We start from the raw sequence: 115,343 nt of genomic DNA, 5'->3' as shown, positions 1-115,343 counted from the left end.
AATGTGGATTGTAGTGAAACGGTCTTCCTGTGCTACACGCTCAGAAATAAGGATTGAATCCTCGAAGTTGTAACCATTCCACGGCATGAACGCAATACGCATGTTCTGACCAAGTGCAAGGTCACCTAGGTCTGTTGAAGGACCGTCAGCTAGCACGTCACCAGTAACAATCGGGTCACCAACGCTACAGGTAGGCTTCTGATTGATACAAGTGTTCTGGTTAGAACGCGTGTATTTAGTCAGGTTATAGATATCGATACCCGCTTCACCTGGAAGCATTTCATCTTCGTCTACTTTAATTACGATACGGCTGGCATCAACATAGTCAACCACACCACCGCGCTTAGCAACTACAGTAACACCTGAGTCAACCGCGATAGTTCTTTCCATACCGGTACCAACTAGCGGCTTATCAGCGCGCAATGTAGGTACTGCCTGACGTTGCATGTTCGCACCCATAAGTGCACGGTTTGCATCATCGTGCTCTAGGAATGGAATAATGCTCGCAGCAATTGAAACGATTTGCTGTGGTGAAACGTCCATGTATTTGATGTCTTCAGTTGGCATCAAAGTAGTTTCACCACGGTGACGACATGGAATTAGGTCGTCTACCAACTCGCCATTTTCAGTCAGCGCAATGTTAGCCTGAGCGATTGCGAATTGACCTTCTTCAATTGCAGATAAGTAATCGATTTCGTCTGTTACCACACCGTCAACAATGCGACGGAAAGGTGTTTCAAGGAAACCGAAGTCATTGGTGCGCGCAAAGCTCGCCAATGAGTTGATAAGACCGATGTTCGGGCCTTCCGGCGTTTCGATTGGACATAGACGACCATAGTGAGTCGGGTGTACGTCTCGAACCTCGAAGCCTGCACGTTCACGTGTAAGACCACCCGGGCCTAATGCAGAAATACGACGCTTGTGCGTTACTTCTGATAGCGGGTTGTTTTGGTCCATGAACTGAGAAAGCTGAGATGAACCGAAGAACTCTTTAACCGCAGCCGAGATAGGCTTAGCATTAATTAGGTCCTGTGGCATTACGTTGTCTAGGTCGCCTAAGCTTAGACGCTCTTTAACTGCACGTTCTACACGTACAAGACCAACGCGGAATTGGTTCTCTGCCATTTCACCAACAGAACGGATACGACGGTTACCTAGGTGATCGATATCATCTACTTCGTCTTTACCGTCACGAATCATTATTAGCTGCTTCATTACAGAAATAATGTCTTCTTTATCTAGCGTGCCTGAACCAATAAGTTCTTCACGACCTAGACGGCGGTTGAACTTCATGCGGCCAACAGAAGATAGATCGTAACGTTCGTCAGAGAAGAACAAGTTATCGAACAAGGTTTCTGCTGCGTCTTTTGTTGGTGGCTCACCAGGGCGCATCATACGGTAAATTTCAACTAGTGCTTCTAAGCGGTTAGTTGAAGAGTCGATACGTAGCGTATCTGAAATGTATGAACCGTGGTCAAGTTCGTTGATGTAAAGCGTTTCGAACTCTTTGATACCCGCTTGGCTTAGCGCCGCTAGGTTCTCAAGGGTAAGTTCTTCGTTCGCGCTTACAATAACTTCGCCAGTATCTTCGTTTACGTAAGTAGCAGCGTATACGCGGCCAATTAGGTAATCAGCTGGAACTTCTAGCTCAGTAAGACCTGCTTTCTCTAGTGCACGAGTATGACGTGCTGAGATACGACGACCAGTTTCAACAACAACGTTGCCTTCACCATCGATAATATCAAAAGCGGCAGTTTCACCACGAAGGCGATCTGGAACCACTTCCATCATCAACTTGTCTTTATTGATACGTATGCCAACTTTGTCGAAGAAAGTATCAAGGATTTCTTCAGACGTCATTTCAAGTGCGCGCAAAATAATGGTTGCAGGCAATTTACGACGACGGTCAATACGTACGAATAGGTTATCTTTCGGGTCAAACTCGAAGTCTAACCACGAGCCACGGTAAGGAATTACACGTGCGTTATAAAGCACTTTACCTGACGAGTGGGTTTTACCTTTGTCGTGATCAAAGAATACACCAGGTGAACGGTGTAGTTGTGACACGATAACACGCTCAGTACCATTGATAACGAACGTACCGTTCTCAGTCATCAACGGGATCTCGCCCATGTACACTTCTTGTTCTTTAATATCTTTTACTGTACCTGGGGCAGCGTCTTTATCGAACAACACTAACCGTAGTTTTACTCTTAACGGAGCAGAGAAAGTTACGCCACGAATTTGACATTCTTTAACGTCGAAAACTGGCTCTCCCAGGCGGTAGCTTACATATTGAAGCTCTGAACTACCTGAGTAGCTTTTAATTGGAAAAACGGAACGAAATGCTGCTTCCAAACCGTATTGAGCTTCCGGATCGGTCTCAATAAACTTTTTGAAAGAATCAAGCTGAATTGAAAGAAGGTATGGAATTTCCAGTACCTGTGGGCGTTTGCCAAAATCCTTACGGATACGTTTCTTTTCGCTATAAGAGTAAACCATGGGTTCCTCAGCCTGCTGATTTATGACCCAACCTGCTGCAAAATGCTTTAAAACGCGTGCTATGGGCTAAAAGCTGCGTTTCAAATGGCGCACTAAGCAACAAACTTCCACAACCCTTTTTCGGGCAGATACACCAGCATACAACAAAATTTAACCAATTATTAGTTAACTTGTTGGATTTTTATGCTTTTTATGGGTATTTCCGAATGGCGCTTTAAGTAGTGTAACCAAGGGTTAGTTTCTACACACTATACAGCGCAAAAAGGCTGGTGGTTCAAAAAACCACCAGCCTTGCCGTCTCAGGCAATAATCTGACTAGGTCAGATTACTTGATTTCTACTTCTGCACCAGCTTCTTCAAGCTCTTTCTTAAGTGCTTCAGCTTCATCTTTGCTTACGCCTTCTTTGATAGCTTTAGGAGCAGACTCAACTACTTCTTTAGCTTCTTTAAGACCTAGGCCAGTCGCGCCGCGAACTGCTTTGATAACTGCAACTTTGTTGCCACCGAATGAAGTCATTACAACGTCGAATTCAGTCTTTTCTTCTGCAGCAGCAGCGTCGCCGCCAGCAGCTGGACCAGCAACAGCAACAGCAGCTGCAGCAGATACGTTGAATTTCTCTTCAGCCGCTTCAATTAGTTCTACCAGTTCCATTACCGGCATTTCAGCGATTGCGTTTAAGATATCTTCTTTAGTTAGAGCCATGTTCTCTAAACTCCTGGGTATAAAATGTTAAAAAAATCAATATGCCAAAAACGCCAATTACTTGGTGTCTTTGACCGCCGCCAATACACGCACAAACTTGCCAGGAACTTCGTTGATTGTTTGAACGAATTTCCCAACTGGTGCTTTGAAGGTTGCAAGTAGTTTCGCAAGCGCTTCGTCGCGGGTAGGTAGTGCTGCAACTGCGTCCAATTTCTCTGGACCAAGAAGACCGCTACCAATAGATAGTGCTGTAACTTTAAGCTTATCGTTAGTCTTACCGAAGTCTTTGAAAAGACGTGCCGCACCGCCTGGTGCGTCGATAGAGAAACCATAGATAAGCGGGCCAGTTAAGGCGCTGTCTAAGTCTGCAAATTGACTGTCTGCTAGAGCACGCTTTGCAAGAGTGTTACGTACAACCTTTAGGTATACGCCTTGCTCACGAGCTTTAACACGTAGGTCAGTCAGTTCTGCAACTTCCATCCCACGGTATTCAGCAACGGCTACGGATAGAGCGCGAGACGCAACTTCAGAAACTTCTGCTACGATCTCTTTTTTTGCTGCTAAACCTAGTGCCACTGAGTTCACCTCTTTGTATCTGACTTTGTGTGTAGTTACCTACTCCCGCCGTCAGGGTTCACAGATTGATACCAACCCTCATGGTTGATACCGCTCTACGGTGTTTGTTACCCCAGAGAGTCTGAGTCAAACCACCGTCTGCGCAGGTTGTTGTATTAAGCAGTGTGTTGACTGTGAAAGTTCTCTTACCTCTTTCACCACACCGCACCTGCGGTCTTGGACGGGAGCTGCTTATTAGCACTGCTAATTGCCACAGCTCCAACCCATAACCTTTAAGAGATTTCGATGAGCGTTAGCTCAGCGAAATTAAAGACCTACAGAAGCCTTATCAAGAGCAACACCAGCACCCATTGTAGTGCTTAGGCTGATCTTCTTGATGTATGTACCTTTAGCAGAAGAAGGCTTAGCTTTCTTCAGTGCTTCAAGTAGTGCTTCAAGGTTTTCTTGAATTTGGTTCGCTTCGAACGCAATCTTACCGATGCTAGCGTGGATGATACCGTTCTTATCGTTACGGTAGCGTACCTGACCAGCTTTAGCGTTCTTAACTGCAGTTGCAACGTCAGGCGTTACAGTGCCAGTTTTAGGGTTAGGCATAAGGCCACGTGGACCTAAGATTTGACCTAGTTGACCAACAACACGCATCGCGTCTGGGCTAGCAACTACTACGTCAAAGTTCATTTCGCCTTTCTTAACTTGCTCAGCTAAGTCGTCCATACCAACGATGTCTGCACCAGCTTCTTTCGCTGCTTCAGCATTTGCACCTTGAGTGAATACTGCAACGCGAACGTCTTTACCAGTACCGTTAGGTAGTACAGTTGCACCACGAACGTTTTGGTCAGATTTCTTCGCATCGATACCAAGGTTTACAGATACGTCAACGCTTTCTGCGAACTTAGCAGTTGCTAGTTCTTTTAGAAGCGCTACTGCTTCGTTGATTTCGTACTCTTTAGTAGAGTCAACTTTGTCGCGTACTAGGCGAGCGCGTTTAGTTAATTTAGCCATTCGATTAGTCCTCTACGTTCAAGCCCATTGAGCGAGCAGAACCCGCGATAGTGCGTACCGCTGCATCTAAATCAGCTGCAGTAAGGTCTGGCTCTTTAGTTTTAGCAATCTCTTCCAACTGAGCGCGAGTAACTTTACCCACTTTTTCAGTGTTAGGACGGCCAGAACCACTCTTGATGCCCGCTGCTTTCTTAAGCAGGTAAGACGCAGGAGGAGTCTTAGTTTCGAATGTGAAAGAGCGATCTTCGTATACAGTGATTTCTACTGGAACTGGAGCGCCTTTCTCAAGACTTTCAGTTTTCGCGTTGAAAGCCTTACAGAATTCCATGATGTTTACACCGTGCTGACCTAGTGCAGGACCAACCGGTGGACTTGGGTTAGCAGCGCCAGCTGCAACCTGAAGCTTGATAATACCGCTTACTTTTTTAGCCATTTTACATGCTCTCTTGTTTGGGTCTAACGCCTCGCAAATACAGAGATTATTTGCTCAATCGGCTTCCCGTTTCCGTTTAAAAGGGCGCGCATTATATAAGGTGATTAATTACTATGCAAGGGCTAATTAGAATAAAAAACCATCGAAAGGTCAGTATTTTTACGCCCACGCCGTTTAACCTGTTATCACCTACAAAAAAGCCCCGTCAAACGGGGCTTTTTAAAAATACTATACAGTAGCTTGAATAGACTTAACCTTTTTCTACCTGACCAAATTCTAGGTCTACTGGTGTAGAACGACCGAAGATAAGTACCGATACTTTTACGCGGCTCTTTTCGTAGTCTACTTCTTCTACCACACCGTTGAAGTCTGCAAATGGGCCGTCGGTAACGCGAACCACTTCGCCTGGCTCGAACAATGTTTTTGGTCTTGGCTTATCAACGTTTTCTTCAAGGCGATTTAGGATAGCATCCGCTTCTTTTTGCGTAATTGGCATAGGACGGTCTGATGTACCGCCGATGAAGCCCAATACGCGAGGAACACTTTTCACTAAGTGCCATGACTCTTCTGTCATTGCCATTTCTACCAATACATAACCCGGGTAGAACTTACGCTCTGATTTGCGCTTTTGACCTGCACGCATTTCAACGACTTCTTCTGTTGGTACTAGTACCTGACCGAAGTAGTCTTCCATGTTGTGCATTTTAATATATTCAAGCAGCGTCTTCTTAACGCGAGCTTCGTATTGCGAATAGGCTTGAACTACGTACCATCTTTTCTTTACTGCTTCTTCTTCAGACATACGTTTATGCTCCTATTCCAGTAATAAAGCCAACTACACGAACGATGATGCCGTCTAGTCCCCATAAAATTAGTGCCATAACTAACGTCGCTGCAAGTACGATAAGCGTAGTTTGGTTCGCCTCTTGACGGGTTGGCCATACTACTTTGCGAACTTCTGTGCGAGACTCTTTAGCAAAGCTCAAGAAGGTACTACCTTTTTCGGTAGTTGCTGCGATGAAACCAGCTATACCAACTACTACTACAATCGCGATGGCACGGTATAGTACCGAGATCTCACCGTACATTGTGTTAGCGGTTACTAAACCGGCAAGCAGTGCAAAAACCACTACCCATTTAAACATGTCCAATGCATTGGACTGATTTTCCGTCTTTTCGCTCATGTTACGATCCTAGCACTACAGCGTCGTTGTTTTACGCACTTATTCAATGCGCAATTTAAAATTCTTCGTTTAAGTAAATTTGGCAGGGGTGGAGGGACTCGAACCCCCAACCATCGGTTTTGGAGACCGCTGTTCTACCAATTCGAACTACACCCCTGTGGTGTCTATGTCGCAAAATTTACTTACACTGCCCTTGGGAGTTGTGCGTCTTTTCTTAGGAAAGTGCGGTATCGCAAGGGAGGGACGCGTATTATACTTAACCACTTTCAAGATACAAGCGGTTTATCGCTCCCAGATGCTCTTCCGATTATTTCTTTCTAAGATTATTCTACCCCAATGAAACCACCGGTTTGATGCGCCCACAGCTTCGCATATATACCATTATGAGCAATGAGTTCGGCATGTGTGCCCTGCTCTACAATATTGCCTTTATCGAGCACCAACAACCGGTCCATTTGCGCTATCGTCGACAAGCGATGTGCAATAGCGAGCACGGTTTTGCCTTCCATCACTTTATCCAAGCAGGCTTGAATTGCCGCTTCAACTTCTGAATCTAGCGCTGAAGTGGCTTCATCCAGCACTAATACAGGTGCATCTTTCAGCAATACGCGAGCTATGGCAATGCGCTGGCGCTGACCACCTGAAAGCTTAACGCCTCGCTCACCTACATGTGCGTCGTATCCTGTTCTACCGTGACTATCGGTAAGTGTAAGGATAAAATCATGCGCTTCGGCTTGCTTAGCCGCCCTAACCATATCCTCTTCTGTCGCATCCGTACGCCCGTATAAAATGTTGTCGCGTACCGAGCGGTGCATCAGTGAAGTATCCTGCGTTACCATACTGATTTTGGCTCGTAGGGTTTCCTGCCCCACTTGGGTAATATCCTGCCCATCAATGATAATTCGGCCACTTTGGGTATCGTAAAAGCGCATTAATAAGTTAACTAATGTTGATTTACCTGCGCCAGAACGCCCCACTAAGCCCACTTTTTCTCCGGGCTTGATGTTCAATTCGAGGTTTTTAAAAACATCTATCGGTTTATCATCGGCACCGGCATAAGAAAAGTGCACGTTGTCGAAGTTAATTCCGCCACCATTTACTTTAAGGGCGTTAGCCTTAGGCTTGTCTTTAACCGCAATCGGCTGTGCTAAGGTATTCATACCATCCTGCACTGTGCCCAAGTTTTCGAACAAGCCTGATACTTCCCACATTACCCAATGAGACATACCGTTTAGTCGTAAACACAGACTAATAGCGATGGCGATATCGCCGGGGCTTGCGATGTTTTCCATCCACAAATAAATAGATAGCGCGCCAATAGTGAAAATAAGAATGGCGTTAGCCATTTCCACACAAAACTCCAATACGGTGACCAAACGCATTTGCGGGTAAACCGTTTTAAGAAAACCATCCATGCTTTCTTTTGCGTAATCAGCTTCACGGCGACTATGCGAAAACAGCTTCACTGTGGTGATATTGGTATAGCTGTCAACAATACGCCCCGTCATCAATGAACGCGCGTCCGCTTGTTTTTGTGATACTTCTTTTAGTTTAGGCACCAGCACTTTTAAGATGCCAATGTACACAAAGAACCACACGATAAGCGGCATGGCTAAGCGCCAGTCAGTACTGAAGATAAGCACAACCATGGAGATAAAGTAAACGCTGATGTACACCAGCAAATCGAGCACTTTAGTTACCGTTTCTCGCACCGATAATGCGGTTTGCATTACCTTGGTGGCAACACGCCCGGCAAATTCATCGTGGAAAAAGGTTAAACTTTGCCCAAGTAAGTAGCGGTGTGCCTGCCATCTAATGCGCATGGGGTAATTACCCATCAAGGACTGGCGAGAAAACAGCGAGCGCAACAAAATAAACAAAGGAATGAAAACAAGAACCGTTAAACCCATGCCAATAAGCGTGAATTTTTGGTCCTCTAAAAAGGTTTCTCGGCTTTGCTCTGAGAACCAGTCAACCAACTGGCCTAGAAATCCAAACAGCGCTACTTCTAACATGGCCACAATCGCACTAAGCACCGAAACTGTAAGGATGACGCCCCACATGCCTTTGGTGTAGTACTTACAAAATGCAATGATACCTGTTGGTGGTTGAGTAGGCGGTGTATCGGGGAAAGGCTGGGTCAGCTTTTCAAAAAATGAAAACATGTAGAACTCGTTAATTATTCGGTGACAGAGCACGTTTACGTATGCCCAAAATGCTTAGGTCACAATTCTACACGATAACTGAAAGTGTGTTGAACTTTGCGTCATGTTTTACCGCAAAGTTCACTTAAAGTTGATTAATACTTTGTAAAAATAGGGGCTGATTTCCTTCTCTCTTACCGTGTTAGAAAGCTCATGACCACGCCCTTTGATAGAACACTTGGTCATGGCTGCTAAACGATGAGAAGCTGTTAGATGGTGTGACTGAACAACCAGCCCCAATTGGATAATGTCGTGAACCGCTGGCAGTGACATAGACAAACACGGTTCGTTTAACTGGTAAGACTACTCGTTTGTATATCCGAGTTCTGTCAGAATACTCTCCACTTTTTTGGCGTGCTCGGCCTGCCATTGCGCTAACGTCATAGCCCCGTCTTTCTCGGCCCGCTTTTTAGCAGTATCAAAAGCCGTTAATGCATCCGCTTTTGGAATAACAGCAATGCCCTCCTCGTCCGCCACGATAATGTCACCTGCATGAACAGTTACGCCTGCACATTTTATAGGCTGATTTAACGGCGACACGCATTTCTTGGCACCCGGCTTAGGTACCACACCGCGAGCAAACACGGGAAACTTGTTTTCGCGTGTTTCTGCAATATCACGAATCACACCGTCAATAACAAAACCTTTGATCCCGCGAGCCTGAGCAATTGCACACACATTACCACCAGCGACAGCGAACTTGTCATCGGCCTCTACGACAATAATGTCACCAGGGCTTGCGCGATAAATTGCCGCATGGAGCATAAGATGGTCTCCTGGTGCACATTTTACGGTGAAAGCTGGGCCAGCTATACGCGGGATACCATCCCATAAAGGTTTTATGGCGTAATCCATAAACTGGTCTCTTGGAAGCGCATCTGCGTATTCGCAAGGCGAGACGCTGTCAAAAAGGATATTGTCTAATTCCATTGCCTTTCCTGTCTTTTTTCTGGTGAGAGAAATCACTATAACGAAATTGAGGCCCCAAGTTGTTACAAGCTGTGTATTTTCACTATAAACACTTTTTCTGTTAGCACTGCCATGCTAAAAACATGTGTGATTATAAAAGGCAAGTAGGTGATTCAGGTTCTTAACCTTTCAAATAAATGAAAGAGCTATTACCTCGAGCCAAAAACAAATTAACGGTAGATGTCACCACTACCGATAAAATAAAAAGGAAAAACTCGACATGTTACGTAGCGTTTTAAGCTTAAGCGTGGCGCTGGCCTTAACGGCTTGTAGCCCACAAAATTCGTCCACAGAACAACAGACACAAAGCGCGGCCACTGAAGAGACTCAACAGGAGCTTTCCTCAGGTGTCATAAAAGAAAATATGGACCTGTCTGTTGACCCAGGTGATGACTTTTTCCGCTATGTAAACGGCAAATGGTTTGATAATTTTGAAATACCAGCAGATAAATCGAGCTACGGTTCTTTCGTGATCCTTCGCGATGAAGCACAAGATCACGTAATGGACATTATAAAATCATCTGCCGAAGGTGACTTTAAAGCGGGAAGCGACGAACAAAAAGTGGGGGATTTCTACCGTGCCTATATGGACATGGAAACCCGCAACGAACTTGGCACGACGCCGCTAAAACCAGAGCTATCCAAGATTGATGCTATTGAAGACTATACCGATCTCGCCGAGTACTTCGCATACGCCGCTCGCTATGGCTACGGCACACCATTTAGCCTAACCCAATATCCAGATCTTAAATCGCCGAAAGAATATTTGATGTATACGTGGCAGTCGGGACTGGGGCTTCCTGAGCGCGAGTACTATTTCAAGGACGATGAGACGTCACAAACCATTCGTGATGCCTACGTTAAACATATCCAAACCATGTTTGAGCTAGCGGGCTTCGAGGCGCCTAAAGAAAGCGCAGATATGCTCTTCGCGCTTGAGACGAAGATTGCTCAACTGCACATGAAAAAAGAGCAAGCCCGTAACTTTGCTGCCAATTACAACAAGCTGAACATTGAAGAGCTCAAAGCCTTAATGCCTAAGTTCGACTGGGACGCTTACCTTTCTGAAGCTAACATTAGCGACATTCCTTCACTCGGCATTTTACAAAAAGACTACATGCAAAACATTGATGGCGTTATTGCTGAAACCTCACTTGAGGACTGGAAGACGTTTCTTAAATGGGGCTTGTTAAATGCGTCTGCCGGCCGTCTGAACGCCGAACTTGATGAAGCAAACTTTAACTTCTACAGCAAAGTGCTTCGCGGCGTAGAAGAGCAGCAGCCACAATGGCGTCGTGCAGTGAGTCTTTCAAATGCCCACGTTGGTGAACTTATCGGTAAGGTCTATGTAAAACAGCACTTCCCGCCTGAAGCGAAAGAGCGCATGATGGAAATGGTTAACAACCTGCTGTTGGCTTACAAAGAAAGTATTGAAAATCTTGATTGGATGACAGATGAAACTCGTGCGCAAGCGCTGGACAAATTGTCTAAGTTTACCGTGAAAATTGGTTACCCTGACCAGTGGAGAGATTACTCAGCTCTGACGGTTAATGCCAGTGACCTATTTGGAAATTTAAAGCGTTCTTCAGATGTGCTATACGAGGAAATGTTGAAGAAACAAGGCGGCCCAGTGTGGACCCATGAATGGGGCATGACACCACAAACCGTTAATGCCTACTACAACCCACCGCTAAACGAAATTGTATTCCCTGCGGCTATCCTGCAACCTCCGTTCTTTGATATGAACGCCGAAGACGCGGTTAACTACGGTGGTATTGGCGCGGTAATTGGTCACGAAATTGGCCATGGTTTTGATGATTCAGGGTCAACTTTCGACGGTGACGGCGTTCTGAGAAACTGGTGGACTGATGAAGATCGCGGCGAGTTTGAAGCACGCACTGCAAATTTAATTGAACAGTATAATCAGTTTGAGGTGCTGCCTGACTTGCACGTGAACGGTGAATATACCTTAGGTGAAAACATCGGCGACCTTGGCGGCATCAGCATCGCACTTAAAGCTTATCATCTGTCTCTTGATGGTGAGGAAGCGCCTGAACTAGATGGTTTCACTGGCGATCAGCGTGTATTCATTGGTTACGGCCAAGTGTGGGCCAGCAAATACCGTGAAGAAGCCTTGCGCAGCCAAGTACAAACCGATACTCATTCACCTACCAAGTTCCGCACTAACGGTGCTGTTCGCAACGTACCAGAATTCTACGAAGCGTTTAACGTGACTGAAGAAGATGCGTTGTATTTACCACCAGAAGAACGCGTGAAAATTTGGTAATTCGCATACACATGCAAGCGTAGACAATACGACAGTTAAAGCCCCATGTTTTGTTCGTCAAACTGGGGCTTTTTTGTGGTGTAACAAAAAATAGAATTAAGCTGTTTTAGATAACTAAATATGAATGTAAGAGCAACTATCGTTTTTATAATCTTTGCGCTGCTTTACTTAGCGACGCTGCCGTTTTCACCTTATGTCGCACAATTCCTACCTAAAGCGCTTCCTATCTGTGTACTGATGGTATTTGCGTTTATAAAGCTTAATAGTACGCCGCGATATGTCGTGTTGGCTGCACTACTTTTTAGCATGGCTGGAGATATTAGTCTGGCTATACCGTTTGAGGAAAGTTTTATAACTGGATTATCGTGCTTTTTCCTCGCGCATTTATCCTACGCCGTATGCTTTGCTTCACTGCATTGCCGTCAACAATGGATACACAACGACAATGTTATTTCGCACAAAACTAAGTGGCTAGTGAGTATTATTATCGTTAGTTTCGCCACGCTGATGGCCGCTTATATCCTGCCAGCATCGAAAAGCTTATTTTACCCTGTCGTCGCCTATATTAGCGTTATCACGCTAATGGGATTAGCCGCGGTATGCCTCGGACGAACCAAGCTAATTATAACTGGTGCTATGCTTTTTGTGGGCTCAGATGCCATTCTCGCCCAGTCGGTTTTTAAAACGCCGCTTCCACTATCAGCCTTTTGGGTTATGACGACGTATTATGCCGCGCAATATTGTTTAACGGTTGGCCTTGTTAACGCGTTCTTAAGAAAACAGACAAGGTAGGATTAGTTAGACAACGACGTTAAAACGTCTAGCGCCACATCGACTTTTTCGGCTGGCACAAAAATATGGTCATGGTAATAAGCGGCGACCACGTTGGCGCTTATTCCTGCTTTACCTAACGCAGTAGACATAGCGGCTGTCATGCCTACCGCTTCCAAACTGGAATGCACTTCACAGGTTATACAGCGGTAATACCCCTCAAATTGCAAGTTAGCTTTCTCGGCGGCGGCAACCGGAAGAATGAGCGTGGTGCCCTCGCGTTCCTGAAACATGCCCTTAGCCGCTTTAATCAACGTACTGGTTAATCTCTCAGCAGCCAAAGTAGTAAAAACGTAATTTTCGCTATTTGCCACAGGATTCAGATTTTTCAGTAAAACATTTAAGTCAGTTTCAGCAACCACACTCATCGTCCTTCGTATAACATCAAACTTATTTGTTAAAGCAAGCTTGAAGCGCGCCTATTAAAGTTTTCTGGCTCTAATACGTTTGCCTTTAATCTTACCTTCTCTAAATTGCGCCATGGCTTTTTTTACGCTTCGGGTTTTCACTGCAACAAAACTCATACTGTTTTGCACTTTTATTTTGCCCAAGTCATCGCCAGGAATGCCTGCATCTTTGGTAAGGGCACCCACCAGGTCACCAGGGCGAAGCTTTTCCTTTTTACCCGCACTTAACGAAATACAGGTGAATTCTGGCTGAGTAATTTTGTTTTTATGAAAACGTAGGCTTTGCGCGCCCTTAAGCGGAATATCACTTTCTTGTAACACTTCTATTTTTCGCAAAAAGTGTTCTTCGTCATCGCTCACTAGCGTCACTGCCATGCCCTTTGCGCCCGCGCGTGCCGTACGGCCAATGCGGTGAATATGGGTTTCCGGCTCTTCACTTACTGTGTAATTAATCACGCAGGCTACATCGTCAATGTCCAGCCCTCGCGCAGCTACATCGGTGGCTACAAGTACTTGTAGCGCATCGCTGGCAAACTGCATAAGCACCGATGTACGTTGATGCTGTTCCATGTCACCTTGAAGACCCTTTGCACTGAAACCATCTTCTATTAACTCTTCTACGACTTCATTTACCTGCGTTTTACGGTTGCAGAATACAATCGCATTTTTGGGCTGATATTCTGTTAGCACCGCTTTGAGCGCCTGCGTGCGTGTATGCGGAAGCACGTTATAACCCAACTGCGTGATGGCTGGTTTACTGTCTTGAGACTCAACTTTACAGGTTACCGGGTTGTGCAGGTACTGCTTGGCTACACGCTCAATTTGTTCTGTAAAGGTTGCAGAAAACAATAGGGTTTGCACTTGTTTCGGCGTTTGACCGAAAATAATGCGTAAATCATCTTCAAACCCCATGTCTAACATGCGGTCGGCTTCATCAAGCACGCGTAGTTTTACACTGCTTAAATCAATACGACGCTTTTCCACGTGATCCATTACGCGACCTGGCGTGCCCACGATAATGTGAGGGCTGTGCTTTAACGACTGTATTTGCGGCCCCATAGGCTGCCCACCGCATAAGGTGGTTACTTTGATATTACCGATATTTTTAGCCGCGGTACGACACTGCTGCGCGACTTGGTCGGCAAGCTCACGGGTTGGGCAAAGCATAATGGCTTGTGTAGTAAACTCGTTTACTTCAATGTGCTGTAGGGCGGGGATCACGAAGCACAGCGTTTTACCACTGCCGGTCTGGGCCTGACCAATAATATCTTTACCTTGCAGGGCTTCGGGTAGCGACTGCGCCTGTATTGGAGAAAGTTGGAAAATGCCTTGTGAGTCTAGCGCCTTGGTGATGGCAGGGTTTATATCTAAATGCTTAACGGTTTCAACTGTCATTAATTGGGTTTCCAAAGGTGCACTACACCATGTTTGGTATGATGAGCTATGCCGTATTCTTCAGACACCATGTCACTCCATGAAGAAAGCTGCTCATTAAACTTGTCACTCATTTTCACACCGGCCGCCGCTAACTTGAGCTTCTCTAAAGCCAAAACACAGGTGTCTTTTTTTGACAGTGCTAGGTAGGCCGTTGAAATGTCGTATTTACTTGAGAGGGTTATTGTCTCACATTTAAATTGTTTTGGGTTACATCCAAAGTCAATTGCTCCCTGAGAACCGAAAATAGTATCAATTTCGTTGTTAATCAGTGCGTCCACCAATGCCTGCCATGAGTCATAGGCTTTTACTTTGAAGCCATGCTCTATTGCGATTTGATAGCGATAGTCCTCCAACAAGGTACCTACCCTGTAGGTTTTCGGAACATCGGCAAAGAAAGGAAAATAGGGTTTATCGATACCGTACAGACCGTGAAGATTTCTTGAAACCGGCGTTACCCAGTGGAACACGTTTTCTCTTTCATCAGTTCGAATTACCGAAAATACCAACACGTTAGACTTGGTCATGGCTTCCTTTGCTATTCTAGTCCAAGGCGCAGATAAAATAGTCTGGTCAAGTGCCATCTCATCCAAAATATCGCTGACCAAATCAGCAGCGATACCTTCGATTTTTCCTCGCTTTCCGACTTCAGAAAACAAAGGCACTACGTCAGCAATAACCCAAAGGTTGTCGGTATTTGAATGCAGTTCGCCCACTAGGCTTAAAGTTCCGAAGGCAAGTATCGTATCTGGAAAAGATAGCTTCAATTCACTTAGCACCGTTTTAGCATGCAAGGTAAATGCTTCTGAGTGCTTGTATTGGCTCACTATTTCATTCAGGCGCTCTGCGGTTTCAGCAGTGCTTTTAGTTTTTGTAAGTGCAATGTAGCTCACTGCTATCATTGTTTCCTGACTGCCTGCATTCGGCGTACAACGAACATCACCGCCACATTTAAAGGCAAATAACGGTGTTATCCAGTAGTAATAATGTTCGTTATCTTCATTTCTTATCACGTTAAAAACAATTTGGGATTCGCTAGATGTTGCTTTATCAGCAGGCCTTAAATCAATACCACTCTTTGACAAAGCATTTTCAAACACTGTGAATGAATAAGATTGAATACTCTGTTGGTCAGAGGGAGTGATGGCGCTGGGTAAATCTTGGGCGTGGGAGAAAGAGAGGGTTTGTGCCCTTATAGAAAGGCTCCATAGGGCACATAAACAGACACTAATATATAATACTAAGCTTGAAATGCCTTTTCTAATTTCCACTGCAACGTTTGCCCCGCAAAAAATGGAACCATATCGGTGCCATCAGCTAGGGTTACTTGTTCTGGCACCGTCCACGACTCTTTCACTAGTGTCATTGTAGTCGTATTTCGCGGTAAGTCATAAAAATCCGCACCGTAATGGCTAGCAAAGCCTTCAAGCTTATCTATTGCGCCTAACTGTTCAAACACTTCTGCATAAAGCTCTATTGCAGACCATGCGCTGTAACAACCTGCACAGCCGCACGCATTCTCTTTTTTATGCTTAGCATGAGGTGCAGAATCAGTACCTAAAAAGAATTTCTTGTTGCCACTTGCCACCATGTCGCGCAACGCTTTTTGGTGTGTGTTGCGTTTTAGCACTGGCAAACAATAGTTGTGAGGGCGTACCCCACCAACCAGTAAATCATTTCGGTTAAGCAATAAATGCTGGGGCGTAATAGTGGCGCCTACAAACTCGCTAGCGCCCGCTACGAAGCTTGCTGCATCTGCTGTAGTAATGTGCTCGAACACCACTTTCAGCCTAGGAAATGCTTCAACAATGGGACCTAAATGTGTGTCTATGAACACTTTTTCACGGTCAAAAATATCAATGTGATGCTCGGTAACTTCACCATGAATTAGCAAAAGCAAACCTTGCTCTTGCATTGCTTGGAATACTGGGTATAAAGCCTGAATGCCTTTCACTGCGGCGTCTGAATTAGTCGTCGCACCTGCTGGGTAAAGCTTACATGCGGTTACCCCAGCTTGTTTTGCATCGACAATATCTTGGGGAGTTGTTTGGTTGGTAAGGAATAAAGTCATTAACGGCTCAAAGTTACTGCCTTCAGGTCGCGCAGCTTCAATTCGCCCTTTGTACGCCATCGCCATTTCAGCATTAACTACTGGTGGTACTAGGTTTGGCATGACAATAGCGCGTTGGAAACAACGCGCAGTTGCAGGCACGGTTTCAGCCAGCATTTCGTTGTCGCGAAAATGAAGATGCCAATCGTCTGGCGTAGTAATATTGAGCGTTTGCATGCCTTGTCTCTCTTAATACTTATTCAAACAGAGGGGAATTGCGCGCAATAATAGCACAATTCCCAATTTGCGCGCAGAACAACTCGCTTGATAGCAGCTATGATTTCACTTGGCCGTGCTCTACCCAAATAAGCTTGCTAACGTCGTACCCAGTCGCGGTCGCTTTTCCTAATAAACGCGTGCGAACTTCATCTGAAATTGAAGGTGTCCGCGCTAATATCCAAAGGTATTCTTTATCCGGGCCTGTTATCAGTGCATATTGATAACCTTCTTTGTCTAGTTCCATAATGACATAGCTCGCGTAGAATGGACCGAAAAAGGATACCTTTAGATGCCCTGTGGTTGCAGACTCTACAAAATATGCTTTCCCTTCGGCTTCATCCCACTTACCTTCTTCTTTTGAATAACCGCGATTGATAACTTTCACGCCACCATCATCGCGCATACTGTAAGTTGCCGTAACTTCGGTTAACCCTTCTTCGAAGCTATGGTCAAAGCGCGCGATTTCGTACCACTCCCCTAAATACCTAGGAAGCTCGAACCCTTTGACGGGCTCTACCTTTTCCGGCACTCCAGTACAGCCTGGTAACCCAATAAGTAGTGAACTTGCCATTGCCGCTAAAAACCATTTTTTCAACATAAACCCTCTTCTCTTGTGATGAGTTTGTAGTGATGAATATTCACTACGATATTAAACGCCTACACCAGCAGTTGTGATCTTTATTGCTAATTCACACCATAAATATCCCAAGCGTTAACTGTCGCTAGTTAAAAGACACTCGACTAATCAAGCTTTTATTATCAAACACGTCATACTAGAGTACTGTCCAGTTGATAATAAGAATAAGCGCCAGAGCTTCTATGAGTGCAAAGGTAATTTTGTTCACTCACACCTTTAAAGGGAGATAACTACATGAATGCACACTTTCCAAACGCAAGCCGCCTAATTTATGGATGCATGGGCCTAGGTGGAGGTTGGAATAACGACCCCGTATCTAAAGCCGATGTGACCCAAGCAAGAACAATCATTGACGCTGTACTAGACTTAGATATTAACGTTTTTGACCATGCTGATATTTACACATTCGGTAAAGCAGAAACCGCCTTTGGTGAAGCCCTTAAGCAAGCGCCAGAACTTAAAGACAAAATGATTATTCAATCTAAATGTGCAATACGTTTTGAAGATGATTTAGGACCAAAGCGCTATGATTTCTCGGCAAATCATATCCACACGTCTGTTGAAGGTATTCTCTCGCGTTTAGGTATTGAGCAACTTGACATATTACTGCTCCATCGCCCTGACCCGCTTATGGAGCTAGAAGAAGTGGCAGGCACCTTGTTACTTCTGCAGCAACAGGGGAAGATTAAACACGTAGGTGTGTCTAACATGCATGGCCACCAAATAAACTACCTTCAATCTGCGCTCTCTACTCCTATTGTAGCTAACCAACTTGAAATGAGTCTTGGTTTTAGGGACTGGCTGGAAGACGGCATCACCAGCAATAGTGCGGCTAATCGCAATATGGGTTATGCCCCTGGCACACTTGAATACTGCATGATGAATAATGTTCAACTTCAGGCGTGGGGAAGCTTAGCTCAAGGGAAGTATACGGGCGCTAAGACCGAGAACAGTGTTGACCTTGCTACGGCAGAATTGGTAGCAAAGCTTGCAAGCGAGTATCAAACAACACCTGAAGCGATTGTTTTAGCATGGCTGATGCGACATCCAGCTAATATCGCGCCTGTTCTAGGCAGCACTAATGTAGAGCGTATCAAATCTAGCCAAAAAGCGATGGACGTTCATCTTTCTCGCGAACACTGGTACAAGTTGTTTGAAGTCGCTCGCGGCCAAGAGATGCCATAGGCACTAGTAAGGAAATAGCATGCTAAAAGGCTTTCACCATGTTGCTATTATTTGTAGCGACTACCCACGTTCAAAAGCGTTTTACACGGACGTACTTGGGTTTTCCATCATTGACGAAAACTATCGAGAAGCCAGGAACTCATATAAATGCGATCTTGGCCTGCCTGACGGAAGTCAAATTGAGTTATTTTCGTTTCCAGGAGCGCCTCAAAGGCCTTCACGTCCAGAGGCCCAAGGACTTAGACACTTAGCGTTCAAAGTCGACAATTTAGATGAAGTGATTAATCACCTGACCAATAAAATGGTGGAATGCGAGCCAGTAAGAATTGACGAATACACCGGCAAGCGCTTTACGTTTTTTCAAGACCCTGACGGGTTACCGCTTGAACTTTACGAGCTATAAAAAAATGCCGAATAGCTGAGTGGCTGTTCGGCATTTATCTAACAATAGGTCTGCTAAAATAACCTTATCCTAGTCCAGCATTCTGACTTCTCGTTGCGGGAATGGAATATCAATGTTGTGCTGTTGAAGCGCGTTAAAAACTGCTTGATTAAGCGCATAGCGCACTTCGAAATGCCTTGTCGCAGGAGCCCAAACCCGAACCCCAAAATTAATACTGCTGTCACCAAAATTATCGACACCAATAGCAGGTGTTTTTTCTGCACTAACACCGTCAACAGATGCAACCGCATGCCGAATTACTTCAATGACGTTATCTACATTACTGGAGTAAGCAACGCCTATCTCGAGTTCTATAAGCATGTTTTCAGCAGAGTTATGCAAGATCTCCCCAACAATTAGCTTATTGGGGATTTGTATGTGCACGTTATCTTCATCGATAAGAATGGTATAAGGCAGCATAACCTGATCAACAACGCCGGCAACGCCACGAACCCGAATAGTATCTCCTACTACAAACGGACGGGTAATGATTATCGTAAAACCTGCGGCGTAATTTGCCAGCATGCCTTGAATAGCAAGACCAGCTCCTAAGCCCACTGCACCAAGAGCCGCTATTAACGGGGTAACGCTTATCCCCACGTTACCAAGCGCAATGATGATAACTATTCCAAGCAACACCAATTTACATATACCACCGGTAAACCGGCTTAACGTAACGTCAATTTTTTTGTTTACCATGAGGTTTTCAACCACATGGCCTATTTTATTTGCCACCCACCAGCCAAGTAAGAAAATGATAATGGCACCTACAATTTGGAAACTGTAGGTCACAGCAAATTCAACCAGCGTGTCGTATAGGGCTTGGGCTTGTTTTAATTCATCCATGGGACGTTATTAAGATTGATAAATGAGGGAATATTGGGAAGCTTAAACAACAACGCTATGAAAAACCAGTGCCGAACATAAGTCCGGCACGTTTAGGTTAGCTAACACCGCGAGCGACTAGCCTCGCGGTTATTTTCACTTAGTTAGCGTACTCACTCGCTTCAATTTCTGCTAAACGCTCTTTGGTGGGGTTCTTAACGAAGTTATATACTAAGCCGATAAACAGCAACGCGGCAAAACCAGTGGCGACCATGAAGCCGTATTTTGCATCACCGCCGTTAGCGTCACTTACAAGCCCCATGATAAACGGTCCAGCCGCTGCGCCAGCAGCAGTAAAGAACAATATAACTCCTGCCACACTACCGTGTTGATGTTTAGGGAAGCAGCTTATTCCCTTTGAATTGAACGTAGGGTAAATGACCGACATGAAAATACCTGTGAGTGGGAACAAATAAAGCGCGAGCTGCTTGCCGCCCCATAACCCCAAGCCGAAGCACAGTACTATAGCGCCTGTAAACAACATCAACACCAACGCCCAGTTAAAGCGAGACATCATCCAAATTCCCACGAAACGGCCTGCGGCACGCAAAATAAAAAATGCGGTTACCGAATAAATAGCCAGTGTTTGAGAGAAACCCTGACTGTAACAGTCGTAGGTCGCTTTAAGCGTAGTTGCGTCGCATACTAAGTAACTCGGCATCCACACGTAGATAGCACTCTCTGCCGCAACATATAAAAATGCGCCAATAGAAAAGCCTAACGCGTAAGGGTTTTTGACCAATTTTAAGCTTTGCGCAATGGACACTTTGTTTTCGCCAGAAGACGTGTCACGAGAATAGGCCGGGTACTTAACCAGTAGAGCCCCGACAATAAGAACGGTGCAAACCCCACCGGCAATAACATAAAGCCACTGCCATGCTACCCCTTGATGGATAAGGTAGGCTACAATCAAAGGGCCTATAATTGCGCCAACACCAAAGAAGGCTTCTGCACCGTTCATCGTTGCGGTATGTTGTTTTGTTGAAGTTGAAATGTCACCAATAAGGGCCAGTGCACCTGTCTTGAAAATACCAACGGCCACCCCTGACAAGCTCATCAAACTAACAATCAGCATAAAGTCATTTGCAATAAGGAAGCTGTAACAAGCTAACCCAAACAATGCTAACCCTATAATAATGGTTGGCTTACGACCTAACTTATCGGCTAGAAACCCCAAGAACAAACCAGATAGGGCGATACCCAGCATAGGGAGTGAGTGCATTAAGCTAGCTTGTGCATTAGTGACCGAAAACGCCACTTTTACTTCTTTGATTATCTCGCCGACAGAATCTGATGTCATTGCAAACATCATAAACATTAGGTACGTCAACCACCTGATAATTCTGCTACTAGAGTCATGATTAGGCATATTTTGTCTCGCAAACACACTGGCGAAAGGATTAGCTTAACCTTTCTTAAATTCATAAAAATACGTTTATTGTTACACGTACTCATTTTGTAAAAAATAACGATTTTATAACCTTGAAAAATAAGCTTAATCGTTTAAGATAAAAGTTAACAGAATTTAAAAAGCCTGTAAACCCGATAATTTGGATAGGCTAACTTAGCATACAAGCGTGTAACAACTTGGAGTTTTCTATGAGCTATGCTGCTGACAGTGGTGTATGTTTAGACAGAATCTTGGCATCTACCGATTTATCTGGCCTTACAAAGAGGGATGCGACGACATTCACTCGTCGACTGAAAGAGCATTTTCCTCGCCTTTTTGAAAATTATACTTATGTTTATGGGCATCAGTATGACTGCTATTTTCATTTACAAAAACTCGTCGAAATATTAAGAGATGGGTTGAAAAGTCGAAAGCCGGCGCTCAAAAAACTCGATAATGAAAGACTGAAAACGCCTCTATGGTATCGCGATGAGCAACAGGTAGGTATGGCTTGCTATGTGGACTTAATGGGGCCTACGCTAAATGACTTACACGATAAAATCCCTTACTTCAAAGCACTCGGTGTAACTTATGTACACCTCATGCCTTTATACGACGCACCTAAAGGGGACAGTGATGGTGGTTATGCCGTATCGGACTATCGCAAGGTAAATCCCTCTTTAGGTACTATGAAAGATTTGGAAAAGCTTGCGTCGGCCCTCCAAAAGGAAGGGATTAACCTTGTGCTCGACTTTGTTTTTAATCACACATCTGACGAACATGCGTGGGCGAAAGCTGCACTTAAAGGCGACAAGCAATTTCAAAACTATTATTACTTGTTTGATGACAAGACAATCCCCGACCAATATGAGGAAACGCTAAGAGAAATTTTTCCTCAAGTAAGAAGGGGCAGCTTTACCTACAATGAGCAGATTAAAAAGTGGGTGTGGACGACCTTCAACAGCTTTCAATGGGATCTAAACTACAGCAACCCTGAAGTATTCAACGCGATTACCTCTGAAATGCTATTTTTGGCTAATGTTGGTAGCGCCGCTCTGCGTTTAGATGCATTGGCATTCATATGGAAAGAACTTGGTACAAATTGTGAGAATCAAGAGAAGGCACACGTACTTATTCAAGCATTTAATTGTTGTTTGCAAATTGTTGCGCCAGCGGTGGTGTTTAAATCAGAGGCTATCGTTCATCCGGATGAAGTACTTAAGTATATCGATAAAGACGAATGTCAGCTGTCCTATAACCCCTTGTTAATGGCGCTACTCTGGAACTCATTGGCAACACGCAAAACCCGTCTGCTCACACAATCGATGAAAAAGAGCTTTGCTATTTCAGACGAATGTACATGGGTGAACTACGTGCGCTGTCACGATGACATAGGTTGGACTTTTGACGATGCCGTCGCTAATGAATTAGGTATAAACCCGTTTGATCATCGCTATTTCTTGAATCAGTTCTACACCGGTCGTTTTGAAGGAAGTTTCGCAAACGGCGTGCCGTTTGCAGAAAACCCGAGTAACGGGGATTGTCGTGTATGTGGTTCATTAGCATCTTTGTGTGGGCTAGAGGGCGCATTACAGGCTAATGACACGAAAGGCATTGAAGAAGCAGTGAAGCGGATGCTGCTATTATATGGGATAACGTTCAGCATCGGTGGCATCCCATTGCTGTATTCAAGCGATGAAATTGGAAAGCTAAACGACTACAGCTACCGTCAAGACGAAAGTAAAAAACATGACGACAGATGGGTTAATCGCATCGCAGTCAATGAAGAAGATACCGCATTGGCTCTAGGCCAGACAGCACCTTCTGGTAAAGCGGAAGACGCTAGCCTTCGCGTATTTAAAGGCTTGCAAAAAATGATCGAAACGAGAAAACAGTATTCGGTTTTTGGCCAAGCTCAAACACATATTTTAGATTCTGACAATCAACATTGTTTTGTTTTTATGCGCGAGAATGATGAAGGTGAAAAACTCCTTGTTGTCTGTAATTTTAGTGAACATAAGCAACAGCTTCAGCGTTCCCTATTGGCGACAGTCAACTGCACATCGACCACAGACTTGCTGTCAGGTGAAACGGTGATCATGGAAGCTGCACCTTTATCCCTCGCCCCCTATCAGCAGCTATGGCTGTTAGCCAATTAATTACTTTCGTATATAACACTCTGCTTGTTGCGAAGCTCGCGACAAGCAGAGCGTTGTCAATAAAATGAATTAGCTTTGTCGCCAAAGACTTACTAAATAACCTCTATTTACACAGGCAGTAAAGGAATTACCGACTATACTTTAGTCGAGGGGTTGATAGTTCATTTACCTCTTACCACGTTAGAAAACTTCTTACAGCTGTTCAGCTTGTTTGACGGTAACCTAACGTGTAAGTAGTACTTTACCAATGTGTGTGGTTTGTTTTTTGCAGCTTCTATGTAGAGCGACTCTCGATAGAGCGTTGCCGGCAATTTGATTCTTACCAATAGGGGCCGTCAAATTTAATGCATAGAAGCAGTACAAATATCTTTTTTCACACAGCGGATTTCGACTTACGTCATATGGATATGTTAAACATGGTAATGGATAAAACGATGCAAAGTGATAATGCGTTGGAATACATGTGCCCCTATTGCGGCGCAATTAATGACTTTTATTTAAACTCTGTTCGCGACATGTATAACGAGCAACATGAATCGTGCGGGTGTTGTAATAAGGTGTTCAGCCTAACAGCAGCTGATGGTATAGGTGGTCGTGTTAATCTTATTGTCGATGCGCTAGATTCAGAGCTTATTATTAAATAGTTCGACATTAAAAGCCTAACGCTCCACTCTTATCAATACCCTCAATTGAAAAAGCCGCTTCAAGAGCGGCTTTTTGAGTTCTTCGTTAGAATATGGAAAGACGTTAACGAAAAAACTCTCGCTTTAATTCGCTATCAGTGAGGAAACGACCACCAAGTGCAGATGTTTTCGTATACGAGTTGGTATCGCGAATCCCCCTCGCTTTAACACAGTAGTGCGTAGCATTAATACTTACTGCTACATCTTCGGTGTTAGTAAGAGTTTGTAACGCTATTAACACCTGCTGTGTTAAGCGCTCCTGTACCTGAGGACGCTGAGCAAAGAAACCAACAAGACGATTTATCTTTGAAAGACCAATTACTGTGCCTTTGGGTATATAAGACACCGTTGCCGTACCATCAATAGTCACAAAGTGATGTTCACAAGTACTCGTTAGACTAATATCAGAGACTTGCACAGGCTGGTCGATCTGCATCTTGTTTTCGATGGCGGTAATTTTCGGAAACTTTCGGTAATCTAAGCCGCCAAAAATCTCATTTACATACATTTTGGCAATGCGTGTGGGCGTGTCACAAAGGCTATCATCTGTTAGATCAAGCCCTAGCGTGTCCATTACATCTCGCATAGCACTTTCGATTCGTTTGCGCTTTTGTTCGTCAGTAAGACCATTAGCCACCATAGGCGTTTCTAAACCTTTGGCTTCTAATGCATCTCGTACACGTTGCGCTGGCTCTGATATAGAGGGGTCTAGTGCATCACGCACAATTACCGCTTCTTTTGCTAACATCACTTTATCCGTTGTTACTTCTTTTTTGCTCTTTTACGACTTTCAACTCGTTAGAGATCGATTACTCGGCAACATGACTTTTATTTAATGTCATTGCTACCTACTGTGCACTTAGCACAAAATATAGAGACCGTTACCTTTCTATTAAAAGGACATTACCTTGAAATCACCTGTATTGATAACAGGCGCAAGCCAACGATTGGGCTTAGCAATGGCTGAAAGCTTACTCGAACAAGGCCGTCACATTGTTGTGACTTATCGAACCCATCGTTCGAGTATTGCACTACTTAAGGATAAAGGCGCCACAGTCATACAAGCCGATTTTAGCACTGAGGCGGCTATTGATCGAGCAATTGATGAGATTAAGGCAATCAGTAAAACCTATCGAGGAGTAATCCACAATGCGTCAGATTGGGCACAGGAGAAAGATAACGATAATAAACACGAACTAATGCAGCGCATGATGATGATTCATGCCGTCGCCCCCTACCGCATAAACTTGGCACTAGAAGAGGCATTATGTGGCTGTGAAGTGCCAGCTGACATTATTCACATGACCGATTACGTTCAAGAAACGGGAAGCGCGAAACATATGGCTTACGCCGCGAGCAAAGCTGCCTTACACAACCTCACCTTGTCCTTTGCAAAAAAGCTGGCGCCACGTGTCAAAGTGAATAGCATTGCACCCGCTCTACTTATGTTTAATGAAGGTGACGACGACGCTTATCGACAAAAGGCAGTAAAGAAGTCGTTACTTGAAATTGTACCTGGCGCACAAGAAGCCGTGAAAGCCATGAATTACTTATTCGATAGCGAATACGTGACTGGGCAAACGCTTCATTTAAATGGCGGGCGGCAATTAAAATAAAGAAACGAAACCGTTATATCCTTGTTGATTTTACCCACCGTAATTTGTAGGGTTGTTTAAAATGCTCACATAAAAAATTTGTGATAAACAATAAACTATCAAGGGAATGAAGTAATGAAAGCTGTACTCGCATTATTGCTTTTTGTATTTTCCACACCACTTATCGCTAATACAACCACAGTTGAACCACTAGGGCCTGATGAAGGCTACGCTATCATCGCACTATATTCTAAGGGCTACACGGAAAGTGTAGTACTTAAAGGTAATGGGTTAACGAACAAATATACATTTGGCCCTCTTAATCACTCACAACATTTTGATGTGATTAGATTACCTGCGGGAACCTACACGTGGGACAAAGTGTTCGAACGTACTGGCTCCCTATCGAAAGGAAACTTACTTGAAAGTTACATGGATCTAGAAAGCTTAGATCTTACTTTTACTGTTCAGCCAGGTAAGCTCAATTATACCGGACTATTCATGATAGAGAGGCTGGGAAGCCGAGCAAATATCAAAGTACTTAATCGCACGTCTATCATTCTCAAAATTCTTGAACAAGACTTTTCCCAATTTGCGGATAAATACGATATTGCTAACGGCTTATACCCTGACGATCACTATATCGACTTCTATTTAAAACATTCTGAAAAGACGGGGGAATAGCCTGATGTCTATCAATAAACTGCTGGTTACTCTTTCAATAGCCGTCTTAACTCTTGTTTCATTACAAACGCAAGCCGACACTGCTCAATCTACCGATTTTCAAACCGAGTCTTTTTTTAAAGATGCAAAGTACAAACTATTTTCGGTAAATCCTTCGGGTACAGCAATTGCCTACATTGAACCTAAGAGTGACTCATACAATTTGATAATTCACGATTTAGTTCGCGGTACAAAAGACGACCCAATTACATTTGAGCGTCAGCAAATGCACGTTCAACATTCAAACAGAATAATGTCATGGGAACGGCACTTTAATTATATTGCTGAATTAGTATGGCTCTCTGATAACTTCATCTCATTGAAGCAATACTCTAATGGTCGATTCCATCGCTATGTCATTGTGGAATTTGCCGATCGCACTAAGTCACCCAATCCTCCGTTTCGATTATCATACATTTCACAACCGGGTCATTGGTTAGACACACTTCCCAATAAACCAACCCATGCTATTTTTGCTCGTTACGAAGATGATGACGAATACAATTACTATGTTGACTTATTCAACTTAGATTTATCTCAGAAAATCACAGAAAGTGACTTCCGCCGCAAATTAAAACTAAATAAGTCTGGCCCTGATTTACAAGACTGGATTTTTGATGCAAGAGGCTGGCGTTTAGGTGGAAGCAGAACTGTTGATGGCATAACCGAAGTTTTTGCAAGAACGGGGTCAAAGCCTCGTAAATATCGCTACAAAGAAATGTGGAAGAGCGATAAAAACGACGCTGTTAAAGTGGTAGGTGGCAGCGAATCAGGCGATAAACTCTTTGTTCTAACTAACCACCGTAGCGATAAAATAAATTTGCGTAGCTTTAATACACAAAGCAAACAGTTTGAAGACATAATATTTGAGCACCCAAATTACGATTTAACAGGCGTTCTCAAACACCCTGAGACAAAAGACATCATAGGTGTCTCCTTTCTTGAAAAAGGAATGAGCAAACAACTCTATTTCTCCAATAACTACAACGAATTAGTCTCTCGCTTAAAGACCCAGTCCAAAATTGATGGCGTTTACGCGATTGACATGGACGCCTCTGGTAGCAATATTTTGTTTGTCGCAGATGATAGTGCAAATCCAGAGCAAGTCTTTTATTACAATCGCCAACGCGACACCTTTAGTCACCTTGTGGATTTATACCCTTGGCTTTCAGACAAAAAACTTAGCAAGACCGCCCTACTCAAACTCAAGTCTGACGATGGGGTAGATTTAGAAGCGTTTCTGACATTGCCTGAAGCAAAAAAACCTCCGTTAGTTGTTATCCCACATGGCGGCCCCATTGGCGTAAACGACTCTCGACACTACTCAGGCAACATTCAAGTACTTGTTGATGCCGGTTTCGCCACACTGCAGGTTAACTACAGAGGTTCGTCAGGGTACGGAAAATCATTCAAGCAGCAAGGTATGCAGCAGTGGGGACGTCTTATTGAAGATGATATTGAACAAGCATTGTCATATGCGAAAGCACATCACAATATAGATGCTAAAAATGTATGCATAATTGGGGGGAGCTATGGAGGCTACTCTGCGTTGTATAGCATTATTCGTTCTCCTGAACTTTATCAGTGCGCCGCCTCGTTTGCTGGCGTTACCGATCTCGCATTACAATTTCAGCGAAGTGACGTCCAAAACGACGATATCATGACTCTACTAACTGAGATCATTGGAAACCCTAGTACGCAAAAAGAAGAACTGTTCAAATACTCACCGCTGTATCAATTTAAAGGTATTACCAAGCCTGTGTTTATTGCACATGGTACTGACGATACCGTGGTAGATATAGAGCATGCTTATCGCCTTCACTTTGCGTTAAAAGATAATAATATTAAACATGAGTGGATGGTATTAGACGACGTAGGGCATGGATTCGATTATGTAGAGGACGAAGCAAGATACTATAACGCGCTAATAAAGTTTCTGAATAAACACCTCAAAAAAGACAGCATGACAGCGACACAAAGCTAAGCCTTTCCCGGTTAATAGTGATAGCGCTTTACTTCACAAGCGCTATCACTAATCGTCACCGCCAATTAATTTCATCGCCATTTGCCTTGGTCTCCTGCTTAGGCATAGCTATAATCCGAACCCTATTTTAAAAGCGACTTGGAATTCTACTATGCACGGCAACCGTATTATGGCGCCTGAATGGCATAACATTGATGCTGTTATATTGGCATGGCCGCACGCAAACACCGACTGGGCACCATGGTTGGAAGAGGCGAGAGCGACCTATCTAAATGTGATTGCAGCAGTAAACCGCAATAGTGCTGGTGTTATTTTGTTGTGCGCGCCAAATGACGTTGACGGTCTTAAATCTCGTTTACCCGAGAGCGCCCGAGTGCTTATTGTTCCAGCATCTTTTAACGACACCTGGATGCGCGACTATGGTTTTATTACCTGTAAAGACAACGAAGGCAATGGCTCACCTGTAGAATTTCGTTTTAACGGTTGGGGAAACAAATTTAACGCCGCTGAAGATAACCTGGCTAATCAGCGTTACCTCGCCGCCATGTGTAAATCTGTGCTTCGCAGCAGCCCAATTGTGGCTGAAGGTGGCGCGCTGGAAATTGATGAAGACGGTCACTTACTAAGCACCGCACAGTGTTTACTTAACCCTGAACGCAACGGTGACATGTCGCTAAGTGCTTACGAAGACGCATTTAAAGATATGCTAGGCTGCAGCAAAGTTACTATTTTGCAGCATGGTCATTTAGAAGGCGATGATACTGACGGCCACATAGACACCTTAGTGCGCTTCACGCCGAACAAAGGCTTAGTGATTCAGGCGTGTAAAAACCGTCCTAATGACAGTCACTTTGAAGGGTTGAAAGCGTTGTGCGACGAGTGCGCCCTTGAACTGCCTGATCATGAACAGTTTCATTTATCGCTTCCTAATATTGTAAATGACGAAGGGGATCGCCTGCCGGCATCGTACGCAAATTACTTAATTTGTAACAACGCAATATTATTGCCTGTTTACGGTGAAGAGGAAGACGCAGAAGCCATTGAGACTGTACAAAGAGCACATCCTAATCATATTGTTGAACCAATCGATTGCAGTGTACTCGTAAGACAATATGGCAGCTTGCATTGCATTTCCATGCAGGTTCCCACAAATACGTTAAAAGATTCAATTATCACCACCTTAAAAAAAGGAGTGTCTATACATGCGCCCAGCTAAGCTAAAAGTGGGTCTGGTACAACAGGCCGTTGCTGATAACGACAAAGCAACGAACTGGAATAAAAGTGCCGAACAAATTGCTAAATTAGCGGCTGAAGGCTGCGAGTGTATTCTTCTTCAAGAACTGCATAGCACCCTGTATTTTTGCCAGCAAGAAGATACTAACGCCTTTGACTTGGCTGAGCCAATTCCAGGCCCAGCGACAGACTTTTTCGGTGAACTCGCTGAAAAGCACAATATCGTATTAGTGACGTCGCTATTTGAAAAGCGCGGCTCAGGGTTGTATCACAACACCGCAGTCGTGTTCGACCGCAGTAAAGAAATTGCGGGCAAATACCGTAAAATGCATATTCCTGATGACCCAGGCTTTTACGAGAAGTTTTACTTCACACCGGGCGATATGGGCTTCACACCTATTGAAACCAGCGTAGGTAAACTTGGCGTATTGGTGTGTTGGGACCAGTGGTATCCCGAAGCGGCGCGTCTAATGGCGATGGCAGGTGCGGACTTGTTGTTCTACCCCACCGCAATCGGCTGGGATTTAACTGACACAGAAGAAGAACGTACCCGTCAGCATGGTGCATGGGAAACCATTCAGCGTTCTCACGCTGTGGCAAACTCAGTACCGGTTATCGTGGCAAACCGCACTGGTTTTGAAGCTTCACCAGTTGAAGGTGATCCAGGCATTCAGTTCTGGGGACAAAGCTTTGTAGCAGGCCCGCAAGGTGAGATTTTGGCCAAAGCCGAAGCCGACGGTGAAACCACGCTAACCGTAGAGCTTGATATGGAACGTACCGAACAGGTTAAGCGCATTTGGCCTTACTTCCGCGACCGCCGCATAGATGCCTACGACGAACTAACCAAGCGCTGGCGCGACTAGCCTAAATAATGGGGTCAGAGTACATTTTCCAAGACAAGTCTATGTCACAAAATGTACTCTGACCCCTTTTTAAATTCTACCGCGGTGGAAATGTACTCTGACCCCATTTTGGTGGTTCATACTTTAAATATAATGTTGTCGTAGAGCATGAATACCTGTCGTGAACGTTTTGGCAGAAGCGTTAGCATTACCTCTTCATCTATATCCAGCCCACCAGTGAACTGACCAAAGGCTGGCATCACAAGTAAGTTTTCGTTGTTGGTAAAGCATTTACCTGAGTAACGACGGCGAGATATAGTGGTGCGCTTTTTAGGGTGATAGTGACCGATAACTTGCGCTCGCTTTTCGTTTAATTCCGGCTCATGCCTAAATACAATATTATCTAACACTATTTCAAAACACGACGTACCCGGTATGCAGTCGGGTAAATCTGGGTCATGATTACCTTCTACCCACATCCACTCATTCACTTTATCAACAAGCCTACACAAGTGCTGACGGTCATCAAAGGTCATACGAGACATACTGTGCTTGTCGTGAAAGCTATCCCCTAAACTTATTACTCGCTTGGGCTGGTAATCATCAATAATGCTTTCCAGGCGTTTGAGTGTGGCGGCTGAATCTAAACTGGGCAACGGATTGGCATAGCTACGTAAATAACTACCTTTTTCTAAGTGAAGATCAGACACTATCAGCCAGTCGCATGCGGGTAAATACGCCACGCCACGTGCATCTAATAACCACAGGTAGTCTGCATATTTCGTAATGGTGATGTGGCGCTGACTGGCTTTTTCAGTCAGCCACGCGTCGGTTATTGCCAACTTACCCTCTTGTTCTTTTCATTTGTGAGTTCATATTTCCTAGTCAACGCTAGTCCCTGAGAGTAACGCGCGAACTTCATCTAACATGGTTTCAGCTTCGGCATATAAATTAGCTTGCTCGATGATAGCCTGCGCACCAGCGCCTTTCACTTGCTCACTGCGCACATCCAGCACTATAGGAATGGCCATGGGCGACGGCTTTTCAAGATTCACTAATGTCGCTGAATCTACATAGCGAATAAGTAAATTAGCGAGTCGCCGTAAATCAAGTAGCTCACGCTCTGCATCGGCCCGAGCTACTTTAAGTAAGATATGGTCGCGGTCGTGTTCACGCAACGTATCGTAAATAAGGTCAGTGGAGAACGTGACCTGCTTCATGGTTTTTTGGCTGGCGTGATAGCGCTGTTCAGTGAGCCCACTCACCACCGCCACTTGCCTGAACGAACGCTTAAGCATAGGTGCCTGTAACATCCAGTCTTCAAGCTCATCCCCTAAAATATCAGGCTGGAATAGCTGATGCAGCTGCCCTTGGGTGATGGCGTTTACTGATGCTACCGATAATCCGTAATCGGTCACGCTAAAGCTTAACGGCTTAATGCCCATTTTTTCCATTCGACGAGTTAACAACATGCCCAGGGTTTGGTTTGCTTTGCGTCCGTCGAAGGTGTAGTACAAGGTATAATGCGCCTGCCTAAATGGAAACTGCTCCACCAGCACCTTTTCAGGGCTAGGTAGCTGAGAGAACGCCTGTTGAAGCTTAAGCCACTCTTGTACCTGTGAAGGCAGTGCTTTCCACGACTTTTGACTGGCCAAAATAGCCCGTACGCCTTCCGCTAAATAGGTAGACAGCGGCATTTGGCCACCCGCGTAGCTTGGTATTTTTGGCTCTTTTGCTTTTGCAGGCTTAGCATGTAGCTGCATGTCGCGAATAGCCTCAAACCGCAATATTTCGCCTGCAAAATAAAAAGTATCTCCGGGTGTTAACTGCTGGGCAAAGTACTCTTCTACCTCGCCAATGATTTTGCCTTGGTTTCCCCTACGAATACGCTTTACCTTTAAGCGTCCTGCCTCAACGATTGTGCCTATATTTTGCCTGTGTCTCTGTATAACTCGCCGATTTGCGGGCGCAAAAGTGCCATCGTTGTTTTGCATTAAACGCTGATATCGTTCATAAGCATTCAGGGCACTGCCACCGTCTTGGGTGAAGCGCCACAGCTTATCGAAATCATCACTATCCAGCCCCTGATAAGGCGTCGCAGTAAGTATCTCCTGATACAAGTTATCAGGGCTATCAGCTTTGCTACATAAACAGTTCAAGATAAACTGCGGAATGATGTCTAGGGCCCCTGGCTGAGGGCTTTCGCCATCAAGTTCACCTTTTTCAATAGCGGTGATCGCCGCCTGGCATTCCAGCGCTTCAAAACGGTTTGCTGGCACGAGCAGCGCTTCGCTAGGCTCATCTAACCTGTGGTTTGCTCGTCCTATCCTTTGCAGCAGCCTGCTTACGCCTTTAGGAGCACCAACTTGTATAACCTTGTCTACATCTCCCCAGTCGATACCTAACTCTAACGCAGAGGTACACACAATTGCCCTTAGCATACCGCTCGCCATCATAGCTTCGGTTTTGCGCCTTTGTTCTTTGCTCAAACTGCCGTGGTAAAGCGCAATGGGTAATGCAGCCTTGTTTGCCTCCCACAGCATTTGAAACAACAGCTCTGACTGAGCGCGGGTATTAACAAATACTAGCGTGGTCTGTGCATTTTCTATGGCAGCATAGATATCATCAATGGCGTAACGGGCCATAAAGCCACCAAAAGGCATGCGCGCTTTAGAGTGCAGCATCTCAACTTTTGGCTTCTCCCCCGCTTTTACTTTAATGATATTGGCAACGCTGTCACTGCCTGCCAGCCACGCGCCCAAAGTTTCAGGAAATGCTACGGTCGCTGACAAACCTATGCGTTTGCAGCTTGGAGAAAGCACGCTTAATCGCGCTAAGGCAAGAGATAAAAAGTCGCCGCGTTTATTCGCCATTAAGCTGTGGGTTTCATCGATTATCACGCGTTTTAGCTTACCGAAAAGCTTATCGGCATCGGCGTAGCTCAACATCAGCATAAGGGATTCGGGGGTAGTAAGTAAAATATTAGGCGGCTTTTTACGCTGTCGCTGACGCTTATGAGAAGGCGTATCGCCAGTACGCGTTTCAGCAGTAATAGGCAGCGACATTTCTTCAATAGGCTGTAACAGATTGCGATGAATATCTTGGGTCAACGCTTTAAGTGGTGAAATGTACAGGGTATGCAAACCATTAAACCCACCTTGCTTACCCTTGTTTTTAGCTGAGTTTTCAGCTGATTCATTTACTTCATTTAACTCACTCAGCTCTACCAAACTCGGCAGAAAACCTGACAAGGTTTTACCCGCCCCTGTTGGTGCTATCAGTAACGTACAGTCATGTTTATCTTTTTCCACCAACATGGTCTGTTGATAAGCACGTAGTTGCCAGCCTTTTTGCTTAAACCACTTAGCGAAAGCGCAGGGAAGTAATGTCATTTACAGTATCTGTTTTGCCTTTTCCGCTTTATACGCCAATTCGTTAGTTAAGTTTATATACGCCAACGCCTTACTTTTTGCCTTTGCCATAAACATCAAGGCTAAGCGCAATATAACTTTCTTGAAAAAATAAGTATCTCCTGTACTTTTTATTTATTAGTGGATTAGAGCTATTAGCAATAGTTAATATTCGGATACACTTTAATTGTCGACACTACGTAAACGAGTACACCACGCTCGCTAAACTACAAAATAGGATTACAGGGAACGTAAATGCGAATTCAATCGATAGATGCCATTAGAGGTTTAGCAATCCTTGGCATATTGTTTTTAAACATTGCATACCATCAAAATTTTCACACCGGCTACGCGTTCTTTGAAGAGCCACTTTTATCTGATGAGATTATCTCAACATTTAGCGCGCTTTTCTTAGATGGAAGATTTCGCACCTTATTTTGCCTGTTGTTTGGAGCAGGTTTAGCGATTCAATTTGATGCTTGCCAAAAGCGTGGGCACAACTTTCTAGACTTTTCTAAATCTCGGCTTAAATGGCTATTTTTATTTGGGTTAATACATGGTGTTTTAGTATTTGGCGGAGACATACTGCTTTATTACAGCCTTTGCGCCTACTTTGTACTAAAACACCTAACGTTAGACCAAGAAGCGCTTCGTGCAAAAAGCGTTAAATATCTTATTGTGGGCAGCATTATTATGCTTGTTTTTGGCATAGTACTTACGCTTGGATACGACTACGGTGGCGCACCGCCCCTTAGGTCTAGTGATGCCTACGCCGAAGAGGTTACAAAATGGCAAAGTAGTTATTTGTTCCAAATTGGGGTTCAGGCTTCTTTTGTTCTTGCTACCGTGATTGCAGCACCTTTTTCCATGCTGTGGCAGTCGATGGGGCTTATGATGTTTGGTGCCTACCTTTATAGAAGTGATTTCTTTAACCTTGGCTTTTCTTCCTCTGTATTTATGAAAGTGGCTATAGTTGCCGTAGCCGCTTCTGTTATTACTGTTATTCCTCAGTTAATGTTTGAGCAGGTAACGTCGGATGTTATTCCTATGTTTACCAGTATCCCCGCTATTTTCTGTGCTTTCGCCTACGCTCATCTGTTAATCAAAGTGAAAAATACTACCACTTGGTGGTATCAGTCACTTATTAACTGCGGCAAGGTGGCGTTTACCCTCTATCTAACACAATCCATTGTTCTGGCTGTGCTGTTTCGTGTGATTATGCCCGCTTACTACCCCGACTTTGCCTATACCGTGACGCTGCTCGATTTGATGTTAATTACCCTTGTGCTTACGGCAATTCAAATTTTGCTGGCGAATTTTATTACTAAGCATTTTGATCAGGGACCATTTGAAGCACTATGGCGAAGACTGTACCTACGCAGCTTTTATAAGAAGCAACAAAGTAAGCTAGATACCGGTTTGATTGCAGAGCAAGAGTTGGCGACAGAGGCAGACAAAACCTCATAGCTAACATCTGTACTAAAAGACGTTATATATATCCGATTCAACCCAAAAGGACCAGGGTAAAACCTGGTCCTTTGGCATATTGGCGTAACTATCTAGAATCTGAAAGTGCCTAGCAAAGTAGCCGAGCCTAATTGGTTTTCGTCAGTATCATAGCCTAACCCAAATTCGATAGATGAATGCGGGTTAAACCAGTAGTGAGTACCTAATTCAATAACATTGTCAGAGCCTATTACTTCATTGCTTTCGTGAATGTAGGTTACGCCCACGCTCCAATCAGGGCGGAAGTAATAATCTGCATCTAGCTCGACGGAGAACTCGCCATCAAACTGCGTAGCTTTTAACTTGGTATCCCAGCCTGGAAGAAACTTGCCAGCGCGTTGTCCAAAGCTCGTATATCTTGCAAATGCACTGTAGCTAAATTCAGAATCTGAACGCTCTTCACTGCTGCCAGAGTCATCTAAACTGAAAAGCTCTTCATTTAGATGAAAGTACTCTATGCCAATGCCATATTCCCAATTTTGGTTCGCAAAAGTAGACACCTCTACCGCATAGCGATTTAATGTTTCGTCAAAAAATCTATTGTCGTTGGTTACACGTCCGTAACGACCTCGAATTACCAGTGCATTCGAGTAAAACCATTCTCCTCGAACATTTACGCTGTCGATGTTATCTATGCCAAAATAATCCACAGAAACATTGTTCGTTCTTTGAAGATAGGGGCTAATCGACCAAGGTTGCTGGTCTATATTGACTGATTCAAAATAGTAGCGGTAACTTGCACCAATAAAGTTGTCATCGGCATCACGGACATCAGAGAAACCTAATGCGATTTCATGCTGAATATCAGTTGATTGGGCAAAGACGGGAAGAGTTAAAGAAGCAAGCATGACTGTGCTTAAACGTAACACGTGACAATATCCTTATTCAAAATGAGCATCCCTGCGACGCTCTCACTAACTAGACGCCAAATCTAGAGAAAAAGTTCATTTCTTTCAATACCTCAATACATAATGACATATCTTGTGACAGTTTACCGAAGCTAGCTTGTCCACACTGAGTTGAGTTATTTACCTTGTACATATCAAGTGGTCGATTACCGGGGTTGATTACGTAGTAACAAGCATTCTCTGATTTATCAGGACTATAAGTAGTGCACCCATCAACCTGGTTAAAAACTGACGATACTGGCCTTTATTGCGAGCCGGGTGAGTTTTACATCGACCCAATGAACGAAGTCGCCACCGCGCTTGTCACACACGGTCACGCTGACCATGCACGGGCAGGTCATTACAGCGTGTTCGCAAGCCCAGAAACACTGGCTATTATGCAAACCCGCTACGGTGAAGATATGGCTACTCATCAACACGCTGTAGCTATGGGTGAAAGTATTAATTTTAACGATGTAAAAGCCACTTTTTATCCTGCAGGGCACATTTTAGGATCTAGCCAAGTTCTCATTGAATATGCAGGCTACCGCGTTGTGGTTTCCGGCGATTATAAACGCCGTCACGATCCTACCTGCCCGCCTTTTAAAGTTGTACCTTGCGATGTATTGATTACCGAAGCTACCTTTGGGCTTCCTGTCTTTAAGCACCCACCCATTGAGCATGAAATTGAAAAACTCCTTCATTCGTTGCGGGTGTTCCCCGAAAGATGTCATTTAGTAGGCGCATATGCATTAGGTAAGTGCCAGCGGGTTATTTTAGCGCTGCGCGAGGCGGGCTACACCAAGCCAATTTACTTACACGGTGCGCAGCTAAAGCTGTGTGACCTCTATAAGCACTTAGGAATAGACTTAGGCGAGTTAATTCCGGTGTCTGAGGTCGCGGATAAAAAAACGTTAGCCGGTGAGATAGTCATTGCGCCGCCTTCTGCACTTGCCGATAGGTGGTCACGAAGCTTGCCTAACGTGCGCCCTGTGGTGGCCTCTGGGTGGATGCAAATCCGCGCTCGCGCTAAGCAAAAAAATGCCGAGCTACCGCTTATTATCTCTGATCATTGCGACTGGCCAGAATTACTTCAAACCATTGAAGAAGTTAACCCGAAAGAAGTGTGGGTAACCCATGGCAGAGAAGATGCGCTGATGTATCAGGCAGAAAAAATGGGGTTTAAAGCCAGAGCGCTATCACTAGTCGGTTATGATGAAGCAGAACAAGGAGGCGATTAGTGGAAGCATTCAGTCACTTACTTGAACAGCTGTATTTCACGACTGGAAACAAAGCCAAAGCGCAGCTTATCGCCGACTACATTGCTAGTACACCAGACCCTGACCGAGGCTGGGCAATTGCTGCTATGGCAGGGACATTGCGGTTCGACTTTTTTAAACGAAACACGGTAAAAAAGCTTATTACCGAACATACCGACCCCGAGCTTTTTGCCATGAGCTATGACTATGTCGGTGAGGTTAGTGAAACCGTAGCCCACTTATGGCCTTACAGCGAGCCATCAGAGTCACTACCCACGCTTACCGAAGTGGTAGAAACGTTCGCTTCAGTCAGTAAGCAGAAAGTTTCTGAGACGCTAGCCCATTACCTAACAATAATGACACCTGCCCAACGCTGGGCATTACTAAAATTAGGCACGCGGGGATTACGTATAGGTGTGTCGGCTCGCTCTATAAAACAGATATTGGCCGACTACGGCAATAAGGACATCAAAGAAATTGAGACGCTGTGGCATGCGGTTACCCCACCTTATGTAGAGATGCTGAGTTGGCTAGAAGGAAAAGCCGACAAGCCAGACGTTGAAAACGCCGTCACTTTTCACCCGGTCATGCTTTCTCACCCCATTGAAGATAGCGACATCGACGCTTTCACCAAAGACACTTGGCAAATTGAAAACAAATACGACGGAATTCGAGTGCAGCTTGTTGTTAAGTCGAATAAAACTGTTGATGATAAGACTCAGAAAGATAGTCAGGCCGATGATGATAAGCCTGAAAAAGCCCTTTTTTCCCGTACTGGCGATGATATTAGCCACTCATTCCCTGATCTGCTTGAGTCTGTAAGCGGCAATATGGTGCTAGATGGAGAACTGCTGGTTATCCATAACGCAGAACATGGCTTTCATCCATTTGAAGAATCGACTGCCCAAAGTGTGGCTAATCAAAGCACAAATAGTGATAAAAGCGGAAAACAAGCATCATCCGCCACACAGCCAGATGTAGATACCTTTAATGCGCTTCAGCAGCGCCTTAATAAAAAGAAACCGAGTAAAGCGTTACAGTCTTCCGCCCCCGCTGGACTTATCGTCTACGATGCACTGGTGCTTAATGGAGAAGACCTAACAGACAAAACACTAAAAACGCGACGCCAAGCCCTTGAAGAATGGTTTCACAAGACGAATAACAGCCGTTTATTTCTTTCTGAAACGCTTAATGCCACTTCCCCTGAAACCTTGCGCCAGCTTCACGCTCATGTATGCCAAAATCGTGCGGTAGAAGGGCTGATGATAAAACGCTTAGATAGTAAATACGTCCCTGGCAGACCCAAAGGCCAATGGTTTAAGTGGAAGCGCGATCCGCTAGTTGTGGATGCGGTAATGATGTATGCACAGCGAGGGCACGGCAAGCGCTCCAGCTTTTATTCTGACTACACGTTCGGCGCTTGGGAGGACAGTCAGCTTCTGCCTATCGGAAAAGCCTATTCGGGATTCACCGATGAAGAACTCAAAAAATTGGATAACTGGGTAAGACGCAACGCCGTGGGACGGTTTGGTCCGGTAAGAGAAGTGAAAAAAAAGCTGGTACTAGAAGTGGCTTTCGACGCTGTACACCCTTCATCTAGGCACAAATCGGGGGTCGCGCTACGCTTTCCCCGTATTCATAGAATTCGTTGGGACAAGCCCGCGAGTGAAGCTGATACCTTAGCGAATGTAAAAGCGTTAATAGAAGGGTAACCCCATCAAAAATACTTTCTTAGTATTGTAAAATCGCAGAGAATAAGGCGAGATAGAAACAAGGCTTGCACCTTAAGAAAATAAAACAATAGGAAATCGCCATGCCTAAGGCTAGTGAAATTAAAAAGAATAACACTGTGGTATTTGACGGAAAAACTTGCATAGTGCGAGACATTGAACGCTCTGTCCCTCAAGGTCGTGCAGGCGGTAGCATCTATCGTATGCGCATGTACGATGTGGTAACAGGTGCCAAATATGATGAAACGTTTAAAGACTCAGATACCCTAGATATGGCTGACTTAATTCGTCGTCCTGCTATGTTTTCGTATATTGACGGCGAAGAATATGTATTCATGGATAAGGAAGACTACACCCCCTATCACTTGAACAAAGAAAGCATTGAAAATGAAGCGCTATTCATTAATGAAGACACCGACGGTATTCAGGTGGTTATCGTAAGTGAAGTGCCAGTAGCGTTAGATTTGCCAATGAGCGTAGAGCTTGAAGTTGTTGAGACCGATCCGTCAATTAAAGGGGCATCAGCAACGTCTCGTACTAAACCCGCTACGCTTTCAACCGGCTTAGTCGTACAAGTGCCAGAATATATTAGCACCGGTGAATGGATTAAGGTTAATACCGAAGAACGTAAGTTCCAAAGCAGAGCCGATAAGCACTAAACTGATTTAACGTATTAAGTTAAGCTAGCATCGACGCTTGTTAAGCTTTAAAATGACAAAAAAGGGTTCATATGAACCCTTTTTTATTGCCTTGAAATCAGTTTTAAAACGTTATTCAACGCCTCTTACTTAGCGATATTAGCCTGTGTAGGCAGTGCGCTGAATGCGCCGTACTGGGTTACCGTGTAAGCACCACAGCGAATAGCAAATTCAGTCGCTTCGCTAACATTTTCAAAGTTTTCAGCCCACGCACCAAACTCATCGGCGTTCTTCACTTTGGTCGAAAGGAAATACAGGAATCCACCGATAAACGAATCACCGGCTGCAGTGGTATCCTTTACGTCCATTTTTGGCGAAGCCAATGTGCCGCTGAACGACTTAGTAATATAGTGAATAGGTTCGCCACCGTCTGTTACCAATACAACCTTCACACCGCTATCTAGCCACTGCTGTACTTTTGCATCGGCATTTTCTTCGCCATAAAGCTCTGATAACTCTTCACGGCTTGCCTTAAGTATAGAAACTTTCTTTGCCGCTTCATCAATACGTGTCGGCGCATTTGCAGTGTCATCCCAAAATGCTGGGCGATAATTAATGTCTAAACACACCATCATGCCGTTTTCCTTCGCCTTGTTTAAAATAAACTCGGTGCCAGGAATAAGTTCAGGGCCTGAAATTGAACCTGAACAGAAGTGCAGTACTGTATTCTTGTCGCAATCAATCGTAGACAAGTCTTGTTCTGAAATGTGCTTATGCGCGGCATTATCTACGTAGAAGTCGAACGAACGTTCGCCGTCTTCATCTAAATTTACAAACGCCAGCGCCGTATTACCTTCTTGAGTCTTCCACACAAAGTCAGTGTTCACTTTATAATGTTCAAGCATTTCTTTAAGAAAGGCGCCAAAAGTATCGTCACCCACTTTAGATACCATTGCGCTCTCCCCACCTAGTTGGGCAACTGCAACCGCCACGTTAGCAGGCGCGCCACCAGCATAAGGCTGAAAAGGCTTCATGGCTGGTATGTTGCCATCTTTGGGCGCTGCACCTTGGCTTAACATATCAATAAGCACTTCACCTAAACACAAAATCTTCATACCAGCCTCACTTAACAGAATTTCAAAATTGCAGTTTACCTATGCACAGTTCGCGCAAGGTTAACGAATCGTTAATTAATTGGGGCATAGTATTGTCGAAAGAACCAATTAAATCAACCCAATTGATTTAACCTTTTGCGCAAAAATCAATGGGTGTGATAGGGTTAACGTAGTACTGTCGAATAAAGTTATGTCTGAACAAGTACCTACACCATTTCTTAAATTTGATACACGGCTAGGTTGTTATTACACTCTAGCTTCTTAAAACGATAGATTGTAAATACATTGAATACTGAATCGGCCTTTCATCTACCATCACAAAACACACCTACATTGCTTGATAGCCGTTCAGCGAATGAGCGGGATATCCTTACCCTAATTCGCCAACGTTCTTCATTGCCTAAAGCTGAAATAGCCCAATTAACAGGGCTGTCTGCACAATCAGCGACAGTGATCATTAAAAAGCTAGAGGCTGATGGCCTTGTTAAGCGACTAAAACCAATTAAAGGCGGGGTAGGTCAACCCAAGGTGCCGTTTGGTTTAAATGAAAACGGAGCTTTTGGTATAGGGCTGAAAGTAGGTCGACGAAGTTTCGATATGACGTTACTCGACTTGAAAGGCAATGTACGAGCAACACTTCATGAGAAGTTTGCCTACCCTACCGTAAGCAACCTGCTGACCTTTGCAAAACGTGCTTTCAATGTATTAATTAAAAATCTAGATGTAGACAAACAGAGCCTAATCCGAGGTTTAGGTGTTGCTATGCCCTTCGAAATTTGGAGCTGGGCAGAAGAAGCCGGGGCTCCCAAAAATGAATTGGAAGAGTGGAGAGAGTTTAATCCGCAAGCCGCGTTGGAAGATTTATTATCGCTACCTGTGTTTATAAAAAATGATGCTGGGGCAGCGTGCAGCGCAGAGATGTCGTTCGGTAATCCCCAAAACTACAATAGTTTTCTTTACATCTTTGTTGGCACATTCTTAGGTGGTGGCCTGGTTCTCAATAACCAGTTAGTTAATGGAAAAACAGGCAACGCTGGGGCCATTGGCTCTTTGCCCTTTTACAATGGTAGTACACAAAGCCAGTTAATAACCCAGTCTTCACTTTATTTGCTGGAGAGAAAGCTAAACGAAGCTGGGCACAACGGTCAGCATATTTATGAATCGCCATCCCACTGGTCTTGTGACACGCACTCAATAGAAGACTGGTTGAGCGAAACCGCCAGAGGATTGGCCTTTGCGACTCAATGTGCAATGAGCTTGTTAGACCTAGACGGCGTAATCATAGATGGCGCAATTCCTGATGATGTCAAAAACGCATTGGTCGTGCATACGCAAAGCGCGATGGAGACGCTTGATATGCGTGGCCTTGCTCAGGTACACATAAGCGAAGGTCTTGTAGGCAGAAAAGCGCAATCCATTGGAAGTGCAAACCTAGCCCTTCAGGCAAATTATTACTAATCATCTAACATCTCAAAAGGTTTGGCTTTGGGCAGTATGAAAGAAGGAATGCATGACATTTTAATTTTAGATGGCGGCATGGGGCGAGAGCTGAAAAAGACAGGTGCGCCCTTTAAGCAGCCAGAGTGGTCAGCACTGGCACTAATGCAAACACCTGAATTAGTAAGTGATGTGCATAAACGTTTTCTTGAAGCCGGTGCCCGTGTAATTACCACTAACGCCTATGCGCTTGTACCTTTTCATATTGGGGAAAATACATTTAAGGAGCAGGCTTTTACCCTGGCCCAAAGTGCGGCCGAACTCGCTCGAGGTGCAGTAGATACATTAAAGAGCGATGGTGACAATAAGCGATTTGTCGCGGGTAGCGTTCCTCCGGCTTTTGGTTCTTATCGCCCGGATTTATTTGATGCAAGTCGTGTAGCCGACATTCTCACACCGCTTATTAAAGCGCAGGAGCCCTATGTTGATGTTTGGTTGATTGAAACTGCAAGCTCGGTAGAAGAAGCTGAAGCCGTGGTATCATTTATAAAACAGCACTCTTCACTGCCTATATGGCTGTCATTCTCCGTTAGTAATCGAGAAAAATCTAACGAGCCTGTGACATTGCGTTCTGGTGAGCCGCTAAGTGAGATAGCGCCAATATTGAGCGAAGTACAGAACGTGCTTTTCAATTGTTCGCAGCCGGAAGAGATGGAAGACGCTATTTCAATAACGCGAAGTTTAAATACTTCGATTAATATTGGCGCATATGCAAATAGCTTTTCTGAGAGAAAACGTACGCACGCGGCCAACGCGCTACTTTCAGAGATACGTGACGATATAACCCCCGCCCGCTATGTTGAATACGTTAAGACTTGGGTGGCTGCTGGCGCAACTATCATCGGGGGCTGCTGTGGTATCGGCCCTGAACATATTAAAGCCATCAGCGACGTTTTTGGTCAAGAAAAATACTAAATAGACGTGGCTAGCTTTACAGCGCAAAGTCCTGTGTTTCGAAATACAATAATGAGTATAAGTCGCATACTGCAAACGCCGCATTGAGCTGTTCCACGCTCGGCACATGTGTTTCCGTTGGCTTTATCACTGGTTCGCTACATCCTTTTACGAGTACTAACGCATCATAAGAAGGGCGTGTACCAACACTATGAACGTACAGTTGACTATCGCCAAGCTCAATGATTGACCATGAATTAGCGCTCGGATCATTAGGGGCACCTACATCGACGTGTTGCCGTTTATACTGTTTTGATACTCGACGTTTAAACAGCAACTCAACGAATGTCAGTTTCGATTCACTTAGCCACTGATTACCGCCTCGTTCAAAGTGCCCCTTAAAGAATTCCGCAGGAATAGAAAATTGCTCGCCATTAATGAGCTTATTTAAATCAAAAATAGCCGGCAACAGTGTAACCATGCTGCTCTGAGAAAAAGAGCCAGCGTGATCCAGATCTAAAGACTCAAGAACGAGCGCTTTATATGAACTGTCTATCTTGTAGATAAGTTGATAATCGTGTGGCGAGTAGTATAGCGGCAGATGACTAGCGTAGAGATCGGTACCATCGGAAAACACTACCATACCGTGAGATCCAACTTTATCGTGATTAGCGTGTGTCGTGGCAACTGGCACTAACTCGCGGCCGACGACATTCGCACTGGAGGCGGGTGTATTAATGAAAGCCACGAATATATATAAAGCAGTGAGATAGAAATATTTCATAAGGCGGCAAGTATGTTTGAAAGGCTACTGTGGCAATACTGACATTCAATTTACTTACAGTTAAGCTACAATTAAGATTCAATTAATTCCCAATTGGAAGTAATTTAGCGATGCACTTATGGATATTGAAGACTTAAGAAAATTTATTGTTGTTGCGCAATATGAGAACTTGAACAAGGCGTCCCAGCATTTATCAGTGACCACAGGCGCGTTGTCTAAAGTAATAAAGCGCATAGAACATAAATTGGAGGTGCAAGTATTTGACCGAGTAGGTAAACATATTCGACTCAACCAAAGGGGTAACAAATTTCTGCTTTATGCCACTCATCTTGTGCACGAAGCCGATCAAGCGCTCAGTGAGTTTAGAGGAAGTACTGCTGTATACAACGTTACTGTTGCTGGCCCATCGCTATTGCTTCAATACTACTTACCTACGTTGCTTTCCAAGCCCTCTTTTGTACAAACTCACTTTCACGTAAATGTTAATGCTTGTTGGGAAGGTAAAGCGCTGGAAAGTGTGTCAAAAGGGGGAAGCGATCTCGCTATTGCCACCTCTTTTGCGATGGAAGAACGAGAGAAAGACCCTTCGCTTCATCATATATCGTTAGGTTCGTCTACATATGTGGTCGCAGCCGCGGAAAACCACGCTGCGGTAACCGAAGCAAAGAACGGCGCATTAACAAGTCAAAGTTTGTGCGGTTACGCATTCGCCTGTCCTGATGTTTCGCCCTTTTGTGGAATAAAACGCGGCATCGGTTCTGATGGATGGAGAGACGACAAAGTGCCCCGCTCAATTCGCTATCGATGTAATGATTTTGGCACGCTGATATCTATTGTTCGACAAGGACTGGCCTTGGCCTACGTGCCTGACTTCATAGCAAAAAGCCATAACCTTACTAGCGTCGATGTATTAGGTTATGACTTTTATCATACGGAGCACTTCGAACTTGTTTACAAACCTAGCATGGCATCGGGATGGCTCAACCGGTTTGTCGACTCAGTTAAAAGCGCTATTTCGTAACAACATTTTTAGCCCCTTTGATCAGTGATTCTCTGTCAATTTTATTAGGGACTTCCACTCCACGCCGTGCGGCTGGCCTCGCTTCAATACTGTTTTTCCAACGGGTTAAGTTGTCTAACCCTTCTATGCTTACACCAGACCATTCATAGGTACGTACCCAACACCAGTTCGCCATGTCAGCAATACTGTAGTCGTCGACCAAATACTCTCGATTTTCTAGCCTCCCATCTAGCACGGTGAATAGGCGGCGTACTTCGTTTTGATAACGTGCTATCGCCACCGGAATTTTTTCTTCTAAGTAACGGTGGAACACATTAGCTTGGCCCATCATTGGGCCTATGCCTCCCATCTGAAACATGACCCACTGTAAAACCTGGCTTTTTCGCTTTGCATCGGTGGGTAAAAACATACCGCTTTTTTCTGCGAGATAAATCATAATTGCGCCAGACTCGAACACTACGTGACCGTCGGCTTCTCTATCCACAATTACCGGAATACGGCCATTGGGATTCATCGCCAAAAATTCAGGAGTTTTCTGCTCTCCCTTCATCAGGTTTACGGTATGGGTGGTGTATTCAAGCCCCATTTCTTCAAGCGCTACCGACGCTTTCCAACCGTTCGGCGTGGCTGCGGTGTATAAATCTATCATTAGGCTTTTGCACTCTCTCGGTTGCTTACGGCCTCATACCAGCGCGCTAAATTGACATGCTCGTCAGTCATACGAATTTTTACCACACGGGCGAAATCCATAGCGCATAACGCGGTTATATCGGCAATAGAAAAGGTGTCTCCAGCAATAAACTCTTTAACACCAAGTCGACGCTCTAAAATGTTCAAATATTTCGACGCATTAATACCCGCTTCTTTGCCATATTCGGGCACCGGAGTCATACGATCTTTAAAGTACCCTGTAGTGTGCTGAAAGCACATACCAACTTGCATCATAAACGCTAATTCGACCTGCCGCTGCCACATAGATATAGTCGCTTTTTCAACGGGTGTTGTACCCATTAAGGGAGGCTCTGGATGCAGAGCTTCAAAATACGTACAAATGGCATCGGTTTCGGCAATACAGGTGCCGTCATCTAGCTCCAGAATAGGTATCTTTCCCAATGGATTTTTCGCGCGCATTTCTGCACTTAGATTTTCACCTTTTTGTATGTCGACCTGAATATAATCCACTTCAATGCCTTTTTCGGCTAAAAACATGCGTACGCGACGTGGATTAGGCGCCGTTCTTGTTTCGTAGATTTTCATAATGATTGTCACAAACCTTATTACGGATTGTTGAAAGTAGGGTATTACCAAGATTAGTAAGTGAACAAACTGCTTTCAAATCACTATGCCTATGCACAAGACTATTCAGTGCTTTTATGGTTATACCTCTTTGCTATTTCTCATTGTCGCAACAGCTAGCCCGAAACCTTGGACGCATTGCTTTAAGACTCAGTAATAACCTTGAGGCGCTTTAATTCATTAACAGTGAAGTTTTCAGACTGGTATTCGCGTAGCGTGCTTTCAAACTCGCCCGCTGTTAGCGACTGCTTTGCCAGGTTATCGCGAAACCTTTCATAGTCGGCAATTTTGTTTTTCCACTGTGCTTGTTTTTCCCAGGTCCTTGCGAAGCGGTCTGCGATCTCACTCCCGAATTCAGCCGCCACGGCGTTATATCGGTCGTTAAGATCACTGTGGCTGCGTTTTATTTCATTGATACGGTGCATATTAAGCGTTGGCTGAAAGACGTCGCGTTCCGTTTGACTACCCGTTTCTAGCGACTCAACAATAAGCGCTTTTCTTTCATTCCTAGACAGCGTTCTTTCCTGAGCAAGCTGTAAGCGCTCTAACGCCGCCTCGTCTACTTGGGCTTCTAGGCTAAATAGATAGTGGTATTCGGTATCATTGAAATAAGTGCGTCGAATTTTTTCGCGCTCATCGAGCTTATAAGACACATCTTGCAAACTGTGATTTGAAAGGTCGACCTCAACTTCAATTGAAGAGAGTGCCACTTTGTAATCTACGTAACGATTAAATAAGTCCGTCGCCACTATCCGCGTGTCAGGGGTAAATACGGTAATGACATGGGTTGAGTAGGAAAGCTTAACGGCATGTGGCGCCTCAGAGGTGCGCGTAAATATGAAACGATCGAAGCTGTCTTTTGTTGAGTAATCGAGCATAAAAACGTTAAGGCCAGTATTGGCGGTAACTGTTTCGTTTTGCAACCGATCACTGACTACCGAGTCAACTTGCGTATATCCGCTCTCATCAAGCGTTTTTTCACTGGCATTGTCACGAACCTCTTCCAATGAAGCTTGGTTGAGGGTATCTGCTTTGAAAGCAGGTTTCGCATAAAAAATACCGGCCAATACTAAGAGGGCCAGAAGCCCTCCCAATATCGGATAAACATCGCGTACTTTACGCGTCGTCACTACAGCCCCAATCTTTTAAGACGGTTGGCCTGACGAACAAATACGTCTACCGGATCAGTTTCAAACCAATGCGTAATGCCAAAGCTTTGGTTCACTTCATCCAAGTGGTTCATTTTGTAGTTATCTTTTAGCACCTTGCCCAAATGCGAACTACACGTTGAAACTAAACCGTCGTTAGGTTCTTTAAACGCAGTGCCCGTAATGGCAAGAAAAGGGTCTACAATGTCAAGGGCATTGGTGTAAGTCCTACCGCCGCTCCACGAGAAATAGTACACACCGTTCTCAGCTAACATTTTTCCATCATTGCGACAGTAGGCCGTTGGCATGCCTTCTGGATATTTTTTATTGAAAGCCACCGAGCCTTCTGTTGAAAGTGAGTTAAGCGCAGCGATTGAATCAGTAGGCTTGTCTCGGGGATCTGATCCAGAAGCAATCTCAATAATATTAGCGAAGGCATCAACCACTAAGCCTGCAGCACCTTCACCTACTGAGTCTTCAGCAAATGCATCCCGTAATTCATCAGCTACTTTGCTTCCCCAATTAACACCCGCGACTGAACTTACAGATGCAACTTTGTCAGGAGCGACACTTGCGGCGTAACGAGCGGTAGGGCCGCCATGGCTATGCCCGATGAGGTTCACTTTATCCGCGCCTGACAGGGCAAGTACTTCATCAATATACTCGAGCAGTTGCTCTCCTCGCACTTCTGTTGAGTTCGCAGGAGATACTTCAGCAATATATACAACCGCACCGTTGCGAGTAAGCTTGTGTGGAACTTTGTAAAAGTAATCGACAAAGAGTATGTCTTCAAACCCGAAAAGGCCGTGCACCAATACTATTGGATGATTGGTTTTTGCATATGTACCTGCGAAGGCGTGCCCTGCTCCTCCAACAAATGTACCAACGCCTGCAAACATCGCAAGCAACGTAACAATGAGAGCATTCCTTGCTCTTTTATTTTTGGATTTTCTCATCGTGTGTGCCCCATAATTATGACATTGTGGTCTGTGGTCAGACCTTTGTTATAATTATGTAAATCAGATGTAAAGATCAACCTCCATGTCAAAACTTTAATAGTACCGATGAGAAAATATGTGTAAAAATCTGCAGCGAAGAATCGCTGTTAGTCAAAGAATTCAGTGAGATAGCACTTTTCTACGGTTATTCCGCCTCGTACCATTTCCCCTCTGCATACAGAGAATAAACCATACTTATAAAATGCTCTTATCTTTTACAATACGCTTGAATAAAGTTTACAGCCAAGCTTGAAGTCGTCATCCACTTACCTTTAAACGGATTGAGTTTCATACCTATCTGGTGCATAAGTGTAAAGTCATCTTTAACCCACCGCTCCAATTCAGTAGGTTTTACAAATTTTTTCCAATCATGGGTTCCCACAGGTAAATAACGCATCACATATTCGGCGCCCACTATCGCAACAACGTAGCTTTTCAGCGTACGATTTAACGTTGCCAAGATAAGCAACCCGCCCGGTTTAACTAAGCTGGCACATTCATGTATAAGCTGTTGCTGATCAGGAACATGCTCCACCACTTCAGCATTTATCACTACGTCATACTGCAAATCTTCTTTTACCACTTCGCTAGAAAGCATATGTCGGTACGTTACTTCAACCCCATGTTTTTGCGCATGGCGTTTGGCTACTTCCACGCTAACCGCACTGGCATCTATACCCGTAACCTGCGCTCCCAGTTTGGCCAGCGGTTCACTTATAAGGCCGCCACCGCTTCCGATATCAATGATGGATAATGCTGAATAGTCTGGCGGTAGGTTACCTCTGCCAAAGTGATTCTCTATCTGTGCTCTTATTACATCTAGCCTTGCCCGATTAAATTCCAGTGCAGTTTTATATTTCCCTTGCGGGTCCCACCAAGACTCTGCCAGTGCGTCAAAGCGCGAAATTTCTTGTTCAGAAAAGTTACTGTCGCCTGTTTTTTTGCTTTTATCGAGCACGATTTTTTACCTTAAAACGTAGTTACCGTAGCGCTTTGTTGTTGACCCATGTCGAGCAGAGCCATAAGGTGGATAGATAAGCTTCTATTCACCCTAATTTCGCACTTGGCGATTTGAATAAGACATACCTATTAAACCATACGTTGTAAAAGAGGGTTCTGATTTTGGCGAACGCAAAAAATGTTTATGGACGCCCACTCCAGCTATGCTGTGGAAATACTGGATTTACGCGAGAAGGGTTTTGCTATGTCCCAGACGCTGATGTGGGTAATCACAGCGTATGCGCGGTTGTCACTGACGAATTTCTTCAGTATTCGCTAAGGCAAGGTAATGACCTTATCACGCCGTGGCCGAGCATGTCATTTCCTGGTTTGTTAGCGGGCGACAGATGGTGCCTATGTGCAGCTCGCTGGCTACAGGCTTATGAGGCAGGTGTAGCGCCAAAAGTGCGTTTGGAAGCTACTCATGAAAAAGCCTTAGACATCATTCCACTTTCACAGCTAGAAGAATACGCGGCAGATTAACTCTAATACCAATCCGCATAGATGATGCGCCCTCACGTACTTTTTTTATGAAACATTGAGGGCGCATTGAATGAAAACACAATAAAACCTAGTAATCTACTGAGGAGTACGAATAACCATAAGTCGAGTCTCAGACATATCTTCAATCGCATAGCGAATACCTTCGCGCCCCAGTCCAGAGTCTTTAACACCGCCATACGGCATGTTATCCACCCGCCAGCTTGGCACGTCGCCAATGACAACGCCGCCCACTTCTAGTTCATCCCAAGCTTTATGCGCTTTATAAATATCACGGGTAAATACACCAGCTTGAAGTCCGTAACGGCTGTTATTTACTTCTTTAAGCGCGTCGCCGTAGTTGTCGAAAGGCTCTAGGATAGATAGCGGGCCAAACGCCTCTTCGGCACTGGCATCACAATCTTTGGGCACGTTTTCCATAACCGTAGCTTCAAGCATGGCGCCGTCTCGTGTTCCGCCGCATAGAATAGTGGCACCTTTCTCTTTTGCTTCTTCAATCCAGCCGTGAAGGCGCTCTGCCTCGCCTTCTGAGATCATAGGGCCAATAAAGGTGTCTTCATTAGACGGGTCACCAGACACCAATGCTTTTACTTTTTCTACATAGCGTGATTTAAATTCATCATATATTTTACTATGCACTAAGAGGCGCTGAACACTGATACAGCTTTGACCAGACTGATAGTAAGCCCCAACAATCACGCGGTCGATAGCGTCTTCAATGTCTGCATCTTCATCAATTACGCAGGCTGCATTACCGCCTAGTTCCAGCACAACTGGCTTTTTACCAGCTTTTGCTTTCAGCGCCCAGCCCACATCAGGTGAGCCTGTGAAGCTAAGCAGCTTTAGTCTTTCATCAGTAGTGAATAAATCAGCGCCGTCGCGGCTACAAGGTAGAATAGAAAACGCGCCTTTGGGTAAGTCAGTTTCAGCTAATACCTCACCAATAATGAGCGCACCAATAGGGGTTCGCGAGGCAGGCTTAAGTACAAAGGTACAGCCTGCTGCGATTGCAGGCGCCACCTTGTGCGCAGCCAAATTCAAAGGAAAATTAAACGGCGATATAAATGAACATGGACCTATAGGGACCTTCTTGGTCATGCCCTGATAACCTTTGGCGCGCGCCGAGATTTCTAAATTCACCACCTCGCCGTTAATACGCACTGATTCTTCTGCCGCTATTTTGAAGGTATCGATAAGGCGGCTGACTTCGCCCTTAGCGTCTTTAATTGGCTTACCAGCTTCTATACAAAGCGCTTGCGCCAACTCATCGGCTCTTTCGGTAAAGCGCTTCACACAGTGCTCTAGCACCGCTTGTCTTTCGAAAGGAGCCATGGCAGCCATCGCAGGCTGCGCCTCTTCTGCTGCAGCAATGGCTTTATCGATGGTATCCGCATCGGCCATCGCCACCTTGGTTGCTACCTCTCCGGTGTATTTATTAGTCACGTCCAAGTCGGTATTGGCATAATGTGGCTCACTCGCTAAATAATAGGGATAGCTTTCCTTCAACATTTTTTACTCCTTACCTTTCTGTTACGTTTGGCTTAAAGCTTGGCGCTAAGCTCTTTAATCGTATGATTTAGTGTTTTGTCATTCATACTGTAATCAACTGGACAATCGATAATATGTACGCCTTTTGTGTTCAAACACTTATCAACTAAGTGAATAAGTACACCCGCGTCGTCAACTCTCCAGCCCTGTGCGCCGTAACTTTGTGCGTATTTAACAAAGTTGGGGTTGCCATAATCTAAACCAAACTCATCGAACTGCATGTTTGCTTGTTTCCACTTAATCATTCCGTACGCGTCATCACGCAAGATGATCACCACAAGGTCTAGATTAAGCCTGACGGCGGTCTCAATTTCTTGGCTATTCATCATAAAGCCGCCGTCACCACATACACTTAACACGGGCGCATCTGGGTTAACGAGTTTTGCAGCGATCGCTGAGGGCAAACCGGCTCCCATTGAAGCCAGTGCGTTATCTAAAAGCAGGGTATTCGGATGATATGCGGGGTAATTTCGGGCAAACCATATTTTATATACGCCGTTGTCTAACGTAACAATGCCGTTATCAGGCATAACTTTACGAATATCGCGTACAAGACGTTCTGGTAAGATAGGGAATCGATTGTCGTCTTCTGCTTCAGCACGGTGGTCTACATAGGCTTGATGCACATCTTTGTAGAAGTCGAGTTTCCAACTGTCTTGGGGAGTAATGCCTTCCTTTATTTGCCAGATGCTGTTAGCAATATCCCCAACGACTTCGAGTTGCGGGAAGTAAACAGGATCTACGGCAGCCGAATCAAAGTTGACATGAATCACTTTTTTATCGTTGTGGTGCATGAAGAACGGTGGCTTTTCTACAACATCGTGGCCTACGTTGATAATAAGATCGGCACGCTCTATTGCCCTGTGTACAAAGTCACCGTCAGACAGAGCAGTATTCCCTGCGAAACGCGGATCGCTTTCGTTTAGTACCCCTTTACCCATTTGGGTGGTAACGAATGGAATGCAGGTTTTATCAACAAACTCCCTGAGCATTTTCGCTGTTAGCTTTCTGTTTGCTCCGGCGCCAATCAATAACAAAGGTGACTGAGCTTCTTCAATCATGGTAATCGCAGCAGCAATTGCTTTGTATTCGGCGATAGGTCGACGGGCCATGCTAGGTGTTAGTATTTGGGCACTGGTTTGCTCTGCGGCAATGTCTTCTGGCAGTTCAATGTGTACAGCGCCCGGACGCTCTTCTGACGCCAGACGAAAGCCCTCTCGAACGGTAGAGGGTATTCGGTCTCCACTTACTATCTGATTGGTGAATTTAGTGATCGGCCGCATCATGTCCACTATGTCGATAACTTGAAAGCGACCTTGTTTGCTGGTTTTGATTGGCTTTTGCCCAGTAATCATTAACATTGGCATGGCGCCTAACTGAGCATAGGCAGCGGGCGTGACTAAATTAGTGGCCCCAGGCCCTAAGGTCGAAAGGCACACTCCCACTTTTCCGGTAAGCCTGCCGTATGTAGCAGCCATAAAACCAGCGCCTTGCTCGTGACGAGTCAGCACCAGTTTAATAGAGGACTCGCGCAACGACTCAAGTAAGTCGAGGTTTTCTTCACCTGGGATACCGAAGACGTATTCCACGCCTTCTGCTTCTAACGCTTTAACAAATAAATCGGACGCTTTCATGTGCTGCACGCTCCTTGTAATTTGAGCAGAAAATAAAGTTCTTATTAGATGTGCTACGAAACAATGCTGCGAATGGGTTTACTGTGCGTAATAAAATGCCCGTTGCTAACGGGCATTTTAAAAAATAGTGTATAGGAGAGAAAATGGAAGTCTAATTACTGATTATTATGCGCTTGTATGCGAGCAAAGAACCATCTTCGTTTTGTGACACACTAAATGTATATTCATTGTAGTCACTGCCAAACACTGTATCTTGCCCCAGCAACGTGTCTGGTTCACCCCGGTGACTATAGTCGGGATGATTGGTACAAATGTCTTGGCAAAAGCTATCGGAAAAGCCAAATTGAGAAACCAATTGATCAGTGTTGTTGCGACGTATACGAAAATGGATGTGGATAGCTCGGCTGCTATACCAGCCGGGAAAACAGCTTTTTAGGTTTATTCTTCCGCTAGCATCTGTCACCGCAATACCTCTGAACCACTTCGCACTTAATGCATCCACTTCATTTCCCGTGCAAAATGCCGAATTAAATCCGCTGGCATCAGCACTATCACTGGTATCTCCTGAATAAACTCCGTCTACATCGCAATGCCATACTTCAATTTCGTAACCAGATAGGGGATTACACGCTTCATCAATTAACTGAAGACACAACATCATCGGCAAACCTGTTTGCTCATATGATATGTCGTCAAGATAGTCACTTTGAAAATAGCACGGGCCTTCCGTTTGAGAACCTGTGAGAGCAACACTGCATACAGAAGCAGTGTCAAATAAACTATCGTCTGGAAAGTCTGACGTCATAGCTGACGTGCCACCGCTTGCCCAACCGTCAAAATCTTCTTCAGGTTCGGCATTTAAATCGGTGTCGTTATTGGAAGATGAGGAGTTAGATGCTGTGGAACTTGCAGAGGTGGAATTAGAGCCTCCACAACCCCACAACCCGATTGCAATAGGAGCCAATGTAAGTCCCACCGCTGTTTTCATAAAGCGGCGTCGTTTGAGCGGCTCTTCCGTTAATTTGTTTGATGTCATCGTACGTTGCCCTTGGTTGTCTTTGCCAAAAAGACATTTAGCTAAAGGACAAGGTTCTCTTATTTACTCAAGCTTTACGTAGCTTTACGTAGCCTTACACAGTAAATAAGCAAAGTGAAAAAAGCGCAGGTATTTGGGTAACTAAACCTAGGTTATTCAGCACTCCATTCGGATAGCGCCTTCTGTGTTACTTTATCTACCTCATGTTTATTTTCGCTTATCCACCAGCGCTCCATAATACGAACATTTTTCTGATTGGCTTTATAGAATATATCCACGATGTCGCCAACAAATGGAATAAAACCTAAGCCAAAGTCGATTGCTGAGTTTTTTACCATTTGAGCTATTAACGCTTTGGGCATACCCAATGATTTTCCCAGCCAAACAATACGAAGAGATACAAACAACATCAGTGCGTCACCAGCACCTGGAATCAAACCAACAATAGAATCCAAACCTATTCTTATCGGAATAAATGGTAGCTTTACGGCAGTGTCCAGCAAGTTCGCCAGTTTTTGCGCTTTAAGTAATTCCTTTGGTGCTTTGCCTTCCACGACCTTATCTCCCTTTTAATTTAATCAATCCGCCACCAAGGGTGATTTCCCTATTGGTTTTTCTCGCAACGTTTGCTGTCAGCTTTTCAAACGCTACTTTTCAGCGCCCAGCGCTCTCGCTAAGCCCGCACGTAAACCGTTGTCTGATTCTACCGCCCAGCCATGTAGATTTTCTTTCACTATGTCAAAAAGCACATCTATGTGCTCTTTATCACTGTTAAGTGCCGCGATATATTCATAGCGCTCACCGCCGGCTTCCATAAAGTACTCGCGATTTTCTTCACCAATTTCTTCAATAGTTTCTAAGCAATCGGCTGAAAAACCAGGGCACATAACCTGAATGGATTTCACCCCTTTTTCAGGTAAAGACTTTAACGTTTCATCTGTATACGGTGTTAACCACTCTTCTCGACCAAAACGAGATTGGAAGGTTGTCATATACTCGTCGTGGGAAAGCCCAAGCTTTTCGGCAAGCAAACGCGATGTCTTGTGGCACTCGCAGTGGTAAGGGTCACCGTTCATCAAGTAGCGCTTTGGAATACCATGATAAGATAAAATAAGTTTATCGGCTCTGCCGTGCTCTTCCCAATGCGCTTTTACTTTGTTTGAAAGTGCAGTAATAAAGTTGTCGCGGTCGTGGTAGTGGTTGACGAAGCGAAGCTCCGGTAGCCAACGGCGAGAGGTAAAATCTTTTGCAATGGCATCGAAGGTTGATCCGGTAGTCGAAGCGCTGTATTGAGGATAAAGTGGTAGCACTACAAGCTTACGCACACCTTTTGCCAACATGGCATCAATGGTGTCGCTAATGGCCGGCTTTCCGTAGCGCATGGCAAACTCAACTATGACATCATCACCATATTGCGCTTTACAGCGCTCAGCAATGGCAGACGCTTGCGCTTTAGTGATAGCCATAAGTGGAGAGCCTTCTTCCGTCCATACGGTGGAATACGCCTCTGCCGAACGCTTCGGCCGTATGTTCAAAATAATGCCATTTAATACAAACCACCAAATTGCTTTTGGTACTTCAACCACGCGAGGGTCTGAAAGAAACTCTTTTAAGTAGGGGCGTAGCGCCTGCTTTGTTGGCGCTTCTGGCGTACCTAAATTTGTTACTAGTACGCCTATTTTATCTGGTTGCCCGTGAGTAAAACCTTTGTTCGATTTGTATTTCATGTATTGATAGTCCGAGAAGTACTGCGCTATATCCGTATTATACTGAATTGCCTTAGATTATGATCTGCCGTAACGCCAAAAAACTGCGATTACCGCGATAGATTTTAAGTATTAAAAAAGCGGCATATGTTCGAAAATACTTTTCAAAAACATGTGCCGCTTTTTAGCTCGCCATTTATTAAACTAGGTGGCTTTTGACCAAGCTATCTATTTAAGGCTGATAGTAAGTCGCTGCGCCCGGGCCTACCGGCATACCGAGTAGGAACACCCAAATGTAGAACAAAATTGTCCAACCTACGATAAACACCATTGAGTAAGGCAGCATCATGGCAATGAGCGTGCCCATTCCCAAGTCTTTCTTGTACCTTGCAGCCATGGCCAAGATTAGTCCGAAATAGCTCATCATAGGTGCGATAACGTTTGTGACTGAATCACCAATACGGTATGCAGCTTGAATCACTTCAGGCGCGTAGCCTATGAGCATGAGCATTGGAACAAAAATAGGTGCTGTTACCGCCCATTGCGCTGATGCACTCCCTAGCGACAGGTTCACTACACCACACATCAAAATGAACAGAATAAACACCGCTGGGCCATCTAACCCTGCCGCTTGTAACAACGCAGCACCTTTAACGGCTAATACTGTGCCTAGGTTTGTCCATTTGAAAAACGCAACAAACTGCGCAGCAAAGAATACTAGCGTAATGTAAAGACCCATTGCCCCCATGCTTTTAGACATGGCATCAATAACATCTTTGTCGTTCTTCATCGACTTGGTAACTTTACCGTAAACAAAGCCAGGAATAGCAAAGGTGATAAATATGAATGCAACAATGCCTTTAAGGAACGGAGAGCCCGCTACTTCACCTGTTTCTGGATGACGCAATATACCGTTTTCTGGCACTACCGTTAGCGCGAGTATCGCGCAAACCACAACAAAAGATATCCCAGCCCAACGCAGGCCTTTCTTTTCTAAATCCGTAGGCGCGTCCATTGATTGCTTGCCCAAATCTATTGAAGCATCAGCAGGGTCAAATTTACCGAGTCTAGGCTCAACAACTTTTTCAGTCACCAACGCGCCCATTGTTGCTACTACGAAGGTACTGATAAACATAAAGTACCAGTTTACCTCTGGACCTACCATATAGTCGGGGTCAATCATGTGGGCAGCTGCTTCAGTGATGCCCGACAACAGGGGGTCAACAGTTCCAAGCAATAGGTTAGCGCTATACCCAGCCGATACACCAGCAAATGCCGCAGCAAGACCTGCTAACGGGTGACGACCTAATGAATGGAAAATCATGGCTGCCAGCGGAATAAGTACCACATAGCCTAGTTCTGACGCTGTATTTGAAATGATTCCTGCAAAAACAATAGCAAAGGTTACTGCGCGTTTAGAGGCATTCATCACCAATGCGCGCATTGCTGCCGACAAAAGGCCAGAGTGTTCTGCTACCGATACACCAAGAAGCGCAACAAGTACGGTCCCCAGTGGCGCAAAGCCGGTAAAGTTGGTGACCAACCCCGTCACTATTCGCTGCAAACCTTCTGCGCTCATAAGGGATATGACTTCAATCATACCGTCCTCTTCTCGGCCTTTTGCGCCGACTGGGCGAGGGTCGGCAACAGCTAGGTCGAAGTAACCTAATATGCCACTTAAAGCCACTATGAAAAGTGAAAGCAGCGCAAATAAGGTTACTGGGTGTGGAAGTAGATTTCCTAACCATTCCACCGTAGCGAGAAATCGCGAGAATAATCCACCTTGTCCGCCGTTATTATCGGCAGACGTTGTATTTTTGTTTTCCGTTGTCAAAATCTTCCCTCTGTCGTTTATTTACGCCTACTGCATCAAAGTTAACGCTGGGACGGCGCTAACTTTGTACTTAGTGAGTGACGAGTTTTAATAATATTCAGGCGGTATTTTACCCGATTTAGTGAAAATTTGGCAGTGGATAGGAAAAATGGGAGGTTAAGCTACTGTACACTTTGCCAAATTGGCCTCATGTAATAACCAATAACCGCTGTGAATCAGTAAGTTATTTTTAGAGTGGATAAAAAAAGCCAGTCTAAAAGACTGGCCTTTATATTCATAAAAACATTTGGTTTTTAGTTGCCGCTAGACTGATTCATATACTTAAAGAAGTCACTATCAGGGGCAATAACCATAACATCTTGTTTACTGTTAAAGCTTTGCTTGTACGCGTCCATACTGCGTAAGAAGCTATAAAAATCAGCGTTCTTTGAATAAGCATCAGCGTAAATTTGCGCTGCAATCGCATCACCTTCACCACGCAATTGACGAGCATTTCGCTCAGCATCTGCAAGCATTACCGTTACTTTCGCATCGATGTTTGCTTTAATTACTTCAGCTTGTTCCTGACCTTCTGAACGGTGCTCACGAGCAACTGCGGCACGCTCTGCACGCATACGTTGGAAGATAGAGTTACTAACTTCAGTTGGTAAATTGATTTGCTTAACGCGCACGTCAACAATTTCAATACCTAGCTCGTCTGATGACGTAGACGCCTGTTCCATTGCCTGATTCATTAATGCTGAACGCTCGCCAGAAACGATTTGCGCAATAGTACGTGTACCAAACTCTGAACGTAGACCGTTGTTCACCTTTTGCTTTAGCAGTGCTTCGGCTTGAAGTTTGTTACCGCCTGTTGACAGGTAATAACGCGCAAAATCGTCAATACGCCATTTGACATAAGAATCAACGATAAGGTCTTTCTTCTCGCTTGTTACAAAGCGGTCTGGTGAACCATCTAACGTTTGAATACGCGCATCAAGAACACGTACTGAATCGATAAAAGGAAGTTTAAAGTGAAGACCCGGCTCAAATACTTTGGTGTCGCCAGTCGCGTCGTCTCTTTGTACTTTACCAAACTGAATAACAATGGCACGTTCGCCTTCTTTAACTGCAAACAGTGAGCCTGATGCAAGCAATACAAGAAGAACAAATACTGCAATTAACAAATTCTTCATTGTGCTTATCTCCCCTCTCTGTAGCTATCGCCGCGCAAGCCTGTACTAGGCGAACTGTTGCGACTGCGGCCGTTAGCATCGGTTACCGGTGCCTGTAAGCCTTCAAGTGTGTTGCGCGTATTTTTGTTACTTGAAGATTGCTGGCGTTCCATGATTTTATCTAGCGGTAGATACATCATGTTGTTACCACCTTTACTGTCAACCATGATTTTGCTGGTACTACTAAGTACTTCTTCCATAGTTTCAAGGTAAATACGCTCGCGAGTAACTTGAGGAGCACGTTCGTATTGAGGAAGTAGTTCTTCAAAGCGAGCCACTTCACCTTGTGCCTCTAACGTAACACGCTCTTTGTAGGCTTGCGCTTCTTCGTTCATACGGTTTACTTGACCACGTGCACGGGGCTCGATTTCTCTCGCATAAGCTTCTGCTTCGCGAATAAAACGCTGTTCGTCTTCCTGTGCAGCGATAGCGTCATCGAATGCATCTTTAACCTGCTCTGGTGGACGTGCATCACGGAAGTTCATATCAATGATAGACACCCCCATGTTGTAGGGTTCGATGATAGCTTGCAGTTCTTCCCATACGCGCTGACGGGTAACTTCACGTCCGTCAGTCAATACGTCATCCATTGTTGAATGACCAACCACATAACGGATAGCGCTATCAAGAGATTGACTTAGGCTTTGCTCAGGGCTTTCAACGGCAAACGTCCAACGATACGGATCAACAACGCGAAATTGCATTTCCATTTGAACGCTCACTACGTTTTCATCTTCAGTAAGCATAGAGCCTGAAGACGACTGGTCGCGTATTGATTGAACATCAACAGGAATAACAGAATCAATGAACGTTGGCGCCCAGCGAAGACCCGGCTCAACTTGTAGATGGTACTCACCAAAGCGAAGTACTACGCCGCGCTCAGCTTCACGAATAGTGTAAAAACCACTAATGAACCAGATCACTACAAGTAAACCTACAAGAATACCAGCACCGATGCCGCCTAGGCTTTTGCCCGAGCCACCACCGTTGCCACCTGACTTTCCAAACTTACCAAATAAGTTTTTAAACACATCGTCCAAATCTGGGGGACCTTGCTCTTTCCCACCGCGATTCTTCCACGGGTCGTTATTATTGCCACCCGGCTCATTCCAAGCCATGCTGATACTCCATAGATTACTGTTATATTTTTGAATTTCGCATGCTCAATGCAGTGACTAGCACTGCCTAATGTCGCACAACATACTCTGATATTCCGTTTTCCAGACGTTTTTCAAGCCTGTTCCAGTCAGTAGCGGGCATTCTTACATCAACCACCCAGTCTCCCTGGCTGTCGTATTCTTCACTTGAAATACAGTTTAGCTCGTACAACACACCGCGCAATCGACTTTGAGCAGGCGGAATCTTCAATGTGTAGTTCACCATACTTTTACCTAAACATTCGGTTAAAGCTTGGCTCAACAATTCCGTCCCTTCACCCGTTTGTGCAGACAACCACACTCTCACAGGTACGCCTTCGTCGTTTCTTTCTATACGCGGTTGAACGTCGTCTAGTTTATCAATCTTATTACAGATTAGTAATTGTTGAATGTCACCTGCTTCAATTTCTTCGAGCACATTGTTTACTTCGTCCATGGTTTCACGATATTTCGCATCGGCAATATCGACCACGTGAAGCAATAAATCAGCTTCTTGAGTCTCTTGAAGCGTTGCTTTAAACGCGGCGACTAAGTCGTGGGGAAGATGACGAATAAAACCAACCGTATCGGCCAAAATAGCGGGACCAACATCTTTTAACTCGATTTTACGTAGCGTCGGGTCCAGTGTTGCGAACAACTGATCGGCAGCGTAAACGTGTGAGTCGGTAATGGTGTTAAACAGCGTCGATTTACCCGCATTCGTATAGCCAACTAAGGATACCGTTGGAATTTCAGCGCGCTTACGTGAGCGGCGACCCTGCTCACGTTGCTTCTGCACTTTCTCCAATCGACGTAGAATGGCTTTAATACGACCACGAAGCAATCGACGGTCGGTTTCTAGCTGCGTCTCACCCGGACCGCGAAGACCAATACCACCTTTTTGACGCTCAAGGTGGGTCCATCCTCTGATAAGACGGGTTGAGATATGTCTCAACTGGGCTAGTTCCACCTGAAGCTTACCCTCATGCGTTCTTGCGCGCTGCGCAAAAATATCGAGAATGAGCCCGGTTCTATCTAACACCCGGCATTTACACACCGCTTCTAAATTTCGCTCCTGAGAAGGAGAAAGCGCGTGGTTGAAAATAACAACGTTAGCATCGTGAGCTTTAACCGCTGCAGCTATTTCCTCTGCCTTACCTGATCCGACGAAAAACTTAGCATGTGGCGCACTGCGTGACGTCGTAATGACCTCTACCGCATTCACCCCTGCTGAAGACACAAGCAATTCAAGCTCGCTTAAGTCTTCCTTACTGTTCTCGTCGGAAAAATTAACATGAACAAGTACAGCCTGTTCACCGGCTTCATAACGGTCAAACAAGCGCGTTACCTTTTAGTTTATTCACCTTTAGTATTTTCAGAATCTCCTGCGCTAGGCATAGTGATAGCGCGTGCTGGAACAACAGTAGAAATTGCGTGCTTATACACCATTTGGCTTACTGTGTTCTTCAGTAAAATAACGAACTGGTCGAATGACTCAACCTGTCCCTGAAGTTTAATACCATTTACCAGATAAATTGATACTGGAATACGTTCCTTACGCAAAGCGTTCAAGAATGGGTCTTGTAATGATTGCCCTTTAGCCATTTGATATCCTTAGTTTTTATTATTCGTGATAGAAGTTTCACTATCACCGCACGTCTAATGTATACCACACTCAAACATTTAAAGTGTGACTTTTGCTGTAATTTTAGTCAAATTATCGTTAGCAAATGTGTCTAGCCATGTAACCTGCTCCCAGCCTCGTAACCACGTAAGCTGACGCTTGGCGAGTTGCCTTGTTGCGATAATGCCTCTTTCACGCATTTCTTCATAACTCAACTGGCCGTCTAGGTACTGCCACATTTGTCTGTACCCTACAGAACGTATAGAAGGTAAATCTTCATGAAGATCACTGCGCTCGTAAAGTTTTAATACTTCTTTTTCGAAACCTTGCTCCAACATCAAATCGAAGCGCGTCGCGATACGTTCGTGCAACATTGCCCTGTCTGCGGGCGCTATGGCAAATTGTGCAATATTATAAGGGCACTTTTCACCTTCTTGCTGTTGCCAATGTGTCAACGTCTTGCCGGTACTTCTATACACTTCCAGCGCACGGGTAATTCGCTGTGGGTCATTGGGGTGAATTCTCTCACCACTAATTGGGTCTACACCACGTAATTCATCGTGTAATTTAGACCAACCCAAGCGTTGTGCCTGCTGTGTTATTTCGTCCCGTATCTTTTCATCTGACTTAGGTAGTGGCGAAATTCCATTTATCAAGGCATTAAAGTACATCATTGTACCTCCAGCCAAAATTGGCACCTTGCCACGTGCTAAAATATCGCCTATGAGCGCATTGGTGTCGTTTACGAATTGCGACACCGAATAACTTTCAGCAGGGTCGATAATATCAATAAGATGATGCACTACACCTGCTTGCTCATCCTGCGTAGGCTTCGCAGTGCCGATGTCCATACCTTTATATACAAGGGCCGAATCAACACTAATTACTTCGCTTTCAACCTTAGCCGCTATATCTAGCGCCAGACCGGTTTTACCCGATGCTGTGGGTCCCATAATTGCAATTACAGGCATTGCAGAATTTATGCCATTGGACACTTTATTCTCCCCATACATCTAGCACTAAATTTAAGGGGCGCACTTTACCAAATTGCTCAATAATTTCCCATTGTTTCACTTCGCTCTGCTGATCCAACCAGTACCACAGCGCATTTGATGTCTCTTCATCTAAAACATGTTCAGGCAAAACCAATGATTTTACGGCATCATCAAGTGAATTTACTTCATCATTTAGTTCAACTAATAAGAAGTATTCAAACCACTTGAGCCACGGCAAGTGCCTGGTGCCGGCCGGCACCTGTTGCAGCCGATATTTGCCAGCCACTTTATTCACTTCAAAATGCGCGTCGTTTAGCAGTGTAATTAGTTGCTCATTGACATTATTGAGCGAAACAGCAACGGGCATTAACAACGGTTGTCCATGCTGCGCTTTTAAAAATAGTTCGCTTAACCAGATACTTGCAACTTTAGTTGCACAAAGAAGGTAAATTTTTTCTGATTTTGGGTAAATTCTACACTCGGAAGTTAGATTAACGTGCTCTGCAACGGGCATCGGGTCTGCATTGTTGTTAATAATGTCGCTATTTGGCGTCATTAACGCATTGTAATTTGACTGATATGCCGCGCTTGGCCCTCGACTTTGCTTATGTGCAGCGCCACCACTTCGTCCACCACTGGCACTCCCCGAGGATGTATTTCTTGGACTGTCTGTAAATTGCCCATAAGGCTGTGGCGCGCCTTGCGAGACTCCCCCCGTCGAGTAACGAGAAGACTCGTTAAACGCCTGTGCATTATCCGACGTTTGATTCTGTAAAGGCCTAATGTAATCGTGTTCTACCTGAGAAGACATGAAATCTGAGCCTGTAGGACGGTTTGCGTCCATTCCTGATAAAGGCTGTTCGTCAGTCATAGCGTGCAGCGCATCACTCACGGTTTTACAGATAAAGTCGTGTACCAATCTACCTTGTTGAAACCTAACCTCATGCTTGGCGGGATGAACATTTACATCCACATCTTTAGGATTAACCGTTAAGTACACCACAAAGCTTGGTTGCTCCACCACACCCCAAACGCTTTCGTACGCTTGGCGAATAGCGTGCATAATAAGCTTATCTCGCATGCCTCTGCCGTTAACAAAACTAAACTGGCAATCATTGCTGCTGCGCAGCATAGCTTCGTTGCCTAGCCATGCGTCTATTTGAAGACCTTCATACTCAGTACTAATATGTACGGCGTTTTGAACAAACTTTTGCCCTACTACGGCGCCTATACGTGTTGATAAGCTGCCTTCTTTGTCAGCAATAAAGCGCTTAATCACTTTGTCGTTGTGTTTTAGAACGAAAGAAACCTTAGGGTAACTTAACGCAATACGCTTAATAACGTCTTCGATATGCTGCAATTCGGTTTTTTCGGTGCGTAAAAACTTACGTCTTGCTGGCGTATTGTAAAACAGATCTGCCACATCAATTGTGGTTCCCACAGGGTGAGCCGCTGGCTTGATATTTACCGCCATTTCCCTGCCCTCACAGTAGGCCTGCCACGCCTCACCTTGAGACTCAGTGCGCGATGTCAGTGTTAACCGGCTTACAGAGCTAATACTTGCCAGCGCTTCGCCACGAAAGCCTAGGGATAGAATTTGTTCCAAGTCATCCAAAGTGGTGATTTTGCTGGTTGCATGGCGACTCAATGCCAGCTGCAGTTCACTTTTGACAATGCCTGATCCATTGTCTTTTATTCGAATGCGCTTGTGACCGCCTTTTTCAATATCGATCTCTATTTTGGTAGCTCCGGCATCGAGGCTGTTTTCCAGAAGCTCTTTCACGACAGATGCAGGTCGTTCAACCACTTCACCAGCGGCAATTTGGTTAGCGAGTTGGGGAGATAAAAGCTGTATAGGCAAAGGACTACCTTATGATATTAACTGTATAGATTCGTGGCGATACGACATGTAAGTGCAACGAGTACTGAAAAAGCCGATGAAACAAAACTTGGGTTTATGTTCTCGGAATATTTAGTACCTGCCCTACGCGTACAACATCACTTGAAAGATCATTCGCTGCTTTGATGCTGCTTACTTTTACATTGTAACGCTGTGCTAATAACGAGAGCGACTCGCCGCTTCTTACTTTGTGCGTTCGGTTGTTCGCTTTTTCTTGAGCCCACAGTGTACCATCAGGCGGTATTTGCTTGAAGTAGCGCTTGGTTGCCTTGAACATTGCATTTGCCAAGCGCTCGCGATACTTCGACCAATTTAGGTTTTTCTCTTCTTGCGGATTCGATATAAAACCAACTTCAACTAATATTGACGGGATGTCTGGCGCGGTTAACACAGCAAAGCTAGCAGCTTGTGGCTTTCTTTTATGGAGGCTGGTCACTTGCTTCAACTCTTCTACCAATTTATTGCCTAAATCATGGCTTGTCGCCATGCTGTGGTCCATGGATAACCCCAGTATGGTTTCAGTAAGGTATCGTTCGCTCGACTTATCATTAATCACTTCAGCCGCACCACCTAACAGCTCAGAATGGCGCTCTGATTTCTCTAACCAACGACCTAGTTCAGTGTCGGCTCTGCGTGTTGAAAGTACCCATACCGAGCCACCTCGCGGCTGTGGCTGACTAAACGCATCGGCGTGAATAGAGATAAGCAAATCGGCTTTTTTCTCTCTAGCAATCTCAGGACGACGATTGGGAGAAATATAATAGTCACCGCCGCGTGTCATTATTGCACGCATACCGGGCTCCCGATTGATTTTGCTTTCAAGCTTTTTGGCTATACTCAGCGTGATATGCTTTTCATAGGTACCAGCCGGACCAATTGAACCTGGGTCATGACCACCATGCCCAGCGTCGATGGCGACGATAATGTCTCGGTCTCGGGCACTGGTAGAATCATCAATAACGATAGAGCCAGTTGATGCCGACGCTGATAATGTTGGCGACGGCTTCTGCGCGCTATCTGGTAAATCGACAACCAGCCGGTGTCCGTAAGCACCATCGGGGGTTACTGCAAATAACGAGGGCTTTGTATTTCTATTGAGCTCAACAACCACTCTAGCAGATGACTTGTTTTTCGGCGTGGAGTAGCGCAGCTTTTTAATCAAATCACCGCTGTTTTCAATACCAGAAAGTTTAGCAGTGTCGCTGGTGTTACTAAGATCGATGACAAGCCGAAGCGGATTTTTAAGCGTAAAGTAGGTGAATTCTGGCGCTGATTTCATATCGAAAACAACGCGAGTATTGTCCGGCGACGGCCATATCCTTACCCCGTCGATGTTATTTTGCGCACCGTGTGCAAACTGCACCACGAAACACAATAATAATACCGAAACTATACTGCGCACCATAATTAGCCTTTCTGTTATTGTTATGCTGCTCTCGTCAACTCCGGAGCGGCTATTTATTCAGTTTTTCTTTCATTTCGCATTTGTACTAAACGCGCTTGCATTGCTGAAGCAATTTCGCACCGTGGGCACTTTTTGCTTCCAAATTAAACTGCCTACCCGATGGCGTAATATTTATACTAATCACTAAGTCTGGGGATGCCAAGTATTCGCCCCCTTTTTCCGACCATTCAATAAGCGCGATTGCGCCCGAACCAAAGTAATCGCGAATTCCCATGAACTCTAACTCTTCTGGGTCGGCTAAGCGATACAGGTCGAAGTGATAGATATTGACGCCATCCAACTCATAAGGTTCAACCAATGTATAGGTTGGACTTTTAACGCTACCTGAATGACCTAAAGATTGAATGAAGTATCGGCTAAATGTCGTTTTCCCTGCACCTAAGTCACCGTTTAAATAAATAACAGCATCGGTAGGGAGTTGACTCGAAACGGCCTGCGCTAAATCTCTGGCAAGCTGTGCTGTATCATCTACTTCATTAGCAAAAAAAGAGGTATGCGGGTAAGACATCAACAATATTCCACAGTAATACAAAGAAACACAGTAGATGCCTGCCCGTTTAAGACAAAACCAACCTATTTAGTGGTTGATAAGCGCACGTACTGCGTCAAACAAATCGCTCGCTATCATACCACGTTGACCATACAGTTGGGCAATATCATCGCCAGCCTTAGCATGAAGCACAACACCATATTTTGCTGCAATATCTGTTTCTACGCCTTGCGCGAGCAACGCGCCCAATATTCCGCTCAATACATCACCACTTCCTGCGGTAGCCATACCAGGATTACCGTGACGGCAAACCCAGGTTTTCTTTTCATTATCGATAAGCGTGCCCGCCCCTTTTAGCACACAAACCGCATGGTATCGCTGTGAGCACTGCCTTGCGTAGTTAAAACGGTCGCTTTCTACATCATCAATAGAAACACCGAGTAAACGCGCAGCTTCGCCGGCGTGAGGGGTTAAAATACTGTCAGACAAGGTGTACGCGGTTGACTGCTTACACAGCAAATTTAGCGCATCAGCGTCAATCACCACAGGCTTATTCTGGCTTTGGCAGTGCTTCATGGTGGTTTCAAATGCGCTTTCTGCCCATTCATCTTGCCCAAGACCCGGTCCAATAACCACACAGGTTGCCCAAGCTAATGCATCTTCCAAATTAAAGTCGGTAACCATGAGTTCAGGTCTGCCTGCACTGACCTGAACCACCGACGACTCATGGGTATACACGCGAACCATACCCGCACCACTTCGAAGGGCGGCTTCACTGGCTAGGCGAATGGCACCTGCTGTTCCGCGGTTACCACCAATGCACAACAGTCGCCCGTACGTCCCTTTATGACTGTTAATCTCCCGTGGCCCCATACCTTTAAAGTGGTCAATATTTAGCATGGTTGCGCTCGCTTTAGCTAACGCTTGGAACGCTTTGCCGATACCCAAGTCCGCATACACTAACTTACCGCACGATTGTTTACCCGCACCAGTAACAAGCCCCGGTTTAATGCCCACAAAAGTAACGGTGATATCAGCCTGAACACATCGCCCCAGGCTCTGTCCTGTATTTGCATCAAGCCCTGACGGCACATCAACGCTTACTACCGGTGTTGATGACGCATTCACCGCATCAATGATGTCTGCAAACTCATTGCGAATATAGCTATTAATACCTGTACCAAGAAGCGCATCAATCACTACGTCAGACTTCTCGAGGAGCGCGGCGTCAAACCCATTGATACTACCTCCTGAATCGAGCCAGCGCTGCTGTGCTTTGCCTGCATCACTTTCCAGCGTACGTTCAGGTTCAACCGCACATAAATGTACTTGTTTACCCGCAAGTTTTGCGTTTATTGCTGCAATGTAGCCGTCACCCGCATTGTTACCTTGGCCCACCAGCACTAAGTAAACGTCTGAGTTTGGCATAAGCTCAAGACACTGCTTAAATACCACATCGCCGGCTCGTTGCATCAAGGTGAACATATCGCAGCCCGAATCCGCGGCGGCTTGTCCCTCATTTTCCCTAACCTGATCGGCCCGAAATAATTTGTATGATAAACTTGACGTTAATTGAGTATCTAGCATAAGCACATGTCCGAATTTAGTTCTATCGACCTTGTTGAATTAACCAACAATATCAAGGCTTGGGGTACAGCGCTAGGCTTTCAGCAGGTTGGCATCAGCGATGTTGATCTACATCAGCACGAGGCACACCTTCAGGAATGGTTAGACAATGGGTATCACGGTGACATGGCCTTTATGGAAAGTCATGGGATGAAGCGTGCTCGGCCTGATGAGCTGGTCCCAGGAACATTGCGGGTTATCAGCGTTCGCATGAACTACTTACCGCCTGACGCCTCTTTTGCCAAGCATTTAAAAAAGCCAGAATTAGGATACATCAGCCGCTATGCATTGGGCCGTGACTACCACAAAGTGCTGCGCAAACGTCTGAAGCAATTGGGAGAGAAAATCACTGCATCCTTGGCGCATACCCAATATCGCCCGTTTGTAGACTCAGCCCCCGTGTTGGAACACGCTATTGCTGAAAAAGCGGGTATTGGCTGGACGGGGAAACACAGCCTGACACTCAACAAAGAAGCCGGCTCTTGGTTCTTCTTAGGCGAGCTATTCATCAATTTGCCATTACCCACTGACTCACCAATTGAAGAGGGGTGCGGCACCTGCACAGCGTGCCTAACCATATGCCCAACCAATGCGATTATTGCGCCTTATAAAGTAGATGCCCGTCGCTGTATTTCCTATCTCACCATTGAATCAGACAAAGATATTCCCGAAGATTTACGCCCCATGATGGGCAATCGCATTTATGGCTGTGACGATTGCCAACTTGTTTGCCCTTGGAATCGCTTTGCCGATGTCACCAGTGAAGAAGATTTCCACCCACGACACGTGCTTCACGGCCAAAGTCTCAATGCGCTTTTCGGCTGGTCTGAAGAAACCTTCTTACGCAATACGGAAGGCTCTCCCATCAGAAGGATTGGCTTTGAGAAGTGGCAGCGTAATATTGCCGTTGCGTTAGGAAACGCTCCGTATGATGAACAAAGCATACTACTTCTGAAAGAAAGACGAGGGAGCGTGAGTGACTTGGTGGACAGACATATTGATTGGGCTCTCAAACGGCAGCAAGAGAAACAACAAGCGTCTGATGCCAAAAACAGGCAGCAAGCGCGGCTTATTCGCGTAATTGAAAAAGGTTTACCAAGAGACGCCTAAACCCATTACACGCTTGAAATGGCATACCGCGAACTCAACTAGCGATATACAGATTTGGGGTTAACCCGCTGAGGCAAGCTGACTGTTTAAATCGGGTTGAGTGCTATTGCTATAACGCACACGAACATTTGGCGAATGAGATGCGGGAAAAGAAACATTAAGTTTAAGGCCTCGCTGCGCCACTTGCGTGGTTATGATAGGCGAGCCGAATTGCCACCATGGCTCCTGTTCCAATGCTTCAATAACTCGCGAAAGCTCAGTTTCAGAACCGTCATACTCACCCGTTATTTCGCAATGCCCGTTTTCACATTTTACCGAGTCTAGAACAAAGCGCTTATTGTTAGGCGGCAGAGCAAAAAACGTATTGAGTGAGCCTTCGGTTTTCGTGTAGAAAACCTCTGGCGCCATGATTTGGGCATTCTCAGCAACGGGGGCAGCATTCATCACGCTGTTTTTCGTACCGCTTGTATCCGAGTGCACGGCACCGGCTTCATTTGAAACCAACTTGGCGGCGGGCTTAATAATTTTCAGTTCACTCGTTTCCGTGGCACGAGAGCGCGCTAACACATTAGTTAGTCTCTCTTTTTCTGCATTGGATTCACTGAGTTGGTGTTGATAGCCAGAAAATTTATACCCAGCTACCAACGCAAACGCTATCAGCAACAACACAAGCCACGTTTTCATTATACTACCTTTATTGAAGTCGCTTACTTGTGATATTGCTTACTAAGTTCGTGTACTGCATTAACGAACACACCTGCATTTTCAGGTGGTACGTCTAGATGAATTCCGTGACCTAAATTAAATACGTGACCGCTACCTTCTCCGTAACCTTCTAGAATGGACGCCACTTCTTGCTCAATTCTTTGCGGTTGAGCATACAGCATTGATGGGTCCATATTGCCTTGAAGTGCGACTTTATCGCCAATGCGCGCACGCGCTTCTTTAATGTCGATAGTCCAGTCTAAACCCACTGCGTCGCAGCCTGTAGCTGCAATCGATTCTAGCCACATGCCACCGTTTTTCGTGAACAAGGTAACAGGTACTTTACGGCCTTCATTCTCACGGGTCAGCCCACTTACAATACGCTCCATGTACTGAAGCGAGAACTCTTTGTAGTCACGAGGAGACAGTACGCCGCCCCAGGTATCAAATACCATGACTGACTGAGCGCCGGCAGCGATTTGAGCATTTAAGTACTCAGTCACCGAATCAGCCAGTTTTGCTAATAACGCATGAAGCGTTGCTGGCTCAGCAAATGCCATCTTTTTGATCTTGGTAAAGGCTTTACTCGAACCACCTTCAATCATGTAGGTAGCGAGTGTCCAAGGGCTTCCAGAAAAACCAATTAGTGGCACTTCACCTTTAAGCTCTCGGCGAATAGTACGAACGGCATTCATTACGTACTGTAATTCACCTTCTGGATCAGGAAGGCCGATTTTATCCACATCCGCTTTACACGTGATTGGATTTTTAAAGCGAGGGCCTTCGCCTGTTTCAAAGTAAAGACCGAGGCCCATTGCATCTGGAATGGTCAAAATATCCGAAAAGAGAATTGCAGCGTCGAGAGGAAAACGGCGTAAAGGTTGCAGTGTCACCTCACATGCAAGTTCAGCATTCTTGCACAACGACATAAAATCGCCTGCTACTGCACGCGTCGCTTTATATTCTGGAAGGTAACGCCCTGCTTGTCGCATCATCCATACAGGTGTGACATCAACCGGCTGCTTAAGTAACGCACGTAAATAACGATCGTTCTTCAACGCGGGCTTATCAACACTGGGGAAATTTTGCGACATATAACTCACCTAAATAACTGTAGATATTTGAGCGGCGAAGTATACCAGTATTCTGAACAAGGTGTGCTAAAACCTGTGTTAAAAAATCGACGTTTTTACGATAAATCGACATAGTGTCGATAAATGACGACGAACATTGCTTGCACGGTGATTAAAAAGTAACTTGCACTCAGAGTAAGTGTTTGCTATTACTATAACCGTTAAAGAAAAGAAGCCCTCCACGGGACCGTGCTAAACTTATTGAAACCCTGCCTCGGCAGGGTTTTTTATTTGTTGCCAATCAGAGACACTGTTTCAGCAATTAATTGTCCCGCTATAGACACTTTTGGTGGGATGGTCGGCAACGCTTTTGCGTCAAACCACTGTGCGTCATCTATCTCGTTTTCTTGGCAGCGAATTTCTCCTCCGTCATATTCAGCAATAAAACCTACCATCAATGAATGTGGAAACGGCCAAGGTTGGCTATTGAAGTAACGCAAATTTTTGACTTTTACGCCCACCTCTTCAAATATCTCTCGGTGAACAGCTTGTTCTAGACTTTCTCCACTTTCTACGAAACCAGCAAGGGTCGAATACATATTAGATTCTCGGTGACGGACGCCTTTCGCAAGAAGAATCTTCTCGGTGTTATGAATAGAGACAATGATACAAGGCGAAACCCTTGGGTAAGTGCGATGATTACAGCGGTGACATTGCATTGCCATTTCCCAATCAACACGTTCGGTTTTCGCGCCACATTGTCCGCAAAATTGATGAGTGCGTAAAAAGTGAATGTATTGCCAGGCTCGACCGATAACTGAAAAGGCAATATCGTATTCAGCAAAAAGTAGCTGTCTAAGCGAAACCCGCTCCCAACCTGGCTCGTCTACATGCTCTGCACCTAAGTCAACAACAAACACGGGGAAGTCTCGGTGCGCCGTTTCGTTGAGCGGCGGAAGCTGATGAATTTCATCGACATATGACGCTAAGAAAGGAATATCACTCAATTGAGCAACGGGGATGGATTCAGACGACTCTTGTACCATTATTTTGCCGCGACTAAACACCACCCACATAGCTTGTTGCGAAGCTAATTTTGCCTCGTCTAACTTTATCATCATTGTGCCTTACTCCTGTGCTTTTGAACTTCATAGTACACTAGGGACTGATAATAATTACTGTATAATTAACCCAAAATTCCTAAAACCAAGGCCGACAATCTGCCTATACCCACCACGTTTATCTTAGCACTATGTTTTTACTGTAATCTTTTTCGCGCAAAATTTGTGTCGCTAGTGCACAGTGTTATACTGAAGCTTATTGTCGCCGAAGGGAAGCACATCACAATGTTGCAACAGTTGGAAAGCGTAAAATCAAAATGGGGTGGCAAAAGCCAGGTCATAGACCGCTGGCTGTTAGACAGACAGGCCTTACTGGTTTCCTATTGTGAATTAGCAGGCATTAACAAACACAATGAATGTTTGCCCGATGCCGATGAAATCGCAACCTTTTGTGGAGCTTTACTCGATTACCTCTCAGCAGGCCACTTCGAAGTTTTCGATATTTTAGTTGAGAATGACAGTGAAGGTTTAAAACTACGCGACAAACTTTACCCAAGATTAACAAAAACCACTGACGCCGCGCTAGAATTTAATGATACGTTTGCACAAGCAGTGACGCCAGAACAGGCAGCTGGCTTCGACTCAGCTCTAGCCCAGCTCGGAGAGACACTAGAAGAGCGTTTTGCCTTGGAAGATGAGTTAATTGCTCACGTACACATAAACAAACGTGATCCAGAAGTGACACTTTAATATAACAATGAAAGTCGAGTTTACGGTTATCATCAATGAACAAAACCACACTTATCCATAAGGCACGCGCATTTTGCGAGCAACGCGGCGCCAGGTTTACACCACTGAGAGAGAAGGTGTACGAGATTCTTGTATCAAAGCACGGCCCTATGGGTGCTTATGAATTACTCGACTCATTAAAAGAAACTGAATCTAGCGCCAAGCCAGCTACGGTGTACCGTGCACTTGATTTTCTCCTTGATTTTGGTCTTATTCACCGTCTCGAGTCTACTAATGCGTTCGTAGCCTGCTATCATTTCGGTTGTAACCACCCTGTCCAGTTTCTAATTTGTGACAGCTGTGGTGATGTCGCTGAAATCCAATCGGAAGGTCTTCAAGAAACCCTCGACAATCAAGCGAAGCAACACGGTTTTAAAGTTTCCAAACAAACGATTGAGGCCCATGGATTATGTGCCGACTGTCAACAAACGGAAGATCACACTGCCCAGGAGAGTGTAAATGAATGCTGATTTTGTGAACCCGTTTATTGCCGGCCTACTAAATGTGCTAGAGACAATGGCACAAACAAAATTGACGCCTGGCAAGCCCAAACGCAAACAAAGCGATATTGCAAAAGGTGACGTCTCTGGTTTGATAGGTATGGTTGGCCCTGATGTTCGAGGCTCTATGTCTATCACGTTCGATGAGTCACTTGCGCTTACTATCATGGAAAGAATGGTAGGAGAGCGTCCGGAGAAACTCGACGCTGAAGTAGGTGACATGGTTGGCGAGGTTACCAATATGATTTGCGGAAATGCTAAACGAGACCTTGCAGAACGTGGATATGAGTTTGGTATGGCAACGCCTATCGTTGTATCAGGAAAGCAACACACAATCAGCCATCAAGTGGATGGCGCTAAAATCATTCTCCCTTTCATGTGCGACGAAGGATTAGCGCATTTGGAAATCTGCTTTGACAAATAATTTCTGGCACTGTGAAAAAATTACACTAAACAGCTACCCGAGAGGATTTCACCTGATAACACAACAGGTGGAATCTGCTCTCCCCAGTATTCGTCATGTTGAAGTTGGCCTTTTACATTTATGGCTTCAGCATACTAGCGCAAGTTTGACAATAAACGAAAATGCCGACCCGACGGTGAGGCACGATATGGAGGCTTTCTTCAACCATAGTGTAAAAGAAGAGCTCTCTTTTTTCAGGCATACTTATGAAGGTAAAGATGATATGCCTGCTCACCTAAAATCGAGTATACTAGGCTGTCAACTTACAATTCCTGTCCAACAAGGCAAACTTGCACTTGGTACGTGGCAGGGTATCATGCTTGGTGAACACCGAGATCATGGTGGAAGACGAACAATTATTGCCACATTACAAGGGATCGCAGCCTAACCCATATTATAAATGGCACAATTTGTGCTAGCATTATTTGCTAAGCACAACACAAAATTATCAAAAATCGATAATCACTCAACGTTAAACAGGATGTGACTATGAAACAACACTTTAAAATGGCAGCGCTATCTCTTGCTGTACTTTCATCTACTAGTGCATTTGCTCAAGACTCTTCTGAGCCAGAATATAAAAACTGGTTCGGCCTTTCTGGCATGTACTACAACACTGATGACTCACGCCCGCTAGACCTTACTGAAGGCGAGTTATACGACGACGGCCGTGGTGTATCTTTTGAATACGGTTTCCGTTTCACTCAAAGCTGGGCTGCTCGTGTTGAATTTACAGCGCTAGACCTTGATTATGCTGGCGGCGGTGACGACAGCGGCGAGATGGTTGGTGTTGACGCACTTTATTTCATGCCTAACGATGCATGGTTCGTGTTTGGTGGTGTTAAGCGCCAAGCGGTGGGTGAGTCAACTACGCTAGGTAACATCGGTATCGGTAAACACTGGGACCTTCATGAAAGCGTTAAGCTTGTTACTGAAATCGCGGCATACCACGACTTTGGTGAAGACTACAACGATTACAGCATTAAGCTAGGTATCGCTGTACCATTTGGCAAATCTACACCTGCTGCTCCTAAAGACAGCGACAACGACGGTGTTGTAGATGGTAAAGACCAGTGCCCAATGACTCCAGCTGGCGTTCGCGTTGATGCGACTGGTTGCAGCGTTGATAACGACAACGACGGCGTTCTAAACAGTGTTGATCAATGTCCTAACACGCCAGCGGGTACTAAAGTAGACGCCACTGGCTGTGCAATTAAAGACGCTGACAACGATGGTGTTGTAGACAGCAAAGACATGTGCCCTGATACTCCGGCAGGCGTTAAAGTTGACGCTAAAGGCTGTACAGTGTTTGACGAAGAGACGGTAGAAATTACGCTACGCGTTCTATTCGACAACGAAAGTGCTGTTGTTAAAATGCCTAAAGATCCAGAAATCTCTGAATTTGCTGAGTTCATGAAGCAGTATCCTTCAACAACTGCGGTAGTAGAAGGCCACACTTCTGCACCAGGTTCTGAAGCGTACAACATGGACCTTTCTAAGCGTCGTGCTGCTAACTTCAAAGAAGTAATGGTAGACATGTACGGTATCGACAGCTCTCGTCTAGAGACTATCGGTTACGGCGAAACTCAGCTTCTAGATACTGATAGCGATGCTGAAGCACACCGTGTTAACCGTCGCATTTCAGTGACAGTTAAAGACACAGTGAAAGTAGCTGAAGAAAAGTAATTCATACTATATGAATTGAAGAAGGCGCCGAAAGGCGCCTTTTTTGTATCTGTAGGTCCTAGCTAAACAAACGCTTGCAGAAATGAATGCCTTACGCTATTCAATCATGGCTTGTTAGACCATTAACTCAACTAAAAAAATGCGTTAATACTCATCTGCGATGGCAGGGCCTGCATAGTTATCAAAACGAGAAAACTGGCCTTGGAAGGTAAGTCGACAGGTGCCAATTGGGCCGTTACGCTGTTTACCAATAATAATCTCTGCAATGCCTTTATATTCACTATTTTCGTGATAAACCTCATCACGATAGATAAACATAATAAGGTCGGCATCCTGCTCGATTGAACCAGACTCACGAAGGTCAGAGTTAACGGGGCGTTTATCGGCACGTTGTTCTAGCGTACGGTTAAGCTGCGACAGTGCAACTACCGGCACTTCCAGTTCTTTAGCAAGCGCTTTTAATGAGCGTGATATTTCGGCAATTTCCAACGTACGGTTATCGCTTAGCGACGGCACACGCATCAGCTGAAGGTAATCCACCATGATAAGGCTAATCCCGCCGCGCTCCCGCGCGAGTTTACGGGCTCGACTTCGCACGTCCATAGGTGTTAGACCCGAAGAGTCATCAACGAACAAGCTATCCTTATCTTTGAGCATAGCCATAGTGTTAGATATACGCGCCCAGTCCTCATCATCTAGCTGTGCAGTACGGATTTTAGTTTGGTCTACGCGACTTAACGATGCCAACATACGCATCATGATTTGTTCAGAAGGCATCTCTAGACTGAAGACTAGCACTGGCTTTTCTTCTGCCATCATGGCGTTTTCAATCAAGTTCATGGCAAAGGTAGTTTTACCCATTGATGGACGCGCCGCCACAATGATAAGATCAGAAGGCTGCATACCACTGGTCATTTTATCTAGATCGGTAAAGCCCGTTGTAACACCCGTTACTTCTTTATTGGTTTTTACCAGCTCTTCTAACCGGTCAATGGTCTTACCTAGAATAGATTCGACATCACGAGGCCCCTCGTTTTCACCAGTTCTTCGCTCTGCTATTTCGAATACTTTACTTTCCGCAAGATCAAGAATGTCTGCACTGTCGCGGCCTTCAGGGTTGTACCCTACTTCAGCGATTTCGTGTGCAACGCCGATCAGTTCCCGCGTTATAGCCCGCTCACTGATAATCTGCGCGTAAGACACCACATTCGCGGAGCTCGGGGTATTTTTAGCAAGTTCGCCTAGGTAAGCAAAACCACCTGCATCTTCCAGTTCGTCATGCTTTTCCAGCTCTTCTGATACTGTAATTAAGTCAATGGGCTGGCTACTATTTAGTAGGCGAGTAACCGCACGAAAGATAATTTGATGTGAACGATTGTAAAAGTCGTTATCGGTAACAAGTTCCGCGACCTTATCCCAGCTTTCAGGGTCGATAAGCATGCTGCCTAAAACAGACTGCTCAGCCTCAATGCTATGAGGTGGAACCTTCAATTTATCAACATTTTTATCGTTGTTAGACGCAGACGCCACAAGTAAAGCCTATTCCAATGCACAAAAAACCAGTTGGATATTATGCGCTTTTAACGCACATGTCTCAACAAAGGAAGCAGGTCTTTTATCACGAGAGCCTAAAAAGGCAGCTTGAGCTATAGCGTTTTTTCTAGCTTCAGAAAAGTGCCATCTACTAAGGTATAAGTGTTGATGTTCTCTTGAAAAATCAGTGTCGACCCCATGATTGCCTCGTTATCTAAACAAGCCAAACTTACTTGGGTGATTGTGTCATCACTGAAATCTAGTGACGACGGTGATGCGCCAAAAGTAGCGTGAAAGTCGCTTCCACTCATCTCTTCGGAGGTATAAACAGGTGACTCGCAAAAGGCTTGGTCAAGTTTCGCGGTCTCTTTTTCGTAGGTTACAGAGCGCCCGAGAAACTGCTCTGATTCAGCTGTTGAGTGAGCGGTAATGCCAACGTTATAAGCTTTAGTAACAACCCAAGTTCCTTCATAATAAGCGGGCTCTTGAACAGCACAACCTAAGGTTAGTGCACATATCCCAAACGCACCGATAATTAGGCTATGAAATCGCCAAAACCTTTTGACGTGTCCAATAATACTCAATTTACTCTCCATATATAAAATTCATTAAAATCAGATGGTTTAACGTACAAGCCAACTAAAAAGTTTACTTGTAATGGCATGATTATAGAGTTTTAAACTTTCCCTATAGTTCTAACTAAACACTCAAATATCAGCATTTAGCGACCAAACAAAAAAGCTGCGTACAAACGCAGCTTTTTTAACGTCACCACATACACTAATTAATAAATGTGGTCTAAATTGCTTTTTTCAAGCTAGAGTCTCAATCAAGCTTACTATAGCTTATTCACTTTTGGTCTATTTCAACTCGGCCGTGTACCGTAGAGATGTCTACATTTGCAGCACCACCGTTGTGAATAAAGCGTAGCCAGCTACCCGGACCATACTTCGGTTTTTGGGCTTTTTCATCGCTAATGTTATTTACAATGTTGCCGCCTGCGTGGGTCTCAATATCAAACTGCGCTGACACGCCTTCTTGGAAAAGAAACTCCATCGCGCCACCAACCGAATTAGCTTTAATACTGCCATTCGCATTCAGCCCCAATTTTGCAAAAGTACGACCGTTAACCGTGTTTATTTGTAGGCTATCAACATTTTGCAACGATAAATCAATACGTCCATTCACAGTTTCAACAGATAAATCAGGGCTGCTCGATACGATATCAAGCTTTCCATTTACCGCAGTAAAACTCACAGGCGTGCTGCCTTCGTGAGTAGCTTCAATATCCCCGTTAACTGTGCCAGCTTCTAACCGACCTCTGACGTTTTTTAATAATATATCGCCATTCACCGATTCAACTTCGACGCGCTCACCAATGTTTTCCAGCGTCACATTGCCGTTAACCACCTCTACATCTACCGCTTTTGTTATTCCTTCAGCTTTAACATCTGCGTTGACAGCGGTGTAATGAAGATCGCTTGCCGATGGCACGTATATAATTAGGTCGTCACCATCTCGACTTTTTTGATACCAACTCTTTGAGTGGTGCTCAACCTCTACGTGAATAACAACAACATCGCCGCGCTTTTCGAAAATAAATTCTTCGGTTTGATCACCAAGCTCTCCTGTTACCCGAACCTGAGCTTTATCCCATACTCGAATATCAGCCTTTCCATCAATATGTTCAATATCGATTTTAGGAGAGGATGAAGTATCAATGGTCTTATCAACTTTTTCACCCGCAAAGGCGGCCGTAGCGATACTTAATAATGCAGTAGTTAGCACAGCTTTAACCCCGGTAGATGTGCTGAACGTGTGCATTAACTTATCCGATATTGTGTTTTTCATATTTACATTCATGTTGAAGCCCTTATTAAATTTGCTGCCACTTTGGCGCGTGCACTCGCTCAATTAAGGCAATTTGTTGTTGATATACGTGATGCAGCATTTTGATTAATGCTGAGTTGTCTGGGTCGTTTTTTAACGCTGCTTTAATAACATCCGCGGCATCATCTAATTCTTTCAACTGTTCCTGCCAGTCTTGAGTTAACGCAGGTGTACTTTTATAACTTGCTAGCAAGCTGCTGACTTGCTGCTGCTGTTGGCTGCTCATTGCGTCAATCAGGGCGTAGCCATCGCTTCGACTTCCATCAGCTTTAAACGCAAAAGGAGCCGCGAACCACAATACAGTAACTAAACAAACGCTTGCGGCTATTGCCATCCACTGTTTTGATGTAACCGTAGATGATGAAGCGTCGTCTTTTGAAGCATCGCCTTGCTGCGACGTTATGCCGAGTTCAATACCTCGCCACAAATCTCGTTCTGGCTGCTTCTCTTTCGATATCCCAGAAATATGCTGAGCAAGCTTGTCGTCAAAATTACTCATCATCGACTCCCATAAAATCTTTCAATAATTGCTTAGCACGGAAAAATTGTGCTTTGCTAGAGCCCACTGCCATGTTCAACATGCTGGCAATGTCTTCGTGCCTGTAACCTTCAATTGCATGGAGGACAAAAACCATTCTGGCTCGCTCGGGTAAGCGAATAATTAATGCTTCTAAATCCACATCGGTGCTGTTTTCTTCAGCCGGCATCTCGTTAATACCGCTGTTTTCCAAGTTAAACATTCGCTGCACCCACCCTTTCTGCTTACGCATATAAGAGATGGTAATGTTTGCCGTAACGCTGTGTAACCACGTGGAAAATTGGCTTTGCCCATCGAAATTACCCAATTTTTTCCACAGCTGAATAAAAACTTCCTGAGACGCATCTTCTGCCATTCCTTTTTCACCAGTAAGCCGATAACACAGTGCGTAAACTCGGCCAATATGTTCGTCGTAAAGAGACCTAAACGCCTGTTTGTCGCCCTCTTTCGCTTTAGATATAAGCTCGTGTTCGCCTTTGTTACCAAACACCACATTGGCGTGTACAACACGTTGTTGTGTGTGTTCCATTCTTTTCTCTTTGTTATTTGTGATGCTGATTAGCATTATTAGTGTTATAAGGTTAGTCGTACCCTATAGTAGAAAGGTTTAAATACACAAAAAAAATTTTTGGAGTTGCCATGTCTGCCACCTTTACTGTTGACGCTTTGTTTGCTGGAAAACCTCAACCACTTGGCCCTCGTGGGGCACCAAGTAGCATTGTCAAAAGCCCTGTTGACGCATTAACGGTGCACATGGACAGAACCGATGAAGACGAGCAGGCCAACAAACGTCTTCACGGTGGGCCTGAAAAAGTGCTACATCAGTTCAACCCGATCAACTATCTGACGTTAAGAAAACACTTTCCTGAAGGTGACTTCTCGCTAGGCAGTATTGGCGAGAACATCAGTGTTGAAGGCATGGACGATGCCACCGTTTATATCGGAGACATTTGGAAGTTCGGAGAGGTAGAGTTGCAAGTAAGTGCACCCCGCGCGCCTTGCAATAAAATTTCCCAACGCTTTGGCATCCCCAACTTAGATAGATTTGTTGGAGAGCGAGGCATTACTGGCTGGTACTACCGAGTTATTAAAATCGGCACCATTAACGTTGGCGACGAAGTAACACTACTGCACCGTGAGGACGATACCGTTAATGTTCATACTCTTATGCAGTGCGCCCACACGAAAGCCGACAAAGCACTGGCTCAAAAGCTAGCTAAGCTTGAACCTCTTGATGATGAGTGGCGTGGGAAATGCCAAAAGATTGCGGATAGAGTTGCGGATAAATAGAAGAATTTGAGTAGATAGCCTTACCATCTCCGTCTTGAAAAAGAGGTACTTCATTGTAAAAAAACGGAGAAACTTCATTTTCTAAGCGGCGAAGTATGGGGGGCAATTTCGATGGCGTATTTACATAAACCGAAAGTGCACACCGTTTTGAATTACAGGAAATGTAATAACCCACCTCTTCTTTAGCGTACGGCTTAAAAATTTGATTGAGTGCATTATGCATTAGAGCGTATTGGTAATTCTCGGAATCAGAAAGCAGGTACTCCATATTAACCCTGCAGTTGTCTATGCAGCCTTTATACGGCGCTGAGAGTTGGGCAGGCTTCTCATTTATCAGATATGCCCAAATCCCAAGATAACTGCACAATACAATAGATAAAGCAATAAAAGCACTACTTCTTAATTTAGACACCTTCAATCCTTGAAAATAACACTAGTTCCTATTTGATTAAAGAATAACCATAATGGTGAGTTTGGGCAAGTTTATTAGTGATAAGACCTGAATGATAGACAACTGTTAAAATGACACTTTTTCACCTTCATTTAAAATTACCCAAGGCATAGCGGGTTCTAGTTGCTTTTTCATTTTCATCAGTCGAAATAGCGCAGAATGTGAGGTTTTGTCACCCATCATCCAGCTCGCATTTCCATAGCCCCAGGGCACTACGGCTTTACAGCCTAGGTCTTGGGCCGCAACGATGGCATCTTCTGGCGTTGTATGTACCTTGCGATACCATTTAGGTGAGGTTTCGCTGAAATAAGACGCGATAGGTAATAGGCAGACATCTATATCACCAAAGCGGGCTTTAATATCTTTGAAGTGGGGTGAATATCCCGTATCTCCCGCAAAGAACAAGGTGTTGCCTTCATGCTCAAAGACCCAACCACCCCACAATGTTGCATTGTCGTCCTCGTATAAATACGGCACCCAAATTCGGTTACTGAAATGATGGGCAGGCACGAAGTGAATAGCGGTGTTGCCTACGTTTTTGCTGGTATACCACGCCATCTCGCTAATGCTATAGCCTCTGTTAGGGAAGTGCTCTGCGAAACCTAACGGAACAAGATATTCGGGATTTGTGCCTAATTCGGTAATATCGGCTTTATTAAAATGATCATAGTGAATATGGGAATAAACCACAGCATCGGTTTGTGCTCGTTTTTCTTCGCTAATAGTGGCTGGCGCATTGCGGCTGAACCCTTCTGCCAGTCGAAACGCCCAATTAACGGGCCAATCAAACTGCCCAAACACGGGGTCGATAAGTATTTGCTCACCACCTGCGGTATTAAGTAAAAAGCTTGCGTGCCCTAACCAGGTAACGGTAAACCCGGTGTTCGATTTCACTGTCGGGTTGTTGCCAACAAACTGACAATTCTGCATCTCACTTTCACATTCAATATCGGCAGACGCTGGGTAGCAATCATTAGTGCACGTGACGGGGTATGCTTTAAAACCGTTGTAAATATTGCTAAATCTGTCCTCGAAGCCAGGTTCATTGGAGTACTTAATTACAGCCTTGCTCTCGTCTACTCTCGTTACTTGATTAGGTGCTGCACACCCAACTAGCATGCCGGTTGTTATAAAAAAGGTGGCGATATACTGCTTCACTTGCTTTAGTCCCTTAATGTCTCGCTCGCTAACGAATAACTAGATTGGCTAACAGTCTAATTAGTAGCATGCAATTCGCCACCTTTTATTTGTAACAAGTTAACCGTCTCTTTATCGGAAGAGAGCTGGCTGGCTTGCTCGTTCCTTATTTAATTCTTCGCTGTCAAAGACTCACGCTCATCGTTGTAACGTACTTTCTGGCCTGCACGCAGGCGTTCAGCTCCTCTTACCACAACCGAGCGCTTCGGGTTCACATCACCAAACACTTCAATTCTATCGCCCATGCCCACCCCGGTTGTCACCTTAACCTGCTCCGCTTCATTATTTTCATTGAGCTGATAGATAAAGGTGCCCGACTTTCTTAGTACTAGTGCATCGCGGGGTATGGTGACACCGTCATGAGTATCGCTGCTAGGTAGTGCCACGCGTACTGCACTGCCTATAGGAAAGTCACCTGGGTTGATGGCAATTCGTAGCTCCATCATGCGCGATGTACTGTTGCCTACCGGTACAATGGCACGAATAGATTCTTCTACTTGGTTCACGTTATTGTGAACGCTAACGCTCATGTCGTTAGCAATATAGGGTAATACGTTAAGGGGGGCGCGCACCTGAACTTCAACGCTATCAGGGTTTACCACGCGAAGCAGGGTTTGCCCTACCCCAGTGTATTCGCCCGGCGACTGCAGCCTTTCAACCACCAAAGCCGTAAAGGGAGCACGAATACTGCTTTGTGCTATCTGATATTCGGTGAATTCTAAATCCAATTTGGCTTGCGCTAACTCCTGCTTAGCATTCTCTAAGTCTGCTTCCACTTCCTCTAACTCACCTCTGGACGTGTTTTGACTGGCCTGAAGGTTTTTGTACCTCGCGAGACGTTTAGTAAACAGTTCAACCTGCGACTGCCATCTGGCAATATTTGAGGCATTTTGATTGCGGGTAATGCTTAAGCGAGTATCGTCGACTTTAACTAAAGGCTCCCCTGCTTTAACCACATCACCTACATCTGCCATCCAAGTGATGCGACCGTCTACCTCAGAGGCAAGGTTTGCATCGATAACGCTTAGTACCGTTCCAGGAACCCAAGTTAGTTGTGAAATCGCTTGCTCTCTGGCTTCATCTATTTGTACCAGCACCGGCGGAGGTTGATTGCTATTCTGTGCTTGTGCGCTCAACGATACACTGCTTGCAAATAAGGTAAACAAACTAAGGGCGAGAGTAGAGGTCATTGCTTTCATGGTTGTCTTTTCCTTACACATGATCGTTGTATTTATTTTGTTTTACGGTGGATGAGGTAGTCGGCGAAGCGCCAGTTCTCCCTATGCGATCGGCCAGGGGTTTGAGTATATTTACAGATGACGTTGAAGCCGTCATACGCAGCAAGGTAGGCAGTAATAGCAAGGTAAATATGGTACTCACCGTCATTCCTCCCACAATAACAGCCGCAAGACCTCGATAAATAACGCTGCCTGCACCAGGTAGTAACAGCAGGGGCAGCATGCCAAAGATTGAAGTCAGCGTGCTCATAAAGATAGGCCGTAAACGTAGTTTGATGGCTTGTTCTACCGCGTCATCACGGGTCAGCCCTTCTTGCTGTCCTAGGCGAGTCTGATGCACGAGTAAAATGGCATTGTTCACCACAAGCCCTAGCAAAATAATGAAGCCAATCATGGTTAACAGATCCATTGGCTGGAAGGTAAAGATGTTCATGATACGAATAGCAATCACCCCGCCCACCGTGGCTAGCGGAATAGAAAGTACTACCAGCACGCTGTCTTTTAACGATTTAAACAACCCCGCCATTAACAGCAGTAGCAACACCATGGCAAAAAGAAAGTTATCAGCCATCGAGGCAATAGCGCCTTTTAAGCTATCCGCGCTACCACCATAATTAATAGCGCCATCGGTAGGCATCATGGCCATAATGGCGGGCTCAACCTCAGAGGTAATCACTTTCATGGCTTCTTCTAAACTCATCCCCTCTGGCGGATTTACGTTTAGCGTAAGGGTTCTTCGACCATCAATGCGCTGAATACGACTGGGACCTACGGCTCTTTCAATACCTACCAGTTCGCCTAATTGCACCACCTCGCCTGATGGCGTCATGACTGGCGTACTGTTCAAGTCTTCGGGTGTAAACCAGGGAGCTGAGCGGAAGATAATATTCATGCGTTTGGTGCCATCGAAGTACTCCCCCACATACATACCATCACCCATGGCACGTACCAGGTTCCCCATACTGCCCCGATTTAACCCGACTTCCATCATTCGGCTGTCATTAGGGTAAAAGCGAAGCTCTGGTTCGGCTTGCTCTAGAGGAGGATTCGAACGCGCATTAGCGTTAGGGAAAACTTCTCTCAATTTATCTAAACCTGCTTGCGCAGCAATGCCGAGCATGGCTTGGTCGGTACCTTGAAGATGTATGTCGATTGACCGACCGTTTCCAAAGCCACCGAACAAATTGCCTTGTTGTGAAAAGGTCTGTGTATCCGGCAAATCCTTTAAAATTTCATCGCGAACAATGGCTTCTAACTCTTTGACCTTAGACTGATCTTTAGCGCGCACACCCAAATTTCCGCCATTTGGCCATGTGATAATGTAGTAGTTTTTCAGCGCTGGCTGCTTTTCTCCGTCCATATAGGGCTGCAGTCGCTCTTTGATAATTGGCATCACTTCTTCACTAATAAAGTTTTCACTGGCACCCGCAGGCAAACTTAAGAAGGCGTCAACGGCATCGCGTTTTACGGGCGGCAAATAATCCATGGAAGGCATAAGCAAAACACTACCTGTAATAGGTACGCCCATGAGTGTTATGACTAATACAAGGCGGCGAAGCGGCGTACTTGAAAGCGACATAATAGCGCGGGTTATCTTAGCCCATACCCGCTGTAAGCTATCAGCTGGCATGTTGCCATTAAGGTATCTAGCGGCAACGACAGGCAATACCGTTACCGCAACCACTAGCGACATACACACTGCAATGGCAATGGTAAGAGCGAGGTCAGCAAACAATTGCCCTTCAACATCTTCCAAAAACATGACGGGAATAAAAATAGCAACGGTGGTGGCTGTTGACGCCATGAGGGCACCAAACACTTCTTTCGTTCCCCGATGAGCACAACCCTCCATGTGCGTTTGTGAATTTGGGTATTTATTTTCGATTTCGGCTTCGGCGCTCTTGCGTGTTCTTACAATGTTTTCCAGCACGACAATAGCGGCATCTAGCACCATACCTACCGCGAAGGCGAGTCCTGCCAGTGAAATGATATTGAGCGAGCGACCGGTAAGTTGAAGCACCACAAAAGTGCTAAGTAGTGAGATAGGAATGGCCAATGCCACAATGAGCGTAGCTCGCAGCTGGCGCATAAAGAGCCAAAGCACGGCAATGGCAAGCAGCACGCCTATAAATAAATTGCTGGTAACTAGCTGCACCGCTCTATAGATAAACACTGAGGCATCGAAGCTTTGCGCCATTACTAACTGTTCAGGGGCCAAGTCCTGTTCGTTTATTTGTGCAACTTTTGCTTTTACGGCTTCTAAGGTAGCTAAAACATTGGCGTTGTTTTGTCTGTCTACGCGAATAGAGATAGCCGGATTGCCGTTTTGCACACTGTAGTTTGCACCGTCAGCGCGGGTGATTTTAATTTCGGCAATGTCATTTAGAGTGATAGGGCTGCCGTCTCGCCATTCAAGGATCATTTCACCCATTTGCGTAGGCTCGTAGCGACCTTCAAAACGCAGGGTATAGCGTCTTCTGCCCACATCGACAAAGCCGCCTGAAATATCATTCGCACGCCCCAACTCGTTGGCAACTGCCGTTAGGTCAATGCCTAACTGCGCCGCTTTAAACGGGTCGAAAACAATTTGAAACTCCTCAACGCCGCCAACCCCACTTTCCATACGCGCCCTTGCAACGCCCGGGATAGACTCAAGCTGAGGTTTAATGACATCAGTAAAAAAGGTTACATAGGTATTAATTTCGTTTGGATTGCCCGGTAGGCGCTGAAGAAAAAAGTAGGTCAAAGCGGGGGCGTCTCCCCCACTTCCAGCAAGCATAATATTAGGAGACAAGGCATCGCGAGGTAGTGGCGGTACGCGATTCATGCGGCTAATCACTTCAATGAGCGTTTTCTGCATGTCCGTATCTAAACCAAACTCTAGATTAATCCACGCATTACCTTGGTTTGCCCATGCATTCATCGACTCAAGGCCAGGGATGCCTTGCAGCACTTCCTCTTGAGGTTCAATGATCTCCGACTCAATTTCTTGGGGCGACGCAGCGCGCCACGAGGTCTGGATGTTAATATTCGGTCTTTCAATGTCAGGAAACAGCTGTACCGGTAAATTAAACAGGCTATATAGACCTAAAAATACCAGCAGTGTTATTCCTATACCTACCCCAGTCGCGTTTTTTATTGCTTGCTTAGTGATGTCCATAATATGGCACTTATGCTTTTTATTGTTTGGTTTACTATAGGTCGCGGGAATGACAGAAAAAGTTTAAAGCCATGACACTAAGAATTTCAGCGATTATTAACATTTTGTTTAAATACCATTTAAAAAACGTTATTTATCGCAGATGAGTGGACCTCAAAAATACGCCATTTGTCGGCCCTGGACATATTTAATTACACCCATCGTTAATTAGGCGTCGCGACGTCAAGTGAGGGTACGGATATTTTAAACTCGCCCTTCGGGAAGGTCTGGCAAGCTTCACTCTGGGAATTTAAAAAGCAACGGCCATTCCTGCATTCCCACGCTTTGCTAGGAAACTTACCAGCGCCTTCTGAGTTGGCAATCATCTATGCGGATTGGTATTGATCTTTAAGTATCGAACAAAAATTTAGAGCAAAAAAAAGCCGCTCTAGGAGCGGCTTTCTTCAAATACGTCAGCGATTACGCTTCAGCAATGATGATCACTTTGATTGAAGTGATAACGTCAGAGTGAAGTTGTAAGTCGATGTCATACTCACCAGTCTCACGAAGAGTACCAGTAGGTAGTTTAACTTCTGCTTTTTGTACTTCAACGCCAGCTGCAGTGATTGCATCAGCGATGTCACGAGTACCAACAGAGCCAAATAGTTTACCTTCGTCACCAGCAGGAGCTGCGATTGTAACTTCAGCAAGCTCAGCAATTTTCTCACCGCGTGCGTTAGCAGCAGCTAGTTGCTCAGCAATTTTCGCTTCAAGTTCAGCACGACGTGCTTCGAACTTTTCAACGTTGTCTTTAGTTGCAGGAACCGCTTTACCCTGTGGGAAAAGGAAGTTACGAGCGTAACCAGACTTAACAGTCACTTGGTCGCCCAGGCCGCCAAGGTTGGCGATTTTATCTAGTAGGATGATATTCATCTTAGCTAACCCTTATATTCGCCAAATTACTTGTGTGAATCAGTGTACGGAAGCAACGCAAGGAAACGTGCGCGCTTGATCGCAGAAGACAGCTGACGCTGATATTTTGCGCTTGTACCAGTAATACGGCTAGGGACAATTTTACCGCTCTCAGTGATGTAGTTCTTAAGAGTAGCGATATCTTTGTAATCAATCTCAGTCACACCTTCTGCAGTGAAACGGCAGAACTTACGACGTCTGAAAAAACGAGCCATGGGTGATCTCCTTAAGCGTTGTCTTCAGTGGTTTCAGTTTTCTTTTCCGCGCGATCTTGGCGAGGAGCAGAATCGTCACGACGCTCACGACGAGGCTCTTCTTTCATCATTGGAGAAGGCTCAGTCACAGCAGTCTTAGTGCGCATAACCATGTTACGTAGGATCACGTCGTTGAAACGGAAAGCATTTTCCAATTCATCAACAGCTTCTGCAGACGCTTCAGCATTGATTAGTACGTAGTGGGCTTTGTGCAGCTTTTCAATTGGGTAAGCCAGTTGACGACGGCCCCAATCTTCTAAACGATGAATCTGACCACCGTCTTGCTTTAGGATTGTAGTATAACGCTCGATCATACCAGGTACTTGTTCACTCTGATCAGGGTGAACCATAAATACGATTTCGTAATGACGCATTATAGCTCCTTACGGTTGTAGCCTCGACAGTACAGCCGACTGTATGGAGACAAGGAACGAATTGGGATGGCTGTAAGGGCGCGCATTATACGCAGCAGTTACTAATTGCACAAGCATTAATCACCTTTAGAACAATCATTTGCCCTTTCCCAAACATTACGCTCAGACATTTAATTAAAACACTGTTTATTTGTACAGTAAAATACTGTACAGTTTTTGTGTCTTTAATAAACAGGGGACCTACCATGGCCATTACCACACAATATGTTGTTACGCACAAAGGGGTAGAAAAATTGGTAACTACCGACAAAAAAGAAGCCGATCAGTATGACAAAATGCTCGATGCAGCAGATAACCTTGCTGACTACATTCATGCAAAGGGCATCAAGCTAGACGATAGCGTAGTGGAAGAGCTGACTATTATGCTGTCTAAAAACAAAGATAAAATCAGCAAAATTTTCAAAGGCGCTACCGCAGAAAGCGTATTAGAAGATGAAAGCGCAGAAGTGGTAAAGCTACAAGCTAACGGCTGATAATTTAGGCGCGCTTCTTCTTTGCGTCGTTATGATGAACAATTAATAAGAGCAATTGCCGCTTTAGGCTGATGAGATCTGATAGCATAGCTATACGCAAAAATGTTATTTGATAACATTACCTCAACGCGGCAATGTGTTTTCTCTGGTTTTTAACTGGGTGAACAGACGTGTCGCTTTTGCTAATGTGAACATAAGACGTAAATACAGGTCGGGCTTAGCGTGAATACCATCAATAAAAACAATAGCACTCACTCCCAGCGCAACACAGTGTCAGAAGGGCGCAGCTCAGTGTCTGGAGAGCACAACGCAGTGATTAAAGAGTGCAAAACAGCGATTGAAGTTAGCAATTTACAGTTTTCGTATACCAAAGAAAGCGCCCCCATCATTGACATTAAAGCGTGGCAAGTTTCGCAAGGTGAGCACGTTTTTCTCTCAGGGCCTTCGGGGAGCGGAAAGAGCACATTGCTCAATTTGCTGTGCGGAACATTAACTCCAACTCAGGGCGACATCGCCTTATTAGCGCAGCCTTTCTCCGCATTATCGAACCGACAGCGGGACAGGTTTAGAGCACGCAATATCGGCGTTGTTTTTCAACAATTTAATCTTATTCCCTACCTTTCTGTGGCACAGAACATTAATGCGGCGGTGTATTTTGCAAGTACAAACGTTAGCAAGACAGCATCAGACGCAAAGCTTCGTCATTTACTGGACAAGCTACAGCTTCCTTCTCACGTACTGCATGCGAAAGCTGACGCATTGAGTATTGGTCAGCAGCAGCGCGTTGCCATTGCCAGAGCACTGATTAACGACCCGCAATTATTAATTGTCGATGAACCTACTTCTGCCCTAGATACCGATGCCAGAGATAGTTTTATGTCGCTGCTAAAAGACGTTGCAGGTGAAAGCACCATGATTTTTGTTAGTCACGATAAAGCCATGGAGAGTTATTTTGACCGCCACTTCAGCATGAGTGAATTAAGCCCAAGTACAAACCACATAAAAACGCGGGGCGATGAGGCCACAAAAGCACAGGAGCGTGCGTAATGTTAAGTACCATTGCTATTGAAAGCTTAAAGCGCAGAAAAACAACGGCAATCCTTACACTTTTGAGCATTACCATCAGCATTAGTTTACTTTTGTGCGTGGACATTATTCGCACCCAAGTTAAAACCAGTTTTACGCGCACCGTTTCTGGTGTTGATCTTATTGTTGGCGCACCAAGTGGACAGCTTAATTTACTCCTGTCGTCAGTGTTTAATATAGGCACTCCCACCAAAGGTATTGAATATAAAAGTATTGCTGCGCTTCAATCTAACAAGCAGGTATCGTGGCTTATCCCACTATCTTTGGGTGATACCCACAGAGGTTTTAGAGTAGTAGGTACGACCAACAGCTTTTTCGATCACTTTAAATACGGTGATATGCAATCACTTGAAATGGCAGCAGGCTCGGCATTTTCGCAGCCATTGTCTACCGTTGTTGGCGCAGACATCGCCAAATCATTGGGGTACAAGGTAGGGGATAAGATTATTATTTCCCATGGTCTGGGTAGCGTATCGTTCAACAACCATGACGATCACCCTTTCACTATCTCAGGCATAGTTAAGAAAACCGGTACGCCCGTAGATAAAGCCGTATACGTTACCCTACAGGGACTTGAAGAAGCCCACACAGGGCCAAAACATTCGCCCACCTCAATGTTAGGCCGTAAATCTGCTGACAAGGCAAACGAGCATGAGCATGACGAGCATACAAAAGAACATGCAGCTTACAATAGCGAAGCGTTTACGCCTGAGTCAGTATCCGTGGTGATGCTGGGGCTTAAACATCGGGTAACTGCACTGCAGCTTCAGTATCAAATTAATCAAAGTAAAAAAGAGCCGCTAATGGCTATTCTACCGGGCATGGCACTCGCAGAACTTTGGCAAATTATGGGAAATGTTGAATCGCTATTGCTTGGCCTTTCCGGTCTTATAGTCATCTGCGCGCTTATTGGGCTTGCGACTATGCTGCTAGCAACGATGAGGGAGCGTTATCAAGAAATCGCCGTTTTACGAACTATAGGCGCAGGACCGTTTACCTTACTGCTACTCATACAGATTGAAGCGATGCTGCTTACGATTGTGAGTGCCGCACTGAGTTTAGGCTTGGTAGCTGGGCTTATGAGCGCACTAAAACCTTGGTTAAGCAGCACTTATGGACTCTTCTTAAGTGGCCCACTATTCAGTCAAAGTAGTGTTGTTATTATCTTGCTTATACTGGGGTGCACCTATTTGGTTTCGCTGTTCCCCGCTGTAGCTGCCTACAGACGCGGCCTACATGCAGGGCTTAATGCAAGCTAATAAATACCCACGCCTACAGCGTTGTTTCGGGTTTTATAGGCTTCTATTTAGCCCCACATCTGTGCGCAGATAGGCAAAAGGTCTTTTAATGGAGCGAGCTTAGGAAAGTGGGAGAGAGTATTACTCTCCCACTCGCTTATCTGTACTGAAACGCAATATTAGTTCGTGAACCTGATTAACCGTTGCGCGCAAATCATGACTTGCTGCAAGCGATGCTTCAGATGAATGCTGGGTTTCAGATGCGCCGTCAGCGACTTCTACTAACTGCTGGTTAATATGCTCTGCCACTGTGCTTTGTTCTTCTACCGCTGAAGACATCTCTACCGTCGCGTCAGCGATACCTTTTACTGCATTGTTAATTTCAAACAATGCACCTCGGGTCTCTTCTACTATAGCGCTGCCGTGCTCTGCTGAAGCTAGCCCTTCCGTCGATACCCTTACAGCGCGGTCAGAACGCTCAGCCAATTCATTAATGATGTTGTGTATCTTATCGGTCGATTCGCGAGTTTTCGAAGCTAAAGTACGAACTTCATCAGCAACAACCGCAAAACCTCTTCCTTGTTCGCCAGCCCTTGCAGCTTCAATCGCAGCGTTAAGCGCTAACAGGTTAGTTTGCTCTGCGATGGTCGAAATAATGTTGGCCGCTTCACCTATATCGCTGGTTGACTGAGCGAGTTCTGTCACCGTGGTAGAGATTGATTCTACCGCTTCACGTAATGCCACAATCGCCTGCATGGCCTCTTCCGCTTTTTGGTTTCCGGTTTCTACGTTGACCGCAGCTGTTTTCGCACTTTTCGCGTTACCTTCAACCCGCTCGGCAACTTCTTGAATCGCTTGACTCATTTGCGTTACCGCAGACGCGATTTGCTGTGTAGCTTGATTTTGCTGAACAACAGCCGCACTGGTGCTTTCCGCTTGTTGATGCGTGGTGTTAGCTATTGATTCGAGCCCCGCTGATGCATCTTTAATTCGGGTTAACGCCGTACGATTTCTGGCAAGTTCACACCCAAGTGCAAGTTTGGCTTGGCTTATGTGAGGGGAATCGGGAAAGTAGGTCTGTGCCACCGTTTCATTAGCATAGCTTTCTGGGCTAAGAGAAAGCAGCGCGCCCCAGTCTTTCCTTGTTTTGGCTTCTTGAGCGGTTATCAAAACGATAGCCCCTACTAGAGCAATACCGGCCGCAGCTACGCCGTGGGTAAATGCAAGAGCTAATACCAAAACAGCGCTTACCAATAATGTTGTCGCCATCTGGGATAGGCTTTGTCCAAACCGCGATATTGGCGATACTGCTGATTTCCCTTCTTGTATCCTTGCATAAATACTGGATGCCCTCTCGATTTCGTCGTTTAACGCAGGCACGCGAACCGATTCATAGCCCACGACTGTTTTCCCTTCGTAAATGGGGGTCACAAACGCCGAAACCCAGTAATGATCGCCATTTTTCCTTCTATTTTTAACCAGCCCAAGCCAGCTTTGCCCAGACTCTAAGGTACGCCACATTTCTTTGAAAACAGGCGCAGGCATATCCGGGTGACGAATCAAATTATGATTTTTGCCTATTAATTCTTCGCGGGTATAACCACTCGCTTCTACAAACTCACTATTACAATGTTGGATGACGCCACGCTTATCGGTTGACGAAATAAGGCGGTGGTGGGATGGAAACTTATACTCTTTTTGGGTAACAGGCTGGTTATTTCTCATTAAATGCTTTCTCCATTTTGCAAAGTACTCATCCGTAGAGCATAAAACCTTTGCTATCTCATAAGACTAGATCATAAACAGCGGCTGTCTAGTTTAAGAAAAAATTTAGAGAAATGTTATATTTTATCAGACAGTTAGAAAAGAACTTTATACTTTAGACCAATGGCAACACGACGGCTACTTTTGTACCTATGCCCTCAGCACTGACAATGTCAATCCTGCCATTGTGCTCCTCAACAATAGTCATTGAAATAGACATTCCGAGTCCTGTGCCCTCACCTGGCGGCTTGGTCGTAAAAAAAGGCGTAAACACTTTGCTGAGTGTTTCTTTTGACATGCCTATACCCTCATCTTCAACCACAAGAGAAACATCATGCCCCCCTTTTTGCACTTTTAGCGTTATTCCTTTCCCTTCAGGGGTGGCATATATCGCATTAGTTAAAAAATTTACAAGCACCTGCTGAATCTGCCCTGAGTTACCGTTGAAGAAAGCGTCTTCTTCAGGCATTTCAAAGCGCACCGTATTGCGATAACGATGCAAATTATTAGTGAGCTTTATCGCTGTATTCATGGCTTCGACAGCACTAATTTCAGAGTGCTTGCCCGAGCCTGGATAAGAAAAACTTCTCAACGCTTTCACGATTTCGATTATACGCTCAATACCTTCATGAGACTCATCAAACATTTCTGCAATTTCGGTCGCGCTGTCTTTTAGCGAAAAACGCTTTTCTAGTGCCACGAACTGAGCTTCAATTTCCCCCCCAGCTTCTTTACAGAGGCTACCTATTTCCTCGAGAGCGCGTTGATAATCATTAAAGATTTCTTTTGCGACGACAGTGTTACTTCGCACATAACCAATTGGGTTGTTAATTTCATGGGCAATACCTGCAGCAAGCTGGCCTAACATAGCCATTTTGTCAGCACTGACTAACTTTTCTTCAAGAAAATCCCGATCCTTTTTCACGTTACTCAGTTCTAGCTGTCTGGTATTTAGTTCACTTTTCTTATTTTGGTATCGAGACGTGATATTGAGGTAATGCTTCGTGGTATCTAATACGTAAAGCGTTTCTTCTTCCAAATTATCGTCTTTGGTCAACAATACTAGCCACGTATATTCCCCCTGCGACATTTCATGCATAAAGTGAAGTAAGCGAGACTCTTTATCTGTTTCAGGCTGTATTACTGCACTAACACACCAATGGGAATAGCTTTCTTGTAAATCTAGTGGTGTTTCCTGCTTGATAAATTGGGCTAAGGTGGGGGACGTAACCCAGCCCTGTCCCTGAACCAGCACGCTGTCATCGTTACCAATAATGAGTTCGCCTTCTTTCACAGTGAAGGCTTTACCACAAAAAGCACCGCTAAATTCGACTGCAGACTCAAGGGCCGAGAGTATATAGCTTTCTCCGGATGTAGCATGAGTAAGTTGTGAGGCCGTACGGTTGAGGTAAAGAAGCTCGCGCTCTCTTTGTTTAGAGTCTTTGAGTGCTTTTCGTAATGCCTGATTAGCGAGATAAGCATCTTGGGAATAAGTTTCTAGAAAAGATTCAGCGTTTTTGCGAGCAATCTTTTGGCGCTTAAGCTGCCGCTCTAGCGAATTAACACGGGCTTCTAGCGCACGAATACGTTCGTTTTCGGTGGAATACGATGTTTCACTCACCCTAAAGCCCTCCCATGTGCGTGCCGCATCTTAATGCGCACGCCATATACTAATACTTCAGCACTAGATAGCCTAACTAGCTAATCGGTCAAGAAGCATCATTACACGCTCACTCGCCTGCTCCATTTCTATTAGTTTAGCATCTGCCTCTGCGTTATTACCGGCTTGTTTTGCTTTTATTGCTGCAACACCACTACTATGTACCCTCGCATGAGGTACTTCAATCTCTCTAAAGGCTGTGGTTTGACCGATAGGATTAGTTGCATTTTCACTATACCATTGCCCTAAACGGCAACTCGCGTGATCACTAAATTCAGCTACTGATTTGTTACTAAAGCCACAGAGCACCTCATAGATCCCTGCTTTCCACACAACGTGATCTAGCTTCACTGTCTGTATGAATGTAGTCATTGCGCCTTCACTAATTGTGGCTTTCATACTGTCACAATGCTGAACCATAGTTTGATAGCTGCTATTGAGTTGGTTTATTCCTGTCTCTAATTCTTCATTGTTTCCGCGCAACTCATTAACGCCTGACACCGCTTTTGATGTGGATTGAATGATCCCGTTTACAAGTTCAGAGACTTCAGTAGCAGACTTATTCGTCTCTGTTGCCAATGCTCTTACTTCATCAGCTACAACACTAAACCCACGGCCTGCATCACCAGCACGGGCCGCTTCAATCGCAGCATTTAAGGCTAATAAGTTAGTTTGATCGGAAATACTGGTGATGGTGGTGACAAATTTATTGATATTATCGGCAGTAGTAGACAGACCTGAGATACGCTCGCTCATGCTGCTCATCTGTACATTAAGACCACTCATGTCAGATACTATTTTACTAAGTGTTGTCGCCGACACGCTGAACAAATCGTTTATATCAACAATCGACTGACTTTCCGCATTTATTCGTTCGTAAGAATGTAAAACCGTTTCGCGCACCCCTTCAACCTGTGACAGTGAATCGACTAAACATTTAACCACTGTGGAATTGGCAAATGAAACTTCTTCGTGCTTGGCAGTATCTAAAGCAGCAGCCAACTCTGCATTTTGAGCTTCAAGTGATGACACTCTATCTAGCGTCTCTTGAAGGCGTTTTTCTAATAGGACAACTTGCGCTTCTTTTTCTTCGAATTTGCTGCGTGATACAAACATGTTTAGTTACCAATAATTTTTATAGATTTATTTTGTTCAGATTAACAGAGATTATGTGGTCTTAACCATTAGCCTGAAGTAGCGTTATTGTTTGATTATCGGCAAATATTTCTAAAACTGATGGGATTAATGAAACTATTATCTTTGTGCTTTAGTTGACGGGTAGAAGATGGGGCGCCAGTGGCGCACGACGAGCACTTTGCTTTGGACCATACCAAGTTGATAGATAATCTAATATTACTGGCTCTGCCTCACCAAGCGGCCACAGCTTCTGCGTGTCTTGCATCCAGCGGATAGTTTCAAGCCACCTGCCACGGCTCATGGCATTTTGAGTAATAAGAGAGGGCGAGTGACAGGCACTGCAATGGGCCAGCACTAGATTAAAGCCTTCTGCTTTTACAAGGCCTGATTGAGGATCGACAGCAGGCTGCACATGCTCTGTTGATGAATTTGCCATGCTCATCGTTTTTTTAGTCTCGGTATCGGCTGCAGCAACGGATATATGAAGAAGCACTAATGAAGCAATAAGCCGAACTATTTTGCTAACCATTTCAACTGACCCTTTGGTTATTAAAATACATAAATTCGAGCATTGCCTAGCTTACACAACACGCACAGCGATACGATGACAGGCATTATTTAAGTAACCTTTGGGGTTCCAGCCAGGCAGCACCATTGGCTGAGATTTTCCATGCTCATCTTGTGCTTTAGCCCATACCTCGTAATAGCCCGACTGAGGGAAGTTTATCTGAGTACTGAACTGCTGCCATGCGTGTCTGTTTGCCGGTGCGTTCAGCTGAGCAAGATGCCACGTTTGGCCAAAATCAATAGAGGTAAACACCTTGGTAATCTTGCCCTCGCCACTCCAGGCATGACCGCGGACGTCTAATTTTTTTGCCAGAGGGTGATCGCTGCCTGACTTTGGGTACGTGATTAGCGACTTAACCGGCATGGCTTCGATAATACACATGTCCTCATCGGCCACTTTAGCGCCAGGTGCGACAGATTTACATGGAACCCGATAGGCTTTCCCTAGCATTTTTGCCCCGTCGTGAACGCGATCTCGAACTGCTATTTTCTTAAGCCATTTACCTGACGTTGATGCAGGCCAGCCGCCAAAAACAAGTCGAAGCGGATAGCCGTTCAATAAGGGAAGCGGTTCATCATTCATAGCCCATGCAATTAACGACTCATCTTCCATCGCTTTTTCGATGGGCACGCCTCGCGAAATAGCCGCCTTGCCCGGTGTTCGGCTTAAATGCTGATCATCACCGTAATAACCAATGTAAACCGCATCTTCTTTTACGCCCACTGACTTGAGTACATCTTTAAGCCTTACACCTGTCCATTTAGGACATCCAACAGCTCCGGTAGTCCATTGGTTCCCCGTTGCTGCTGGCGAGAACTCGGCACGTCCATTACCGCCGCATTCCAACGTTAGTTGGTAGGTGTAGTGTTTGAATTGGGTTTTGAGCTCTTCCATCGTGAAGGTTTTTGACTGTTCGGCCGACTCCCCCTCAATAGTAAGCGTCCACGTACTCGCGTCTGGCTTTTGCGGAGGAATACCATTATTTCTTACGAAAAATCGAGAGGCAGGCGTCACGGCATCATCAAGTAGGTGCGCTGGCGTTTCAGCGTTAATAGGCCGGTCGTTGAGTATTGTTAGCCCGTCTTTTCCCTTGATAGAAAAAGGCGTATTCGACTGAGCAAATGCAGCGGGAATAAGTCCTGCTGGCATAAACTGACCATAAACGACTTCAGCACCAAGTAACAAAGATAGGGACTTCAGACCTTTGATAAAACCACGCCGAGTCAGCGTGCTGCTAGTTCGCTGAAAAACCTCTTCGTCGGCCTTTATAGGGTTCTTAGCATAAAGTTCGTGAAGACCTTGCTTTTTCACTTAGACCACCTTATCAGTACAAACGATTTTGTATTTAAAACATGCTGCAAAATGATGAACGGCCTTTACATGGTGTAAAGAAAACCAAGAATAAGCAGTGCAATCCAAAGGGTTTCAACCACTATCATGACTATGGGAAGCACGCCCACTTCAGCAAGCTTGCCCAGGTTTGATTTCATGCCAATAGCAGTAATGGAAACAACCAAAAAGAAACGCGAGACCTGTGTGCCTGCTTCAATCAAAAATTCAGGTAACGTTACAAAACTATTGAGCAACATTAATGCAATAAAACCGATGAGGAAAAGCGGCATTTTAGGTACTTCTCCGGCCTCTGCTTGAGTACTGGCTTTATAGAATCTTTTTATCACAAGCATCATAATCAGTACCACGGGCATGAGCATGGCAACGCGCACCAACTTGGTCAGGGTCGCCATATCACCCGCACTTTCTGACACTGAGTAACCTGCACCTACTACCTGTGCTACATCGTGAATTGTGCCGCCGAGAAAGATGCCAGCTTCGGTATCTGTCATACCTAACTGCCCCGCAATTATGGGGTAGAGCACCATGGCGATAGTAGACATAGCCGTTACACCAATAACGGTAAGTAATGTATCTCGCTCGTGGTTTTCGCCCTTTGGCAGTATGGTAGAGATGGCTAGCGCAGCAGACGCTCCGCAAATAGCGACGGAGCCGCCGGTTAGTGCACCAAAGCGCTTTTGAAGCCCCAGCGCTTTTGCCAAGCCTACGCCCAAAACAATGGTCGTAAAAATGGCGCCAGCGAGCATGAGTGCCGTTTGCCAACCTAACACCGCTAAGTCACCGAGGGCTATTCTTAATCCAAGTAAAACGACACCTGTGCGAAGCAATGTGCTTGCGGTAAAGTCGATACCGCAAGCACATGGCGTATCGTTTTGGTATAGAAACGAAACCGCCATGCCTAACAGTAAAGCGAACAACATAGCAGGGGCATTGTAGTGCTCACTCAAAAACAACGCCGCCATGCCCGTGATGGTGGCAATACCCAGCCCAGGCCAAATGTTTTTACACTTTACTGCTATATCATTCATAGCATTAACGCTCTGAAGCAACCAATGCCACAAGCACTACACGCTTGCGATCGCCAGAGTAAGGGCGACGACCGTGCATCGCACGATAGTTATCCACAATAGCCACGTCACCGTCTTGCCACTCTAAATCAAACGTGAAGTCTTCAGAAAGCTCAGCAATACGCTCAAGTCCCTTTTTCGGGATAGCGCTGTCGTCACCGAACGTGATGGCTGAAGATGGGTTCTCGCGAACGCCTTTCCAGCCCATGTAAGCTGCAATAAGCTGGTTGTAGAACACCTCAGAACCGTCATCCAACTCGATCACAGCAGGAAGTACAGGCGTAATCGCTTTTAAGCTGCCATCTTCTAACCATTCCCAGCTGTAACCCAGTTCTTTGAGCTTAGCTTCACCTTCTTCTACCGACTCAACGCTCAGCGTACTTTTCCAACTGCGGCCTTGACCGGAATTGATGTCATTAGCGGCAGGCATGGTAGTGGTGTACTTCAGACCTTTTTCTTTAAAGTCACTCGCCAGTTCAGGGCTTTCCGCTTTTAATGCTTCAAACAATTTATCTGAACGACACAACGGCGTAGCACCGCCCTCATCTGCTGCAGTTTTACAAAAGAAGAAAAGTTTACTTGGAGAAATAGGCGTCTGAGCCATTTCGTGATGAAGAAAAATCTCTACATCTTTAGGCGCTTCGTTAGCAGTAAATACACGCTCGGTATAGTTAATACGCACCGCGTTAGACAGCGACTCTTGATAAGTAAAGTTAGGATAGCCGAAGCCTGCTGAAAAAACGTCAAAGGTCTCTGCTGAATCAAGAGGGAACCCTCTAAAAAGCAGCGCACCTGATTTAGCAAGTTTTGCCTCAAGTTCTGCCTGATTCGCTTTAACAAACGCAACCGTTTCTTCTACAGTGGAACAGCTTTCATTGTTCACGACTATTTCAGGGAACACGCCGCCGTTGTAGTTGTGCTGAGTAGGTACGCTTGCATACGCTACCGCAGAGCTTTCATTGACGTTTTTCATAGTTTACTCCTAGTCGTAAATGGGGTGGAAACGATTAAAGGCAGCTTCGCAGAAGTGACCCGGATCGTTAAATCGACGATTCATGTTTAATGCTGAAATAGCCTGCATTTCGCTGTCGCTTAGCGCGAAATCGAAAAGCGTCAAGTTCTCTTTCATACGTTCTACTTTTGACGTTTTCGGAATAATCGCGTTGCCGCGCTGAATGCCCCAACGCAATACAATTTGCGCTGGCGTTTTACCGTGGGCTTTTGCAGCGGCTTTCACTACGTCCTGCTGAAGTACTGATTCAGTTTGGTCAGCCATTTCAAGCTCTAGGTATGAAAGCGCACCTAAAGGTGAGAACGCGGTAACATTTAAACCGCAATCTTTTGCTAAACGAATTAAACGTTCTTGGGTAAGGTACGGGTGAGATTCAATTTGTAGCATTGCTGGCTTAATGCGTGCGTAGCTCATTAGGTCGTTAAGCAACCCTGTGTTGTAATTACAAACACCAATTTGTTTAACCTTGCCGCTATCCGCTAGCGCTTCCATGGCTTCCCATGTTTTGTGAAGCGGTACAGGAGCAAGCTCCATTTTAGGTTCAGCTGCATCGGGCTCATAAAACCATTCAGGCGGATATCGCGTTTCGATTGGTACGAACTTTTGCGCGATCGGGAAATGAATAAGGTATAAATCCAGGTAGTCTAGCTGTAAATCAGATAGCGTTTTTTCGAGCGCAAGTTCTACGTGCTCTGGGGCGTGAAACGTATTCCAAAGCTTCGAGGTTACCCACAACTCTTCTCTGGTACATAAACCTTCATCAATAGCGCGCTTTATGCCTTCGCCTACTTCTTTTTCGTTACCATAGTCTGCTGCGCAGTCTAGATGGCGATATCCAGCTTTAATTGCTTGGTATGTTGTTTCAGCACAAATGGCGGTATCTACTTTCCAAAAGCCAAAACCTACCTCAGGTATCTTATTCATTGCTTCATTCACCTTAGAATTTGTTGCATTAAGCTAATTAGTTTTACTTTAACACTATGCTCTTGTATAACTTCAGCTTCAAACTTTAGTCTTGTATAAGACATAAGTTATTACACAGGCACTCTTATGTCAACAAAGTGTTAACAAGCTAAATTAAAAGATCGAGTTTGGCTTCTAATGGTGGGATTGAATAACGCTTGTACCCTAATTTAGTGGCGGATATTTTAAGCGGACGTTTATCTATGTCCGCTTTTTAGAAAAGGGTCAGCAGTGTGGGCGATAGAAATGGCCTAGAGCCGACTAGAAATGAAGCATGTTAATCAAGTTCAACTTGATAGTGATAGTGGTCGGTTCTGCATTTACTCTCTCGATACTCTATTAACTTGCCGTCAATAGATTCTGTGACACGAGTGACCAAAAGTAGCGGTGTTCCTTTTTCAATACCCAAGCTTTTCGCATCACTTTTTGATGCAAGAACGGCTTTAATGCCGTCACGGGTTTTGAACACGGTTTGGTTATAATCAGTTTGATAAAAGTGATACAAGGTATGCGGAATATCTTCGCGCAGGTGAATTTCGGGAAACATTTTGAAGGGCAAAAATATGGTTTCTAGCATACAAAATTCGTTTTCGAGTATGCGTCTGCGTTTAAGCTTTATCGTTTTGTCTTTTGCCGTTAAAGCAAGTGCAGCTTGGACTGTTTCACTTGGTTCAACCAGCTCTTTACTGATGAGTTCTGCTTTAGGTAAATCAGCGCCCTTGCCGTCAGCTTGCAGGGGAAAGAAACGAAATAACGCATCTTGAGCGGTATGTTCAGAAACGAATGTACCCACCCCTTGTCTGCGGGTTACAATTTTTGTGTCAGTAAGCAGTGTTAATGCTTTGCGAACGGTTCCTTGGCTCACTTTGAACTCGTCTGCAAGTTTAAACTCACTAGGCAACATCTCACCAGGTTGCCATCGACGCTCCACAATAAGTTGCTTAATGTATTCAGCTACCTGTTGGTATAGAGGCTGAAAAGCGAGACTCGGACCGCTGAGTTTGTGATCGAACTGAGATGAAGACATGAACCCTAACCTAAACGCTTAATTATTGTTTTTATATCATACACAAGATTTATAGCGCATTTTTGACTTAAATCACATACATCGTAGGAATAACATACATGCTCTTGGAAACACTACTCCCCATGTTCGCCCTTTTAGGTCTTGCGACGCTCCTGCAAACATTAAGCGGGTTTGGCTTTGGGTTAATGGTAGTGTCTAGCTTTACCTTGTTTGGTATTTTACCCCTCACTGCGACCACATTTATGGTGAGCTTTTTGAGCCTTTTTAACTCCGTGAGCCTAGTGGCAAGAAATATCGAACAAATCAATAAACGTGCTTTTACCATTCTGCTTCTTAGCGGCATTCCGTTTATGGGCATAGGGTATGCGCTGTTAGAGTATTTATCTGTTGGCATGGCAACCTGGTTAAACCTATTGCTGGGCTTCGCTATTTTAAGCTGCTGCGGGCTTTTACTGGTTAAAAGAAAACGAGGGCAGCCGTCTGGTAGTGCCTTTGGTTTTACTGTCGCGGGCGGTCTTGGCGGAATGTTAGGCGGGCTTTTCTCTACGTTCGGTCCGCCTGTGGTATTTCAGTGTTACAGACAAGCCTGGCCAATCAATGAAATACGCTTTACTTTGTTGGCCGTATTTAGCGTAACCGCATTAATACGTCTTGCTATAGTACCTTTTGGTACACTCCCTTCAATAGACGTTATGATTTCTGCACTACTCGCAGTACCAGTAATTCTTATATTTACAAAAATCGGCCGCGTACTGGCAGCACGAGTTTCAGCATCTTCAGTGAGGTTATTAGCGTTAACTATGCTTGCGTTAAGTGGCGTTACGCTAATTGTGAAAAGCATAAGTTTTTAAGCCTTCTTCGCTCGTATTTCGATAACGGAGAAAAAGCTTATATCACTACAATAGCAAATCAGAGATGACCACATCCCGATCTAAATCTTTATAATTTCCTAATTGCAGATTGACACCCAAGTTACATTTCATTAACTTATGTCTTATATAAGACATCAAGGGTAATGTAGAAATGAGTAACGCTTTTTGTGTAACTGAACCAGATTGGAACGATATTGAAGCTGCCGACATCACTGAGCAGCCCTTTTTGTCTGACGATAAAACACTTATCGTCCCTACGCAATACGGTGAGTTGAGCTTAAGTATCAGCCAGTTTGGCTTACGCATTCAAAGTGACGTTAACGCCACTGACGACTTTGCTATGCTTACACAGTCGCCCGATAAGCAAACGTTAGTGTATTCAGGTGACAAGTCGCACAGTACACTTGTCGCTGGCAATTATCGTTTAGAAATTTTTGCTTCTCCTCTACATTTTAAGCTGTATAAAGATGATGTGTTGGTTCAACAAAGCGCGACCGACGGCCACTTCGTGCGCCAGCATCGTTTACCGCCCTTTGCTAAAACAGACAGCGGATGGTTAGTGAGCCTAGAGCTTGGTTATGATGAGGCGGTTTACGGTCTTGGCGAGAAATGGGGCAAGCTTGATAAGCGCGGTCAACTAATTCGTTCATACAATCACGACGCCCTTGGCGTAAACGCGGAGAAGTCGTACAAGAATACCCCGTACGCTTGGAGCCCTGAAGGCTGGAACCTTTTTGTACATACACCTGCACCTGTCACCCATGGCGTAGGATATGCACTTTGGTCACAGCGAGCGTATGTATGTTTAGTAGAAGATAGTCTACTCGACCTGTTTTTGTTCCACCAAGACTCACCGGCCCAAAGCATTAAAACCTACAGTGAATTAACCGGTTTTGCCCCTACGCCTCCGACCTGGAGTTTAGGCGTGATTCTTTCTAAAGCGTATTACAAAGATGCGGATGAGCTGCTCGCGGTTGCCCGTGAAGTACGCGAAAAGAATATGCCCTGTGATGTAATTACCCTTGACGGTCGTGCATGGCAAGACACGGATACTCGCTTTGCTTTTGAGTGGGACCCGAAGCGCTACGAAGATCCACAGCCGGTTATTGATGAGCTCAAAGCGTTAGGTTTTAAGATCTGTGTATGGGAATACCCCATGATCTCAGTGAAAAACCCTCTTTATAAAAAAGCTGCAGAAAAAGGCTGGCTGATAAAGGATAAGCGCACTGGCGAAGCGTACCGCTATGAATGGGATTTGAGCCCATTTGGGGAAGTGCTTACGCCACTGCCAGACTCAGGTATCTTAGACTTTACCAATCCAGAAGCTTATGAGTTTTGGAAAACCTCGCACAAACCTTTATTTGACCTTGGTGTAGACATGATCAAGGCCGACTTTGGTGAGCAACTAGAAGACGACAATATGCTGTCGTACAGTGGTGATTCAGGCAACCGCCTGCACAATGTTTACAGTATGCTTTATAACCGCTGTGTTTATGAGGCAGCTGCAGCTTACTGCAAAACTGGCCCATTCTTATTTAGCCGTTCTGCTTGGACGGGAAGCCAGCGCTATCCATCACAGTGGGGCGGCGACCCGCAAGCCGATTGGCACGGCCTAGCGGCAAGTATACGTGGCAGCTTATCGTGGGGTATGTCAGGCGGACCGTTTTTCGCTACCGATATAGGCGGGTTTTACAAAGATACCCGAGATGCAGAGCTCTATGTACGATGGGCGCAAGCATCAGTATTTAGCGCCCACATGCGATTGCATGGTATTGGCCCTCGTGAACCCTGGTCATACGGTGATGAAGCATCAGATGCCGTGTTTGACGCATTAAAGCTGCGCTACAGGCTTATACCTTATTTAAAAGAAACCGCAGAAAAAGCATCTCTTACGGGCCTGCCGGTTCAGCGAGCTATGGCGTTAGCCTTTCCTGACCAGCCGCTTTCTCACGCTTTTGAGCAACAGTTTATGTGTGGTGATGAATTGCTAGTTGTGCCTTGTGTCGTGCCTGGCGGCAAAATTAAATACTACTTACCTAAGGGCGAGTGGGTGCGCTTTGGTGCCGATGAAGTCGTGCAGGGTGAGCAATACAGGGAAGAAATACTTGCGCTAAATGAAGTGGCGGTGTTCATCCAAAAAGGCAGTCGCATAGTAATGGGACCAGACGTTCAGCATACCGATATGGATATGTCGAATATCTCGCACTGGCCAGCATAGCGCTTAGGAGTTGTTCATGGATATTACCCTTACTCTACTGTCATGTATGGCATTTATGGCAATCGTTGCCGCTATCTCTTACATGAAAACCAAAGGGGAAGTTAACACACAAGATGGTTACTTCCTCGCAGGAAGAGGGCTGACCGGCACCTTTATAGCCGGGTCCATGATCCTTACCAACCTCTCCGCTGAGCAGCTTATTGGCTTAAACGGCTCTGCCTTCGGCTATAACCTTAGCGCGATGGCGTGGGAAGTAACCGCAGGTATCTCTACCATAATTATGGCGCTTATTTTCTTGCCACGTTATTTAGCGGGTGCGTTCTCAACCCTACCTGAGTTTTTGCGAGACCGCTTCGACGACAGCGTGCGTAGAATGACGGTAGTACTGTTTATGGTGGGTTACTCGTTAGTAACTATTCCATCGGTACTTTATTCAGGCTCCATTGCAGTTTTGCGACTGTTCGATGTACCGGGTCTTTTTAACGTAAGCTATGAGGTGGGTCTGGTACTTACCATCGTCATAGTCGGTACGATTGGCGCTCTCTATGCCATTTTTGGTGGCTTAAAGGCAGTAGCCGTATCAGATACCATTAACGGTGTAGGCCTTTTAATTGTTGGGTTGCTAGTCCCTATACTTGGTTTAATTGCTTTAGGCGACGGAAGCTTTAGTGACGGCCTTTCAACTATTGCGACAACAGAAACAGAAAAGCTCAATGCCATAGGCGGCGCTAACGATCCTGTCCCCTTCGGTACTATTTTTACAGGTATGATATTAGCTAACCTGTTTTATTGGGGTACAAACCAATACGTTATTCAAAGAACCCTAGGAGCCAAAAACCTGGTTGAAGGTCAAAAAGGCGTGCTGTTCTCAGGCTACTTTAAAGTGCTTGTGCCCTTTATGATGATGCTACCAGGCGTTATTGCTTATCATTTATACCAAGATGAAAACCTTCAAACTATCGACCTCGCCTACCCTCATTTGGTTGAAGACGTACTGCCACAGTATTTATCAGGTTTTTTCTTAGCTGTATTACTTGGTGCGGTGTTTAGCTCTTTCAATTCACTGCTTAACAGTGCTGCCACACTATTTTGCTTAGACGTTTATAAGCCCTTCAAAAAAGATAAAGTGAGTGACGAAAAGCTAATCCGCGTTGCGAAGATCACCAGTATTGTTATCGCTGTTTTGTCTTTTATCACTGCGCCACTGCTTATGTTTGCACCTGAAGGCTTATGGCAAATTATTCGCATATTCACTGGGTTCTACAACATCCCTGTCATCACCATTGTGCTTGTGGGCTTGTTTACTAAGAGAGTGCCAGCCTTAGCCGCTAAAGTAGCTATTATTTTCCACGTGATCGCTTACGGGCTGCTAAAGTTCGTATGGGAAGTGGATATCAATTTCATTCATATTTATGCCATTCTATTCGCTATAGAACTGACCATTATGTTAACCATAGGTAAGCTATATCCAATGGCTACACCATGGCACTTTACTCCCAAGGCTGAAGTCAATATGACGCCATGGCGCTATGCCATTCCCTGCGCCATCGTGCTTGTAGGCCTTATCGCAACGCTATACCTGATGTTCTCTCCTGTAGGTTTTGTGGGAGGTGTTAGCAGCACTTTTATTCCGGCACTTATTGGATTATGGGCAAGCTGTTTCGCTGCCATAGGCATTAGCCTGAAATGGTGGCGAGTAAAATACGAGCAAGGCCTAAAGCGCCTTGCTTCCCAGCTGGCTTAAACTAAACGCTTCTGTATAGAAAAAACACAAAAAAATTAACATAACGTTTGCAAAAGACTTAACAATTGTTTAACTTAATCACTCTTATATAAGACATCAGATGAAAGATATCTTTTATAAAGACTGGTAATGATAAATCACATAGTGCGCCATTTTAAATGATGCCCCTTGTGTAGCTAAAAAAATAAAAAACCAAATACCGTCTACGTACAACGGTTGATATATAAAAAAAGTGTTGGCCATTGTTAGTTAGAGCGAGATAAGCGAAATACCCTGGAGAACAACATGAACACAAAAAGATCGATCATTAGTAAGGCGGTAACCCTTGCTATGACATCTGGCTTGCTGCTTCACGCAAATGGCTATGCGCAAGATGCAGAGACTGAACAAACCGAAGCTGCAAAAGACGATAAGTCATTCGAGCAGATTGTCGTAACCTCACAGAAACGTGTGCAAAGTATTAGCGATGTTCCTGTAGCAGTATCCGTATTACGCGGTGACCAGATAGAATCGGCTTTCGCAAACAATGTTGAAAATCTTCAAGCGCTTGTTCCATCAGTAAGTTTCCGCAAAGGTACAACAACCCGTAACTCTGCACTAACCGTTCGTGGTATTGGCACAATTTCATTTAGTATCGCCGCCGAGCCAAGTGTGGCGACAGTGGTAGATGGTGTGGTACTAGGCCGTTCAGGGCAAGCTTTCGCTGACCTCTATGACGTTGACCGTATTGAAGTATTGCGTGGCCCGCAAGGTACGCTTTTTGGTAAAAATGCGTCAGCCGGCGTAGTCAACATTACCACTAAAGACCCTTCGCAGGAACTAACCGGTAGCCTTTCTACCGAATTCTACCAAGATAACGAGTATCGTTTAAAAGGCACGGTGAGCGGTGGTTTAACAGACGACCTTTCAGCTAGCCTGACCGTGTTCCAAGGTAAATTCGACGGCTACATCGATAATGTTTATAACAACGAAACGGTAAACGGCTATGATCGCGAAGGTGCGCGTGCGGTAGTCCTCTACGAACCAACCAACGACTTAAAAGTTAAATTTATCAGCGAATTTTACAGTGCTGATGACGACTGCTGTGCCGACCTAGAGGGCGTATCAAGTGGTCGTAATCCAGATTCACAGGCTGCGCCTAGCAGCGCGACCATTGCTGACGGCATTGATTTAGAACAGCGTCAAATCGATCACGATTTTGAGTCTCGTACCATCGACGACCATTCAGCCTTCTCTGTGCAAGTAGATAAAACTGTTGGTGATTATACTTTCACCTCAATTACTGCGCAGCGTTCGTGGGAAAATACTGAATTCCGCGAAGGTGACTTCACCTCAATTGCTGGCGACAGCGACCAGCCTGTTTTCGGCGTACCTTTCCAACTACACGATGTGGGTGAACAGGAATGGAGTCAGTTTTCTCAAGAATTCCGTGTTGCTTCAAACCTAGCAGGCCCGTTTAACTTCCTAGCGGGTATGTTCTATTGGAACATGGATTCTGAGCGTAACTTTACACGTGATGCTAGCTGCCAAAACAATAATGGTCAGCTTGATCAGGCACTCTCTTTTTATGCAGAAAACAATTTATCAGGAGACGACCTAACCAACGCGCTATCAGACTTAGACGCTTATGCTGATTCATTAGGTGTGTCATGTAATGCAAACGATATCGTCTCTGCCACTGCATTTATGAGCACCGAATTTAATAACTGGGCGGTCTATGGCGATGGTACTTACGATTTAAGCGATGATATGCGCCTTATCTTCGGCCTTCGCTATACCGATGATGAAGTGTCGTATAAGCATCGTCGTATTAGCAACGATGAATATGGACGTCGTGGTGTTGGTGTGCGCCCTGCTACCGAAAATACAGATGCCGAAGGCGTGGTAGATGAAACCAATCTATCCGGCCGTGTTGGTCTTCAATACGACCTTGACCAAAATCAAATGGTTTATGCAACTTACTCACAAGGCTACAAAGGACCGGGTTTCAATGTTTACTATAACTTTAACCCAACGAACGACGGCCGACCTATTGGCGCTGAAGAATCTGACGCTTTCGAGGTAGGCTACAAGTACGCAAGTCGCGACCTATTGCTAAACGTTGCCTTGTTTAGCACCGACATTGAAGGCTTTCAAGCGAATAACTTCGACTGTTCGGACGGTGCGTGTATTACCCGTCTAACCAATGCCGGTGATGTGACAACACAGGGTATCGAGCTTGATATGATGTGGAATGCAACCGACAACCTTACGTTAATCGGTGGTGCTGCATATACGAAGGCAGAAATCGATGAGTTTAACTGTCCTGAAGAAGCGACATGTACTGACCGTTCAGGCCTTGATGTTCCTTTTTCACCAGACATGAAATACTCGCTAACCGCTGAATACTTCATGGAAACCGAGCACGGCTTCGATGTTTACTACAACGCGTCGTATATTTACACCGACGAACAGTACTCTGACTTACCAGGCAACACAGGTGAATTTAACCCTCACTCATTGTTACCTGACTACAGCATGCTAAATGCAAGCGTGAGTTTCTCATTCAAAGACGATGCATTCCGCGTATCTTTGATTGCTAAAAACTTACTTGATGAAAGCTATGCAACAACGTATAGCGGCGATAACTTCCGTTATCAAATCCCTCGCGATGCAGACCGTTATTACGGCGTAGCCTTCAAAGCACAATTCTAAACCTTCAAAGCGTGTGTGTTTAAAGGGGCGTATATACGTCCCTCTTTTTTGGTTGCGATAACTCAAACACTTAGCCAGTAAAGAACATAATTAACTAACGGCTCCCTATACCTGCATTTATTGTGTACTAATTTATCTCGTCGTGTTCATGCTGATGAGAATGGGCATGCAAATGATCATTCTCATCGCGGCATGGCTCCCCTGGTAATTCAAACTCTACGGTTGTATGTGCAAGTGCAAATGGCGCAAGACGTTCATGCACCAGTGTTTTTAATTGGCGTAATTTATCATTGTCGATAGCACAATTAATGACGACATGAGCGGTGAGTACATGTTGTTCACCATCTAAAGACCAAAAGTGCAAATGGTGAACTTCTTCAACATGCTCCATAGACAGCAACGCTTGGCTAATAGCCTTTCGCGTAGATTCATCAGGCACACCTTGTAAGAATAAGGACATAGTCTGCACAAGGTATCTCACTACGTTTATTAAAATAAAGAGGATAAAACCAATCGATAATATTGGGTCGAGAATTGGCCAATCTACAAAATGAAGAACAATGGCAACGACTAACACTGCCACCCAACCCAGCGCATCTTCAATTAAATGCCAGTTAAGCACTTTCTCATTCATTGAATGGCCACCATGAAGCTTATAGGCCGCGAAACCATTTACCAGAATACCCAATATCGCGAGCCCTATCATGCCTTCCGTTACAGGCATCTCTGGGCTGTATAGACGAGGAATTGCCTCGGACATTACCCAAATTGAACCAAGTACTAAAATGAGACCGTTAATCATGGCTCCCATTAAACTTAGCCTTTTAAAGCCATAGGTATACTTTTCGGTGGAGGCTTTGTGACCTAGTTTACTCAAGTACCAGGCTAATCCAATTGAGAGGGAATCGCCTAGGTCATGAACAGCGTCTGCCATTATAGCCACACTGTTAGTGAGCCAACCGCCGATAAACTCAATAATGGTAAAGGTAAAGTTCAGCCAAAATGCCCATCCGATACGAGTGGAGTCTTCCTTAGAAGAAGTAGTGTCGACATGATGATGATTATGCATGGGCTATACTCTTTTTGAGCTATAGAGAAAGCTTATCGTGAAGCACTATTTGTTGCGAGTGAAATGCTCAAAACACCTTATTAACAACAGTGCCTTTTTATTTGTAAATGACGAGTGAAACGTCAAATTAAACTTTTTCAAAGAAATATCAAAAACAATACAAATTATTGATATTAAAAATAATTTTTATGATTATTGACGATGTATACCTATTCTACTAAATGTTAATTTTTTGAGAACAGTATTGATCTTTACGTGTCAGTGGCTTAATGTAATGTAAGCGCTTTCAAACAGCCATTTTTATTTGACCCATTTTGTAAGCGCTTACACAAGCTTTTTACGTGGCATTTGCCACAACATAAAAACCCAATTTCTTTTGATCAGGGCTGAAAACAATGACGAAAAAAGCATCTCAACTCTCGCGGATAGCTGCCGCGATCTCAGTCACAACCCTATTTGGCTGTGGAGGTGGAGCAACAACCTCTACAGATATCGACGTTGTTGACGCAACGGTTCCCGTTACAGACTGGGAGCTTGTTTGGAGCGACGAGTTCGATGGGACCAGTATTAACGATGATAACTGGACCCATGAAGTAAACTGTGACGGTGGCGGTAACAATGAAGCCCAGTGTTACACAGACAGCGAAGACAATTCATTTGTGTCTGATGGTAGTCTGAAAATTGTCGCGCTTCCTGCCGAAGAAGGTGCCCCAAAACCGTATACGTCAGCCCGATTAATTACTCAGTACAAAGCCGATTTCAAATACGGCCGTTTTGAAATGCGCGCTAAGCTACCAGAAGGTCAAGGTAGCTGGCCTGCATTCTGGATGATGCCTACTGATTCAGTATATGGCGGCTGGCCGCGCTCTGGTGAAATCGACATTATGGAAGCGGTAAACCTGAAAGCAGCAGAGGCAGACGGTAACCCTGAAAACCATATTTACGGCACCCTTCACTATGGTCAAGAATGGCCGAACAATGATAGCTCTGGTCAAGCGTATTCTCTTCCTGATGGCACGAACCCAGCTGATGACTTCCATACCTACGCTATAGAGTGGCAGGAAGGTGAAATTCGCTGGTACATGGACGGCTATTTGTATGCCACCCAGCGTCGCTCTGAGGTGCGCTATAACGCAAATGGTGATGCAACAGGTCTTTCCCACCGCGGTTGGTATACTGAGTACTTTGACCAAATTACCGGTGAACTTGAAACCCAATGGAATAACGCCCCTTACGATCAAGAGTTTTTCATGATCCTTAACTTCGCTGTGGGCGGAAGCTGGCCTGAAGCAGTTAACGAAACGGGCATAGATGCAGATGCATTCGTAGACGGCCAAACGTTTGAAATTGACTACGTGCGCGTTTATGAATGTGCTTCAAATCCTGAAACCGGTAAAGGTTGTGAAACGGTTCGCCCTGGTTACGACAGTGTAGATGATGCTTTGGTTGAGGGCGCTGCCCCCATCCCTTCTCCACCTTCTACCGGCATTCCACAAGACTTAACTATTTTTGGTGGTACACCTAACCCTAACTGGGCAGCGTGGGATTGCTGTGGTGGCTCTACACCTCAACTTGTTGAAGATACTGAGCTAGGTCAAGTTTATGAATTTACCTTTGGCGCAGAACCTACGGTAGTTGGCTTTATCAGTCGCGATGCGTTTCTTACTGACCCAGAAGGTGAAGCCTCTCCATTTGATGCCTCTCCCCTTGAAGGCATTGGTAGCTTAAAATTTGATTTAAAACTTGTTTCTGCACCTAATAACGCTGAAGCAAACTGGAACCTGAAAGTTGAAAGTACTGAAGCAACCACAGACGCCTCATTTTCACTGATGAGCGGCTACGTTGGATCTTCAGATACTGCACCTGCTGCACCGCAAGTGGGCGTATGGGAAAGCTATCAATTTCCTATCAGTATGTTTGCTGAAGCAGAACTAGATACCAGCGCCATTGATACCATTATGATTTTCCCTGACTGGGGCGCAGGTGAAGGTGCCGTTTATCAAATTACTAATGTAGAAATTTCACAGGACGGTGCGGTTGCATATCCTGAACTTACTATCTTCGAAGATGGCCAAAACCCTGACTGGCCCATGTGGGACTGCTGTGGTGGCTCTACGCCAACTGAAGAAATGGATGATGAAGAGCACGGTTTAACTGCAGAATTCCGTATTGGCGCTGAACCTACAGTAATGGGCTTTATTACTCGTTCTGCCGCTGGTGGTGGTGATACCCCATTTGATGCAACTGCACTTACAGATGGTGGCCTTCTACAATTCGATATGAGAGTGGTAAGTGCACCTAACAATGCCGAAGCACAATGGCTATTCAAAGTAGAATCTAGCGATGGTTCAACTGCTGTAGAACTACCTCTTTCAGACAGTGTTGAAGGGCAAGTGCCTGTTGAAGGTGAATGGCAAACCTACACTTTCTCTATTTCTGATCTTCAGGCTCGCGGCTTAGACGTTAGCGCCATTGACGTAATCATGGTGTTCCCAGCTTGGGGTTCTGGCGAAGGTGCAGTATACCGCTTAGATAACGTAAAAATATACCACCCTGACAGTGGTCAAGAAGCGCCTTCAGCGTCTGGCATTACCTTGTTTGCAGACACTGCGGCAGACCAATGGCGTATTTGGGATTGCTGCGGTGGCTCAACACCTACAGAAGAAGTTGATGATGCAGAGCACGGTACAGTAGCTGAGTTCCGTATTGGCGCAACGCCAACTGTTATGGGCATCATTGCTGATGACGGTCACTCTTACGATGCGTCAGCACTACTAACTGATGGTGCTGTGCGATTTGAAATGAAAGTAAGCTCTATGCCTAACGATGCCTCTGCGCCTTGGTTATTCAAAATTGAATCTATCAACGTGTCATCAGCAGTGGAACTCCCTATTTCAGCGAGCCTTGAAGGTGTAGACCCGGTTGAGGGAGAATGGCAAACCTATACCTTCCCTCTTCAAACGCTGTACGACTTAGGTCTGGATATCAGTGCAATCAACGTCATCATGATGTTCCCTGCATGGGGCTCTGGTGAAGGCGCAGTATACCGCGTCGATAATGTTGAAATTGCAGCGCAATAGCAAAGCATGTGTTGCCTAAGCGGAGCTTGGGCAACATACGAAATTGATAAGAATTAGTAGGGCAATTATGAAAAACACATCTTTTAAAAAGACCCAACTTGCCACATCAATGGCTTTGTTGATGGGCTCTTCTCTTGTGCTACCCGCATATGCTCAAGAAGCGGAAGCAGAAGCTGCAACACCTGCAGAAGGTGAAGTAGAAGTTATTCAAGTTAGTGGTATTCGCGGCAGCATGATCCGTTCAATGGATTTAAAGCGCAGCTCAAGTGGTGTAGTAGACGCCATATCAGCTGAAGAGCTAGGTAAATTTCCTGATACAAACCTAGCGGAAGCACTGCAACGCATTACCGGTGTCACCATCAGCCGAAATAACGGTGAAGGTAGCCAAATTACTGTTCGTGGTTTCGGCCCAGAATTCAATCTGGTAACCCTAAATGGCCGCCAAATGCCGGGTACCGGTTTTACCCGTTCTTTCGACCTTGCCAACCTTTCATCTGAAGGCGTAAGCACGCTAGAGCTTCAAAAAACTGCCCGTGCAGAAAACCCGAGCGGCGGCTTAGGTGCTACGGTAAATATCATTACTATGAAGCCACTTGCCCAATCAGGGCAAAACGCGACCATTTCGGTAAAAGGTATTTACGATACGTCTAACGAAGCTGGTGACGATGTAACGCCAGAAATTGCGGGTGTTTACACAAATACTTTCGCCGATGACATGTTCGGCTTCGGAGTATCTTTTTCGCACCAAGAGCGTGATTTCCAGCAGCAGTCGGCAAATATTCAAGGTTGGGTACTTCAAGAGAATGATGCACTGCCTGAGCTAGATCCAGGCGACGTTGTTGATAACCGTACTAATATTACAAATGCGGCTTTCTTCCCGAAAGACATGAACTACAGCATTAATGACGTACAGCGCGAACGCTCAAATGGGCAGGTTACTTTCCAGTTTCGTCCTGTTGACGAGTTTACCGCGACCATCGACTACACCGCGTCTCGCGCAACCACCGGCACTAACAGTGTAGGTTGGGGTATTTGGAACAATTTTGGTGCTAACATCAATGCTTACGAGCTTGATGAAAATGGTACGGCTGTTTATGCAGACATCAGTGGCGATGACGGCTCGTTTACCGCAAGCCGCAACACTACCCGCGTTGATGCACGCTCACTGGGTGTAAACTTAGACTGGATGGTGAATGACGATTGGCACTTCCGTTTGGATTATCATGATTCTTACAACAAAACCGACAATGGTTATGACGAAGGATTGGGTAGCGCTGGGCAAATCATTCTTGGTTCAAACCAGTTAGAATCTAAAATTTATGACTACCGTGAAGGTGAAATCCCTCAGGTCTTCGTTAACTGGAATAACGGCACTAATGAAATTTTGCCGGGTGAAATTGACTCTAACTTCAGTCAGTTCATCTATTCACCAGGACGCTCTGACATTGAACAGCTGCAGTTAGACGGTACTTGGTATAACTCAGC

Annotated in this window: 102 protein-coding genes and 1 tRNA gene (2 of these 103 cut by a window edge); 35 read left to right on the top strand and 68 right to left on the bottom strand. The window is 45.0% G+C overall.

Annotated features, from left to right (window positions below; translation table 11 throughout):
• The 11 genes from rpoB to ACXAGV_RS05410 form a co-directional block, all read right to left on the bottom strand.
• Positions 1-2,502, bottom strand: the 5' portion of a protein-coding gene (rpoB, locus tag ACXAGV_RS05460) for a DNA-directed RNA polymerase subunit beta (RefSeq protein WP_474872384.1). 1,527 nt of this gene lie to the left of the window's left edge; 2,502 of the gene's 4,029 nt are visible here — the first part of the coding sequence; it begins with the start codon at positions 2,500-2,502; the stop codon falls past the left edge of the window.
• A gap of 325 nt (positions 2,503-2,827) precedes the next feature.
• Positions 2,828-3,205, bottom strand: coding sequence for a 50S ribosomal protein L7/L12 (gene rplL / locus ACXAGV_RS05455; protein WP_015068303.1), 378 nt, complete (start codon positions 3,203-3,205; stop codon positions 2,828-2,830).
• 57 nt (positions 3,206-3,262) lie between these two features.
• Positions 3,263-3,781, bottom strand: a complete 519-nt coding sequence (rplJ, locus tag ACXAGV_RS05450; RefSeq protein WP_014951041.1) for a 50S ribosomal protein L10 — start codon at positions 3,779-3,781, stop codon at positions 3,263-3,265.
• 306 nt (positions 3,782-4,087) lie between these two features.
• The gene (rplA, locus tag ACXAGV_RS05445; RefSeq protein ID WP_020744434.1) at positions 4,088-4,783 is read right to left on the bottom strand and encodes a 50S ribosomal protein L1; all 696 of its coding nucleotides are present in this window, start codon (positions 4,781-4,783) and stop codon (positions 4,088-4,090) included.
• A gap of 4 nt (positions 4,784-4,787) precedes the next feature.
• Positions 4,788-5,216: a 50S ribosomal protein L11 gene (gene rplK / locus ACXAGV_RS05440; RefSeq protein ID WP_014951043.1), complete on the bottom strand. Its 429-nt coding sequence runs from the start codon at positions 5,214-5,216 to the stop codon at positions 4,788-4,790.
• 250 nt (positions 5,217-5,466) lie between these two features.
• Positions 5,467-6,018, bottom strand: a complete 552-nt coding sequence (nusG, locus tag ACXAGV_RS05435; protein WP_015068310.1) for a transcription termination/antitermination protein NusG — start codon at positions 6,016-6,018, stop codon at positions 5,467-5,469.
• Between the two features lie 4 nt (positions 6,019-6,022).
• Complete coding sequence (gene secE, locus ACXAGV_RS05430; protein ID WP_020744440.1) at positions 6,023-6,400, bottom strand: preprotein translocase subunit SecE; 378 nt, start codon at positions 6,398-6,400, stop codon at positions 6,023-6,025.
• A gap of 80 nt (positions 6,401-6,480) precedes the next feature.
• A tRNA-Trp gene (locus ACXAGV_RS05425) sits at positions 6,481-6,557 on the bottom strand.
• A gap of 166 nt (positions 6,558-6,723) precedes the next feature.
• Complete coding sequence (locus tag ACXAGV_RS05420) at positions 6,724-8,565, bottom strand: ABC transporter ATP-binding protein (protein WP_474872383.1); 1,842 nt, start codon at positions 8,563-8,565, stop codon at positions 6,724-6,726.
• Positions 8,566-8,685: 120 nt separating this feature from the next.
• A complete protein-coding gene (locus tag ACXAGV_RS05415; RefSeq protein WP_474872382.1) occupies positions 8,686-8,883 on the bottom strand; it encodes a hypothetical protein in 198 nt (65 codons plus the stop codon).
• 24 nt (positions 8,884-8,907) lie between these two features.
• Complete coding sequence (locus ACXAGV_RS05410) at positions 8,908-9,534, bottom strand: RraA family protein (RefSeq protein ID WP_474872381.1); 627 nt, start codon at positions 9,532-9,534, stop codon at positions 8,908-8,910.
• Between the two features lie 259 nt (positions 9,535-9,793).
• Here ACXAGV_RS05410 and ACXAGV_RS05405 point away from each other — a divergent pair, with 259 nt between their 5' ends.
• Both ACXAGV_RS05405 and ACXAGV_RS05400 read left to right on the top strand, forming a co-directional pair.
• A complete protein-coding gene (locus tag ACXAGV_RS05405; RefSeq protein ID WP_474872380.1) occupies positions 9,794-11,860 on the top strand; it encodes a M13 family metallopeptidase in 2,067 nt (688 codons plus the stop codon).
• Positions 11,861-11,980: 120 nt separating this feature from the next.
• Positions 11,981-12,652, top strand: coding sequence for a lysoplasmalogenase (locus ACXAGV_RS05400; RefSeq protein WP_474872379.1), 672 nt, complete (start codon positions 11,981-11,983; stop codon positions 12,650-12,652).
• Positions 12,653-12,654: 2 nt separating this feature from the next.
• On the opposite strand, the gene ACXAGV_RS05395 is transcribed toward ACXAGV_RS05400, so the two are convergent.
• The 5 genes from ACXAGV_RS05395 to ACXAGV_RS05375 form a co-directional block, all read right to left on the bottom strand.
• Positions 12,655-13,059 carry an ACT domain-containing protein gene (locus tag ACXAGV_RS05395; protein ID WP_474829482.1) on the bottom strand — a complete coding sequence of 135 codons (405 nt, stop codon included), beginning with the start codon at positions 13,057-13,059 and terminating at the stop codon, positions 12,655-12,657.
• Between the two features lie 54 nt (positions 13,060-13,113).
• Entirely contained in the window at positions 13,114-14,493 is a 1,380-nt protein-coding gene (gene dbpA, locus ACXAGV_RS05390) for an ATP-dependent RNA helicase DbpA (protein ID WP_474872378.1), read from the bottom strand.
• The gene (locus tag ACXAGV_RS05385) at positions 14,493-15,803 is read right to left on the bottom strand and encodes a substrate-binding periplasmic protein (RefSeq protein ID WP_474872377.1); all 1,311 of its coding nucleotides are present in this window, start codon (positions 15,801-15,803) and stop codon (positions 14,493-14,495) included. Before ACXAGV_RS05385 ends, dbpA begins: the two co-directional genes overlap by 1 nt.
• Positions 15,773-16,819: a dihydroorotase gene (gene pyrC / locus ACXAGV_RS05380; RefSeq protein ID WP_474872376.1), complete on the bottom strand. Its 1,047-nt coding sequence runs from the start codon at positions 16,817-16,819 to the stop codon at positions 15,773-15,775. Before pyrC ends, ACXAGV_RS05385 begins: the two co-directional genes overlap by 31 nt.
• Before the next feature lie 97 nt (positions 16,820-16,916).
• Entirely contained in the window at positions 16,917-17,459 is a 543-nt protein-coding gene (locus ACXAGV_RS05375) for a lipocalin family protein (protein ID WP_474872375.1), read from the bottom strand.
• Between the two features lie 273 nt (positions 17,460-17,732).
• On the opposite strand from ACXAGV_RS05375, the gene ACXAGV_RS05370 reads away from it, so the two are divergent.
• Positions 17,733-18,683: an aldo/keto reductase gene (locus ACXAGV_RS05370; protein WP_474872374.1), complete on the top strand. Its 951-nt coding sequence runs from the start codon at positions 17,733-17,735 to the stop codon at positions 18,681-18,683.
• Between the two features lie 19 nt (positions 18,684-18,702).
• Positions 18,703-19,086 carry an SMU1112c/YaeR family gloxylase I-like metalloprotein gene (gene gloA2 / locus ACXAGV_RS05365; protein ID WP_474872373.1) on the top strand — a complete coding sequence of 128 codons (384 nt, stop codon included), beginning with the start codon at positions 18,703-18,705 and terminating at the stop codon, positions 19,084-19,086.
• A 69-nt stretch (positions 19,087-19,155) separates the two neighbouring features.
• On the opposite strand, the gene ACXAGV_RS05360 is transcribed toward gloA2, so the two are convergent.
• Both ACXAGV_RS05360 and ACXAGV_RS05355 read right to left on the bottom strand, forming a co-directional pair.
• Positions 19,156-19,971, bottom strand: a complete 816-nt coding sequence (locus ACXAGV_RS05360; protein WP_474829469.1) for a mechanosensitive ion channel family protein — start codon at positions 19,969-19,971, stop codon at positions 19,156-19,158.
• A 139-nt stretch (positions 19,972-20,110) separates the two neighbouring features.
• Positions 20,111-21,328, bottom strand: coding sequence for an MFS transporter (locus tag ACXAGV_RS05355; RefSeq protein ID WP_474872372.1), 1,218 nt, complete (start codon positions 21,326-21,328; stop codon positions 20,111-20,113).
• Between the two features lie 281 nt (positions 21,329-21,609).
• Here ACXAGV_RS05355 and ACXAGV_RS05350 point away from each other — a divergent pair, with 281 nt between their 5' ends.
• Positions 21,610-23,559 carry an alpha-amylase family glycosyl hydrolase gene (locus ACXAGV_RS05350; protein ID WP_474872371.1) on the top strand — a complete coding sequence of 650 codons (1,950 nt, stop codon included), beginning with the start codon at positions 21,610-21,612 and terminating at the stop codon, positions 23,557-23,559.
• 344 nt (positions 23,560-23,903) lie between these two features.
• Entirely contained in the window at positions 23,904-24,203 is a 300-nt protein-coding gene (locus tag ACXAGV_RS05345; RefSeq protein ID WP_474872370.1) for a hypothetical protein, read from the top strand.
• A gap of 103 nt (positions 24,204-24,306) precedes the next feature.
• Here ACXAGV_RS05345 and folE read toward each other — a convergent pair whose 3' ends face one another.
• A complete protein-coding gene (gene folE, locus ACXAGV_RS05340) occupies positions 24,307-24,990 on the bottom strand; it encodes a GTP cyclohydrolase I FolE (RefSeq protein ID WP_474872369.1) in 684 nt (227 codons plus the stop codon).
• A gap of 160 nt (positions 24,991-25,150) precedes the next feature.
• On the opposite strand from folE, the gene folM reads away from it, so the two are divergent.
• The 5 genes from folM to ACXAGV_RS05315 all read left to right on the top strand — a co-directional run bounded on the left by folM (position 25,151) and on the right by ACXAGV_RS05315 (position 30,640).
• Positions 25,151-25,858, top strand: coding sequence for a dihydromonapterin reductase (folM, locus tag ACXAGV_RS05335; RefSeq protein WP_474872368.1), 708 nt, complete (start codon positions 25,151-25,153; stop codon positions 25,856-25,858).
• A gap of 114 nt (positions 25,859-25,972) precedes the next feature.
• Complete coding sequence (locus ACXAGV_RS05330) at positions 25,973-26,521, top strand: hypothetical protein (protein ID WP_474834610.1); 549 nt, start codon at positions 25,973-25,975, stop codon at positions 26,519-26,521.
• Between the two features lie 4 nt (positions 26,522-26,525).
• Positions 26,526-28,544, top strand: a complete 2,019-nt coding sequence (locus ACXAGV_RS05325; RefSeq protein WP_474829457.1) for an alpha/beta hydrolase family protein — start codon at positions 26,526-26,528, stop codon at positions 28,542-28,544.
• Between the two features lie 151 nt (positions 28,545-28,695).
• The gene (locus ACXAGV_RS05320; RefSeq protein ID WP_474872367.1) at positions 28,696-29,760 is read left to right on the top strand and encodes an agmatine deiminase family protein; all 1,065 of its coding nucleotides are present in this window, start codon (positions 28,696-28,698) and stop codon (positions 29,758-29,760) included.
• Positions 29,747-30,640, top strand: a complete 894-nt coding sequence (locus ACXAGV_RS05315; RefSeq protein ID WP_474872366.1) for a carbon-nitrogen hydrolase — start codon at positions 29,747-29,749, stop codon at positions 30,638-30,640. Before ACXAGV_RS05320 ends, ACXAGV_RS05315 begins: the two co-directional genes overlap by 14 nt.
• A gap of 116 nt (positions 30,641-30,756) precedes the next feature.
• On the opposite strand, the gene pdeM is transcribed toward ACXAGV_RS05315, so the two are convergent.
• Positions 30,757-31,461 carry a ligase-associated DNA damage response endonuclease PdeM gene (gene pdeM / locus ACXAGV_RS05310; protein WP_474872365.1) on the bottom strand — a complete coding sequence of 235 codons (705 nt, stop codon included), beginning with the start codon at positions 31,459-31,461 and terminating at the stop codon, positions 30,757-30,759.
• A 39-nt stretch (positions 31,462-31,500) separates the two neighbouring features.
• Positions 31,501-34,011, bottom strand: a complete 2,511-nt coding sequence (locus tag ACXAGV_RS05305; protein ID WP_474872364.1) for a ligase-associated DNA damage response DEXH box helicase — start codon at positions 34,009-34,011, stop codon at positions 31,501-31,503.
• 273 nt (positions 34,012-34,284) lie between these two features.
• On the opposite strand from ACXAGV_RS05305, the gene ACXAGV_RS05300 reads away from it, so the two are divergent.
• Positions 34,285-35,496 carry a DUF418 domain-containing protein gene (locus ACXAGV_RS05300; protein WP_474872363.1) on the top strand — a complete coding sequence of 404 codons (1,212 nt, stop codon included), beginning with the start codon at positions 34,285-34,287 and terminating at the stop codon, positions 35,494-35,496.
• A 92-nt stretch (positions 35,497-35,588) separates the two neighbouring features.
• Here ACXAGV_RS05300 and ACXAGV_RS05295 read toward each other — a convergent pair whose 3' ends face one another.
• On the bottom strand, positions 35,589-36,404 hold the full coding sequence (locus ACXAGV_RS05295; RefSeq protein WP_474872362.1) for a putative porin: 816 nt from the start codon (positions 36,402-36,404) through the stop codon (positions 35,589-35,591).
• A 242-nt stretch (positions 36,405-36,646) separates the two neighbouring features.
• Between ACXAGV_RS05295 and ACXAGV_RS05290 the strand changes: the two genes are divergently transcribed.
• From ACXAGV_RS05290 to efpL, 3 genes are all read left to right on the top strand, one after another.
• On the top strand, positions 36,647-37,663 hold the full coding sequence (locus tag ACXAGV_RS05290) for a ligase-associated DNA damage response exonuclease (RefSeq protein ID WP_474872361.1): 1,017 nt from the start codon (positions 36,647-36,649) through the stop codon (positions 37,661-37,663).
• Complete coding sequence (locus ACXAGV_RS05285) at positions 37,663-39,393, top strand: cisplatin damage response ATP-dependent DNA ligase (protein ID WP_474872360.1); 1,731 nt, start codon at positions 37,663-37,665, stop codon at positions 39,391-39,393. Before ACXAGV_RS05290 ends, ACXAGV_RS05285 begins: the two co-directional genes overlap by 1 nt.
• Positions 39,394-39,494: 101 nt before the next feature.
• The gene (gene efpL / locus ACXAGV_RS05280; RefSeq protein ID WP_474872359.1) at positions 39,495-40,070 is read left to right on the top strand and encodes an elongation factor P-like protein EfpL; all 576 of its coding nucleotides are present in this window, start codon (positions 39,495-39,497) and stop codon (positions 40,068-40,070) included.
• A gap of 125 nt (positions 40,071-40,195) precedes the next feature.
• Here efpL and ACXAGV_RS05275 read toward each other — a convergent pair whose 3' ends face one another.
• Positions 40,196-41,164: a carbohydrate kinase family protein gene (locus ACXAGV_RS05275; protein ID WP_474872358.1), complete on the bottom strand. Its 969-nt coding sequence runs from the start codon at positions 41,162-41,164 to the stop codon at positions 40,196-40,198.
• A gap of 285 nt (positions 41,165-41,449) precedes the next feature.
• On the opposite strand from ACXAGV_RS05275, the gene ACXAGV_RS05270 reads away from it, so the two are divergent.
• Together ACXAGV_RS05270 and ACXAGV_RS05265 are read left to right on the top strand one after the other, a co-directional pair.
• A complete protein-coding gene (locus tag ACXAGV_RS05270; RefSeq protein WP_474872357.1) occupies positions 41,450-42,622 on the top strand; it encodes an ROK family transcriptional regulator in 1,173 nt (390 codons plus the stop codon).
• A 48-nt stretch (positions 42,623-42,670) separates the two neighbouring features.
• On the top strand, positions 42,671-43,576 hold the full coding sequence (locus ACXAGV_RS05265) for a homocysteine S-methyltransferase family protein (RefSeq protein WP_474872356.1): 906 nt from the start codon (positions 42,671-42,673) through the stop codon (positions 43,574-43,576).
• A gap of 16 nt (positions 43,577-43,592) precedes the next feature.
• Here the strand turns inward: ACXAGV_RS05265 and ACXAGV_RS05260 are convergent, their stop codons facing one another.
• Entirely contained in the window at positions 43,593-44,303 is a 711-nt protein-coding gene (locus tag ACXAGV_RS05260) for a hypothetical protein (protein ID WP_474872355.1), read from the bottom strand.
• Positions 44,304-44,457: 154 nt separating this feature from the next.
• Between ACXAGV_RS05260 and ACXAGV_RS05255 the strand changes: the two genes are divergently transcribed.
• Positions 44,458-45,360: a LysR family transcriptional regulator gene (locus ACXAGV_RS05255; RefSeq protein ID WP_474872354.1), complete on the top strand. Its 903-nt coding sequence runs from the start codon at positions 44,458-44,460 to the stop codon at positions 45,358-45,360.
• Here ACXAGV_RS05255 and ACXAGV_RS05250 read toward each other — a convergent pair.
• From ACXAGV_RS05250 to ubiG, 5 genes are all read right to left on the bottom strand, one after another.
• A complete protein-coding gene (locus tag ACXAGV_RS05250; RefSeq protein ID WP_474872353.1) occupies positions 45,350-46,009 on the bottom strand; it encodes a glutathione S-transferase family protein in 660 nt (219 codons plus the stop codon). The two genes, ACXAGV_RS05255 and ACXAGV_RS05250, sit on opposite strands and share 11 nt — an antisense overlap.
• Complete coding sequence (locus ACXAGV_RS05245; RefSeq protein WP_474872352.1) at positions 46,009-46,617, bottom strand: glutathione S-transferase family protein; 609 nt, start codon at positions 46,615-46,617, stop codon at positions 46,009-46,011. Before ACXAGV_RS05245 ends, ACXAGV_RS05250 begins: the two co-directional genes overlap by 1 nt.
• Before the next feature lie 182 nt (positions 46,618-46,799).
• On the bottom strand, positions 46,800-47,786 hold the full coding sequence (locus ACXAGV_RS05240) for a lipase secretion chaperone (RefSeq protein ID WP_474872351.1): 987 nt from the start codon (positions 47,784-47,786) through the stop codon (positions 46,800-46,802).
• Positions 47,786-48,703, bottom strand: coding sequence for an esterase/lipase family protein (locus ACXAGV_RS05235; protein ID WP_474872528.1), 918 nt, complete (start codon positions 48,701-48,703; stop codon positions 47,786-47,788). Before ACXAGV_RS05235 ends, ACXAGV_RS05240 begins: the two co-directional genes overlap by 1 nt.
• 307 nt (positions 48,704-49,010) lie before the next feature.
• Positions 49,011-49,760 carry a bifunctional 2-polyprenyl-6-hydroxyphenol methylase/3-demethylubiquinol 3-O-methyltransferase UbiG gene (ubiG, locus tag ACXAGV_RS05230; RefSeq protein WP_474872350.1) on the bottom strand — a complete coding sequence of 250 codons (750 nt, stop codon included), beginning with the start codon at positions 49,758-49,760 and terminating at the stop codon, positions 49,011-49,013.
• A 164-nt stretch (positions 49,761-49,924) separates the two neighbouring features.
• Here ubiG and ACXAGV_RS05225 point away from each other — a divergent pair, with 164 nt between their 5' ends.
• A complete protein-coding gene (locus ACXAGV_RS05225; RefSeq protein WP_474872349.1) occupies positions 49,925-50,284 on the top strand; it encodes a DUF2237 family protein in 360 nt (119 codons plus the stop codon).
• A gap of 96 nt (positions 50,285-50,380) precedes the next feature.
• On the opposite strand, the gene ACXAGV_RS05220 is transcribed toward ACXAGV_RS05225, so the two are convergent.
• The 15 genes from ACXAGV_RS05220 to ACXAGV_RS05150 all read right to left on the bottom strand — a co-directional run bounded on the left by ACXAGV_RS05220 (position 50,381) and on the right by ACXAGV_RS05150 (position 68,471).
• Entirely contained in the window at positions 50,381-51,811 is a 1,431-nt protein-coding gene (locus ACXAGV_RS05220; RefSeq protein ID WP_474872348.1) for an aldehyde dehydrogenase family protein, read from the bottom strand.
• Positions 51,812-51,843: 32 nt separating this feature from the next.
• On the bottom strand, positions 51,844-53,484 hold the full coding sequence (locus ACXAGV_RS05215; protein WP_474872347.1) for an acetolactate synthase large subunit: 1,641 nt from the start codon (positions 53,482-53,484) through the stop codon (positions 51,844-51,846).
• A gap of 151 nt (positions 53,485-53,635) precedes the next feature.
• On the bottom strand, positions 53,636-54,520 hold the full coding sequence (locus ACXAGV_RS05210; RefSeq protein ID WP_474872346.1) for a dioxygenase family protein: 885 nt from the start codon (positions 54,518-54,520) through the stop codon (positions 53,636-53,638).
• A 152-nt stretch (positions 54,521-54,672) separates the two neighbouring features.
• Entirely contained in the window at positions 54,673-55,074 is a 402-nt protein-coding gene (locus ACXAGV_RS05205) for a DUF4112 domain-containing protein (RefSeq protein WP_474872345.1), read from the bottom strand.
• Positions 55,075-55,167: 93 nt separating this feature from the next.
• Positions 55,168-56,247 carry a ferrochelatase gene (hemH, locus tag ACXAGV_RS05200; protein ID WP_474872344.1) on the bottom strand — a complete coding sequence of 360 codons (1,080 nt, stop codon included), beginning with the start codon at positions 56,245-56,247 and terminating at the stop codon, positions 55,168-55,170.
• A 211-nt stretch (positions 56,248-56,458) separates the two neighbouring features.
• Positions 56,459-58,060 carry an AbgT family transporter gene (locus ACXAGV_RS05195; RefSeq protein WP_474872343.1) on the bottom strand — a complete coding sequence of 534 codons (1,602 nt, stop codon included), beginning with the start codon at positions 58,058-58,060 and terminating at the stop codon, positions 56,459-56,461.
• Positions 58,061-58,353: 293 nt separating this feature from the next.
• Positions 58,354-59,235, bottom strand: a complete 882-nt coding sequence (hflC, locus tag ACXAGV_RS05190; RefSeq protein ID WP_474872342.1) for a protease modulator HflC — start codon at positions 59,233-59,235, stop codon at positions 58,354-58,356.
• A 5-nt stretch (positions 59,236-59,240) separates the two neighbouring features.
• On the bottom strand, positions 59,241-60,392 hold the full coding sequence (gene hflK, locus ACXAGV_RS05185; protein ID WP_474872341.1) for an FtsH protease activity modulator HflK: 1,152 nt from the start codon (positions 60,390-60,392) through the stop codon (positions 59,241-59,243).
• 67 nt (positions 60,393-60,459) lie between these two features.
• Positions 60,460-61,749 (bottom strand): ribosome rescue GTPase HflX, encoded by a 1,290-nt coding sequence (hflX, locus tag ACXAGV_RS05180; protein ID WP_474872340.1) that lies wholly within the window; start codon positions 61,747-61,749, stop codon positions 60,460-60,462.
• A 17-nt stretch (positions 61,750-61,766) separates the two neighbouring features.
• Complete coding sequence (gene hfq, locus ACXAGV_RS05175) at positions 61,767-62,015, bottom strand: RNA chaperone Hfq (RefSeq protein ID WP_014951092.1); 249 nt, start codon at positions 62,013-62,015, stop codon at positions 61,767-61,769.
• A gap of 78 nt (positions 62,016-62,093) precedes the next feature.
• Positions 62,094-63,047 (bottom strand): tRNA (adenosine(37)-N6)-dimethylallyltransferase MiaA, encoded by a 954-nt coding sequence (gene miaA, locus ACXAGV_RS05170; RefSeq protein ID WP_474872339.1) that lies wholly within the window; start codon positions 63,045-63,047, stop codon positions 62,094-62,096.
• On the bottom strand, positions 63,031-64,890 hold the full coding sequence (gene mutL, locus ACXAGV_RS05165) for a DNA mismatch repair endonuclease MutL (RefSeq protein ID WP_474872338.1): 1,860 nt from the start codon (positions 64,888-64,890) through the stop codon (positions 63,031-63,033). The genes miaA and mutL overlap by 17 nt, the downstream gene beginning before the upstream one ends.
• A gap of 94 nt (positions 64,891-64,984) precedes the next feature.
• Positions 64,985-66,334 (bottom strand): N-acetylmuramoyl-L-alanine amidase, encoded by a 1,350-nt coding sequence (locus ACXAGV_RS05160; protein ID WP_474872337.1) that lies wholly within the window; start codon positions 66,332-66,334, stop codon positions 64,985-64,987.
• 85 nt (positions 66,335-66,419) lie between these two features.
• Complete coding sequence (gene tsaE, locus ACXAGV_RS05155) at positions 66,420-66,902, bottom strand: tRNA (adenosine(37)-N6)-threonylcarbamoyltransferase complex ATPase subunit type 1 TsaE (protein WP_014951096.1); 483 nt, start codon at positions 66,900-66,902, stop codon at positions 66,420-66,422.
• Between the two features lie 69 nt (positions 66,903-66,971).
• Entirely contained in the window at positions 66,972-68,471 is a 1,500-nt protein-coding gene (locus ACXAGV_RS05150) for an NAD(P)H-hydrate dehydratase (RefSeq protein ID WP_474872336.1), read from the bottom strand.
• 6 nt (positions 68,472-68,477) lie between these two features.
• Here ACXAGV_RS05150 and queG point away from each other — a divergent pair, with 6 nt between their 5' ends.
• A complete protein-coding gene (queG, locus tag ACXAGV_RS05145; RefSeq protein WP_474872335.1) occupies positions 68,478-69,620 on the top strand; it encodes a tRNA epoxyqueuosine(34) reductase QueG in 1,143 nt (380 codons plus the stop codon).
• 60 nt (positions 69,621-69,680) lie between these two features.
• On the opposite strand, the gene ACXAGV_RS05140 is transcribed toward queG, so the two are convergent.
• The 3 genes from ACXAGV_RS05140 to nudC form a co-directional block, all read right to left on the bottom strand.
• Positions 69,681-70,304: a hypothetical protein gene (locus ACXAGV_RS05140; protein ID WP_474872334.1), complete on the bottom strand. Its 624-nt coding sequence runs from the start codon at positions 70,302-70,304 to the stop codon at positions 69,681-69,683.
• A 23-nt stretch (positions 70,305-70,327) separates the two neighbouring features.
• Entirely contained in the window at positions 70,328-71,419 is a 1,092-nt protein-coding gene (gene hemE / locus ACXAGV_RS05135) for a uroporphyrinogen decarboxylase (RefSeq protein ID WP_014951100.1), read from the bottom strand.
• Between the two features lie 266 nt (positions 71,420-71,685).
• Positions 71,686-72,519, bottom strand: a complete 834-nt coding sequence (nudC, locus tag ACXAGV_RS05130) for an NAD(+) diphosphatase (protein ID WP_474872333.1) — start codon at positions 72,517-72,519, stop codon at positions 71,686-71,688.
• A gap of 225 nt (positions 72,520-72,744) precedes the next feature.
• Between nudC and rsd the strand changes: the two genes are divergently transcribed.
• The 5 genes from rsd to ACXAGV_RS05105 all read left to right on the top strand — a co-directional run bounded on the left by rsd (position 72,745) and on the right by ACXAGV_RS05105 (position 75,897).
• Positions 72,745-73,209, top strand: coding sequence for a sigma D regulator (rsd, locus tag ACXAGV_RS05125; protein ID WP_474872332.1), 465 nt, complete (start codon positions 72,745-72,747; stop codon positions 73,207-73,209).
• A gap of 35 nt (positions 73,210-73,244) precedes the next feature.
• Complete coding sequence (locus ACXAGV_RS05120; protein ID WP_474872331.1) at positions 73,245-73,718, top strand: transcriptional repressor; 474 nt, start codon at positions 73,245-73,247, stop codon at positions 73,716-73,718.
• Positions 73,708-74,172, top strand: a complete 465-nt coding sequence (locus ACXAGV_RS05115; protein ID WP_014951104.1) for a chemotaxis protein CheX — start codon at positions 73,708-73,710, stop codon at positions 74,170-74,172. Before ACXAGV_RS05120 ends, ACXAGV_RS05115 begins: the two co-directional genes overlap by 11 nt.
• On the top strand, positions 74,162-74,599 hold the full coding sequence (locus ACXAGV_RS05110; RefSeq protein ID WP_474872330.1) for a secondary thiamine-phosphate synthase enzyme YjbQ: 438 nt from the start codon (positions 74,162-74,164) through the stop codon (positions 74,597-74,599). Before ACXAGV_RS05115 ends, ACXAGV_RS05110 begins: the two co-directional genes overlap by 11 nt.
• A gap of 101 nt (positions 74,600-74,700) precedes the next feature.
• Positions 74,701-75,897, top strand: a complete 1,197-nt coding sequence (locus ACXAGV_RS05105) for an OmpA family protein (RefSeq protein WP_474872329.1) — start codon at positions 74,701-74,703, stop codon at positions 75,895-75,897.
• A 144-nt stretch (positions 75,898-76,041) separates the two neighbouring features.
• Here ACXAGV_RS05105 and dnaB read toward each other — a convergent pair whose 3' ends face one another.
• From dnaB to ACXAGV_RS05080, 5 genes are all read right to left on the bottom strand, one after another.
• Positions 76,042-77,427 carry a replicative DNA helicase gene (gene dnaB, locus ACXAGV_RS05100; RefSeq protein ID WP_474872328.1) on the bottom strand — a complete coding sequence of 462 codons (1,386 nt, stop codon included), beginning with the start codon at positions 77,425-77,427 and terminating at the stop codon, positions 76,042-76,044.
• A 116-nt stretch (positions 77,428-77,543) separates the two neighbouring features.
• Positions 77,544-78,014 (bottom strand): hypothetical protein, encoded by a 471-nt coding sequence (locus ACXAGV_RS05095; protein ID WP_474872327.1) that lies wholly within the window; start codon positions 78,012-78,014, stop codon positions 77,544-77,546.
• Positions 78,015-78,279: 265 nt separating this feature from the next.
• Positions 78,280-79,293 (bottom strand): DUF4097 family beta strand repeat-containing protein, encoded by a 1,014-nt coding sequence (locus ACXAGV_RS05090; RefSeq protein ID WP_474872326.1) that lies wholly within the window; start codon positions 79,291-79,293, stop codon positions 78,280-78,282.
• A 13-nt stretch (positions 79,294-79,306) separates the two neighbouring features.
• On the bottom strand, positions 79,307-79,819 hold the full coding sequence (locus tag ACXAGV_RS05085; RefSeq protein ID WP_474872325.1) for a hypothetical protein: 513 nt from the start codon (positions 79,817-79,819) through the stop codon (positions 79,307-79,309).
• The gene (locus ACXAGV_RS05080; protein WP_474872324.1) at positions 79,812-80,387 is read right to left on the bottom strand and encodes an RNA polymerase sigma factor; all 576 of its coding nucleotides are present in this window, start codon (positions 80,385-80,387) and stop codon (positions 79,812-79,814) included. Before ACXAGV_RS05080 ends, ACXAGV_RS05085 begins: the two co-directional genes overlap by 8 nt.
• Before the next feature lie 110 nt (positions 80,388-80,497).
• On the opposite strand from ACXAGV_RS05080, the gene ACXAGV_RS05075 reads away from it, so the two are divergent.
• A complete protein-coding gene (locus ACXAGV_RS05075) occupies positions 80,498-81,148 on the top strand; it encodes an MOSC domain-containing protein (RefSeq protein WP_474872323.1) in 651 nt (216 codons plus the stop codon).
• Positions 81,149-81,665: 517 nt separating this feature from the next.
• Here the strand turns inward: ACXAGV_RS05075 and ACXAGV_RS05070 are convergent.
• The 6 genes from ACXAGV_RS05070 to rpsF all read right to left on the bottom strand — a co-directional run bounded on the left by ACXAGV_RS05070 (position 81,666) and on the right by rpsF (position 88,773).
• The gene (locus tag ACXAGV_RS05070) at positions 81,666-82,757 is read right to left on the bottom strand and encodes an MBL fold metallo-hydrolase (protein ID WP_474872322.1); all 1,092 of its coding nucleotides are present in this window, start codon (positions 82,755-82,757) and stop codon (positions 81,666-81,668) included.
• Positions 82,758-82,906: 149 nt separating this feature from the next.
• Entirely contained in the window at positions 82,907-83,995 is a 1,089-nt protein-coding gene (locus ACXAGV_RS05065) for an efflux RND transporter periplasmic adaptor subunit (RefSeq protein WP_474872321.1), read from the bottom strand.
• 13 nt (positions 83,996-84,008) lie between these two features.
• Complete coding sequence (locus ACXAGV_RS05060; protein ID WP_474872320.1) at positions 84,009-87,194, bottom strand: efflux RND transporter permease subunit; 3,186 nt, start codon at positions 87,192-87,194, stop codon at positions 84,009-84,011.
• A 459-nt stretch (positions 87,195-87,653) separates the two neighbouring features.
• Positions 87,654-88,106 carry a 50S ribosomal protein L9 gene (gene rplI / locus ACXAGV_RS05055; protein WP_202262762.1) on the bottom strand — a complete coding sequence of 151 codons (453 nt, stop codon included), beginning with the start codon at positions 88,104-88,106 and terminating at the stop codon, positions 87,654-87,656.
• A 26-nt stretch (positions 88,107-88,132) separates the two neighbouring features.
• Positions 88,133-88,360 carry a 30S ribosomal protein S18 gene (rpsR, locus tag ACXAGV_RS05050; protein WP_012519954.1) on the bottom strand — a complete coding sequence of 76 codons (228 nt, stop codon included), beginning with the start codon at positions 88,358-88,360 and terminating at the stop codon, positions 88,133-88,135.
• 11 nt (positions 88,361-88,371) lie between these two features.
• On the bottom strand, positions 88,372-88,773 hold the full coding sequence (rpsF, locus tag ACXAGV_RS05045; protein ID WP_014951120.1) for a 30S ribosomal protein S6: 402 nt from the start codon (positions 88,771-88,773) through the stop codon (positions 88,372-88,374).
• A gap of 245 nt (positions 88,774-89,018) precedes the next feature.
• On the opposite strand from rpsF, the gene ACXAGV_RS05040 reads away from it, so the two are divergent.
• The 3 genes from ACXAGV_RS05040 to ACXAGV_RS05030 all read left to right on the top strand — a co-directional run bounded on the left by ACXAGV_RS05040 (position 89,019) and on the right by ACXAGV_RS05030 (position 91,651).
• Positions 89,019-89,306, top strand: a complete 288-nt coding sequence (locus tag ACXAGV_RS05040) for a YebG family protein (RefSeq protein WP_014951121.1) — start codon at positions 89,019-89,021, stop codon at positions 89,304-89,306.
• Positions 89,307-89,528: 222 nt separating this feature from the next.
• On the top strand, positions 89,529-90,353 hold the full coding sequence (locus ACXAGV_RS05035) for an ABC transporter ATP-binding protein (protein WP_474872319.1): 825 nt from the start codon (positions 89,529-89,531) through the stop codon (positions 90,351-90,353).
• On the top strand, positions 90,353-91,651 hold the full coding sequence (locus ACXAGV_RS05030) for an ABC transporter permease (RefSeq protein ID WP_474872318.1): 1,299 nt from the start codon (positions 90,353-90,355) through the stop codon (positions 91,649-91,651). Before ACXAGV_RS05035 ends, ACXAGV_RS05030 begins: the two co-directional genes overlap by 1 nt.
• Before the next feature lie 120 nt (positions 91,652-91,771).
• Here ACXAGV_RS05030 and ACXAGV_RS05025 read toward each other — a convergent pair whose 3' ends face one another.
• From ACXAGV_RS05025 to ACXAGV_RS04985, 9 genes are all read right to left on the bottom strand, one after another.
• On the bottom strand, positions 91,772-93,355 hold the full coding sequence (locus ACXAGV_RS05025; protein WP_474872317.1) for a methyl-accepting chemotaxis protein: 1,584 nt from the start codon (positions 93,353-93,355) through the stop codon (positions 91,772-91,774).
• Between the two features lie 154 nt (positions 93,356-93,509).
• A complete protein-coding gene (locus ACXAGV_RS05020; protein WP_474872316.1) occupies positions 93,510-95,015 on the bottom strand; it encodes a sensor histidine kinase in 1,506 nt (501 codons plus the stop codon).
• 72 nt (positions 95,016-95,087) lie between these two features.
• Positions 95,088-96,170 carry a methyl-accepting chemotaxis protein gene (locus ACXAGV_RS05015; RefSeq protein ID WP_474872315.1) on the bottom strand — a complete coding sequence of 361 codons (1,083 nt, stop codon included), beginning with the start codon at positions 96,168-96,170 and terminating at the stop codon, positions 95,088-95,090.
• Positions 96,171-96,321: 151 nt separating this feature from the next.
• Complete coding sequence (locus ACXAGV_RS05010; RefSeq protein ID WP_474872527.1) at positions 96,322-96,633, bottom strand: hypothetical protein; 312 nt, start codon at positions 96,631-96,633, stop codon at positions 96,322-96,324.
• A gap of 138 nt (positions 96,634-96,771) precedes the next feature.
• Complete coding sequence (locus ACXAGV_RS05005) at positions 96,772-98,028, bottom strand: sulfite oxidase (RefSeq protein ID WP_474872526.1); 1,257 nt, start codon at positions 98,026-98,028, stop codon at positions 96,772-96,774.
• Positions 98,029-98,135: 107 nt separating this feature from the next.
• Positions 98,136-99,140: a YeiH family protein gene (locus ACXAGV_RS05000; protein ID WP_474872314.1), complete on the bottom strand. Its 1,005-nt coding sequence runs from the start codon at positions 99,138-99,140 to the stop codon at positions 98,136-98,138.
• Between the two features lie 4 nt (positions 99,141-99,144).
• The gene (locus tag ACXAGV_RS04995; RefSeq protein ID WP_474872313.1) at positions 99,145-100,152 is read right to left on the bottom strand and encodes a TauD/TfdA family dioxygenase; all 1,008 of its coding nucleotides are present in this window, start codon (positions 100,150-100,152) and stop codon (positions 99,145-99,147) included.
• A 9-nt stretch (positions 100,153-100,161) separates the two neighbouring features.
• Positions 100,162-101,115 (bottom strand): aldo/keto reductase, encoded by a 954-nt coding sequence (locus tag ACXAGV_RS04990; protein ID WP_474872312.1) that lies wholly within the window; start codon positions 101,113-101,115, stop codon positions 100,162-100,164.
• Positions 101,116-101,431: 316 nt separating this feature from the next.
• Positions 101,432-102,181 carry a GntR family transcriptional regulator gene (locus ACXAGV_RS04985; RefSeq protein WP_474872311.1) on the bottom strand — a complete coding sequence of 250 codons (750 nt, stop codon included), beginning with the start codon at positions 102,179-102,181 and terminating at the stop codon, positions 101,432-101,434.
• Positions 102,182-102,279: 98 nt separating this feature from the next.
• On the opposite strand from ACXAGV_RS04985, the gene ACXAGV_RS04980 reads away from it, so the two are divergent.
• The 4 genes from ACXAGV_RS04980 to ACXAGV_RS04965 all read left to right on the top strand — a co-directional run bounded on the left by ACXAGV_RS04980 (position 102,280) and on the right by ACXAGV_RS04965 (position 109,709).
• The gene (locus tag ACXAGV_RS04980) at positions 102,280-103,032 is read left to right on the top strand and encodes a TSUP family transporter (protein WP_474872310.1); all 753 of its coding nucleotides are present in this window, start codon (positions 102,280-102,282) and stop codon (positions 103,030-103,032) included.
• Positions 103,033-103,204: 172 nt separating this feature from the next.
• The gene (locus ACXAGV_RS04975; RefSeq protein ID WP_474872309.1) at positions 103,205-105,271 is read left to right on the top strand and encodes a glycoside hydrolase family 31 protein; all 2,067 of its coding nucleotides are present in this window, start codon (positions 103,205-103,207) and stop codon (positions 105,269-105,271) included.
• 16 nt (positions 105,272-105,287) lie between these two features.
• On the top strand, positions 105,288-107,015 hold the full coding sequence (locus ACXAGV_RS04970; RefSeq protein WP_474872308.1) for a solute:sodium symporter family transporter: 1,728 nt from the start codon (positions 105,288-105,290) through the stop codon (positions 107,013-107,015).
• Positions 107,016-107,300: 285 nt separating this feature from the next.
• Complete coding sequence (locus ACXAGV_RS04965) at positions 107,301-109,709, top strand: TonB-dependent receptor (protein ID WP_474872307.1); 2,409 nt, start codon at positions 107,301-107,303, stop codon at positions 109,707-109,709.
• Positions 109,710-109,836: 127 nt separating this feature from the next.
• On the opposite strand, the gene ACXAGV_RS04960 is transcribed toward ACXAGV_RS04965, so the two are convergent.
• A complete protein-coding gene (locus tag ACXAGV_RS04960; RefSeq protein ID WP_474872306.1) occupies positions 109,837-110,778 on the bottom strand; it encodes a cation diffusion facilitator family transporter in 942 nt (313 codons plus the stop codon).
• Between the two features lie 395 nt (positions 110,779-111,173).
• On the opposite strand from ACXAGV_RS04960, the gene ACXAGV_RS04955 reads away from it, so the two are divergent.
• Both ACXAGV_RS04955 and ACXAGV_RS04950 read left to right on the top strand, forming a co-directional pair.
• Positions 111,174-113,858 carry a family 16 glycosylhydrolase gene (locus ACXAGV_RS04955; protein ID WP_474872305.1) on the top strand — a complete coding sequence of 895 codons (2,685 nt, stop codon included), beginning with the start codon at positions 111,174-111,176 and terminating at the stop codon, positions 113,856-113,858.
• Positions 113,859-113,925: 67 nt separating this feature from the next.
• On the top strand, positions 113,926-115,343 hold the beginning of the coding sequence (locus tag ACXAGV_RS04950; protein ID WP_474872304.1) for a TonB-dependent receptor. Its footprint extends 1,534 nt past the window's final position; only the first 1,418 of its 2,952 coding nucleotides appear in the window; the start codon lies at positions 113,926-113,928; its stop codon lies beyond the right edge, outside the window.

This window comes from Alteromonas sp. ABH4_453, from assembly GCF_056160665.1.
The sequence above is the reverse complement of the archived record's forward strand: the minus strand, read 5'-3'. Positions and strand labels throughout refer to the sequence as shown.

Coding starts and splice junctions, on each gene's coding strand:
- ACXAGV_RS05210 (WP_474872346.1), bottom strand. CDS start 54,520: ATGACATCAAACAAATTAACGGAAGAGCCGCTCAAACGACGCCGCTTT.
- ACXAGV_RS05235 (WP_474872528.1), bottom strand. CDS start 48,703: ATGTTTGCAGGCGTTGGTACATTTGTTGGAGGAGCAGGGCACGCCTTC.
- ACXAGV_RS05115 (WP_014951104.1), top strand. CDS start 73,708: ATGAATGCTGATTTTGTGAACCCGTTTATTGCCGGCCTACTAAATGTG.
- rpsR (WP_012519954.1), bottom strand. CDS start 88,360: ATGGCTCGTTTTTTCAGACGTCGTAAGTTCTGCCGTTTCACTGCAGAA.
- nudC (WP_474872333.1), bottom strand. CDS start 72,519: ATGATGATAAAGTTAGACGAGGCAAAATTAGCTTCGCAACAAGCTATG.
- ACXAGV_RS05080 (WP_474872324.1), bottom strand. CDS start 80,387: ATGGAACACACACAACAACGTGTTGTACACGCCAATGTGGTGTTTGGT.
- ACXAGV_RS05265 (WP_474872356.1), top strand. CDS start 42,671: ATGCATGACATTTTAATTTTAGATGGCGGCATGGGGCGAGAGCTGAAA.
- ACXAGV_RS04990 (WP_474872312.1), bottom strand. CDS start 101,115: ATGAATAAGATACCTGAGGTAGGTTTTGGCTTTTGGAAAGTAGATACC.
- ACXAGV_RS05325 (WP_474829457.1), top strand. CDS start 26,526: ATGTCTATCAATAAACTGCTGGTTACTCTTTCAATAGCCGTCTTAACT.
- ACXAGV_RS05090 (WP_474872326.1), bottom strand. CDS start 79,293: ATGAATGTAAATATGAAAAACACAATATCGGATAAGTTAATGCACACG.
- ACXAGV_RS05215 (WP_474872347.1), bottom strand. CDS start 53,484: ATGAAAGCGTCCGATTTATTTGTTAAAGCGTTAGAAGCAGAAGGCGTG.
- ACXAGV_RS05140 (WP_474872334.1), bottom strand. CDS start 70,304: ATGAAAACGTGGCTTGTGTTGTTGCTGATAGCGTTTGCGTTGGTAGCT.
- ACXAGV_RS05220 (WP_474872348.1), bottom strand. CDS start 51,811: ATGTTGAAGGAAAGCTATCCCTATTATTTAGCGAGTGAGCCACATTAT.
- ACXAGV_RS05025 (WP_474872317.1), bottom strand. CDS start 93,355: ATGAGAAATAACCAGCCTGTTACCCAAAAAGAGTATAAGTTTCCATCC.
- ACXAGV_RS05000 (WP_474872314.1), bottom strand. CDS start 99,140: ATGAATGATATAGCAGTAAAGTGTAAAAACATTTGGCCTGGGCTGGGT.
- miaA (WP_474872339.1), bottom strand. CDS start 63,047: ATGTATGGGGAGAATAAAGTGTCCAATGGCATAAATTCTGCAATGCCT.
- ACXAGV_RS05315 (WP_474872366.1), top strand. CDS start 29,747: ATGCGCCCAGCTAAGCTAAAAGTGGGTCTGGTACAACAGGCCGTTGCT.
- hemH (WP_474872344.1), bottom strand. CDS start 56,247: ATGAAATACAAATCGAACAAAGGTTTTACTCACGGGCAACCAGATAAA.
- ACXAGV_RS05030 (WP_474872318.1), top strand. CDS start 90,353: ATGTTAAGTACCATTGCTATTGAAAGCTTAAAGCGCAGAAAAACAACG.
- rplI (WP_202262762.1), bottom strand. CDS start 88,106: ATGAATATCATCCTACTAGATAAAATCGCCAACCTTGGCGGCCTGGGC.
- ACXAGV_RS05350 (WP_474872371.1), top strand. CDS start 21,610: ATGAGCTATGCTGCTGACAGTGGTGTATGTTTAGACAGAATCTTGGCA.
- nusG (WP_015068310.1), bottom strand. CDS start 6,018: ATGTCTGAAGAAGAAGCAGTAAAGAAAAGATGGTACGTAGTTCAAGCC.
- ACXAGV_RS05105 (WP_474872329.1), top strand. CDS start 74,701: ATGAAACAACACTTTAAAATGGCAGCGCTATCTCTTGCTGTACTTTCA.
- ACXAGV_RS05300 (WP_474872363.1), top strand. CDS start 34,285: ATGCGAATTCAATCGATAGATGCCATTAGAGGTTTAGCAATCCTTGGC.
- ACXAGV_RS05345 (WP_474872370.1), top strand. CDS start 23,904: ATGCATAGAAGCAGTACAAATATCTTTTTTCACACAGCGGATTTCGAC.
- ACXAGV_RS05330 (WP_474834610.1), top strand. CDS start 25,973: ATGAAAGCTGTACTCGCATTATTGCTTTTTGTATTTTCCACACCACTT.
- queG (WP_474872335.1), top strand. CDS start 68,478: ATGTCCGAATTTAGTTCTATCGACCTTGTTGAATTAACCAACAATATC.
- ACXAGV_RS05370 (WP_474872374.1), top strand. CDS start 17,733: ATGAATGCACACTTTCCAAACGCAAGCCGCCTAATTTATGGATGCATG.
- ACXAGV_RS05320 (WP_474872367.1), top strand. CDS start 28,696: ATGCACGGCAACCGTATTATGGCGCCTGAATGGCATAACATTGATGCT.
- ACXAGV_RS05255 (WP_474872354.1), top strand. CDS start 44,458: ATGGATATTGAAGACTTAAGAAAATTTATTGTTGTTGCGCAATATGAG.
- ACXAGV_RS04975 (WP_474872309.1), top strand. CDS start 103,205: ATGAGTAACGCTTTTTGTGTAACTGAACCAGATTGGAACGATATTGAA.
- ACXAGV_RS05400 (WP_474872379.1), top strand. CDS start 11,981: ATGAATGTAAGAGCAACTATCGTTTTTATAATCTTTGCGCTGCTTTAC.
- ACXAGV_RS05250 (WP_474872353.1), bottom strand. CDS start 46,009: ATGATAGATTTATACACCGCAGCCACGCCGAACGGTTGGAAAGCGTCG.
- ACXAGV_RS04960 (WP_474872306.1), bottom strand. CDS start 110,778: ATGCATAATCATCATCATGTCGACACTACTTCTTCTAAGGAAGACTCC.
- ACXAGV_RS05275 (WP_474872358.1), bottom strand. CDS start 41,164: ATGAAGATTTTGTGTTTAGGTGAAGTGCTTATTGATATGTTAAGCCAA.
- ACXAGV_RS05405 (WP_474872380.1), top strand. CDS start 9,794: ATGTTACGTAGCGTTTTAAGCTTAAGCGTGGCGCTGGCCTTAACGGCT.
- ACXAGV_RS04985 (WP_474872311.1), bottom strand. CDS start 102,181: ATGTCTTCATCTCAGTTCGATCACAAACTCAGCGGTCCGAGTCTCGCT.
- ACXAGV_RS05010 (WP_474872527.1), bottom strand. CDS start 96,633: ATGAGCATGGCAAATTCATCAACAGAGCATGTGCAGCCTGCTGTCGAT.
- ACXAGV_RS04970 (WP_474872308.1), top strand. CDS start 105,288: ATGGATATTACCCTTACTCTACTGTCATGTATGGCATTTATGGCAATC.
- ACXAGV_RS05015 (WP_474872315.1), bottom strand. CDS start 96,170: ATGTTTGTATCACGCAGCAAATTCGAAGAAAAAGAAGCGCAAGTTGTC.
- ACXAGV_RS05060 (WP_474872320.1), bottom strand. CDS start 87,194: ATGGACATCACTAAGCAAGCAATAAAAAACGCGACTGGGGTAGGTATA.
- ACXAGV_RS05150 (WP_474872336.1), bottom strand. CDS start 68,471: ATGCTAGATACTCAATTAACGTCAAGTTTATCATACAAATTATTTCGG.
- ACXAGV_RS04955 (WP_474872305.1), top strand. CDS start 111,174: ATGACGAAAAAAGCATCTCAACTCTCGCGGATAGCTGCCGCGATCTCA.
- ACXAGV_RS05120 (WP_474872331.1), top strand. CDS start 73,245: ATGAACAAAACCACACTTATCCATAAGGCACGCGCATTTTGCGAGCAA.
- ACXAGV_RS05360 (WP_474829469.1), bottom strand. CDS start 19,971: ATGGATGAATTAAAACAAGCCCAAGCCCTATACGACACGCTGGTTGAA.
- rplA (WP_020744434.1), bottom strand. CDS start 4,783: ATGGCTAAATTAACTAAACGCGCTCGCCTAGTACGCGACAAAGTTGAC.
- ACXAGV_RS05355 (WP_474872372.1), bottom strand. CDS start 21,328: ATGTTTATGATGTTTGCAATGACATCAGATTCTGTCGGCGAGATAATC.
- ACXAGV_RS05410 (WP_474872381.1), bottom strand. CDS start 9,534: ATGGAATTAGACAATATCCTTTTTGACAGCGTCTCGCCTTGCGAATAC.
- ACXAGV_RS05375 (WP_474872375.1), bottom strand. CDS start 17,459: ATGTTGAAAAAATGGTTTTTAGCGGCAATGGCAAGTTCACTACTTATT.
- ACXAGV_RS04965 (WP_474872307.1), top strand. CDS start 107,301: ATGAACACAAAAAGATCGATCATTAGTAAGGCGGTAACCCTTGCTATG.
- secE (WP_020744440.1), bottom strand. CDS start 6,400: ATGAGCGAAAAGACGGAAAATCAGTCCAATGCATTGGACATGTTTAAA.
- pyrC (WP_474872376.1), bottom strand. CDS start 16,819: ATGCAAACGCTCAATATTACTACGCCAGACGATTGGCATCTTCATTTT.
- ACXAGV_RS05065 (WP_474872321.1), bottom strand. CDS start 83,995: ATGAAAGCAATGACCTCTACTCTCGCCCTTAGTTTGTTTACCTTATTT.
- tsaE (WP_014951096.1), bottom strand. CDS start 66,902: ATGTCTTACCCGCATACCTCTTTTTTTGCTAATGAAGTAGATGATACA.
- folE (WP_474872369.1), bottom strand. CDS start 24,990: ATGTTAGCAAAAGAAGCGGTAATTGTGCGTGATGCACTAGACCCCTCT.
- efpL (WP_474872359.1), top strand. CDS start 39,495: ATGCCTAAGGCTAGTGAAATTAAAAAGAATAACACTGTGGTATTTGAC.
- hfq (WP_014951092.1), bottom strand. CDS start 62,015: ATGGCTAAAGGGCAATCATTACAAGACCCATTCTTGAACGCTTTGCGT.
- ACXAGV_RS05075 (WP_474872323.1), top strand. CDS start 80,498: ATGTCTGCCACCTTTACTGTTGACGCTTTGTTTGCTGGAAAACCTCAA.
- ACXAGV_RS05245 (WP_474872352.1), bottom strand. CDS start 46,617: ATGAAAATCTACGAAACAAGAACGGCGCCTAATCCACGTCGCGTACGC.
- ACXAGV_RS05085 (WP_474872325.1), bottom strand. CDS start 79,819: ATGAGTAATTTTGACGACAAGCTTGCTCAGCATATTTCTGGGATATCG.
- dbpA (WP_474872378.1), bottom strand. CDS start 14,493: ATGACAGTTGAAACCGTTAAGCATTTAGATATAAACCCTGCCATCACC.
- gloA2 (WP_474872373.1), top strand. CDS start 18,703: ATGCTAAAAGGCTTTCACCATGTTGCTATTATTTGTAGCGACTACCCA.
- hflC (WP_474872342.1), bottom strand. CDS start 59,235: ATGAAGAATTTGTTAATTGCAGTATTTGTTCTTCTTGTATTGCTTGCA.
- rpsF (WP_014951120.1), bottom strand. CDS start 88,773: ATGCGTCATTACGAAATCGTATTTATGGTTCACCCTGATCAGAGTGAA.
- ACXAGV_RS04980 (WP_474872310.1), top strand. CDS start 102,280: ATGCTCTTGGAAACACTACTCCCCATGTTCGCCCTTTTAGGTCTTGCG.
- rsd (WP_474872332.1), top strand. CDS start 72,745: ATGTTGCAACAGTTGGAAAGCGTAAAATCAAAATGGGGTGGCAAAAGC.
- ACXAGV_RS05420 (WP_474872383.1), bottom strand. CDS start 8,565: ATGTTTTCATTTTTTGAAAAGCTGACCCAGCCTTTCCCCGATACACCG.
- ACXAGV_RS04995 (WP_474872313.1), bottom strand. CDS start 100,152: ATGAAAAACGTCAATGAAAGCTCTGCGGTAGCGTATGCAAGCGTACCT.
- ACXAGV_RS05160 (WP_474872337.1), bottom strand. CDS start 66,334: ATGGTGCGCAGTATAGTTTCGGTATTATTATTGTGTTTCGTGGTGCAG.
- ACXAGV_RS05395 (WP_474829482.1), bottom strand. CDS start 13,059: ATGAGTGTGGTTGCTGAAACTGACTTAAATGTTTTACTGAAAAATCTG.
- hflK (WP_474872341.1), bottom strand. CDS start 60,392: ATGGCTTGGAATGAGCCGGGTGGCAATAATAACGACCCGTGGAAGAAT.
- rplK (WP_014951043.1), bottom strand. CDS start 5,216: ATGGCTAAAAAAGTAAGCGGTATTATCAAGCTTCAGGTTGCAGCTGGC.
- ACXAGV_RS05305 (WP_474872364.1), bottom strand. CDS start 34,011: ATGACATTACTTCCCTGCGCTTTCGCTAAGTGGTTTAAGCAAAAAGGC.
- ACXAGV_RS05040 (WP_014951121.1), top strand. CDS start 89,019: ATGGCCATTACCACACAATATGTTGTTACGCACAAAGGGGTAGAAAAA.
- rplL (WP_015068303.1), bottom strand. CDS start 3,205: ATGGCTCTAACTAAAGAAGATATCTTAAACGCAATCGCTGAAATGCCG.
- hemE (WP_014951100.1), bottom strand. CDS start 71,419: ATGTCGCAAAATTTCCCCAGTGTTGATAAGCCCGCGTTGAAGAACGAT.